Below are 115,343 nucleotides of genomic sequence, written 5' to 3' on the forward strand. Positions count from 1 at the left end.
TCATACCTGAATGTATAAATGCCGTTATTTTCTTCTATGCTATACTTGAAAATATGCCGCCACTGCTCATCGGTTTCAAGTCCGAAAGTCAGCATTCTGGCTTTTAGGTTTCTTGCCGCATCTTCATAACTTTTAAATTCAGGTTTTATACTTACATAATCGAATATCCTATCCAGAGCCTTACCCGATATATGCATACCTATATCATTAAGCACCATTTTGTTGATAAGATTTGCCTTTTGCGATGCTATTATCATACCTATTATACCACCCATAGACGTACCCACCCAGTCGATTTTTTGCAAGCCAAGATTCTCAAGTAAAATAAGAATATCAGAAACATAGGTCGTATAATTATATCTTTTTTTATCCTCTAGCCAATCGCTATTTCCCCTGCCTGCCACGTCAGGGCATATTATCCTGTAATCCTTCTCAAGGCTTTTCGCTAAAAAATCAAAGTCCCTTCCATTGCGGGAAAGACCATGTACACACACCAAAACACGTTTGTTATCCTCATTGCCCCAATCGGTATATGCAAGCTTACGCAAGCCATGCTTTTCCTCAATATTAATAAAACTTTCTTTTACAGGCACTTACCCCCCCCCTATATACCGAAACGGCATGTATCCAGACCGCTAAGGTCAATTTCAGGCATTTTAGAATCAACTATATCCGCTATGGCTTTTGAGCTTGCAAAGGACATTGTCCAGCCCAAAGTCCCATGACCGGTATTTAAATATAGATTATCATATTTTTTAGTTTTACCGATTATAGGAGAACCGTCGGGAGTAGAGGGTCTAAGGCAAGCCCACTCGGTAGCGTTTTCCAGCCCCTTAACTTTAGGAAAAAGATATTTCGTCATACGCTTTAAGGTTTCTATACGCGGCTTTTCAACAGAGTCATCATATCCGGCAAACTCGGCTGTTCCTGCCACCCTCAATATATCGCCCAAACGTGAATATACTATCTTATTGAACTGGTCGGTAACCCCTACCGACGGGACATGCGAATCTTTCAGGTCGCCTATCGGGATTGATATGCTATATCCTTTCATAGGGTATATAGGAATTTTTATACCTATCTTACCTAGAATAAGCGGAGTCTTTGCTCCGAGGCACACCACATATTTATCGGCACTTATCTCGCCTTTATCCGTTTTTACCCCTTTAACACGATTACCTTCAATTACAATTTCTTCAATTTGCGTATCATACTCAAATTTAACCTTGCCTCTTTTTACTAATTCCTCGGCAAGTGATACGGTAAATTTATTTACATCGCCACTACCGTCCATAGGGTAGAATATACCGCCTATGATATCCATATCGCCGTAGCCTAAAGCAGGCTCTTTTTCTACCACCTTATCCATACTGTCGAGCAGTTCATACGGACAACCTCGTTCTTCCTGAAATTTTGCCTGTTCAATATTAAAATCCAGTGCTTTTCTACTTTTAAAAACGTGTAGAATACCGTTATCCTGCTTGCAAAAATCAAATGAAATATCCGATTCTATCTCTTCAAGACACTTCCTACTATACATAGCAAGCCTTAACATATTTTCGCTGCTTTTTAGTGCCTGATTAGTATTGCAGCAAGAAAGAAATTGCAGACACCACTTCCACATTTTTAAATCTACGATAGGCTTTATAACTAGCGGAGAATCCTTTTTAACAAGATACTCGGGTATCTTTTTAAAAGAATTAACATTAGCCCACGGTTCAACATGTGAATAGCTAAGCTGACCGCCATTTGCAAAACTACACTCGGACGCAGATTTTTGATTTTTATCTATAACGGTAACATCATGCCCGCTTTTAGAAAGTCGGTACGCAGTAGTGACCCCGATAACACCTGCACCCATTACAAGTATTTTCATAATTATTTTTCCGAAAGTTTACTATACACATATTATATCCAAAAATTTAATTCTCAATAAATATAAATATAGTGAACCCTCTTTTTCCGAGTGCATGTTAATATCGACAGATTATAGTAAATTAAAAGCCGCCGGAAGAAACTACGACAAAAACCGAATATTATTAATCATTAGCCTCTTTTAGCTTTGCTCTTCTACGCACTTTACTACCTGAAGTAACTCTTTCAAACTTGTTTTGTTCTTTGTTCCAAGCGTATTTATAGGTAACGGTTTTAACTTCGGTAATAAGTATATCTCCGTTAGCAAGCTGCATGATATCCGAACCCTTACTAAGTGCATCGTTAACTAAATTAGTCGACTTCCTTATGTAATTGATGTCAGTAGCAGGATTATTGTTATCACTCGCAATTTCAGGTAAGTTTTTAATTAAGTTAAGAACTGATGACACGATCTTTTTCTCCTAATTTACGTAATTTATAATTTCACTTTGTAAAAATTTCTTTCGCTCCTAATTGAGCCTTGAGGAGAAATTAACAGCCATTTCTTAATAAACCGTTAACGAGTGAATTAATTTTTGAGAAAAATTTGAGTTTTTGTTAATTTTTAAAAAACAACGACATTGTTGAATTAGTATATTTCTGATTAATGTCATTCTGAACTTGTTTCAGTATGACAAAAACTATGTTTAGTCGGCAATGCCGATTTTTTTTAACGCCCTCTGTTATTAGGGTCATCATCACGTTTAAAACAGTTTAACTTATCCACAAATTTATGAGTTATATCATTAACACCATCTAATCTTCTGTTAATTCTCTCTATCATATCAAAAGCACCACTGTTTCTGCCTACTCTTTCAACGCCTTCAACCCACCTAGATGTGAAACTTGAATGAGCGTCATTCAAACGCTGAACATTTCCCCTTCTGAGCAAGGATTTATTGTCGTTAAACTGACTCATAAGCTCCTTTGTATCATCTTCGGATATTTTTGGGAAATCACTTTTTTCTAAAGAATCCTGTAAAGTTTCAAGAATATATTCTCTTACCGTACCTTTTGGGACTACGTTAATTTCATTGTCTGTTTTAGCTTTAGCTAATTCAAATTTCTTCGGATTAAAGAAAGCTTGAGCGTATAAAGGAGTTGTTTTTGGATCGATTGTTTTTCTTAGAAGGTTATTTTTTACTTCTTCCGTAGAATCTATATCATCAAGTTCATGCTGATACGTATTTCTTATTTTAGATTTTTGATACTCGGTAAGACCTTGTCCGGACGGCATTTCGACCTCTTCAGTTTTGTAATAAGCGTATTTTCAAATAACAAAACTGCTATAACACAAAACAGCATAGTTGTATATTTTTAGATACAGCCCGCCGAAAAATGTTAAAAAGGCGTTAAAAGATCAAGAATTTGAGTTCCGTATCTCGGCTGCTGAACATTTGTAAGCTGTCCTCTGCCTCCATAAGAGATACGAGCCTCGGCTATCTGGTTCGAATCAATGGAGTTATCCGCTGCTATATCTTCCTGCCTTACGATTCCGTCAACAGTTATTTTTCTAACCTCAAAATTTACCCTTATTTCCTGATCGCCATGAATTACAAGATTTCCGTTAGGTAATATCTGTGTAACCATCGAAGCTATCTCGGTTTCTATTATCTCCTCACGATCCACCGTACCGGTACCTGAGGAAGTACCAGTTGAAGCTACGTCTAGCAAAAATGAGGCAGGCGATGTCCCCGGTATAACATCAAGAAGTTTATCCTGAATACCGAAAACCGACCCTGCGTTTGAATCCTCATCGGTAGAACGGCTACGCTGTGTCGAATTTTCAAGCTCTGCTTTATCCTGTATCTTTACAACAACTTTTAAAATATCTCCCACCCTTCGTGCTTTCATATCCTTAAAGAAAGCTCTGGCTCCCTGCTGCCAAAGAGAATTAGCGTATTGAGGCTGCAACTCGCTTTCTTCCTCCTCCCACTCAACAGGTTCATAACTTCTCTTGGACATAGGCAGTTCCATTTTCTCCAACGGAGGCTCTTTACCTATATTTTTCATTTCACTTAATGAATCCCCACAACCTGAAACTACGGTAGTGACTAACAAAATCGATATTGCTTTACTTAAATTATTTATTTGCATTTTTTATCCACCTTCACCCATGACAAAATCATTTATAGTGTTTTAACTTTTCAATATTTAGGACTGTCATCCCCGACTTGTTCGGGGATCTGAATAAATTTAAATGAGATCCCCCTATAATTTTCTACGAAAATTCGGGGGATGACAGTATTGTTAAAAAGTGTAAGTACTGTAAAAATCATAATTGCCCTGCATTGATTATAGCCGATGTTGAATTTTTCACCATAGCCTCCACTATCTTATTACTGCTTGTATTTCTCACCCTTATAACATCTCCCCTCGCACCGCTTTCCATAGCTACTCCTTTTGCGGTAACGGTAATAGACGGAGTCTCATATACAATATCTATGTTATCGGTACGCTGAACTATCTGTTTGTTTTGTACGTCCCTGCCACGTATAGGACGCAAGGCAGACTTAGAATTTTTTAATGTTTTTCCTATCAACTCACTAGGGTCTGTAACGGTATCGTGCATTAGCCTATGAGCTTGAACATCAATAAATTCGATATCGTCCTCGGTTATAACAGTTCCAAAAGGAATGCGTGTAGCAAGTGACGGGATACTTATTATCTCATCATAAGAACCGTTTATATCCAGAACTTGCCTAAAATCACCGTTCGTAAAAGACACCTTATAATCAAAACGCCTAGCTCTCTTGTTAATATCATATTCGACTATCTCAACATCAAAATATTCTTTTTCAATATCGAACTGAACTCCCTTTCGGTAACTTCTAAGCTCAATATCAATCCTGTCCGATTGCAACTCGTCCATTAGAGAGTCTGATATCATACTTTCTATCTTATCGACGCTTATAACGCTTATATTTTCAAAGATACTTTCTTCAGTGTACATTTGTTCCGAAGCGTTTGAAAAAGGTACTCCAAACAACATACCAATTGAAAATATAACCAAACATTTAAACATTTCCGCCCTCTACTCCTTTTTTATATTTAATTACGCCGCCTGATTTAATGTTTGCATACTCTCGTCGGTAGCTTCCATAACCTTAATATTCATTTCAAAGGCACGTTGAGCCTTTATCATATTTGTCAGTTCGGTAACAGGAATCACATTAGAACCTTCCAGCCACCCTTGTGTGATAGCCCCGAATCCGTCTTCATTAGGTGTTCCGTCCGTAGGAGGACCGGAAGCCTCGGTTTCAACCATCAAATTTTGTCCCACAGATTCAAGCCCTGCCTCATTGATAAACCTGACCAGCTCAAACTGCCCCAGATTTGAAGGAGCAGTCTGCCCGGCAATCGTAACTATAACCTCTCCGCTATTATTGACGGTAACACTGCTTGAATTATCAGGTATCGTTATTCCGGGTGAAACGGTATATCCGTCCGCCGTAACTATCTCACCGTCACCGTTTACCTGAAAAGCACCGGCTCTTGTATATGCCTCCGTTCCATCGGGTAGACTTACCCTGAAATATCCTTTTCCGTTTATCGCCAAATCAAAAGGGTTACTTGTCTGTTCAAAAGCACCCTGTTCGGCAATGGAATATACCGCAGCGGTTGAAACCCCCAATCCTATCTGTATTCCAGTAGGACGGATTGTTCCTGCATCGGACGTTTGAGTACCAACTCTTTTATCATGAACATATAGCAAGTCCTGAAACTCGGCTCTCTTACGCTTATATGCGGTTGTATTTTGGTTGGCAAGGTTGTTGGCAATAACATCTATGTTGGTTGTTGCCGCCTGCATTCCGGTTGCTGCCGTGTGTAGTGATTGCATTATCTTACTCCCTTATTGCCTTGTTAACGTTTTTATTGAATTTAGTTTGATATCGTGGATATCCCTTTGAAGCATCTTTACAGTTTCAATATTACGTGACACTTCTATTAAATCAGTCATGGCACGTACCGAGTTAACGTTTGAAGCCTCTATCATGCCCTGCACAACTTTTGACTCCTCACTCGGTATAGGTGTCCGGTCGGTTTTATAGAATCCCTGCCCTTCCCTTACCAAAGCCTGATAATTTGCAAACTCGAATATTCCTATTTGTCCCCTTTCCTCGGCTCCGGCAGAAACCAGACCGTCTTCTCTTATTATAATATTTATGTCTTCTTCGGTTAATTCAACCGTACCGCCACCCGGACCTAACAAAGGGTAGCCCTCTTTAGTAACAAGCGAACCTTCGGAGTTAACCGCCAGATTGCCGCCTCTGGTAAAACGGATACCGCGGGGAGTGTCCACCATAATGAACCCCGGACCGTTTATGGCAATATCAAGCTGCCTTTTAGTCGCTATCAGGTTGCCTTGTGAGTAATCACGCTTTGAAGCGGATATCGTCCCAAATGATATATGGGAGCGGTCATCCATTCTTTCGCCAAGCTCGTCGTAAACGTCCGACTCAGCCTTAAATGCTGTTGTATTAACATTGGCTACCATATCGGAGATACGGCTCATAGTCTTATTTAGGTCACCCTGACGGGCAGCCAACACATATAAAGAATTATCCGCGGATGCACCTGTAACCGATATAACCGATACGAACGAAATTATCGTCGCAATTTTCATAAATCTCATTTTAAATACCCTAAACCGTTCTTTTAGTTTTCGGGCTACCTGCCAATTTTAGTATCAAAAACCCATTGTCAAAAATACCGCTTTAGCCTACATGCTAAAATAAATTGTACCTAACTGATACGCACTTTTCATGCCAGTTTCAAAAACCCCTTCATTTTCAATGGCTAACCAAATTAACGACTATTATTTTACACAAAGAATAAACTCAAACGGCATTTTTTTCTCCTAACAACAGAAAATTTTGCCTAACTAGCCCACCTTATCACAGCCACTTAACACAAACACAATTATTATCCACAACAATTTGGACACACATACAAAAAAACTAACTATATTTAGTGTTTTTCTATTGAGAATTACTCTACATATGCATATGATTAAACTTGTGTAATTGTGTTATTTTACACCTCTTGAATCTAAACCGATAGGTAATTAATGGCTGAAGAAGAAAAGAATATTGAGGAGAAAAAGGACGAGGACACCTCCGAAAATGAAGCTGAGGAAGCCAAAGGGGAAGGGGAAGAAGATGGCGGTGAAGGTGAAGAAGGCGGCGAAAAAAAGAAGAAAAAGAAAGGCGGCAAACTTAAGCTTATAATAATTGTCTTAGTATTGCTATTAGCGGGCGGTGGTGGTGCCGCAGCATATTTTATGGGATTTTTTAATAAAAAGATAGAAGTAAGCAGTGGCGAGATAAGAGAGGGCGAAGAAGTTGTCGGTGAAGACGGTGTAATTGAAAAAACAGTTTTCTACGATATGGAAGAATTTATTGCCAACCTCAATGTGGGCAGTAAAAGACCGAGTTTTTTAAAAATGACCGTGTCCCTTGAGCTTGCAGGTGAATCGCAAATACCTATGGTTGAATCAAAAATGCCTAGAATAAGGGATAGCTTTCAGGTTTATCTCAGGGAATTACGGCAGGAGGACTTGCAAGGCTCGGCAGGTCTTTACCGCTTAAGGGAAGAACTTTTGCTTAGAATAAACAAAATAGTTTACCCTGCTAAAATAAATGACATTTTGTTTAAGGAAATATTAGTACAATAGGTTTACAATACGTTAAACGCACAATTGCGTTAACATTAAGAGTTTGAATTTAAGCTATGGCAGAAGAAGGGCAACAAACAGAAGAGGAAATGGCGGCAGCCATGGAAGCTATGGCAGGCGGTGGCGGTGGCGATGACTCGAAAGCTCTGTCTCAGGACGAGATAGACAATCTTCTCGGCTTTAGTGCCGCCCCCGTTCATGAAAAAAAGACCGGCATTGAGGCTATGCTTGACAAGGCATTGCTTTCTTATGAACGCTTCCCGATGCTTGAAGTGGTGTTCGACAGGTTCGTCAGAATGCTTTCCACCTCTTTACGCAACTTCACCTCCGATAACGTTGATGTTGATATTCACTCAATTACGTCACTTAGGTTCGGTGATTACGTAAACTCGATACCCATGCCTGCGATACTTTCGGTATTTAAGGCAATAGAGTGGGAAAACCTTGCTCTGGTTACATATAACGGTTCTATCGTTTATTCGATGGTTGATGTTTTGTTCGGCGGCAGAAAATCCAATCGCCCTATAAGGATTGAAGGTCGCCCCTATACTTCTATTGAACAAAGCATAGTAAGGCAGGTAACGGAACTTATACTTTTAGATATGGGAGCGGCATTTGACCCTCTTAGCCCTGCAACATTCCAGTTCGAAAGAATAGAAACAAATCCGAGATTTGCAACAATAGCACACCCGTCAGATACCGTTGTACTGCTGCAATTACGTGTCGATATGGAAGAACGCGGGGGAAATATAGAGGTTATGTTCCCTCTTGTAACCTTAGAGCCTATCAAAAAATTACTTACCCAGACCTTTATGGGCGAATCTTTCGGTAAAGATTCAATATGGGAGTTGCATTTAGGTAAAGAAATATATAACACTGATGTGGTGGTTAAGGCTATCTTGGGAAAAAAGAAAACCACAATGGAAAAATTAATGAGGCTCAAAGTCGGCGACACTATAATTTTAGATAATAAAGCAAGTGAAGATATAGACCTTACATGCGAAGGTATTCGTGTTTTAAAAGGAAAGATCGGCAAGGTAGAAGAAGACGTGGCAATCGCCGTTAGTCAGGTTATAAATAAAAACATGCGAGAACGCGATTAATGGCAGAAATACTGGATATCATAGTTATTTCATTATTATTGGTAGCAATAGTTTACGGTGTGATACTAAACCGTAAGATATCTATATTGCAGCAAAGCAAGAAAGAACTGGCAAATCTTTTTAAGAGCTTTGATGAGACTATACTGCAAGCTCAAATAGGTATTGACGACCTCAAAAAAGTCAGCACCGAGATTTCAGGATTACTTAGCGATAAAATGGATAAGGGATATGTACTGATTGATGATCTGGCATTCTTAACTGAAAAAGCCGAAAAAGTTACTCAGGTCATGGACGACAAAGTTAAAAAAGCTCAAAAAAAGGCGGCAGTCATTCAGGCTGTCAAGCCGGTTACTCCCGACATTTCACAGGGCAGCCATGTCTTTACAAGCCCTAATCCCGAAGAAATAAAAGCACTGCGTCAACAAAATTCCTTAAGCAATTCAAAAACAAAGCCACAGGAAAATAATATCAAACCGTTTGTTGATTCAAAAAAAGCAAAAGCCCTTGAATCATTACTTGAACAGATAAACGAGAATAAAGAAACTCAAAAAAACAATATAAAAACAAACAAACCTGTTTCATCTTTTTCCAATAATAATGAAAAAGATGAAGAACAGATAGTTGCCGATATGTTAAAAGCCATCGGATATGGTGATAAATAATAATTTTATACGGATTTTATAACGTCATGAGGCTAAGGATATTACCCCTTATTCTATTTTTTGCTTTTACATCTATAGTTGTAAAGGTGTTTGATGCTATTATCGAAAAAGCTAACGCCCCTTCCGATAAGCTGGTATCTCAATTTGAGGCTCTGGCTCAAGAAGGAGAAATTGAAGTTGAGGAAGGGGAAGAAGGCCTGCCAGACGGCGAATCTTCCGACGAAGAGGCGGTGTTAAGTCCGGGTTATTCAGGTGCGGGGCCAAAAGAGCTTGAAGTCACTAACATGACAGAAATGGAAAGGAATCTGCTTGAGAATCTTGCCAACCGCAGAAAGGAACTGGAAGATTGGAGCAAGTCTATTGCGATGAAAGAAAACATACTTAACGCCACCGAAAAAAAAATTAGCCATAAAATGGAGGAGCTAAAAGAGCTAAAACAAGACATAAGCAGCTTGCTTGAAGAATATAATGAAAAAGAAAACAAGAAAATCATCCGGCTTGTAAAAATATATGAGAATATGAAACCGCAAAATGCTGCACAGGTATTTGAAAGCATGGACATGCAGATAATTGTTGAAATAGCCGGCAAGATGAAGGAAGCAAACCTTGCCAAAATAATGGACAAAATGAATGTTGACAAGGCTAAGGTCATCACCGAAAAGCTCGCAACACAGCGTAAATTAGTTGTTAACTAAATTTTAACAAAACTTTGATACCATACCCTCTAAGATGGAAGCTCTGCCATAATAATGCAATTGAAAATTGCAACACAGGCATAAAAACCCATCTATAAAGGAGCATGTGGTAATGGTTGATAAGAATATGAGTATTTTAGTTGTTGATGACTTTAAAACAATGCGACGAATCGTAAGCAACCTCTTAATACAGCTAGGTTTTAATAACATTGATGAAGCAATTGACGGTCAATCAGCTTTGGCAAAGATTTCAGAAAAAGAATATAAAATGATAATTTCCGACTGGAATATGGAACCCATGAGCGGCTTTGAATTGTTACAAAGTATTCGTTCGTCTGACGGTAATATACGAACAGTACCGTTTATAATGATTACTGCCGAAAGCAAGCCTGAAAATATAATAAAAGCAAAACAGGCAGGGGTTAATAACTATATAGTTAAACCGTTTAATGTAGATACATTAAAAAACAAATTAACGGCAGTACTAGGAGAATTTTAACATTTTCGTAACTGGGGATAAAAAAATGGAGCTATCCAAAGACTTATATTATAAATTATGTAGCCTAAAAGATAAAAACGGTAACAATGTGGAGCTTAATCAAGTAGAATCAGTTGTTTCCGACTTGATTTTACTTTTTAAAACTCACTGCAATAAATATGATAGTCAATTATTCGAAGAAATAAAAGCAATCGGCGATACGGCACATTCTGCCAAAATGGACTTTAATGACGGCAAGAAGGATAACGTTATAGAATCAGCGTCTTCGGAGCTTGATGCAGTTATAGAGTCAACGGAGCAGGCAACAGATACGATACTTGACTCGGCTGAGAATATACAGAAAATAATTTTAAACAGCCCTGAAAATGAGGTTTCAAAGGGTATTACAGACAATGTAATGATAATTTTTGAAGCCTGCAACTTTCAGGACATAACAGGACAACGCATTAAAAAAATATCAAAAGCACTTGATTTCATTGAACACTCCGCAGGACACATACTTTCGAAATATTCTTATGAGGATATAAACAAAGATGAACGAGGCGATGCCCACTTAATGAAAGGCCCCGGGTCCAATCAAGACTCACCGAATCAGGATGATATTGACAAACTATTTGATAGTGTCTAGTCTTAAATTTCAACTTTTAAGCTATTATATTATTATAGTTTTGTAATGGAACAGCAGCACGACAAAACTAACTACGAGATTGAGCCTTCACAAACCGGAGCTTTCGCTTTATTTGTCCCCTTATACTTAGTTATATTAGCCTTTTTTATCTTATTGAACAGCATATCCGATGAAAACCAAAAGAAAAAGGAAGAGGCTATTTCAAGTATCGAAGAGTCGTTTTCTTCAGGCTCAGGTCGAACCGACTTAGAGAACAAGGCATTGTTTTTTTCGTTCTCACAAATTGTCACTACATATTTTGATGATGTGGAAAAAGAGCTAAAAAGTGCTTATAAGCCTGATGAGTTCACCGTAGAGAGAAAGGGCTACAAAATGATGATAAAAATACCGCTTAGGAAGGTATTTGAAAAAGACTCGGCAAATATAATTGAATTTCAAAAAAGCCTTTTCAACAGGCTGGTTAAAACAATATCCCTTGACAGAAGAGGGGTTGATGTAAAGATAAATATAAAAGTCGATTCACAAGGCTTCTCTTTACTTGATAATAAAGATGCGTTTGAGATAGATAAAGAACGCTCGACAAATATCGTTGAGAAATTTTTAGATAATAATATTGAAAAAAAACATATAACGGCAGGTATAGCATTTAACAATGAACAATATCTAATAATCGAAACAAATGTTAAGAAATCAGATAATTTTTTTGAAGGTCTGCTCGACAAATGACCCAAAACAACGAACATTTTTTACACGAATTTAAAACCGAAGAGACGACAAGTAACAACAATTGGATGATGACTTTTGCCGACCTTTTATCATTGTTGTTGGTATTTTTTATTTTGATATACGCGACAACTTCAATAAAAAAAGGTCAGTGGGATAAGCTAAGGGAATCAATGGGAGAATCTTTTAAAGCTGCAAAGGTGATTGAAAAGAAATTAGTTACTAACCTGCATGCCACTAAAATTACCATAAATAAAGGTACCGATATTGACTACCTTGAAGCGGTAATTGAAAGTAAAATAAAAGATGACGCATTTTTAAAAAATAATATAAAACTGGAAAAAGACGCAAATAGTTTAATAATCAAGATTAACGGCCCAAACTTATTTGAAGGCAACTCCCCTGTTCTGACTGAAGATTCCAGAGTACTACTATTTATTATCGGCGATGCTTTACAAAGAGTAAAAAACCGTATCGAGGTATTCGGATACATAAACGAAAATGACGAAAGCAAACACACCGACAGCTTGAAACTTGCGTTATCCAGAGCCGTTAAATTAGCCTCCGGCATGCGGGATGCAGGCAACTTATCAAAGCTGGAAGCAATGGTAAAAAATGAAAAGCCATCCGGCTTAGATGATAAATCCTTAAACAGAATAGATATAATAGTACGCCCATATATTAATAGCCCGGACTGAAAATAATGGTTGAAAATATCGTAGAATATGTTTATTCTTTTTGTATAGATATTGCGGTTATATGATTGCATATATACTATATATAGCAAGTAGCTAATACCTAAAATCATTATATATTAAACGGTATTAAGTGAAAAAATTCACCTTTTATTTTTTGTACGCCTTTTTAACGGTAATAATAATATTACCGTCCTCTAGCTATAGTATATCGGATAATACCAAAAAAATTGTTGTAAAGGTTGTTGATAAAGGACAATTTTTAAGGATATTTTTCTATACCGACCCTGATGTAAAATTCACACCCAAAATGCATGACGGTAAACTAGACGTATCTTTTGAAGAAGAATTTACTCCTTATTTAAATACCTTAGATAAAAATGTTAACAAATATATAAAGTCGATAGATACCACTAGCAATACAAAAACCATATCTTTTAATTTATATGATAACCGGTATGCGTACAGAAAATTTATCAGTGAGAAATTTGTTGGTATTGACTTAATTGTCAATACCAAACAAGAGCCTGATATACAGGTCGCAAAAAAAGAGCCGCAATCTACAAAGAAAGAAGCCGTTCAAATTAAGGAGGAACAACCAAAACCTTTAAAAAGGGTAGTTGAGACTGCCGAATTAAATTTGTTACAGCAATTCGAAGATGCAGGTCTTGGCGAAAAGCTGTTTAGAAGCCTTGAACTGGCTCAAAACACCGTTGAAACTCCGACAGAAGAAACCGAAGAAGAGCTGGAATCGCAAGAAGTCGCCGAAGAGGATTCTCCGAGTACGCCTGAAATTGTAGAAAATAATAACACGGTTGCAGAAGAGCCGGAACCACAAAAATTTACAAAGAAGGACGGCTCGGCAGATAATTTGTTTTTTGAGTGGGACAGACCGGTTGGGGCTGCAGTATTTCACAGAGGGGCGTATTTATGGGTTATATTTGATAAATACCGTCAGGTAAATACTACCGATATACTAACTGAAAAACCTGAAATATACGAAGATGCCGAGCAGCTTGATAACAAATATTATACTATTTTGAGATTAAAATTAAGGGATAGCTATTATGCCGTTCCACACAGGGAAGAAAACAACTGGCTAATATCCCTGACAAAACAAAAATCCCTACCCCAATATGAGCCGGAAATATCAATTCAGGATAGCGAGCTTCACGGCTCAAAATTAAATATTAAAGGCTTTGAAAACACTTTAAAACCTATCCGCCTAACCGACCCGACAGTTGGCGATGAAATGATAGTAATTCCTCTCATTGAGGAGAGCAGCGGCTTTAAAGTGCCAAGAAAATATCCCGATTATACCGTTCTAAATACATATCAGGGTATAGTGATAAACCTGATATCCGACTTTATCAGTTTTGGTGCCGATAAAAACAATATTGAAATTTCAGGCCCCACTAACAAACTGGCAGGAGGTGCACAGCTAGCCTTAAGAGAGCTACAGGAAAAAGAACGGCTGGCAAGGGAGCAGGTAGAACGCCTGAAAGAAAAGGGTCAGGACATTACAGCCATAAAATTCAACACGTGGAAAATCGGAGATGATAAAACCTACCTGAAAGACCTTAAAAACATTTTGTGGGAAATAACAGAGGTTGACTGGAAGGAAAAAAATGAAAAACGCCTTAAACTTGCAAGATTCTATTTTGCACATTCTTTATATCAGGAAGCTATCAGTATCATTAACACTATAAAGGAGTTTGACAAAAACTACGCTAAAAACAATGACGTAAGAATAGTTGAGGCAGCCTCATTATATATGGCACATAGATATGACGATTCGATTGAGGCATTTAATAATATCGATATCAATTCTCTTGATGAACGTGGCAAAGCCGAGATAGCGTTTTGGACGGCTGCGGCAAATATAGGACTCGGCAGCCAGATAAAAATTGATAAATTCATCGGTAGTAACCCTGTACTTGAGCAAAAAAAAGAGGACGACAAAAATAGCCTTGAAGACGGCAATACTACCGATAATACAAGGCTGATTTATGAAACCTCCTCAAGATTACTGCGTATAATCAGGCAGATTGACCCCGACTTTGCCAACTCCGAAGAAGTACAGAAACTTGAATCCACAGCACGTTTTGTTACCGACCACTATCAGGAAGAGATAAAGCGCTTTGAAGAAAGCGAGTTATATCAATCATCCGACGCCTTTCAGATAGAAGATAACAAATTATGGTGGAGTACGTCCGAGCAAAGAAAACAAGAAGAACTAAGAATGAATTTTATTGAGAATGTTGAAGTATTTTTAAAATTCTATCCCGACAGGGTATTTAACGACTTTGCATTGATAGCCCTAGAAGACAGGCTAAAAAGAAACGACGTGGTTGTCGCAGAAGAAATAATAAGCTTATTAAAAGACGAGGAACGGGAATTTACCAAAAACAGTATTGAGTTTCTAAGGGGACTGTTCTACGCAAAAGACGAGGAATCCGAAAAAGCTATTCAAACGTGGTTAAATCTAAGTGGAAATGTTTTAGACCGATATAACCGTACCCGTTCGCAACTAGCCCTTACGATATATGAGTTACGCCTGAAAAAAATTGAAGTCACCGATGCAATTGACAGATTAAACGACCTTCGCATAAGCTGGCGTGGCGGCGTTTTGGAATTCAATATATTAAAGATGCTTGGTGAATTCTACATGGAAGAAAAGGAATATATGAAAGGCTTTGCTGTATGGAGGTCTTCTATAGCTGCATTCCCCGGTTCTGATGAATCACTGTTAATCGCAAAAAAAATGAGTGACAAGTTCGTACAGATATTCAGTCAGGGCGAAGTTGATGAAATGCCTAAGCTTGACGCTTTAACCCTTTATTACGAGTTCAGGGAACTAACTCCGATAGGTAAACTCGGAGATGAAATGATAAGCCGCCTTGCCGACCGCCTTATTGAGGTTGACCTGCTAGACAGAGCTGCGGCACTCCTTACCCACCAGATACGTTTCAGGCTTATAGGGGAAGAGCGAGATATTACAGCCCTTAAACTTGTTAATGTTCACTTAAAAAACCGCTCACCGCAAAAAGCGTACGATGTTTTAATGGCAACGGAGAATGATAATATCAGTGAAGAAATAAAGGATAAAAGGCAATATATAAAGGCTCATGTATTGATAGAACTCGGCAAGAACAACCAAACCCTTGCACTTTTAAAAGGCAATGATAGCCAAAAAGCGGCATTTTTACGTGCCGAAGTTTACTGGCGTAACAAGGTATGGAACAAGGTTATCGATGAACTGGAAACACCGTTCAGGGATATAAGGAGGGACGGACGCAAGGTTACACAAGATGAGATGAACCAGTTAATAAAGCTTGCCGTATCTTATGCTTTAATGGAGAGAAAAAGAAGATTACAGGTATTATACGAGGATTTCGAGCCACTCACTCCTGATAGTGATAGCAAGAAAGTATTTACATTCGTTGCTACCGACCGTGGACCCGTTGATTACAGAAATCTTGACCAAACGGTTGAGTTTGTAGACATGCAACAGTTCCTTGATAACTACCTGAAGGTAAACACAGAGCAGACCGCTACTAATGATGGTGGCGGTGCTTAACCGCCAAAACTTTTGACCAGACTCCCCACAACCATATACCAGCCGTCTATAAGCACAAAAAATATAAGCTTGAACGGCAATGAAATTAACACCGGCGGTAACATCATCATACCCATAGCCATCAGGGTTGAAGCAACCATCAGGTCAATTATCAAAAACGGTATGAACAGCAGAAAGCCTATTTCAAATGCACGCCTTAATTCACTTATCATAAATGCCGGTATTAAAATTCTTAAAGAGGTCTCTTCGATTTTTTCAGGAACCTTAGTATCTGACAATTCAAAAAACAGCCCCAAATCCTTTTCACGAACATTTTGCAGCATAAACACCTTGAATGGTGCAATTGTAGGCTCAATCGCCTCTTCTTCGGTTATCTCCTCGTCCATCAAAGGCTTTAGCCCTTTATTATATGACTCCATAAAAACAGGCTGCATGATAAACATGGTAAGAAAAAGTGATAAACTTATTATAACGGAATTAGGCGGAGTCTGCTGCAATCCTAGTGCCGTTCTTAAAAACGAGAACACAACAACTATTCTGGTAAATGACGTTACCATCACCAATATTGAAGGAGCAAGGCTTATAACGGTAATAAGTGCTATAAGCTGTAATATCCTTGAAGTAACCTGCCCTCCCCCTTCGCCCATATCAAGCGACAATGTTTGAGCAACGGCATTATTATCGCCTAAAGCCAGCAATAAGGTAAAAAACAAGATTATCCTCATTTCTCCCCCTTTGAATCAGATTGTTTAACTGTGATGTTATTCTCAATTACAGTTTCACTGTTCGCACCAAGTAATATAAGATGTTCGACATCATCCCTCTTGACTAATAACAACTTACGTTTTGCATCAACATAAAAAACCTCTTCTAAGGAAATACGCTTTGCGGCTTTTGACTTGCCTGCAAACTGACCTGAGGATACCCTCTTCAACAAGAATGAAAAAAGTCCTATCAGCCCCAAAACGAACACCAGTGCTAATATTGCTTTAATGTAGGCTGTGTAATCCATTTATTTAGCCTCATTCACACTGTTCAACATAGCCGTGCCATATGCTGACTGTGCCTTTCGCCTTTGAGAAGTATAATTAATCTGCTCTCCTATCTCTAACTTACGTTCGGTAAGTGTTTCAACAATATAAGTTAATTCCTTTACGATATTGTCTATTTTTTCATCATATGATTTAGCCTCGGCAGCAGGAAGTTTTGTAACTAAATCACAAAACTTTCTGACATTCCTGTCTATATTTTCCATATTAACTTCCTTACCCGCATCAAGGGCGTGCATAGAAGCTTCTATTTCACCGCAAATAAATTTGTATAACCTATCGGGATTTATATCTTTTTCCATAACTCATTACCTAACTACTATCTCGTGCAAATAATTCACCTCCGGAAGAAGAAAGTCCATATAAAATTTTATAGTTTTTCTTTTTAGTTTGAAAAAACCCGATTCATCATCACCTAACGCCTTATCGGACATTGCCATCATAACCCCGCCCATAACAACCCCGAAAAGCCTTGTATAGTAATAAGCCTTAAACTCGGCTTTCTTATCGTCCATAGAACGTATCTGAGATGTAGCGTTCACCAATTTACCTATCGCATCTTTTACTACATCTTCGAACACACTTCCCTGCACAAGTTCAAAAACCTCAACAGACAGGCTTTCAAACAGCCTACCGTCATTTATAATTATTTTACGCTTCACCAGATCCATTGCCTGAATACCGTTAGTGCCTTCATATATCATGGCTATCCGTGAGTCACGCAGGTTTTGTGCTATCCCGTAATCTTCAACATAACCTACCCCGCCAAATACCTGCATAGCTTCCGATGACATAAAAAAGCCCATATCGGTTGCATTGGCTTTTAAAACAGGGATAAGTATATCGGTTATTTCTTTATATTTTTCTTTAACCGCTTCATCTTCATGATTTCTTGAAAGGTCGATACACTTGCCTATATAATAAGACAAAGCACGCATTGCCTCTGTTTGGCTTCGTATAGTAATCAGCATACGTTTAACGTCAGGATATTTAGCTATAGGCAATCCTCCCTGCACACGCTCTGCCGCAAAATTCTCCGCCTTTTGTAACGAATCCTCGGCAATGGCTACTCCTTCTACACCGACTGCAAGCCTTGCATTATTCATCATAGTGAACATATATTTTATGCCGTGATTTTCTTCTCCGACAAGATAACCTACCGCTCCATTTTCATCACCGAAATTCAAAACTGCCGTCGGGCTTCCGTGAATACCCAGCTTATGTTCGATACTTATAACCCTGATATCATTTTTAGAACCGTCCTCTAAAACCTTCGGCACAATAAAAAGCGATATGCCTTTTATTCCATCAGGTGCATCTTCACATCTTGCCAGAACCATATGGATAATATTATCGGTATAATCGTGATCTCCAAAGGTAATAAATATTTTCTGACCTTTTATCAGATACTTATCGCCGTCTTTTTTAGCTATAGTTTTAACCGCCCCAATGTCCGAACCTGCCGTTGACTCGGTAAGGCACATAGTCGCCGTCCACTCACCTGAAACTAACTTCCTCAGATATTTTTCTCTTTGGTCGGCACTACCGTGATTTTCGAGCAACTCCACCCCCCCTTGAGTCAATAACGGGCAAAGTGCAAAAGCAAAATTAGCACCGCTCCACATTTCAGATATGGCAGTCGATACCAACCACGGCAAGCCCTGCCCCCCTATTTCAGTAGAAAAAGGAACTGAATTCCAGCCGTTTTTTACAAACTGCTCATAGGCTTCTTTAAATCCTTCAGGTGTAGTTGTAACCGAATCTTTAGAATGTGCCCCCTGCTTATCTCCGATAACATTCAACGGAGAAAGCCTTTTGCCTGCAAATTTTGATGCCTCATCAAGCACGGCATTTATCAAAGACCCTGATAAATCCTTATACTTATCAAGCCTCAAAACATCTTCTAATTTCAGAACATCATTTAACAAAAAATTGATATCGTCTAAAGGAGCGTTGTAATTTTGCATGGCTTATCCGTTCAATTATAATCAAAAAAAATGTTCCGTGAAGTTTTATACTCTAATATGTTTTTCAACTATTTTCTATAGTATTTTATAAAAAATACCCCGCTGAAAAAAATAGCTTTATATTGGAACGTTTATTATATATAAACGGCTAAAAAACGGTCATTGCTAACTAGTATAGTTTTACGTCATTACCCGAATTTTGTGTAACAAAATTATAGGGTAATCCGGTTCAAATTGTGGGAGTTCCCCCTATAATTTTCTACGAAAATTCGGGGGACGACGCAATTTAAGGTGCGTTAACTATTTAGGTTAGCAATGCTAAAAAACGGGATTCAACAGGGACATAAAATGACTAACAACGTAAAAAAAGTGGTACTGGCATATTCGGGCGGTTTGGATACATCGGTAATATTATGCTGGTTAAAAGAACAATATAATTGTGAGGTAGTTACTTTCACGGCTGATATCGGTCAGGGCGAGGAGCTTGACCCTGTTCGCAGCAAAGCGGAGCAATTCGGCGTTACTCAAATATTCATTGATGACCTGCGTGAAGAATTCGTAAGGGACTATGTATTCCCTATGTTCCGTGCTAATGCTATTTATGAGGGCGAATATCTGCTTGGCACTTCAATTGCCCGTCCGTTAATTGCAAAACGCCAGATAGAAATTGCCAAAGAGGTGGGTGCTGATGCAGTATCTCACGGAGCAACCGGCAAAGGAAACGACCAAATACGTTTTGAGCTTGGTTATTATGCTTTAAAACCCGATGTAAAAGTTATAGCCCCTTGGCGTGAGTGGAATTTGAACTCCCGTACCAAACTTATAAAATACGCAGAAGAAAGAGGAATCCCCGTAGCTATGGATAAAAGGGGTGAGGCTCCATACTCAATGGACGCAAATCTGCTTCACATATCATATGAAGGGAAAGTATTGGAAGACCCTTGGCAAGCATATACCGAAGATATGTTCCGTCTTACCGTATCTCCTGAAAACGCACCGGATAAACCTACATATATAGAGATAGAGTTCGATAATGGTGACGCTATTGCCATAGACGGTGAAAAACTGTCCCCTGCCAACTTACTTGCTAAATTGAACAAGCTTGGAGGTGCAAACGGTATCGGAAGACTTGATATAGTTGAAAACCGCTATATCGGCATGAAATCCCGTGGTGTATATGAAACTCCGGGGGGAACTGTTTTATTAAAAGCACGCAGAGGAATAGAAAGCATTACATTAGATAAGGGTGCTATGCACCTGAAAGATGAGCTAATGCCACGCTATGCCGAGCTGATTTACAACGGCTACTGGTGGAGTCCCGAGCGTTATATGCTACAGGCTGCAATTGACAGATGCCAAAACCGTGTGAACGGTCTTGTCCGCTTAAAACTATATAAAGGCTCGGTTGAGGTTGTAGGTCGCAAGTCTGCTAATAGCTTATACAGCAACGAGATAGTGACCTTCGAAGAAGATGAAGTATATAATCAAAAGGATGCCGAAGGATTTATTAAGCTGAACGCACTGCGTTTACGCTTGGGAAAGAATCATAGCGAGAATTATCCTTCACCTGATTAGACTCTGCATAATAAATACGTCATCGCCTGAATTTGTGAAACAAATTATAGGGCGATCTCATGAGATTACCCTATAATTGCCTTTGGCAATTCGGGTAATGACGAGTTTCATTTGCATTATGCAGAGGTCTTAAAGGGAGAAGGGACTAAGATTTGAATTTTACCAAGCCTTTCTCGGATCAAAAGCATCTCTTACAGCCTCCCCGATAAAGACAAGCAATGTCAGCATTATAGACAACACAAGAAAGCCTGTAATACCAAGCCATGGTGCTTGCAAATTTGCCTTGCCCTGTGCCAATAATTCGCCAAGAGAAGGAGAGCCGGCAGGCAACCCAAACCCTATAAAATCAAGCGATGTCAATGTTGTAATAGCACCTGTTAATATAAAAGGTAAGAATGTTAATGCAGAAACCATAGCGTTAGGCAAAACATGCCTGAATATTATAACGGATTCGCCCACTCCCAGAGCTTTAGCAGCTTTGACATATTCAAGGTTTCTTGCCTTGAGGAACTCGGCACGCACCACCGCCACAAGGTTTGTCCAGTTGAACAACAAGATTATTATAAGTAGCCACCAAAAATTAGGGGTCACTACCGAGGCTAGTATTATCAATATGAATAATACGGGAAGCCCCACCCATATCTCAATAAATCTTTGGAATAACAAGTCAAGCGTTCCTCCAAAATATCCCTGTACCGCTCCTGCCGCTATACCTATGATAGAACCGAAAACAGTGAGGATTAAGGCGAAAAACACCGACAGCCTGAAACCGTATATGGTTCTTGCCATAACGTCACGCCCCTGATCGTCTGTTCCAAGCAGATTGTCAAAGGTCGGAGCCGAAGGTGCAGGCGTGGGAAGGTCATAGTTTATGGTGCGGTAGCTATAGCGTATCGGAGGCCATACCATCCAACCATTGCCTTTATCTTCAATAAGTTTAGTTACATACGGGTCACGGTAATCTGCCTCCGTTCCAAAATCACCGCCAAATTCCGTTTCAGCATATTGAAAAAGCACCGGAACATAAAGCTCACCTTCATATTTTACCAATATAGGCTTATCATTTGCTACGAACTCGGCAAGGATACTGATAACAAATAGTACGGAGAATATCCAAAAGGAATAATACCCCCTTTTGTTATTCTTAAAATTTGCGATACGTCTTTTTACAAGTGGTGTCATACATCTCTCCTTTCAAAATCGATTCTCGGATCGATAAGGCGGTATGTAAGGTCACCTACAAGGTTAAGGACAAGCCCTATTATAGTAAAGAAAAACAACGTTCCGAAAATAACCGGATAATCACGGCTTACCACCGCTTCAAAACCCAAAAGCCCCAAGCCGTCTAATGAAAATATTGTTTCGATAAGCAAGGAGCCTGTAAATAATATACCGATAAAAGCACTGGGGAAACCTGCAACAACAATAAGCATGGCGTTCCTGAACACGTGACCGTATAGCACCCGTTTTTCAGATAGCCCCTTTGCCCTTGCGGTTATAACATACTGCTTTCCTATTTCTTCTAAAAAAGAGTTTTTCGTAAGCATGGTAAGCCCTGCAAAACCGCTTATCACCATGGCTAGCACGGGCAGTGCTATATGCCAAAAATAATCATAAACTTTCTGCCATGCGGAAAAGCTTTCCCAACCGGGAGAGGTCAGCCCCCTAAGCGGGAATATCTGCCAATAGCTACCTCCGGCAAAAAATACTATTAAAATAATAGCAAATAAAAACCCCGGAATGGCGTAGCCTATGGAAACCAATGTACTTGTCCAAATATCAAAATTAGAGCCGTCCCTAACCGCCTTCCTGATTCCAAGGGGAATGGATATTAAATAAACCAGTAACGTTGTCCAAAGCCCCAAAGAAATGGATACGGGCATCTTATCAATTACCAGTTCTATTACCTTTTTATCCTTAAAAAAACTATCCCCAAAATCAAATACGGCATAATTTTTAAGCATATCAAAAAAACGTATATGTATAGGTTTATCAAAACCATACAACTTCTCAATTTCTTTTATCAGGTCGGGGTCAAGCCCCTGAGCTCCACGATATTTTGACGAACCGCCTGATGCTAAATTCTTATTGGCGTTGCCTGCATTCGGCATATCCCCCATATTTCCCGTAAAGCGAGCGGTTGCATCAACACCCGTATGCGTCACCTGAGCTATCATCTGCTCAACAGGTCCCCCGGGGGCAACATGTACTATTATAAAGTTTATAAGAACAATACCCAGCAATGTAGGTATCATCAGCAGCAATCTTTTTAGTATGTAATTAAACATTATACATATAGCTTTTTTATTTTATTTCAGATAAAAGAATATAGGATAATAATTAAATATAAATAATATATTCGGATAGTTTTTCAGATAATTTTCAAATAAGAATATATGTATATTTTTTACTCAATTTAATAAAGGTGATTTAACATGAAAAAAATAATTTTTTTAGCAACTACGGCAATAATTTCTTTTTCCGCTCCTTCTATGGCAAATGACCATGAAGGCAAAGGTCGTGACGGCGGCATGTTCTTTGAAAAAAAAGATGAGAATAATGACGGTTTCATTTCAAAAGAAGAATTCATGAACATGAAAAAAGGCGGTCATTACGGTAAAGCTTATATGATGAAAGAAGTTGATAAAAACAAAGACGGTGAAATAAGCAAAGCAGAGTTTTTAGAAGCTAAAGAAGAAAAGTTCAAAAAAATGGACGCTAACGGCAACGGCAAACTTACCGAGGAAGAAATAAAGTCTTACCACGAGAATAAAAAAGAAGATCGTGCCGAAAAAAAAGAAGACCGCATGGAAAACCGTGAGGGAAAATTTGAAGACATAGACACAAATAAAGACGGTAAAATCTCAAAAGATGAAATGACCGAATATCATAAATCACATAAAGGTCATATGAAGGGGAAGAAAGATTCAACTCCCCCATCAGGTGATGAATAGTACATATAAAAAAGGGAGCTAGTTAGCTCCCTTTTTTAATTAATTTTGGGAGTGTTCAATAAACATCGCTTTTGTCATGCTGAACTTGTTTCAGCATCTCTAACACGACAAAGTAGATGCTGAAACGAGTTCAGCATGACAAAAATTCCAGATTTCAGTGCAATTTTTACAAAAGCGATATTTATTAAACACTCCATTAATTTTACATATGAACAACTTTTCCGAATGCATCAAGCACCGATTCATGCATCATTTCCGATAATGTCGGGTGTGGAAATATAGTGTGCATAAAGTCAGATTCCGTAGCTTCCATTGTCTTGCCTACCAAAAATCCGTTAATAAGCTCTGTAACCTCCGCACCTATTAAATGAGCCCCCAGAAGCTCTCCGGTTTTAGCATCGAATATGGTTTTCACCAACCCTTCAGGCTCACCAAGTGCTATAGCCTTACCGTTTCCGACAAACTGAAATCTTCCTACCTTTATCTCATGCCCTGCATCTTTTGCTTTTTCTTCGGTTAACCCAACTGAGGCAACTTGTGGGTGGCAGTATGTACAACCGGGGATATTATTTTTATTTATCGGGTGGACACCGTTTAATCCGGCAATTTTTTCAACACACACAACACCTTCATGGCTAGCCTTATGAGCAAGCCATGGTGCTGATGCCACATCACCTATTGCATATACACCTGCCTCATCTGTTTCACACCACTTGTTAGTTACAATATGCCCCCTGTCAAATTTAACTTTAGTTCCCTCAAAGCCAAGACCTTCAGTGTTGGGAACAATTCCGACTGCGGTAATCACCCTATCGACTTTAATATTTGTTTCCTTACCGTTGCTGTCTAAAATAGCGGTAACACCGTCTTTAGATTTCTTCAACTCCCGAACGGTAGTTTTGGTATGAATTTTCATTCCCTGTTTTTCAAATGACTTGCGAGCCATTTTAGATATTTCCGCATCTTCAACGGGCATGACCCTATCAGCCATTTCAACTACGGTGACATCAACACCCAAAGCATTATAAAAACTGGCAAATTCTATTCCTATAGCACCGGAGCCTACCACCAATAAGGACTTAGGTGCATCATCGGGTATCATAGCTTCTTTATATGTAAGCACCTGCTTACCGTCACTTTCAAGCCCCGGTAAAGTCCTTGCCCTTGCACCTGTTGCAATAATGATATTAGGCGATTCTATATCTGCAATTTTCTTGCCGTCTTTTTCTACCTTAACCCTGCCTTTACCGTTTAGCTTCCCGAATCCGTCAAACACCTCTATCTTGTTCTTTTTCATCAAATGACCGATTCCGCCAGATAGCTGTGACGCAACTTCTCTTGAACGCTTGACTATTTTTTGAATATCAAAACTTATATCCTTAACGGTAATGCCAAATTCTTCAGCATGCTGCACAGTTCTTAGAACTTCAGCCGAACGCAGCAAAGCTTTTGTAGGGATACACCCCCAATTAAGGCATATACCGCCCAAATGGTTGCCCTCAACAACCGCCGTCTTCAAACCAAGCTGGGCAGCACGAATAGCGGCAACATAACCACCCGGTCCACCGCCTATTACAACAACATCAAATTTATTCATATCTTACTCCTTCTTTATTTTATTCAGCTACTATTTTACATACGCATATGCAAGTGCATCTATATAATTTCCATCTTTTTTAAAATATTTTTTCAACGTTCCTTCTAATTCAAAACCGTTTTTTTCCAAAACTCTGGCAGAAGCCTTATTATGAGGCAAAACAGGGGCGAATATCCTTTTTAAACCTATATCTTTTGTGCAATACCGCACCATTTCATTTATAGCTTTTGTCATTATTCCCTTGCCGAAATGTTTATCTGTCAGCCAGTAACCAAGCTCACCTTTGTGTTTATCTATATTTATTATCCCTATCGACCCGACAAGCCCCCCGTCAATATCAATAACAAAGTGCTTTTCAGGCAGAGGCTTTTTTTGCTCCGCACTTTGTATGAACGATATCCACCAATTTGCAGCGTCCATAGTACAAGGTAAATCAATAGTGGTATCCCTTGCTATTGTTTTGGTGTTCAAACCGTTAACAAATGCAAGAGCATCGGAACTTTTAAAAGGACGCATTTTAAAATTATCTTTGCTTATCTCTACCACTTCTCGTCCTTATCTGGTTTTGCCTTAATAATTATTTTGGGCTGATGTATAATTCCGTGTTTTTTGTTATATTCTTTTCTATCATCTTCCCATCTATCGGGTATTTTTGCCAGTTCTTCTTCCGAAATATCCTTATTTATTTCATCAAGCTTTAATTTACCCGATTTACTGTTAACGGAAAACATAGTGTTTATTTGTTCGCATTGAGGGCATTTCCACTTTTTACCTAATATTCTCCACAGAGTATAAAAAGGACCGGGAATCAGGAACACCACCCACAAAATTATTTCCATTCCTCTGCTTCCGGGTTTTATAGCCCTTCTCTTCCCCTGATAACCGCAATTCGTACAAATAAACTCTGCCATAAACATTAATTGTTTTTATCCAAAAGTTTTACTAAACAAATTCACGCAATGACAGCAAAAAATCAAACAAGCATAGTCACCGGTCTTTGTATAAAATCCTTAAAGACGGCTAAAAACTCCGCACCTACCGCCCCGTCTACTACCCTGTGGTCACATGACAAAGTCACCGACATAACGGTTGCAGGTACTATACTACCGTTTTTCACCACGGCTTTTTGCTCTCCTGCCCCAACGGCAAGAATACAGCCCTGAGGAGGGTTAACTATCGCGCTGAAATTCTTGATTCCATACATGCCAAGGTTTGATATACTAAATCCGCCCCCTTGAAACTCTTCAGGTTTTAGTGCATTTTTTCTTGCCCTTGCGGCAAGTTCTTTCATTTGGTTTGATATCACAGGCAGGCTTTTTTGGTCGGCATTTTTTATTATAGGCGTGATAAGTCCGCCATCGGTTGCTACCGCTACCGACACATCAACATTATTATATTGCATGATTGCATTATCCGTCCAACTTGCATTTGCCTGTGGCACTTTTTTCAGAGCCTTACCGACAGCCTTAATTATCAGGTCGTTTACCGATAATTTATAAACCGGTTGACCGCTATCAGAATCAATATAAGCAGAATCATTCAGGTCTTTTCTAACCTCAAGCAGTTTATCCAACTCGCAATCAACGCTTAAATAAAAATGCGGAACATGCTGCTTTGACTGTAACAATCTGCTTGCGATAACTTTACGCATATTATCATTAGGTATAGCCGTAACCTCAACAGGGTTTCTTACCACATTAGAGCTTGAGCCGCCATTTTTTATAGCCATCTCAATATCTGATTTTACCACCCTTCCCTTTGGTCCTGTTCCCGTAAGTGATTCAATATTTATCCCTGCATCTGCGGCCAGTCTTTTTGCGATAGGGCTTGCCTTAAAATCCGAACTTTTTGCAACAGATTCCTGCGAAGATGACGGAACAAAAACAGGAGGAGGCGTTAAACCTGCTCCACCGCCGCCTTGCGGCTGTTTCGCTGATTTCTTAGGAGTATCGCTCTTTTCGTTATCATTATCATGCTCGTCTTCAGGCTCTTCTTTTATCTCGGCTTTCTTAGGCTTATAGCTATCAATAGCCTTCTTATCCTCACCTTCTTCAAGTAATAGTGCGATTACCTCATTTACCGCAACGTCCTGAGTTCCTTCTTTTACAAGGATTTTTCCTATTACCCCTTCATCAACCACTTCAACTTCCATAGTAGCCTTATCGGTTTCAATTTCGGCAATAACCTGCCCCGGTTCCACCTTATCACCTTCTTTTACCACCCATTTTGCCAGATTCCCATGCTCCATCGTAGGTGATAAAGCAGGCATTGTAATTTCTATAGGCATTTAAAACTCCTCAATCTTTTTCATAATATTTTTTGCAGAATCCGTTGCTGACAAGTTACTAACATTAATATCAAACAAATTCTTATTTTTCGGTTCAATTAACTCAACCCCTCTTAAACTTTCAACATAATCAACATTTGAAATTTTATTACTTAGCTTTCTTTCATGTGCTGTAATTCTTTTTTTATGTTCATCACTGTCAATAATTAATCTGACTGGATAAAACTTGCTATTCCTTTTTAATGCCAGCTTTTCCACCTTTTTATATAAAACAACATCACTCTTTCTTTGCTTGACCAATTCATTGGTAAATATAAAATTTAGTTTTTTATCTGCATAATTTTCAATTGTATTAAAAACCACATTCCTAACTTTAGATATTTGCTTCCAAACATATTCGGGAATATCTTCTTCAAATTTTTGCAAAACATCAAATACCGTATCATTAACCAAATGATTATGAACTATTTTAAAATCATTCAGTTTAGAAAGCTCTTTAGCAACGGTATATTTTCCCGTACCGGCAAAACCGATTAGATAAATTACCGTATTTTGCAATTCTTAAAACTCCTCAATCAACTTGTCTTTTAAATTCACAACTTTATTATTTTTTACTTCCACACCTTCGGATTTTAATATCTGTATTTTTTTGTCCAGACCGAAAGCATAACCCGTCAAACTTCCGTCAACCCCTACTACCCTATGACATGGTATAACAGGAGCATTTTCATTTTTATTCATCGCATTACCGACGGCTCTATATGCCTTAGTGCCAAGAGCGTTAGCTATCGCCTTGTAAGTAGTAACCCTACCCGCAGGGACTTTTTTTAGTATTTCGTAGCAACGACGGTTAAATTCACTCATTTTATCTTCCTTAAACTTTTTGTCCCTTAATTCCCATTTTTGTCACCCCGTTTTTATAACGGGGTCCGGTGCGGTGTTGCAAACCCTTCCAGACCCCGTCATACGACGGGGTGACAAGAAAAAAACTAGGCAGCACTAAAGTTCATAATATAAATCCTTCCAATCAGGATTATTTTTTTCTATAGCTTCCATCTTTATTTTTCTACGCCACTTCTTTATCAGTTTTTCTTTTCTTATAGCTTCATTAACGTCATCAAAATATTCGTAATAAACTAAGTTCTTAATATTGTATTTTTTAGTAAAACCTTCAATCAAACCTTCTTTATGCTCGTAAACTCTTCTTTGTAAATCATTAGTAACGCCTGTATAAAATGTACTATTCCTAGCTTTTGCCAGTATATAAACATAATACATTATAATTCCTTTTTATTCTGCTCTCTACTTGTAACCCATCATACGACGGGGTGACAGCATTACTTATTTTTTATAACAAACACCCTTACACGCACTAACAATATCCTCGACTTGCGGCAAGGCATGTTTTTCTAAATTCGCCGCATATGGCAACGGAATATCCTTACCTGTAACACGTGTAACAGGAGCATCTAAATAATCAAAGGCTTCTTCCATAACTACGGCTGCGATTTCCGAACAAATTCCGGAAAAATGCCAACCTTCTTCTACTGCAACAATACGGTTTGTTTTCTTTACCGAATTGATAATAGTTTCAGTATCAAGAGGGCGTATAGTTCTAAGGTCTATAACTTCCGCATCTATTCCTTCTTTAGCCAGTTTTTCGGCAGCCTCAAGGGCAAACTTAACCTGCAACGAAAATGCTGTTATCGTCACATCTTTTCCCTGACGCACAACGGCAGCCTTACCGATAGGCACTAGGTAATCATCATCGTCCGGCACTTCATGTTTGAATCCGTATGTAATCTCATTTTCTAAAAATATAACAGGATTCGGGTCACGTATGGCAGACTTCAAAAGCCCTTTACAGTCCGCAGCAGAATAAGGAGCTATAACCTTTAAACCGGGAATATGTGCATACCAACTTGCATAACATTGTGAGTGCTGCGCACCCACACGGGCAGCAGCTCCGTTTGGTCCTCTAAAAACTATAGGGCATTTCACCTGACCGCCCGACATATATAAAGTTTTGGCAGCAGAGTTTATTATCTGGTCGATTGCCTGCATACCGAAGTTCCATGTCATGAACTCAACTATCGGCTTTAAGCCTGCATATGAAGCACCAACGCCAAGCCCCGCAAACCCATGCTCGGTAATCGGCGTATCTATCACCCTCTTGTCACCGAACTCGGCAAGAAGCCCTTCCGTTACCTTATAAGCACCCTGATATTCGGCGACCTCCTCGCCCATTACAAAGACATCTTTATCACGACGCATTTCTTCTGCCATTGCGTCACGAAGTGCCACTCTTACTGTTTGTTCTGTCATATTTTACGCAACCTTTTTTAAATAGCTCTTCAATTTCAAATTAGTTTTATCTACATCAAAAAAATTCGGCTCAAAATCTTTTTTCCCGATATCTTTTAACCACGCCTTTACATGCTTATACTCAGGATGTTTTTTATCTTCCAAAATATCTAATAAATCATAATACCCCCACAAACCTCCACAGTCATCAGGTGGACAAGCTTGCCTTCCTTTAATACACAAAGGCAACTCAAGCCCCTCTTTTACATCATCAAGTATTTTTTCAAGAATAATTTTATGCTCCCAATCATCACCAAAATCATACCAGTAATAAATTTTGTCTTTTTCATTTTTAAGCAAAGTATCTAGCTGTACTTCCCTCTCATCTATTATTTTATCATTTTCATCAGAAAATGGCGACGGCTCACTCATTCCGAAATTAGGTAGGGCATAAACCTCTCTCCAATCAAAGATATCTCCGCTTTCACGCCAGAATTGATGAAGATGATGTCCCTCCCACCCAAAAACTGTCTGTATAACATCATGCAACTTCGAAAGTTTAATTTCAGGCTCTACTAAAACCCTTCTCCATATTGGTGGCTTGCTTTGGTCAAGAAGTATTTTTAACTGATATGCTTTCTTACCCATATTAAATCTCCTTTACTGATATACATCCGTCCAAAGTTCGTCATAATCAGGCTCAGGACTGTTTTTACAGAACTCCACAACTTCGTTGATTTTAGCTCTAATGTCCTTATCTATATCTTTTAACTTATCTTTGTCCGCAAAATTATTATCAAGAATAAACTTTTTTAAAGTGTCGATAGGGTCTTTATTTTCCTTGAATTTTTCAACTTCCTCTTTAGAGCGGTACTTAGCAGGATCAGACATTGAATGTCCACGATATCTGTATGTTTTCATCTCAACTATAATAGGACCTTTGCCCGAACGCACATATTCCAAAGCCTCACGCCCGCCTTTTATAACCTCCTGCACGTCCATTCCGTTTACCTGCATACCCGGAATCCCCATTGACTCGCCACGATGATAAAGGTCGGTAGCATACGATGAACGCTTTACCGAAGTTCCCATTGCATATTCATTGTTCTCAATAATATAGACGACCGGCAAACGCCACAAAGCCGCCATATTGAATGACTCATAGACCTGCCCCTGATTAGCCGCACCGTCACCGAAGTAGGTAAGGCAAACATTATCGTTTTCACGGTATTTATTTGCAAAAGCGATTCCGGTTCCAAGCGGAACAGGTGCACCGACTATACCGTGACCGCCATAGAAGTGATTTTTAAGGTCGAACATATGCATTGAACCACCCTTACCCTTGGAGCAACCGTCAATACGCCCCATCAACTCCGCCAGAACTACCTTAGGGTCACTTCCGCATGAAAGCATCAAACCATGGTCACGATAAGTCGTAATTACACTATCACCCTCTTTCATCACATGCTGCATTCCCACGGCAACCGCTTCCTGACCTATATATAAGTGACAGAACCCGCCTATCATGCCCTGACCGTATAGCTGACCGGCTTTTTCTTCAAAACGCCTGATATTCAGCATTTCCTCAAACAGCTTCAAAGCAACCTTCGCTGAAATATTTGTTTCTTTTTTCTCAGATTTCAGAACGTCCTTAGACATACTTCCCGTTGTTACCACAACTTTCCCCCTAAAAGATTCAAGATTACCGTCTGATTTTACAAGGTTCTCCACCTGTAGCCAGCTATTTGTAGGGATAGATTCACGCTCTTTCCACTTTTCAATAGCTTTCCGGCTTATTTCTATACCTGCTTTTTTAAAACGCTCATGTAAAGGCGTGATTCCGCCAAAATGCTCAATAACCGAATTTACATCTAGTTTTATTTCCATGTTTTTTCCTAAACTTTAATATCCGCATTCCCCAATATGTAGGAAAAACACGCCTCAGTCAAGGATAAACTAAACAGCTACAAAAAGTAGGATAAAACAATCTAATATAAAGCTATTTCTTTCATGGAGTTACAAACCTTCTCGTTTATGCCGTAAGCAAACTTTATATCTTCGCAATTGACATTAGCATCCGATATAAGATTCTTATAAAATAATATCGCAACAAGATAGCTTCCGTTCCTGTTAGGGTGATGACCGTCACTATAAGGGTTTATACCGCGTTTATTAGCCTCATAAAAAGGAGTGCCGGTATAAACAACTCCGGTATTGAATTTTTTTGCAAATTGATAATATCCCTCTTGGGTATCTTTTAACATAGTAAAATAATCAATACCATTTTTAAAATAGAACGAACTGTTTTCATGATATGACCATGTTGAAAATAATATGATTCTGGTATCGGGCGAAACGCTCCTTATGGATTCAACAAAAGCCTTTAAATAATTATCAAAACTGTTCTTGCCGTTAACACTAACCATTGTCGAACTTTGCCCTTGAAAAATTATGTAATCCCATTTTTTTGAATTTATCTTTTGTAAAGCTTGTTTTTTTTCCCAATGTTTTTCCAGTGTAAAGCCTCCATATGCAACGCTATCACTTTCAATATAGTAAGCACTGTTACCGTTAAATTTTGAAATTGCTGAAAGCATATCGGGCATTTGATTGTAATACGTAAAGCTATTACCTATAAAAAGAACTTCCACCTTCTTTCTTTTAGATAAGCCCTTGTTAAACTCTAATGCGAAAACTTTAGGGGAAAAATTGAAATAAATACTAGCACCTATCGCCCCGAAAGACACTAAAATAAATATCCTTAAAACCCAAAGAGCATTTGAGTATTTCTTTGTAAAATTCATTTATCACCTTTTAAAAAAAATTAATATAAACTATCCAAGCCATACATCTTTAAGGAGGCATCACCATATATTTTTGCAGATTTTGGCATAGCCTTATTCAATATGCCGTAAGAAACACCTTCCAAAATAGCCGATATAACCGAATACGGGTCGGAATCTGCTGCTGCAACCCTATGTTCTATCCTACGGTTTTCAGGTTCCGCCGTGGTGGCAGGCAACCGCAAGGCTACAGTCCTGTTATTCCCACCCCAGCTAACGGTAGAGGGAGCATCTTTGCCTTTTTTCAAACGCTCATAACAATTTTCGTATGGAGCAAAAACCTGCATATACTCAGGCATTTTTTCAAGCAAGCCGCCTATTGCATATTTCATAAACTCACTTTCTTCTTCGCCTTTTTTTGCGAATATATTTTTGCCATCTTTATCAAGCAAACTAATATGAATATGCAATGAGTTCCCATATACGCTATCAAACGGCATAGCAGAAAAATCGGCATCTTTAAATGACTCCCTGATTTTTAAAATTTCATCGGCAATTGCAACTACGTCATTTTTGTGAGTAATACTTATTTCCCACTGATTTTCACCCTTTTCCTCTTTTATATCCAAATATTTTATTTGCCGTTCGTCACAATTTTTTTTGATTAAATCAATGCCGGAATTTTTTTGGTAAAATTCAATCTCCGCACCTATTACGGGCATAAAAAAAGTGTCAGAGATAAATTTCTCCGACACTTTCTTTAGCTTATTTCTTTCGGTCATTTATTTAAACGCTTACGCTGCAAGTGTATTTTCTATCCACTCCACAAGACCGCTTTTCGGTAAAGCACCAACCTTAGTTGCAACCGGAGCACCGTCTTTGAAAATTATCAAAGTAGGTATGCCACGCACGTTATATTTAGCAGGAGCATCAGGATTTTCATCAATATTCACTTTGAAAACGGAGATTTTATCACCCATTTCATTTGCAATGTCATCAATGACCGGAGATAGTTGCTTACAAGGACCACACCATTCGGCCCAAAAATCAACTAATACGGCACCTTGTGCTTTTATTACATCTTTTTCAAAACTTTTATCTGTAGTATCAGAAGCCATTTTGTTACCTTTCAATAATTTATACAGAACACCATATATAAACCTATTTTTATATTTTTCAAGTACAGTAATATTCTTTTGTATATAGTATTGTTTAATAGTCCCTTAACAAAACTAACAATTGAACATTTTATATAAATTGTTTAAAACTATAGCCTGTGTAATTTATTTAATTAATAGGTAAGAAATGTCAGGAATAGAAACCGTAAAATTTCCCGCAGGAGCGGTAGTATTTAAAGAAGGCGATAATCCTGACGGGGTTTATTTTATTTTATCAGGCGGTGTAGAAATATCAAAAACAGCAGGTAACGCAAAAGTATCATTGGCAAAGCTAGGGGCTGATTCGGTATTCGGTGAAATGGCTCTTATAGACAGCAATCCTCGCTCCGCCACCGTCACCACCGTTGCCGACACAGAGTGCATGAAAGGAACCGCAACTAATTTCAAGTCCTTAATCGAAAAACTAGATACGGAAGTTAAAAAGCAAATGGAAGAACTTGTTACCATGATAAGGGACAAGAACAAGCTTCAAAAACCGCAAATGACCCCTCAAGATACTGCCGCACTCAATGCACTGAAGCAAAAAGCACAACAGAAGAAGGCACAGATTATGGCTAATCAGGCACTTCTTGGCAAAGTGGGTTCTCTTGACCCCTTTATGAACGGAGTATTTAATAGCCTGTTAAGATTATTGGTAGGTTAAGTCACTCGTCATACTATGGCTTGACCATAGTATCCGAGCTATTTAACACTTCGTTCGTGCCGAAAAGATAAATACGGTAATTCCTTCCGTACCCTAGTTGTCATCCCTGTGAATTTTCGTAGAAAATTATAGGGGGATCTTGTGCCGTTTATAGAAGATCCCCGCACGTAGGCGGGGATGACATTAAAATAGGTGGAAGTTAATTTAAAGGACTATAAGTTTTTTTGCATCAGTTCAATTCGATAAGCATAAAAATTACTCACCCACACAAAAGCTGACTATATTAGTAACTTAAGTGGCTAATTAAACAAGATCTTATATTTTTTTCTTTTATTAAATTGAATTTCCATGTACAAATTAAAATTCAAGGTTTTTTTATTTTAAAAGAGGTTAGAATATGAAGAAAGCTGTTGTCAATCCAACTCTCACTCAAATTAGCAAGCATCTACAAGGAAAAGTAAAAAGAGAACAACGACAAGGAACGCAAGCCGGACAAAGTGTTTTTGATAGAATACCCACCCCTGAAAAATTCCAAGAACAATTAGAAATGATGAGAATAAGTCATTTAAACACCATTAATGAGTCACCTATAGAATCGCAGTTAGAATTACATTATAAAGTAAGTCAGGACTCTAAAAGCAAATCCAAGATAGACCTAACCGACCCTCCGGCAAGAAAAATAACAGGACGCAGCAAAAGTTCCGAAAAAATGTCAACTATTGAGGAAATAGACTCCACCGCAGAAACGGTTACATATAATTTTAATTCGGGTAAGCCCTTACGTATAACCGTTGAGCCTCCTCAAATAGAGAAAAGCATCTCATGGGCTAACCTTTTTGAAGACCCACAGCACGATTCATATGCCGAACAAATTAAAAGCTCGATTCCGCAAAGGGGCTTGTAACCACACTTGCATAAGTACCATATTTTTAAAACTACAATCATAGATTAAAAAATTTTAATTTTTCTCTATTTACTAGTTAAAAAATAATTATATTGTGCTTATAATCTGTCTGCAAAATTTTTATCCAACTTAAAGTTAGAGAATAATATATGAGCATGCTCTCGCAATTAAAAGAAAACATTGACGAAATCCTACAAAACGTCAGTGGCGGTGCCGATAACGAATTGGTTCAACAGGTAAAAAAAGCTATCCAATCCGAGCAAACCGAACTTTTCACCGAGCTTTTAAAGAATGAACCCGACAAGCTTTTTTCCGTTCTTAGAAAAATCAGCCCTATATTAAAAACTCAGAACGGCTATATGATAACGCTTTTTGATGATGTTCAAGAAGCCTTGACCCGTAACGACGTTTTTACAGTGGCACCTTATGCTCCTAAAATGGATCCGTCCGTAGGTCCTTATATGCTGGCAAGGGACAATACGGAAATTAATTATCGTGATAAATCCATAATGCGTGTGGTTTTACGTATGAATGACCTTCCTAAAATAAGGGATATGGTAAAAAAATATACCGACAAGGCTCTTGATGAGTCAAACGGCAGCATTGAAGTGGTAAGCAAAATCTCAAGAGGCGTTCCGATTCGTGTAACACAGGACTATTTCGGCTTTAACGCTGAGGAAAAAGACTTGTTTAAGTGGTCGTACCAAACACAGGCAGATATGTTCCACAATCTTACCAATGATGAGGAAACACACAAGCAAAATATCGCCGCAGGTTCACAGATGAAAGAATTCCTATCAGGCGAGATAGTAAAAAGACGCAAAGCTATTAAAAAAGACCCGTCACTTGATGACTCGTTCAGCCGCCTGATAAAAATTGTAGACGGAAGCAGTGATAGTTGCGACTTTGACGATGAAAGGATTATCACAAACGTTATGGGGCTTTTAGTAGGAGGTGTTGAAACAACTTCTCAGGCTATAGTTCAGATACTAGACCAGCTAATCCGTGTGTTCCCTGAAAAACTTGAAGAAGCAAAAGGCTACGCCAAATCAAACGATAGCGAAAAATTTGATGCTTATGTATGGGAAGCACTACGTTTCAATCCTATCAATCCGTTCGTAGCAAGGCTATCGTCGCAAGACTATGTATTAGCGGCAGGTACACCACGTGAGGCCAAAATTCCAAAAGGTTCGGTGTGCCTGATTTCAACACGCTCTGCAATGAGGGACGAAAAACAGATACCCGATGCCGAATCATTCAAAACCGACAGACCCAACTATCATTATATGCATCTTGGTTTCGGTGCACATGAATGCTTAGGAAAATACGTCGGTATGGTTGAGATAACCGAAATAGTTAAACAGATTATCCTGCGTGACAACCTAAAGGTAAAACAACCTATTGAATTTACGAACGGAAGCCCTTTCCCTGAAAAATATATTTTAAGTTTTAATTAAACCAAAGAAACGCAAATGAAACTTTCAAACATGAAGAAGCTATTAATAATCGGGTCGGTGCTTATGGTAACCGCATGTATGACCCTTTTTCCACGTGATGAGTTCACTACCGATATCCGCTACCTTGATCAGGGCTGGACAAAGGAAGACCGTAGTTTATATTATCGGACGAGTCAGGGAACTTTCACTATTCCGCTTGCTTGGATAAAATCTTTAGAACAACCGGGTTTTGGTGAGCAGGGTTTATTAATGGATGCTGACTTCATGAGCAGAATCGGGTTTATGCACGCCGGTGAAAATGATATGGGACCTGCACAGGGACTACCTATCGGCTTGGCGGTTACATATGACCCTGAAACCGATCAGCCTTTTATCGGCTTTACATGTGCGGCGTGTCATACGGGACAGTTAAATTATAAAGACCCCGATAACGGCACATTAAAGGCTATAAGGATTGACGGCGGTGCTTCCATGCACTCTCTGGATAAGTTCCGCAGGGTTCTTACCTCCTCAATTATCGAGACACACACAAAGCCTGAACAATTTGAGCGTTTTGCAAAGAGGATACTCGGAGAAGGTGCTACGAACGAGCAAAAAGCACAATTGCAACAGGCTTTAAAAAATGCGGTTGAAAAAGGCTTTAAAACCGGATTGACCGAGGCTTTAAAGGATATATATCCGACAGAAGAAGGTTACGGTCGTCTTGATGCCCTGCAACGCATATCTAATACGGTATTTGGCTACGACCTTGAGAAAATACATAACTTAAGGGTCGGTAACGGTCCTGTTAGCTATCCTCATGTTTGGGACATACACCGTCTTGACTGGGTTCAGTGGAACGGCTCGGTAAGGCAGCCGATGTCAAGAAATGTCGGTGAGGCTTTAGGTGTATTTGCCAAATTAAACCTTGTGGATCAGGATAAATTGTTTGATTCTACCGTTCCGGTACGCAATCTATATAAAATAGAGGAGACCCTGCAAAAATTAAAAGCTCCGGCATGGCCTGAAGATATCTGGCCTTTGGACGAAGCCAAAGTTGAGATGGGCAAAAAACTATATAAACAACATTGTGTAAGCTGCCATGGCGAAAAAGTCATTAACGGCACTGATGAATGGCGTGTTACAATGTTAAATTACGAACAGATAGGTACTGATAGGACTACGGCTGAGAATTTTGAGAACTACCGCGTAGATTCAAGAAAGATAGGCGGACCGGCTCAGGCAGATCAGGCATTCGGACTGCATTTCATAACTGAAAAGGTTATGGAAAACAGATATGCCGCCGAAGGTGTTACCGAGGAGGAAAAACCTTTATTTGACGGCAAAGGGCGTAAGAATCTAGTCCGCGCTCCGTGCGGTTATAAAGCAAGACCTCTACATGGAATATGGGCAACGGCTCCTTTCCTGCATAACGGCTCAGTACCAAACCTTTATGAATTATTAAGCCCTTATGATGAACGTTCAAAAACGTTTGATGTGGGCAGCTATATGTTCGACCCTGTAAAAGTAGGTATGGATACCTTTGTAAGAAATGTAACCAAATTTGACGTTACCCAAAAAGGCAATTCAAACAAGGGGCATATATTTGACAATATGCCGGGGGCAATAGGTCAACAGCTAACAAAAGACGAACGCTTTGCAATTATAGAATTCTTGAAGTCATATAAATATGGCGATATTGAAACAGAGGTAGTTTCAAGAAACCAAAGCTATCCTTGCAGCGATACAAATAAAACTTACGGAGGTTAATATGACAGGTAGGGAACGTTTTTTTGCAGGTATTCTCGGTGCTTTAATGCCCGTATGTGCAATTTTGCTAACTTTAGACCTGACGGCTGTTTTTTCTGAAAGCTCAGGGCTTTCAACAGGTCACATAATCGGTATAAGCCTGCAATTCATTATATTTATGTTTGTCGGCGGAACCGTAGCATATATGCATAGCGACGAGGTAAAGGCATACAAGCTTTTCCAGATAGGTATGGCAACTCCGGCTTTACTGGCTTCGTTTACAACTTCAAACGGACTTAATTCGGCAATAACCGGCTCAGGAGAATCACCTATAGTAATAGAATCGGTGACCGAATCAGGTGTAAATACTAGCTTTGACTTTAATATAATCTCCTCGGCAAACGCTTCCGACAACCCTCTTGATAACATACCTACTCAACAAATAGCAATGGAGGGAGGGTCAATTATACAACAAGTTTGGGACGGTTTTACAGGTAAAGCAATTGGGACAGCAAACCAAAACCAAAAAATAGAACCGAAAAAGATTCCTCCCAAAAAGCAAGAGGAACCTAAAAAAGAAGAATCAGGAAGCGTTTCGGCTCCAAGACAGCCTGTTTTAGCTGCACCTGTAGTTACAAATGATAGGGTTGCAACACCATCAGCCGAAGCAATCATAGAACCTGATGAATTAGGTATTGAAACTAACTCTGTAGAAATACAAACATCTGCACCACTTAGGCTAATGTCGGCAGAAGAACCTGTTATCAACTCAGGGGGAGTCAACGTTGAAAGACTGAACAGAATCGGAACAACTTCCAATACGGCTTCGATATCAGCATCTGATAACAATGACAAATACGAACAATTGCGACGGAAACTACGGGAATTAGAAACAATGCAGCGTGAGATTAAAGAAGAAATGCGTTCATTGCGTCCGACACGATAAACTACCGAAATTATATTGTCCCTCACCGATTGCTGCCCTTGAGGCTGTCATTACCGACTTGTTATGGGAGTCTGTTTACTTTGGTTAGAACCAATTACCCATCAGACTATGACCTGACAATAAGGTTCTACGATATATATAGTCTTTTAAATTAACTTGTGTGAATGTTTACAATCTCATAAAGTTTAGCATGATGTTTATATGCGTAATTAAATAGCACCATTCGCCCGTTAACTAGGCGAATGACACTATTAATATATTTTACTAAACAACAAAATCAAAATTATCCATTGCAAAGTAATTGCCGCTTGCAAGTTGAGGGTCTAATATAAGAGTATCTATCTCAGTCCAATCAACATCAACTTCAGTTACGGCAGTATTTGTTAATGAAACAGTTGTGCTTCCTACTAAAACTCCACCTAAATAACCGAAAATATCTATATCCTGATTAGGAGCTATTGCGGAAATTAAATCAACACCTTCAAAATCAAAACTTGAACCGTCGGTTTTTGATATAGTTACAGAAGTAGCACCACCGGTATTATATATAAGGTTAGTACCCATAACACCATAACCTACACTAGGGTCGTCCTGATGAGAAGCATTTGCACCGTTATCAAGCTTCCACTCAAAACCCTGATAGCTATCAGGAAGAGGCGTACCGCTGCTTGTACTGTTCAAATCTTCAAAATCGATTACGGTGTACTGAACAAAATCATCTTTTGTTAAAGGATTGTTCGGAGTTAAACCTTTAACATAAATATTATTACCGCCGCCTAAATCTATTTTAGCATTACCGTTTTGATATGTAATATTGCTAAGGATATCACTAACATTGCCATATATAGAAGGGTCAATGTCAATTTTGTCAGAACCTTTAGTAAAATCCCAAATAATATCGTTACCGCTATTTGCATCGAAAACAAACTTATCATTGCCTGCCCCGCCAAGTAGTATGTCATTACCCTGACCACCGTTAACTTCATCATCTCCGGCTAGACCCAAAATAAGATCATTACCGCCATTTCCGTTAATATAATCCGCTAAATTAGTTCCGAAAAGGAAATTATTTGCAGCAGTTCCGTTTATTACAGCCATATTTTTTACCTAAATTTTTGTTAAAATAATTACAATAAAAACCCTAAAGTTTTAATAATCGTTATTCCACACCCAAATTAAAAGTCAATAGCCGCCAAATGATAATTTGGTGGAAAAGTTTTTAATTATTAACAAAGTTTAAGGTAGAATTAATTAAAAATAACCAATAATATCCTCGAAAAAATCAAGGGTCACACAATGGACGGTTTAAACATCATAGAAATAAAGAAATTCGTGGATAAAGTTGTGGATAAGTCGGAGGATATTATCTGTAAACACTATAGAAACTTAAACAATATTGAAACCAAAGATGATGAAAGCCCCGTAACCATAGCAGATAGGGAAGCAGAAACATCAATAAGGGAGTTTATAAACAAAGAATATCCCGAACATGGTATAATCGGCGAAGAATTCGGGGAAGAAAACATTAACGCACGTTATAAATGGATAATAGACCCGATTGACGGAACCTTGTCTTTTATGATCGGTCGCCCCATCTTCGGTACTTTGTTAGCGTTACTTGATAACGGCAAGCCAATATTGTCGGTTATAAACCAGCCTATAACCAAAGAACGCTGGCTTGCAGTTCAAGGAGAAGGCTGCAAGTTAAACGGTAAGAACGCTCAAGTAAAAAATTGTGGAAGCTTATCACAAGCGACGATCGCAACAACAGGTCCTAATTATTTTACAAAAGATGGTTTAGAAAAATTCAATCGTCTTTCAAAATCCGCAAAACACACTATCTATGGCGGTGACTGCTACTTATATGCTTTAGTTGCAAGCGGATTTCTTGACTTGGCTATAGATTCGTGCTTAAAACCACACGATTTTATGCCTTTGATACCTATTGTAAAAGAGGCAGGAGGCATAATAACCGACTGGACGGGAAACGAACTAAACGAAAAGTCGGACGGCAATGTTATTGCGGCAGGCTCAAAAACCGCTCACGAACAGGCTATAAAAATATTGGGATAGAAAATGAAACAACTAAACATAATAGGCGGCGGTCTTGCAGGCTCGGAAGCTGCATGGCAGGCAGCAAATTCAGGCTTAAAAGTCACAATATACGAGATGCGTACTAAAGAACGCAAAACACAGGCACACCACACTGACGGTCTTGCCGAACTTGTTTGTTCAAATTCTTTCCGCTCAGATGACCATACGGCAAGTGCAATAGGCTTGCTGCACGAAGAAATGCGACGCAAAGGTTCGCTTATTTTAAAATGTGCAGATGAAAATTCGGTTCCGGCAGGAGGAGCATTAGCCGTTGACCGCGAAGATTTTTCCGCCTCCGTCAGCAAAGCTATAGCATCACATGAAAATATAAGCATAATACGTGAAGAAATAGAAGAAATACCCGATAACGGTACGCCTACGATAATTGCCACAGGTCCGCTCACATCAGAAAAACTGAGCCGAAATATATTAAAATTAGCGGGTGAAGAATATCTGTCATTTTTTGATGCCATAGCCCCGATAGTCCACCGTGAGTCAATAGACATGGACAAAGCGTGGTTCCAGTCACGTTATGACAAGGGGACGGGAAAGGATTATATCAACTGTCCTTTGACTAAAGAACAATATTATGAATTTGTTGAAGCGTTGATAAATTCAGACAAAACGGAATTTAAAGAATGGGAAAAGGACACACCTTATTTTGACGGCTGTCTACCCATCGAAATTATGGCACAGCGTGGAGTGGAAACATTACGTTTCGGTCCTATGAAACCCGTAGGGCTTACCAATCCGCATAGCAGCGAAAAACCATATGCGGTAATACAGCTACGTCAGGATAACAAGCTTGGTACTTTATATAATATTGTCGGCTTCCAGACAAAAATGAAATATGGAGAACAAACAAAAGTTTTCAAAAACATACCCGGTCTTGAAAATGCCGAGTTTGCCCGCCTTGGAGGAATACACCGCAACACTTTTATAAATAGCCCTTCCCTGCTGGATAAAACTTTACGCCTTAAAAACAGACCCGATATCCGCTTTGCAGGACAGATAACAGGTGTTGAAGGCTATGTAGAAAGTGCAGCATGCGGTTTTTTGGCAGGAAAATTCGCAGCTTATGAGATAAACGGACAAGATATCACCCTTCCCCCCGCAACAACTGCACTTGGAGCATTACTAAGCCACATTACGGGAGATGCCGAATCAGAAACTTTTCAGCCAATGAACATAAATTTCGGACTGCTGCCACCACTTGATAAAAAAGTAGGGAAAAAACTAAGAAAAGCGGCTTATTGCGAAAGGGCTTTAGAAGATATATCTAATTGGAACTTATAAAAATCCGAAACTGTTTCTAAACATTAGAAAATGTGTTATAATATATTATAACATAAGATAGAATATCTATGTATAAAATATGTCTGTATAAAAAAAGAAGCTCCGGATTCTCATTGGTTGAGATGTCTATCGTAATAGTTGTAACGGGACTTGTCGTAGCAGGTATAGTTGCCGGTAAAAATATTGCGAAATCCGCAAAGTTAAATAGATTTATCAGTGAATTATCATCAATACAAATATCATACGATTCTTTCGTAGAACAATTCAAACAACCACCCGGAGATATGAGGAACGCACACGACTATTGGGGAGCTAGTTGCGATGCAGCCCCGGTAAAATGTAACGGCAACGGTGATAGTCTGATTAGCTGGCATTGGCACTCTAACGGAGGTACAAATGATACGGATGATAATGAAACATTCAGAGCTTGGCAGCATATGTATCTTGCCGGCTTTATAAATAAACCGTTCAGCGGTATATCCGTAGGCGGCACAAATAATGCAGATGAAAACACATTATATTTTTCTTCAACGGATAAGGGAAAGTATTTCCTTGTAAACAGACAACCATATAACGGTATATTCGGTCAGCAGCAAATGGCTAACATTTTACTTTTAGGAAGCCGTGAACCGGGAAGAAATATCTGGTGGAAAACCTTATCTGTAGCAGAGGCATATAAAATTGACTTAAAATTGGACGACGGTATAGCAAATAACGGTAATGTTTTCGGTGCTACAGGTTACGGTACACCAACCGATAGCTGCTCGGAAGAATTTTTACACGCTTCAGGCTCCGACTACAACACGGCTAATTTTAGTAGCGATGAAAAACATTGTGTTTTACTATTTGCATTTTAACGTTAAACACGCTTCAAAAGCTTACTAAGATATATTTTCATCTGTATAGAAAAAATGTTTCCCTCTATGTTTGAATTGAATAGATCGTAGTCACATTTTTTTATACGCTTTAAAAAAACATCAACGATACATACGGGCAGCAAAACCGATTTTGCTGCATCGGTCGTACCCTGTAACAACGTTTTCGTATGGTGAAGGTTAACTTCAGCCTTATCACACAAAGCCCTCACAATAGGCTTTGTTTTTTCAACGCCTTCCCCTCTTAATATATCATCAACCGTGATGCCCTGTTTTTTCATCATATCCTGCGGCAACATCAATCTTCCGTAATAGGCATTATATTTCATAGAACGCATAAAGCCTGTGATAGCGAACGCAATACCCGCATGGTACGCCGCCTCTTTAGCAGTATTGCAATTGACATCTGCTACCGCAAGGAGCAGGTAAAAAAGGTTGGAAGAAGTACCTATCGCATACTCACCCAAACTGTCAATATCCTTCGGAGTCTTAAAGTCAATATCAGCTTCCCTTGCATCTATAAGATTATCAAACAGCTCTTTGCCTACACCTGTCTCCCGCACTACTTCATATAGAGCATCTACCGTTTCATGCCTGTGTTTTATAGGTTGTCTTGTATAAATTTCATCGATTGCATCTCGCCACCATTGCAGACGTATATATCCCGCCATAGGCTCACTAACGATATGTTTGATTTTTGCTATTTCATTGTTAAAGGCATATATTGCAAAAAGCCTGTTCCTTACACGACAGTCGGCAAGAAGGCAACACAAATACCTTTCGTAATCGTGCTTTTTTACTTCATTCTCACAAAACGGGAGTGCTGCAACCATTAATCCGAAATCTTATATGATATTCCACCTAAAATAGATGTTATTGTAATACCGTTTTCTCCTAATGGAAGCAAAATTTGTCTATAAAGTATTGTTTGACCGTTTTCCAGATGAAGTTCGCCCGAATCATATACCGGAAGCTTGGTAGCAAGCACTCTTTCATATTTTTCAGCAAGATGTACTACCTCGGGTGCGTGCATTTTCTCGATAGTCATTCCCGTAAGATCTTCACCGAATGCTTTTTTAACATTCTCACCTAAATAAATATACCGATAATCATCGGGACTCATACATGAATTATCGGCTTTAACCATAAAACAGTTATCCCATATATGGTTTATATCGTTTTTCCGGATTTCCGACATTGAAGGAAAGCCTCTATCATCTCTCACATATTCCCAATAATTCTTAAGTACGGAAGTTATTCTTCTGCTGGATCTGCTAAAACTTAAATCATATGTTAACGGAGGTATAACCATAATAATATCTTAATTATTGATTTTTATAAAATATTTTATACGAAAAACCACCCATAATGGATTTAATGTTCACATCATCTTGCCCTAAGGGTAGCAATATTTGACGATATTTCATTAATCTGTTTTTATCAATAGTTATTTCACCTTCATAATAGATAGGAATTTTCATGGCAAGTACCTTTTCAAATTCCCTTGCAAGATGTCCGGCGTGGGTATTTACTATTTTGTCAATCTGTAAATTACTCAACTCACTTTGATATGCATTTCTTATATCTTTCCCGATATGCTTAAAGAAATAATCTTCCTCTCGTGTTTGATTATTAGCGTCAACTAGAAAACAACTATCCCATATATCATATACCTTTCTGAAATCGAAAACACTTTCAACAGGAAACGAGTTATTTTTGCGTACGATATCCCAGTACTCTTTCAGTATTGTAGTAAGCCTTTCACGCCTGTTTCTCGGCTTATTAAGAACCCTACTATCTAATTCCAGTTCGCCGCCGCCGACACCACCAAAACCAATACTCATCATACTTATACCCCCATCGGTATTTTATTGCTAACACAACATTCCTATTATGAAACAAAACAATAAATATATTTCATTATAACACATTTAATATTGAAAGTAAAAGTATATAGTATTATAAATGCACCAATCTTATTATTCACGTTGCTTTTTGACAGATGCACCCCAACTAAAAGTATAAAATTTATGGCATTTTTTACAAAAAGAGAATTCATAAAAGCTTTCTTTGCATTCGGCATTGCTTTGCCTTATGTTAGCCTTGCGAATAATCAATCAAAATCAATCAAAAAAAAGGGAAATAACATGGCTATAACATTACCGGATCTTCCATATGCACAAGATGCACTAGAGCCTCATATAAGTGCAAATACACTTAGTTTTCACTACGGCAAGCACCATAACGCATATGTTACCAACCTTAACAAACTAATTGAAGGCACTGAGTTTGCCGGATCTTCTTTAGAAGAGATAGTTGCAAAATCCGAAGGCGGCATATTCAATAATGCGGCTCAGGTTTGGAACCATACATTTTACTGGAACTCAATGAAGCCAAATGGCGGCGGCACTCCCGAAGGTGAACTTGCCGACAAAATCAATGAGGCATTCGGCAGTTTTGATAAGTTCAGGGAAGAGTTTGCTAATGCGGCTGCCACCCAGTTCGGTAGCGGATGGGCATGGCTGGTGCTAGATGGAGGGAAATTAAAGATAGTAAAAACCTCAAATGCAGAAACACCTCTCACCAAAGGTCAAAAACCGTTGCTAACTATTGATGTTTGGGAACATGCATATTATCTGGACTTCCAGAATAAACGTCCTGATTATATACAGACTTTCTTAAACAACCTTGTAAATTGGGATTTTGCCGCTGAAAATCTAGCTAATGCAAAAAATGCAAAAGCTGCATAATATACTTAATAACTAAAAAATAATTATACCCGGTTAGTAAATAGCCGGGTATTTTTTATACCGGTATCAGTGCAGCAGCCACCTTTCGCCCCTCGGCAAGAAGCACGTTATATGTCCTGCACGCAGCACCGGTGGTCATAATTTCAACGCCTACACCCTTTTTTTGCAACTCGATGGCTATATTGCTATCAAGCGGTTTGTGTTCTAAACCGCAACCTATAAGCAATATCTCTAATTCATCATATGAGATGACATCGTTAAATGAATTTACCGATATATCCTGATGCGATTCTACCTGCCAGACAAAAACTTCTTCAGGCAGCACTATGATGCTTGAATTATGTTCATCATCATTAACCTTAAAGGTCATGTTGCCATAACCTTTTATAACATTTTGTCCTTTAGGAATTACAGGTGTGATATCCATTAGAATGCAAGTTTTGTCGGTCGTTTTTTCTTAAGCCAAGTAACCACCATTAACCTTGTCAGTAATATAGCGGAGAACATTGAAGCTAATATCCCGACTGAAAGCGTTACCGCAAATCCCTTTATAGGTCCCGAACCGAAAATATAAAGCAATAATGCCGCTATCAAAGTTGTAGTGTTTGAATCTATAATTGTCTTGAACGCCTGCTGAAATCCGTTATCTACGGCCGCAAACGGGGTTTTACCGTTACTTATCTCTTCCCTTATCCTTTCAAATATAAGAACATTTGCATCTACTGCCATACCCATGGTAAGCACTATACCTGCAATGCCGGGTAGTGTTAAAGTAGCACCGAACACTGATATAACCGCCAAAATAAGCACCATATTTAAAATAAGTGCAATATCGGAAAACAGTCCGAACAAGCCGTAAGATACAAACATAAACACTATAACCAGCACTATACCTACCGCTATAGCTTTTTTACCCGCTGCGATAGAATCCGCTCCAAGACTAGGCCCTACCGTACGCTCCTCAACAATCTTCAATTCAGCAGGTAACGCACCGGCTCTCAATAATAGAGCCAGATTGCTTGCTTCCCTAGTAGTAAAATTACCCGTTATCTGAGGTTTACCGTCCAAAATAACCGATTGAATTTGGGGGGCGGTTAGGACTTTGCCGTCTAAAACTATGGCGAAAGGCTTCTTCAGATTTTCTTTGGTGATTCCTGCAAATTTCTTTGCCCCCAGACTATTAAATGTCAAATTAACCGCAGGTCTTCCAAATTGGTCGAAAGACGAGCTTGCACCGGTTAACAGCTCCCCTGTTAAAAGAATCCTGTTCTTTACGGCAAAAGCTGCTGTTCCGTCCTCACTATAAAGCCTTTTTGTCCCCGGAGGTACAGGTCCGCGTGTAGTATCGGGATAAGGGAGAGAATCGTCCAGCAAATGAAACGTAAGTTTAGCGGTCTTACCCAAAATTTCCTTTAGGTTTTCAGGGTCACTTAATCCCGGAACCTGTAATAATATCCTGTTATCACCCTGACGCTGTATGTCAGGCTCTCTTGTTCCCGTCTCATCAACCCTTCTTCTAACTATCTCAATGGACTGATCCATAACTTTTTTCAGCATTTGTTCCAATGCATTTTTATTATATCCGACAGAAACCTTACCTTCGGTATTCGTAACTTCCAGTTCGCTTGAAACTTCCTTGATTATTGTAGTCACTTCGGGCGCTATTGACGGGTCGGTCAGTTCAAAAACGATTTTTTCACCGATAACATTTATACCGCCCGTATAACCTATTCTTTCACCGTTAACCTTCTCGTCCCTGAATACGGTTCTAATCTCTGAAGCGACAGATTGCAAATCCTCTTTGAGGTAAGTTTTAAAATCCACTTCCAAAAGCAGATATGAGCCTCCCTGCAAGTCCAGCCCTAAATTCACCCTTGAATCAGGCAAAAACCCTACCTTTTTATCTCCCATAAAATTAGGCAGGCTAAAAATAACTGCAAACAGGCAGACTGCTGCAATAAAAGTTATTTTTAAATATGAAAAATTAAGCATTTTTCTAACCTATTTCTTTTTCGGTTCTTGCTTAGCTAAATCTTTTTTAGCCCTTTCAATCGCAGAATTATTCCTTGTGATAGTGTTACGCATAACTTTTACTACCGTATCGGCTGCAATTTCGACCTCTAATATAGTATCTTCAACTTTTCTCACCTTACCCACAATGCCGCCGCCGGTAACTATCTCATCACCTTTCTTGGTAGCCTCTATCATATTGCTATGTTGTTTTATTTCCTTTTGCTTGGGTCTTATTATGAACATATAAAAAATAAAAAATATAAGTAATAGCGGCAATAAATTAGCCATTGTACCGGGTTCTTGCGGAACTTGTGCTTCATTTGATTGAGCTATAGCTTCAGATATAAATAACATTCTTTATTCCTTTTATTATTTTCTTGATATTAATATACGCATTATGCAGGTTTCGCAAGATATTATAACCTGATTTTTTTAGCATACTAGCCGGTCGGCAAATAAGATTGCGGGTTTATAGCCTTTCTTCCCTTTCTGATGCTGAAGTGCAACTGCGGAACCGATACATGCCCCGTACTGCCTACAGAGGCTATTTTCTGCCCCTTACTTACACTATCACCTTTTCTTACGAATATATCTCTTGCATGCGCATATGCGGTAACATAGCCGTTGGAATGTTTCAATAAAATAAGATTTCCATACCCTCTAAGCTCGTTTCCGGCATATACAACCTTGCCGTTATCGGCAGCCACAACATCGCTACCCTCGGCCGCCCTTATGTTTATACCGTCATTATACAGACCGCCTTTTTTTGGTCCGAACCTTGAAATTATAGTCCCGCTTGTCGGCCATCTGAATCCGCTTGCCGCATAATCTTTGCTATTATAGCTAGGAGGAGTGTAAGATGCCGGTTCATATTCCTTTTTTGTATTGCCCGCCGTTACCGTGCCGGGTTTTAGGTGCGGTGCGGGGTTGTTATTAGGTCTGAGTTTAGGAACAATACCGCCGCCCTCACCTGATTGTAAAGTTGCCGTGTCCGTTCCTAATTTTACTTCTTTAGGCAATATAACTTGCGGGGCGTTGGGTAAGCTATTGATTCTACCCAAATCCTTTTCAACAACTGACGCAGTTTTTTGCTCCCCTACAAAAAAATCTTCTTTGTCTACAGTTTCTTTTTTTGCAATAGTCTGATAATATTCTGTAGAACTAGGAATACTCAGCTTAGTACCCACCCTTATTATATATGGCTCGGATATGTTATTTACATGTATCAGACGGCTAAGGTCAACACCATAGCTACGTGAAACCGCATACAAAGTATCACCCTCTTTTACCATGTGGAATTTAGCTTTAGGTAATTTCAGCACCTCATCAGGAGTTAGAATATACGGGGGACGCAGGTTGTTTATTTCTATCAGATCACGTATACCAACGCCATACTGCTTGGATATAGTATATAGGTTATCACCGCTTTTTACAGTTATTTTAAAAGGATTTATCCTGTAATCAAAATTGCTTGAATAGCTGTTACGGTTTTCTACCAAAGCAGGGCTTTGCGTACATGCCCCGGCAAAAAAAAGTGTGAGAATAATAGATATATTTCTATATAGAACTTTCAAAATACCTTTAACCTATAATTCACATTAAATCACCCTGAAGATGCTATTTTAAACTCATTGGGGATAGTGCTTTTAATTTCCTCAGGATATTCTTTTACTTTTTTCACCTGTGCCATTGCCGAACCTTTATAGCACCTTGAAGCAATTTCTTTTACAACAGACTGCTTGCCATACAAAACAGCCTCAACGGAACCGTTTGACTTATTTTTTACCCAGCCGGTTATCCCGCTTTCGGTACAAACTCCTTTGAGCCAGTTACGGTATCCTATTCCCTGAACCTTGCCTTCAATAACTAGCCTTAAACAATATATATCGCTTTTAACTTTAGGCTTACCGTCACCAAAACCCGGCTCATCATGCATTTTCGTACTCTATAACTACTTGTCCATAGGTAGTATTATCATTAGCATTAAGATAAACCTTCTTGATTTTGGCATCTTTTTCAGCACAGATAATATTTTCCATTTTCATGGCTTCTAATATAAAAAGCTCTTGCCCCTGTTTAACTTTATCGCCGTCTTTTACTTTAATGTCAACAATAACTCCTGATATAGGAGCCTCAACCTTGGAAGAATCAACACCGCTTTTAGGCTCAGGCATATATCTGTCAAGCTCTGCAACCCTTGGCGTGCGAACGGATATTTTTACTTTTGCACCGGCGTGGGTTAAATAAAAACCGCCTGCAAAATATTCTATCTGCACATTTACAGGAATACCGTCAACCTCGCCGTGGAACAGCCTGTTACCGAGTATCCAAGCACTTTTTATTACCATCTGCGACCTGTCATGCAGCACCTCATAACCGGAATGAATTGACTTAACATAGACGGAGAAACTTTCATCATCAACGTTAACCACCCATTTATTGCCTATCAGCCTTTGCCTTCCCTCTAGCTGCCCTGTTATAGTCCCTGCCCTTTTTACATCTTCTAAAAATATATGAATCGCTACGCATAAGAATATTCTTGTAGTTTCCGAAGTAAGTTCCGCACCGAAAAATCCGTCAGGGTATTCTTCTGCAATAAAGTTTGTGGAAATATCACCTGACGCAAATTTAGAATGCCCCATAACCGCTTCTAAAAAGCTGATATTGTGCGATATTCCTCTTATAACATATTCACCTAATGCCGTTTGCATTCTTTCGATCGCTTCTTTTCTGTCTTTGCCGTATGTAATCAGCTTTGCTATCATAGCATCATAGAACATGCTTACCTGACCGCCTTCATAGATACCCGTATCGACCCTGACATTAGTATTTGACTCAGGTTCTTTATATTCGGATATCCTACCGCTTGAAGGAAGGAAGCCGCGAGACGGGTCTTCGGCATATATCCTTGACTCGATAGCCCAGCCGTTTAATTTTACATCTTCCTGCTTTAATTCTAATTTTTTGCCATATGCTATATTTATCATCTGCTCTACAAGGTCAAGTCCGGTAACATATTCGGTTACCGGGTGTTCCACCTGAAGTCTTGTATTCATCTCTAAAAAGTAGAATTTTTTATTAGAATCCATGATGAATTCAACAGTACCTGCCGAGTAATAGCTCACCTTTTTCGCAAGTGCCACACACTCTTTATACATTGCCTGACGGGTCTTTTCATCAATGAACGAGCTTGGAGCTTCTTCAATAACCTTCTGGTTATGTCTTTGAATAGAGCATTCCCTTTCCCCAAGGCATAGCGTATTACCGTATTTATCGGCCAACACCTGAATTTCAATGTGTCTTGGTTTTTCAATAAACTTTTCTATGAATATTCTGTCATCGCTGAAACTTTTCTTGGCTTCATTTGTTGCAGAGCGAAATGCGGACTTAACCTCATCTTTCGAATATACAACACGCATTCCTTTACCGCCACCACCTGCCGAGGCTTTTACCATAACCGGATAACCGATATCAGTCGCTATTTTTACAGCCTCGTCTTCATCTTTTATAATTCCCATGTAACCGGGAATAGTGCTTACATTTGCCTCAATTGCTATTGTTTTAGCCTCAATTTTATCCCCCATCATTTTGATAGAATCCTGCGAAGGGCCGACGAATGCTACACCCTCTTTTTCAACAGCGCGTGCAAAGTTCATATTCTCGGATAGAAAGCCGTATCCGGGGTGAACCGCATCAGCACCGGTAGATACGATAGCGTCCATTATATTTTCAATATTAAGATAGCTTTGTGTGGAAGGTGAAGGCCCCACAAAAACCGCCTCATCAGCCATGCTTACATGTGCCGAGTTAGTATCCGCTTCAGAATATACCGCTACTGTTTTTATGCCCATTTTACGAGCGGTCTTAATGACTCTACAAGCGATTTCACCACGATTGGCTATTAATAATTTTTTGAACATATTTTTTTACCTAATTCTACTTAACACTAAACTTGAAGATTCACTACAGCGGCAAATTATCATGTTTTTTCCAAGGCTTATCTACCGTTTTACTCTCAAGAAAAGTCAACGCACGGCAGATTCTCCATCTGGTATTTTGGGGGCGTATTACCTCATCAATAAAGCCCCTTGCAGCAGCGGCAAAAGGTGATGAGAATTTTTCAACATACTCGTCTGTCTTTTCCTTCATTTTTTCAGGGTCGTTAGCATGCTCACGGAACAATATCTGTGCCGCACCTTTTGGTCCCATAACAGCTATCTCGGCATTTGCCCACGCATAGTTAAGGTCACCCTTCAAGTGCTTGGAATTCATAACAATATACGCACCGCCATATGCTTTTCTGGTAATAACGGTGATTTTGGGAACGGTAGCTTCCGCATATGCGTATAATAATTTTGCACCATGTTTTATTATTGCATCATGCTCTTGCGACACACCCGGCAAGAATCCCGGAACATCTACAAAAGTCACAAGCGGAATATTAAATGCATCACAGAACCTGATGAATCTTGCAGCTTTCCTTGAAGCATCAATATCCAGACAACCTGCCAGATGCATCGGCTGATTAGCTACAAAACCAACCGTTCTGCCTTCCATTCTACCGAAACCGATAATTATATTTTTTGCAAAATCAGGCTGTAATTCATAAAAATCATTTTCATCTACCACCCTGTCGATAAGCTCACGCATATTATATGGCTTATTAGGGTTATCAGGTACAAGTGTGTTCAATGACAAATCCACTCTGTCCGCATAGTCATGTGTATTCCTATCGGGAATAGGCTCACGGTTTGAACTAGGCAAGAAATTTATCAGCCTTCTTGCCTGAAGCAGTGCCTCAATATCATTATCAAACCCCAAATCTGCAACGCCTGTTTTAGCGGTATGCGTATCGCAACCACCCAGTTCTTCACGTGTTACATCTTCATGTGTTACGGTTTTTACAACCTCAGGACCCGTAACGAACATATAAGAACTACCCCTGACCATAAAAATAAAGTCCGTCAGAGCAGGAGAATATACCGCACCGCCCGCACAAGGACCCATAATAAGCGATATCTGAGGTATAACACCCGATGCATCAACATTGTGCTGGAATATCTCGCCATAACCGCCCAAAGCGTTCACGCCCTCCTGTATCCTCGCACCGCCCGAATCATTAATACCGATAATAGGAGCACCTACTTTCATTGCCATATCCTGAATGCGACATATTTTTTCAGCATGAGCCTCGCCCAAAGAGCCGCCTAAAACCGTAAAGTCCTGTGAATACACAAACACAAGTCTTCCGTTTATAGTGCCGTGACCCGTAATAACGCCATCACCGGGGGTCTTGTTCTCACCCATACCGAAATCATGACAGCGATGCTCAACGAACATTCCGTATTCTTCGAAAGAATCAGGGTCAAGCAACACCTCAAGCCTTTCACGTGCCGTTAACTTACCGTTATTATGCTGTGCATCTATACGTTTTTGCCCACCGCCAAAACGTGCACTTTTCCTTTTATTTTCAAGCTGTTCTACAATTTTCGTTTTCATAGCAATACACTTATAATTTATAAATCGGTGTTGCAAACTAGCAGATGTTGCCCTATGGGGCAATAAGGAAATTTAGACATCTTACTAACAAATTGTTTTATTAAAATCTTTTAATAAGCTTAGGCATATATTTTATTATCAAATTATCGGCTTATATGATAAACTAAAAGAAGTTATGAACGGCAATCCGAAACACAAAGGATTCACATTAATTGAATTATCAATAGTTATAGTGATAATCGGGTTAATAGTAGCCGGCATTGTAGGGGGACAAGCAATTGTTACTCAAGCAAAATTACGCTCGGTAATCTCGGATATCGATAAATACAAAATTGCAATAAACACATTTCAACTGGAATACAACGCTCTACCGGGCGACCTAGCTAACGCCGAAAGTTATTTTGGTGCCGCAAGCACTAACAACGGCAACGGAAATAGGCGGATAGACAATTATACAAGTGCTACAAACAATGAACAGCTACTTTTATGGCAGCACCTTTCACTAGCAAAAATAATAAGCGGAACATATAGCGGAGTAGGTGACGGCAGTCCAAACAACGCTACTCCCGTAATAAACGTACCTACCGCATTCGGAGGAAAAAATTGTTTTGGATTCCGCCACAATACGGTTGGAATAGGCTGGATATCACCCCGCCCTCCAAGCCCAAGTCCTTTTTTAATAGTCGGCAGGGAAAGTAGCGATGGAGTGGAGCTAGATAAAGACTGCGTTTACAGCGGGTTCACAACTGCTGACGCCTTTTCCATTGATAAAAAAATTGACGATGGTTTATCGCATGTCGGACTAATTTTTTCGTTTGAAGGAAAAGACTCAGGTGCAGCGGCAAATTGCTAAGACTTCGCAACCGGAACATATACCCTAAGTGAAACGGTTGATAGATGCGTAATAATGGTCAATAATATTTATTAAATTATTGACCGTTATTTTATAATTACGCAGCCTTCTTGCCGTTATTATTATGCTTACCCTCATCACTAATTGAATTTACGGCTGCCAAAGCTGCCATATTCAATATTTCTGACACCGAAGCACCCATCTGTACAATCTGAACAGGTTTTTCCAAACCTATAAGCATAGGTCCTATAACCGTTCCGCCGCCAAGCTCCTGCAACAATTTAGAGCTTATGTTGGCAGAATGCAACGCAGGCATGATAAGTACGTTTGCAGGGCCTGATAACCTGCTAAACGGATACAACTTCATCAATTCAGGATTAAGGGCAACATCTGCCGCCATCTCGCCTTCATATTCAAAATCCACATCACAGCTATCAAGTATTTCAACCACTTCCCTCACCTCTGAAGAACGTGAACGCATCAGGTTACCGAACGTGGAAAAAGAAAGCATTGCAACACGTGGAACATGCCCCATCTTACGGGCTTCTTCCGCCGTCTGTATCGCAATATCGGCAAGTTCGTCAGGTGTAGGAAGCTCATTTACGGTAGTATCCGAAATAAACACCGTTTTACCCTTCGCTATCATCATTGAAAGCCCGAATACCATTTTACCCGGTTTTGCGTTAACAACCTTCAATATATCGTCAAGCGAGTCATAATAATTACGGGTAAGACCGGTTATCATAGCATCGGCATCACCGCACTGTACCATACATGCGGCAAAAATATTCCTGTCATTTTTTACCATACGCACACAGTCCCTACGCAAATAACCTTCACGTCCAAGCCTGTTATACAGGAACTCTATATATTTTTCATTTTTATCGGTAACGGCAGCATTATGTATTTCGATACCCTCAGGATCAATACTCATTTCAGCCATTTTCTTTAATATAAGGTTTTCCCTGCCCACAAGTTTTGCAGTTCCGTAACCCTGCCTTCTCCATATAGCGGCAGCCCTGATGACTTTTTCTTCTTCACCTTCAGAGAACACCACATTTCTCGGATTGGCGTGAAGCCTGTCCATAATAAGGTTAAGGCTGTTAGCAGTAGGGTTAAGCCTCGCACTTAACTGACGCTTATATTCTTCCATATCTTCAATAGGCTGTTTCGCCACACCGCTATCCATAGCAGCTTTAGCTACCGCAGGCGGAATAGTATATATAAGCCTAGGGTCAAACGGAACGGGGATAATATAACCCGGACCATATTGCATTTTTCTGCCCGAATATGCAACCGACACCTCATCTGGCACATGCTCTCTGGCAAGGTCTGCAAGAGCCTGCGCACAGGCAATTTTCATTTCTTCATTGATAGTAGTTGCACGCACGTCCAACGCACCACGGAATATATACGGGAATCCCATAACGTTATTAACCTGATTAGGATAATCCGAGCGACCTGTCGCAACAATAGCATCACTTCTAACCTCGGCAACATCTTCCGGTGTTATTTCCGGATCAGGATTAGCCATAGCAAATATTATAGGCTTTTTAGCCATTGATTTTACCATGTCTTTAGTAACGGCATCTTTTACGGATAGACCCAAGAATACGTCTGCCCCCTTCATGGCATCGGCAAGACTTCTTGCCTTTGTTTTAGCCGCATGTGCAGATTTCCACTGATTCATACCGTCTTCACGCCCTTCATATATAACACCGCGTGAGTCACAAAGTATAACGTTGTTATGCTGCACTCCCATTGCTTTTACAAGTTCCACACAAGCAATTGAGGCAGCTCCCGCACCGTTTACTACTATCGTCATATCCTTGAACTTACGCCCGGTAACATGAGCCGCATTGATAAGACCTGCCGCCGTAATTATAGCAGTTCCATGCTGGTCGTCATGGAATATAGGAATATCCATAACTTCTTTTAACTTCTGCTCGATTATAAAGCATTCGGGGGCTTTGATATCTTCAAGATTTATCCCGCCCCATGTAGGTCCAAGATATTTTACCGCATTGATGAACTCTTCAGGGTCTTCGGTATCTACTTCTATATCTACCGAGTCAATATCGGCAAAACGCTTAAATAATACGGCTTTTCCTTCCATTACAGGCTTTGATGCCAATGCACCCAGATTTCCGAGACCAAGAACCGCCGTCCCGTTCGATATAACGGCTACATAGTTTCCTTTTGCGGTATATTCATATGCCTTGCTTTCATCTTTTTGTATTTCAAGGCAGGGTACGGCAACTCCGGGAGAATATGCAAGCGACAAATCCCTCTGTGTCATAAGGGGTTTAGTTGGCAAAACGGCAACTTTACCGGGTTTTCCGTCTCTTTTATGGAAATATAATGCATCTTCATCCGTTATAGAAGTGCCTTTTTTCTTTTCAGACATATTTTATACCTTTGACCTTATTGCATGAATAAAATTGAGCAAATACTTATACATCACTCGGTATAATTAGTCAAAGAAACCTTATTGTGCGTTGCGGTAATTATTGTTGCAGCAACTTTTTCTCAAATTCCTCATCGGCTATAACATATAACAGCTTCATCCGAGATTTCTCCCCTGACAGAAGCACCATATCGGATTTTGCAAGCTTCCATTCTTTAGATAAAAAGTTTATAAGCTCCTTATTTGCCTTATCATTTTCAGGCACGGCAGCCACCTTAATACGTAAGGCTTTAGTTGCAAAATCGGCATCAACTACCCCGCAAATTTGATTTTTTTGCGAGTTAGGCACTATTTTTAATTGAATTTTATATCCGTTGTTATATCTTTGGTAGTACATGTTAATCAATATATAGTATTGTTATAGAAAATAAACCGCCATTTAGTAATTTCCGAAGCAAAGTGCAAATAATGTTAGATTTAGTTAACAAATCGTGTTACAATCTTCGCAATCGGGACGGCATGCACCGCATGCAAAGGAGTATAATTAATGTTTAAAAACATACCTCTAGCAGCAGCGATAGCCATATTAACCTATACTACTAATATATCTAATGTAAAATCAGAAGATATGTCATACACCCAGAGGCAGGATTACCGCTTTGAACGCCAAAACTCAAGTCTTTGCAACAGATATTTCCCTATATACGAACATAAAAACCACATGCCGAGTAACATGCTAAGAGCAATATCGGTTACCGAATCCGGCAAATGGTCAAAATTTTATCATAAAAAAGTAGCATGGCCATGGACAATCAACGTCGAAGGCAAAGGTTATTACTTTGACTCAAAAAGAGAGGCAATTGCTAAAGTCAAAAAACTGATTGCAAAGGGAAAAGAAAGCATAGATATCGGCTGTATGCAGATAAATTTAAAATACCACCCCGATGCCTTCACTAACTTAAATCAGGCATTTGAACCTCGCTATAATATAGAATATGCCGCCAAGTTTCTGACTGAAAAATATGAAAAGAACGGTAACTGGGAAACCGCAATCAGGCATTATCACAATATGAACAGAGAGTATTCCGATAAATACATAGAACGTATATATGAATCATGGCGGACGGAAGACAAGGGAGTAAACCTTGCCAACCTCAATAAAAGACCTATGTATATCAAGGTAACGCCAATGGTTAAAAATAACGACCCTGAAGTTGCGGATATAACGCAAAGCGTTCTGGATAATTTTGTAAGATAAAAAGACATATACCGGCATCTTTTTTCTTGACTGCTTTAGTGCAATACTATATTTTACGCAATCTTTTTAAGATTAAGTTGTTATATTAACAAACAAAGAATAACTGTTAAGTAGGATAAAAATGGCAAACCATACAGCTACAAAAAAGTCAATTCGTAAAACAGAACGTCGTACTGCGACTAACAGGAATATTAAAAACCGTGTTAGGACTTTTATTAAAAAAACCGAAAAACTCATAGACGAAGGTGATAAGAAAACCGCTAATGAGTCTTTAAAGGTTACTCAGTCTGAAATGATGAAAGCTGTAGGCAAAGGTGTTTTCAAACTTAATACAAGTTCTAGGAAAATAAGCCGTCTTTGTGCCAGAATCAAAGCTTTAAGCTAATTTTAAATATTATAGATTGCAAAATATTATAATATTTTGCTATAGTCACCCCAATACGTTTTTTAGCCATTTAGGCATTGTTAAATTCTTTTTACAGTAAATTAGCAAGGCGACATGAGAACAGTTGCAACCGGTGCCGAAGCAAAGTTATTTGAAATAACCAGCAGTCTGAGAGCCTCCTCCGATGGCTATTACGCATTACATTATCATTTTTCCCGACTTCAGGAAGAATTCCGCAGCGACTACCAGATAAAAATAGCCATAAATGTCTTGAGCGACCTGTTCAAAGGCTTGGATTCAGTCCTATTCCTATTAAAAGATTTCGATATTGTCGTTCTGTATAACGGAACTAACCGTGGTTTGCTTGAAAAAGCTATTTTCCAGTTGCGTTACCTTTTTATGGACGATGCGTTGGCTTATACTGATGACGGTTATGAGAACGAGGATTTTTGCTCCGTATATGACCTTGAGTTCCAGTGGCGGGATTTTTTCGTAAGCTGCAAAAGGAAGTTGGGAAAAGATATTGAGGAAGTTGAAAAAAAACAACAGCAACAGACAAAAAATGTCATACAAACCCCTAAAGGCGGGCGTTCAAAGCTTCATATATTCTCTCCTTCGTATCTGGTACAGATAATCGACGAGCTAAAGAACATAGAAATAGGCTCGTGCCTTAGAAGCCAACCGGTTTGTGCCGTTTTAAGGGGGAAAGAACCTAAAGTAATATTTAAGGAAGTCTATACAAACATCAAAAATCTGCAAAAGCTTTTGTCTTTGAATGTTGACCTGATGAGCAGCAAGACTCTTTTTAAATATCTTACAAAAATATTGGATAAAAAAGTTCTCAATGCACTAAAACAGCAGGAAATCTCTAACAAGAACCCTATAAGCATCAACCTTAATGTAAAAACCCTGTTTTCAGAAGAGTTTGCCGAATTTGACTCGCAGATAGCTCAAAAACATAAGTCCTCTATCATTATCGAGATACATATTGCGGATATTTTTGAGGATATACAAAAATTTTTAGTAGCACAAAAAGAATTGCAGAATTTGGGCTACCGTATATGCCTTGACGGATTAGATAGTGCAAGTTTCATGCAGATTGACAGAAAAAATCTAGGTTTTGACCTTGCAAAACTTAGCTGGAATCCTGAAATGGGTACAAAGACATCTAAGGATCAGAGCCTTATTGAAGCTATCAATAAATGCGGAAAGAACCGTATTATACTGTGTCATTGCAGCTCAAAGGAAGCTATTGATTTCGGGAAGGAAGTGGGAATATCTTTATTTCAGGGACGCTATATTGACGCACTGACCAACCCCACTGCAAAGGTTATTAATTAATAAGTTATAAATTTTACGAAATCATCTTCCTTAGCTTACCCAAATCTTTTTCAGATATAAGTATTTTCATTTTCATCACTTCTTCATCATTCTCTTCGGAAAGCACTTTGGAATTAGCATAAACCCATGATATAGCCTTACCGTTTTGGCAGGAAATAGTAACTTCCTCCTCCAAAAACTTCGCTGATAATTTTTCATCTATTTTTGCAAACAGATTATCAATCCCCTCGCCTGTAACGGCGGAAACAGGCACGCTATCTTTTTTGTCCGATATATATTTTTTATTTTCATTATCCAGCAGGTCTATCTTGTTGGATATCTCTATCATGTTCTCTTGTATTTTTGCTTCTAAACCAAGGCTTTTAAGTACCTTGAGAACATCATTCTTTTGCTCGGTATTATCAGGGTTTGATATGTCCCTGACATGCAAAATAACATCGGCTTCAATCACCTCTTCCAAAGTAGCCCTGAATGCGGCTACCAACTGAGTAGGCAAATCAGAAATAAACCCAACCGTATCGGAAATAATTATTTTACGCCCCGACGGTAGCTTCAATATTCGCATAGTCGGGTCTAATGTAGCAAAAAGCTTATCCTCCGCCAACACGTTAGCACCGGTTATATTGTTAAATAAAGTTGACTTACCGGCATTGGTATATCCTACCAGAGCTACAATATCGTAAGGCACTTTTTTGCGTGATTGCCTTTGTATATCACGGGTTTGCGCAACTTTTTTAATTCTCTTTTTTATCATTGCTATCCTGTCCCTGATAGCACGCCTGTCAGACTCTATCTGCTTTTCTCCGGGGCCGCCCATAAAGCCACCCCCGCCCCGTTGACGCTCAAGGTGAGTCCATGACCTTACCAACCTTGATTTCTGATACTCCTGTGCAGCCAGTTCAACCTGCAACCTGCCTTCTTTAGTATTGGCACGCTCACCGAAAATCTCTAAAATTAAGGCCGTTCTATCTATTACTTTACACTTCAGAGCAACTTCCAAATTCCTTTGCTGAATAGGCGTAAGCTGTTCATTGAATATAAGCAAATCAATTTCATTTGTTTCTACAAACTCTGCATATTCCTCAACTTTTCCGCTTCCTATATATGTAGCAGGCACTTTTTTTTGCAAAGTAACAACTTCTGCCAACACAATATCCAGATCAATAGCAAGTGCCAGCCCTTTAGCTTCTTCAAGCTTGGCTTCAATGCTCCTTAGGTCTTTATGTTCCTGCGATTTAATACTTGGCTGTATTATTAATGTGCATTTATTCATAAACGTGTTTGTACTTCATTTTCGCTAATTAAGCTAGAAAAGAAATATTCGGTTAAAGTTAATTTTTTATACAAAACTTTACACAGAGCAATAAAAACACTAACATTAAATAGTAGTTAATATTTTAATTAAATTAAAAAGCGGATATATCGGCATGAAAGATTTATTTGGAAAAATTTTTAATAAGCAACAAAACATAGACGATTTATCAGTGGAGGCTCAATACACAAATGCAGATTATGCCGATATCTCGACTATTGTAAATGATGCTAACGCTGATAATATCTCAACTATGGCAAATACCTCACAAAATGGAACTACCGAAGAAAGAAAAAGACGAGTTAAATCCGCCCCTCTATACATACCCGGAATGCTTGACGATGAGTCACTAATTAGCGAAACATCTAAAATTTCTTTACCGGATGAAATAAAACCTGATTCGGAAGCATTACTCAAAATTCATCAGCAACAAATGGAGTTCAGAGAACGAGAACAACAAAGAAAAGACAACAAAGTGGAGCAAACAGGAAGATCCGGAGTTTAATTTATCTGAACTTCTTCAATAGTTCTATCATTTCATTATGGTCTTTAAAGTGCATCTCCGGCTGATGGTTAGCGAACCTCTCCGAGCTTAAATCCTGATCTCCGTAAAAAACGGGGATACACCCGCAATTATATGCACATTCCATATCGGTAATACTATCACCTACGAACCATACATCTCTACTTAGTTTTATGCCGCTTCCCTCTAGTGCCATCAGCACAGGTTTGGGAGAGGGCTTATCCTCTTCAGCGTCCCTAGCCCCTACTACTTTTACAAAATATCTTTGCCAGCCTATATGGTTCACTTCTTTGCGGAGGTTCTCACCTGTTTTATTACTGACCAAAGAAACATAGATATCAGTACCTACCAAATGTTTTAAAACTTCTTCAGCCCCTTCTAAAGGTGTAAGATTTTCAAGGTGGGAATTTTTAAAATGCATTAAATATTTCTCGCCTGCTTCTTGCCACCTGTCACCGAATATATCGGGGAACGCATCACGCATTGAGCGGTGTACACGCATCTTTGTTTCTTCAAAGCTCCAAGGCTGATGCCCCATTTCAACAAAGGTTCTCTCCAATGCGTTATGTATTGTCGGCCATGTGTCCGCCAATGTGTTATCCCAATCAAATAATATAGCTTTAGGCTTAGGTAAATTCATATTAATCACAACTGTTTGTTTATATATTCAGCATATAGTTCTATAAGTCTTTGCGTAGTTTTTCCTACCTTTCCATCGCCCACCTTTTCACCGTCAATTTCGGTTATAGGCAAAATATGCTTTGTAGTAGAGGTTATAAAAACTTCCGAAGCTTCCTTTAAGGTTTGAACGTTAAAAGATTCTTCTACAAAGATTATTCCGTTGTTACCGGCAACCGTCAACACTCCTTTGCGTGTTATACCGCCTAATATATTTTCATTGGCAGGGTGGGTAAATAAGCACCCCAGACTATCTATAATAAATACGTTCGTAGAACTTCCCTCTGTTACCTTACCGTCTTTTTCAAATAATATGGCTTCTTCAGCACCATGTTCCAACGCTTCTTGCTTTGCCAGTATATTAGGCAATAACGATATTGTTTTTAAATTACGCAGCTTCCAACGCAAGTCAGGTCTGGTTATAGCCTTAGCACCGCTTGCTATTACCTCTTTAGCCAAAGGTTTATATGGCGATAGCGTCATAGTTATAGAAGGTTTGACCGCAGGTTGCGGAAATTGATGCAGCCTTGGAGCAACGCCTCTTGTTATCTGTAAATATAATACCGCATCAACCATTGCGTTACTTTCCAGCAATTGCATTACAATAGCTTCAAGCTCATCTTTATTTACCGCAAAATCTATTCTTAAGCCCTGCAAAGATTTTTGCAGCCTTATACAGTGCAACTCCCAGTCAATAATAATCCCGTTTTTTATGAGTGCTACCTCGTATACCCCATCAGAAAAAACATACCCTCTATCTTCGATATGCACTTTTGCGATATTGTGGTCTAAATATTGACCGTTAACATAACTTATTTTAGACATTTTTTTCCTTATACACAACGTAACCCTGAACTTGTTTCATCATTACCGGCACACCTATTTATTTTAAAAGAACTCAAACTTAACCGAGAATATTTTCTCAACTTTACTTACCATATTGGCAAGGCTTAAAATAACTATCCTATCACCTACCTTTATAATAGTATCTTCATCGGGAACAATAGTCTCACCATTCCTTACCATAGTACCTATAACTATCCCATTGGGAAGTGCAAGGTCTTTTATTCTTTTTCCGACTACCGACGATGCCTCTACAGCCTCCGCCTCAATAACCTCCGCTTTGCCTTTACATATGGAATGCACGGCAACTATACGCCCTTTCCTTATATGCTGTAAAATACTGGAAACAGTTATCTCGCGAGGGTTGATAGCAACGTCTATTCCCAAAGAAGATGTAAGCGGCGAATATGAAGACGCATTATTTACCAACGTAACTACACGATGAGCACCGAACCTTTTTGATAAAAGTGACGACAATATATTGACCTCATCATCATTTGAAACGGCTATAACGGTTTCAGCTAATGCCACATTAGCCTCTTCCAATATTTCCTGAGATAAGGCACTTCCGTTTATTACCGTGGTACGGTTAAGCCTGTCGGCAACCTGTTCTGCACGGTCTTTATCAACTTCAATAAGTTTTACTTTAACATCAGAATCTTCTTTTTCCAACTGCTCGGCAAGAAATAACCCCACATTACCGCCACCTATGATAGTAACCCTGCGTGCTTCCCTCTCCTCGTGACCGAACATTGCCATTACTTTTTGTACGTTCTTGGTATCGCAGGAAAAATAAAGCTCGTCCTCATCGAGCAACTCAAGCCCCTCACCCGTAACAAGAAAGCTCTCTCCCCGTAATATACCCAATATAGAAACATCAAATTCCGACACACGCTTTTGTATCCTTTCCACAGGCATATTTATCATCGGACAATCAACCGTGCATCTTATACCCACAACTTTTACCAAACCATCCACAAAAGGAATGGTATCTACGGCACCCGGTACATGCAGTCTGTTAACAATTGCATTGGCAACCTCTATTTCAGGCGAAATGATAAAATCAATCGGCAGGTGGTCATGCCTGTATAACCTCATCCACTCCGGACGCAGATAATTCTGGTTCCTTATCCTTGCGATTTTTGTGGGAATATTAAATAACGAGTGTGCTACCTGACATGCTACCATGTTTATTTCATCTGAAAGGGTCACCGCAATTATCATATCGGTATTTTCCGCTCCTACCTCCTCTAGTACCGTAGGGTGGGACGCAAAGCCAATCTTTGCCTTTACGTCTAAAGTATCATTTATCATCTGAATATGCTCAGCTGACTGATCTATAACGGTAACGTCGTTTCCTTCAATAGATAGCTGTCTTGCAATTGATGAGCCTACCTGACCGGCACCACAAACAATAATTCTCATTAGGCCTCACTTATTTCCAATTCTTGTTCTTCAATATTACTGTGAACATTCAACGATTTTATCTTTCTATGGAAAGCCGACCTTTCCATACCTACAAAATTAGCTGTACGTGATACATTACCGCCAAACCTTTTTAATTGGGAAGAAAGATATTGCTTTTCAAACACCTCTCTTGCTGCTCTTAGCGGCAGCCCTATAATATCCTTACTTAAGCCGGAAGAATCCGACATAGGCGTGTTCTGCAATATCTCCGGCGGCAGCATTGAAGATGTGATAGGTTCATTAGGGTCTTCAGGAGCCATAATTAACAGCCACTCAATAACGTTCCTTAACTGCCTTACATTACCCGGCCAATCATAAACTTCCATTGCTGCCATTGCGTTCTCACTTATTTTTCTAGGCACAACGCCCAACGTATCGGCACATCTTTTTACAAAATATTCAGAAAGCGGTTTTAAATCACCACTTCTTTCCACTAATGAAGGAACGTTCAGCGGCACTACGTTCAGCCTGTAAAAAAGGTCTTCCCTGAACCTTCCATTTTCTATTTCTTTTTGCAGATTTTTATTGGTAGATGATATTACCCTGACATCAACTTTAACCAAGCGGTTACCACCTACTCTTTCAAAGCTGTTTTCCTGCAATATCCTTAATATTTTTCCCTGAACTGCAAGAGGCATATCGGCTATCTCATCAAGGAATAACGTACCGCCGTGTGCTTTTTCAAAAGTCCCTATTTTTCTATTTTCTCCTAGACCTATCCCTGCGGCATCTTCTTTTCCGAATAACTCCTCTTCAACCCTTTCTGGCGAGATACTGGCGGCATTTAATATGACGAAAGGACCATTCTTCCTTTTGGATTTTTGGTGGATTATTCTTGCTACAACTTCTTTACCGCATCCGGCAGGACCTTTTATCATTATACGGCTTTCAGCCGGAGCAACCCTATCAATCGCATTTTTTAAAGCAGTAACGGCGGGGGATTTTCCGATTAAATGATTTTCAATTCCTCCCCTTATTTTAAGCTGTGCATTCTCGTCCTTTAGCTTGGCGGTTTCTATCGCCCTTTTCACCAGACGTAATAACCTATCCTCTTTAAAAGGCTTTTCAATATAATCATATGCACCTAATTTTATTGAATTAATAGCCGTTTCAATATTACCGTGTCCGCTAATCATAATTACAGGAAGATTCGGGTATTTGCTTTTTACCGCCTCTAAAATACCGAGTCCGTCAAGCTCACTTCCCTGTAGCCAGATATCAAGAACTATTGCAGCAGGAACCCTTTCCTTTACCGCTTCAATAGCTGTCTTGCTATCACTTGCCACCCTTGGCGAAAATCCATCATCTTTTAGTATGTCCGATATAAGATCTCTTATATCCTCTTCATCATCTACAACTAAAACATCTATTGACATTCAAAAACCCTAAAAGTTAATTTTATACAGCTTGTCATACTAAACCTCACTTAACGCTCTATAGGAAAAACGACACAAACACAAGCACCGTTTTCCACGTTAGAAAATATAAGCTCTCCACCATGATCTTCAATTATTTTCTTCACTATGGCAAGCCCCAACCCAGTTCCTTTGCTTTTTGTAGTAACGTAAGGCTCTGTAATTCTGTCAATAACGCTCCGTTCAAAGCCTTTTCCGTTATCGACAATATTTATCATGCATTTATTTTCTTTTACATATACAACTACATTTATCCGACCGTGCCTTAATGCTTTATCTTTTTCCATACGCTCCGATATTGACTCTTCGGCATTTTTAATCAGGTTAGTCATAACACGAACCATCTGGTTGGTATCGCAATTTAAGATTACAGGTTTCTCCGGCATATCATAATCTATACTGATATTGCTGTTCGTTTCGCTCCTTGAGAAAATAACATCACTTATAAGAGAGCATATATCGTTATGTGAGAATATCGGTGCGGGAATACGGGCAAAGCTTGAAAACTCCTCAACCATATTTCCTATAGAGCTTACATTGCGTGAAATAGTGTTTACATATTTTGTAAATTCCTCAGGGTTATCAAGCTGAGATGCATATTTCTTTTTTAGGCGGTCAGTCGCCAGTTGTATAGGTGTTAGAGGGTTTTTTATTTCATGTGCTATACGCCTTGCCACATCAGACCACGCAGAGCGCCTTTGTGCCGAAATAAGCTCGGTTCTCTGACGTTCAAGCTGTTCTGCCATTTTATTGAATGAACGTCCTAAAGTTGCCACTTCATCATTATCCCTTCCTTCAGAAACACGGGCGCTAAGATCTCCCTCACTCACTCTCTTGGTAGCTGCTATCAGCCCCCTTACGGGATTAACAAGGGCTAGTGCAAATATAAAACCGAACCACACCACCGCAAGTAATAACAACAACGCCACTATCAGGAAAATAATGAAGAATTTTATCTGCATATTAGAAACGCCGGACTCCAGCTTTTTATACTCGTTTGCCGCCCCTTCGGTTACCTCTATATGATTCATTATCTGAGTATCGACAAACCTCCCTACCAGCAGGTAAGAATCAAAATAGTTCTCCAATCTCAATAATGCCATAACCCTGTCATCACGCTCATTGGTAAGTATAACAAGTTCTCCGTCCCTTGCCTGATTGAAAGTGTCTATAGGCATATCCTCCAATATCATTTCCAATGAAAAACTAAGCTTGGTACGGGCAAGCAACAAGCTTCTGCCTTCATTTTTCTGGAACACTATCGCCTCAGGCAATTTCCTTACTCCGGCAAGGATAGCTAACTTCTGGCTAAAAGACCCCGGATCACGCCGCATATTATATGCGTCACGGTTTAAGTCCCTTGCCACACCCAAAATATCGGCAGCTATTATTTTTTTATGTTCTTCCAAATACAATCTGGCAATTTCCACCGAGCCGTCAATAGCCGTACTCACCTTTTTATCAAACCATGCCTGAATACCGTAATTAAAGAATATAAGCGAAAAAACCGCCATAACTATTGAAGGTACTATTGCTACCATTGAGAACATCAATACCATTCTCGCCTGTAGCATAGACCCGACGGAACCTTTACGCCTTTCAACCACCAGCCGTACTATACGCCGTGCAACAACAGCAGTAAGTGAAAGTAAAAACACAATATCAACTACTATCCAAACCAGAACATCTTTTGAGTCGGGAACTAAAGGATTTTCGTTATTGCTTATGGCAAAGTAAGTAGCCATCACCGAAAGAATGCTCGCCACAGCGAATATTATCGACAGATTTTTCGTCCTGAAAGCCCTTCTTGACCACGCCTTGAAGCGTGCAAAATTAATATTCTTTAAATCTTTTGCCAATACATTCATGTTAGCATATATACAGCATGATGATGCATAATTGCAACAACTTTAAGCAGCTAATTCCGACTCAAAAAGACCCTCATAAAATTCATTGATTTTCGCTTTAACATCATGAACGGATTCTAATTTGTTATATTCGTTCCTGAACCTTGCACCGCCGTGCAGACCTGCACTATACCAGCCGACATGCTTCCTAAATAGTCTTATAGCGTTTATTTCGTTATAGTGAGATAACATTCCGTCAAGGTGAGTAAGGACTACGGCGTACTGCTGTTCAACGGTCGGGTCGGGTAATTTTTCGCCTGTTTTTAAATAATGAGATGCCTGATTAATTATCCACGGCTTTCCATATGCCCCCCTGCCTATCATCACCCCATCGGCTTTAGACAGCTCCAATGCTCTGTCAATATCATCATAAGTTTTTATGTCACCATTTGCTATAACAGGAATATTAACCGCTTCTTTTACTTTAGAAATAAACTCCCAGTCAGCACTTCCATTATACATCTGGCATCTGGTACGCCCGTGAATCACTATCATTTTTATGCCCAGTTCTTCAGCGGCTTTAGCAAGTTTAGGGGCGTTCAAATGCTCCCTGTTCCAGCCCATACGCATTTTCAAGGTAACAGGCACTTTAACCGCATTAGTAACCGCTTCCAGTATCGCTATCGCCTTACACTCATCTTTCATCAGTGCCGAGCCGGCATAGCCGTTGACTACCTTTTTAACCGGACAGCCGTAATTAAGGTCGATTATCTTTGCTCCCATATCCTCATTTAACCGAGCAGCCTCCGCCATTTTATCAGGGTCATTTCCGGCAAGCTGTACCGAGGTCATATCCTCTATGGGTGACATTTCACATTTTAACAAACTATCTCTTGTCTGGCGTATCATGGCCTCGGAAGCTATCATCTCCGACACCATAAGCCCGGCTCCGAACCCTTTTACAAGCTCACGGAACGGTTTATCGGTCACTCCCGACATAGGTGCAAGTATAACATTATCTTTTAATTCAAATTCACCGATTCTTATTGGCATTTATTAATATCCGAGCTTTTAAAAAACGGCATTATAATAAAAAAAGCCCCAATAGTAAACGCAATATTTGTATTACATCAAGATTTATTATGCGACTTTCCGACCTTTTTCCTTAGTTGAAGAGCTTGTATTAATTCCAAGAATGTTTTCTTCATCCATTTTCATAAAGCGACATAACATCTTAATACGTGTCATACAAATATTATAACGCCTTAAATCGTGTTCCTGCAATAATTCGCTGTTAAGTGAGACCGCCATAGGAATAGATAATACATCTTTTATATAACGCCGTACTATCTCATCTGAAATATAGAAACTATTTAGGCTAATAGCATCTTCTAAGGTATATGCACGATGCCACCATTTATGTGGAACGTACAACGTATCCCCCTTTTGTACACGATAATGCATAACGTTATTATCGGGGTTTCTTAAAAATTCTTCGTAATCGGGTTCACCGTCATCTTTGGCAAATAAACAGGCATTCTTATCAAATAACATCCACTCCTTACAGCCCTTTATCTGGCTAACCCAGATGTTTGAATAGACACTATCATCATGTATCGGGGTACAAGCACCTTTAGAACCAAGCCATAAAGTAGAGTTTACATATCCGAATAGCCTCAGATTCTCATCATTTTCAAAATGAGGAGGAATAGTAAAATCTTCTAAAATAGCCGGACAATCATACTGAAACCACCATTCCTGCAAATAAACCGGCTTATCGGTTGAAGCACTTTTAATTTGCCTAATTCCTTCTTTTAAAGAAGATTTTTCAGTCTTTTTAATATCATAAAGATCCATCACTACATTAGCATCAGCAAAATTATTTGCAAAATAATCAAAATCCCATTTAGAATATGCCGACCAGCCGTCAAGCAGTCCTTTTATAACGACCGGTTTGTTTTGTAATACATATTTTTCATAAAACAGCTCCGGACTAATGTTAGTCTCCACAGCTACTTGAGGACAATTATTAAGTATTTTCTCCCCTAAAAATTTCCTGATATCCGATTCTAGACGAACTCTTTCCAATAATATCTTTTTCTGCACTTGCAACACCTTCATTTAAAATAATAAAGGCATTGCTAACTAAACACAGCTTTTGTCATACTGAATTTATTTCAGTATCTTTTTGTCCAATAGCAGATGCTGAAACAAGTTCGGCATGACGCAAATATTAACAATTTTGATATTAACTACAAAAACTATGTTTAGTTAACAATGCCATAATAAACATATCTTTAACCAGTTATACTTTCAGCAGAAAATATGTAAACAACTTTCTACGCTCTTCTTACTTTACACAACTCCACTATTAAATTATCTTGTCTTGCATGAACAAACTTAAAACATATTGTCTTATAGTTGCCGCAGGACACGGCACAAGAACCGGTAGCACTACGCCCAAGCAATATATGAATTTGCATGGAATGCCCATGCTACGCCATACGGTTCAGGTGTTCCTCAACAATCCGAACATTGACGGCGTTTTAGTCGTATATAATCCTAACCATAAAGACCTTTATGACTTTGCAGTCGGCGACCTTGAGATACTTCCTCCGACATCAGGCGGCATAACCCGTCAGGAATCGGTGTGGCACGGACTGGAAGCTTTGAAGGAGTATAAGCCGCATAAGGTTTTAATACATGATGCCGCACGTCCTTTGGTATCTGACCGGATAATAAATTCCGTAATTGATGCCGTAAGAGAGAATGTAGCCGTTATACCTGCCGTTGCGGTTGAGGATACACTAAAAAAATATGAGAACGGCAAAGTAACCGACACTATTGACCGCACACAAATGATAAGGGCGCAGACACCGCAAGGGTTCATCTATAAAGAAATATTAAATTGCCATAATGAAGTTAAGGGCAGAAACTTTACCGATGATGCTGCTATAAAAGAATATTTAGGTGAAGATGTAATAACTGTTGACGGCTCACAACTCAACTTTAAAATTACAACGGAAGAAGATTTTGAACGGGCAGAAAGGATAATGAGCATTAAACATAAAACTACGGTAGGGCTGGGCTTTGACGTTCACAGATTTTGCGAACCTAAATCCGATGTAAATAAAATCATGCTTTGCGGAGTCGAAGTTGAACACGACAAAAGCCTTGAAGGTCATTCAGATGCCGATGTTGCTATCCATGCCGTAGTTGATGCGTTACTGGGTGCTATATCCGAGGGGGATATCGGTGAGCATTTCCCTGCATCTGATGAAAAATTTAAAGATATGTCATCAGATATGTTCCTTGAACACGCATGTAGTCTTGTTGCAAAAAAACACGGTGTAATAAATAATATTGACATAACCGTCATATGTGAATCACCTAAAATATCAAAATATAAGAAAGATATGGAAAAACGCATTGCCCAAATAGCAGGAATTGATTATACAAATGTAAATGTTAAGGCAACAACAACTGAAAAACTAGGTTTTACAGGTCGTGGTGAAGGTATTGCGGCACAGGCTGTTGTAAGCGTAGATATGCATTAATAATAGGCATGGCAATGACAAAAAACACCGAAGAAACGCAAAAAACGGAAACTCCCAAAGGAATATCTCGGTATCACCCTGCATTTATAATCGCTACGTGGTTCGGTTCGGGAAAGATTCCTTTTGCACCGGGTACTATGGGCAGCTTTTTCACTTTCCCGCTTTTTATTTTATCGCATGTACTTTTTATATTTGCAGATACACAAGAAGAATTTACCAATCTGTATTTATTATGCATAACTTTATTATTCATTATCGGTCAGTGGGCTACGTCCGTCTATATGAAACGCACCGGCAGACAGGACCCTAAAGAGGTCGTAATAGATGAAGTTGTCGGTCAAATGCTGGTTTTTTTCTCCGGCTTTGTACTGGTAGCAACTGCATTACCTATTTTCCATATACTTTATTCCGTTGATGATAAGATACGCTTTTCCATTGACAACCTACAGGACTTGCAAGATTTTTTCATTAACAGTGCGATTTTCATTCCTTATACGGTAATGATATCCGTCGTATCACTGGTAGGTTTTATTTTGTTCCGTATCTTTGATATATGGAAACCTTGGCCTATTAAATGGTGCGACAAAAATATAAAAAGCAGCTTCGGCGTAATGTTCGATGATATTTTTGCAGCCGTTTATGCAATAATCGTAATGTATTTAATTGCCATGTTATTGGCATCGGGATTTTTTGCTTATAATGGTGTTGAAAATTTTCCGGCACCACAATAAATGTCAACAGGAAGGGATATGTTTTCATCTGAGATAACGGGAAAAGCACACGAGGTTCTCAAAACCCTAAGGAAACGGGAATACAGGCTTGCTACCGCAGAATCATGCACAGGCGGTCTATTATCGGCGGCACTAACCGAAATCCCCAACTCATCGGAAGTTTTCGAAAGAGGTTATGTTACTTATTCTAATGAATCAAAAGTAGAACTCCTGACCGTGCCTACTTATTATATAGAAGATTTCGGTGCGGTAAGTTTTCAGACTGCCATCGCTATGGCAGAGGGTGCTTTACTTATGTCGAGGGCGGATATTTCCGTTTCAATAACAGGTGTTGCAGGTCCGGACGGAGGCACGAGGCGAACTCCGGTCGGAACGGTCTATATAGCAACTGCATATCAGGGGCATGAAACAGTTTATGAATTACACAGCTTTTCAGGCAGCCGTAATTCCATAAGGGAAAAAGCGGTTTTTACCGCTTTAGAAATGATACTAAAAAGAATAGATTAGCATTTAAGCCTTCTCTTTACACAACTGGTCGGCACGTTTTGTAAATGCGTCCATCATTTTCTTACACGCCTCATCGAACATCATATCGGCTATTTTTTCTAAGAAAAAATTACGTATCTTAAAGTCAATGTCGAACTCCACCCTTGTACCTTCAGGGACTTTTATGAACTTCCACCCCTGATATAAATGATGAAAAGGTCCTTGTGCCAGCTCTACGGAAATTTCCTTTTCTGTTTCATCAATCAATACACGTGAAGTATATTTCCCCGTAACACCCCTGAAACGTATCACCAGATCGGCAAGAACGGCATCGCCATCACGTTCATATATCCTTGCGTTTTCACACCAAGGTATGAATTTGGGATAGCTTTCAATATCCGCCACCAAATCAAATAATTGCTTTGGCGTATAAGGTAATATTTTCTCAATATAATGCGTAGGCATAAAATGCAGACCTATCAGTTCTTTAACTTAAGTAGTTATTTCTACATTATTTTAATTCGATTTTGAATTAAAATATCAGGATATATACACTTTTTTGCTCCCCTCGGGCGAAGGAGATAATGATTCTCATTGACATAAAGTGTAATGCGAGCTATAATAATAATCACTATCAATTAATGTAGGTTATAATATGTATATATGTATATGTAACGCCCTAAAAGAAAAAGATTTAAAAAGGCTTTGCAAAACCAAATGCCCTAAAGACGGCGAGTCTGTAATTAAAGAGGCGGGTTGCAAGGTTGAATGCGGTCAGTGCCTTGATTACATTGATAGTTTTATGCTCGGTTCAATTATGGACGAAAATATTAACAATCCGAGTATTGCATAATTTCCGTTAATTGCTATGTTGGACTAACATTATAAATAAACGAGTACGAAATTATGTCCGATAAAGCGGTAATATCTCAGCTAAATATCATTTTAAAAAACGAACTAACTGCCATTAATCAATATTTTCTACATGCAAGAATATTAGAGCATAAGGGGTTTCATTCTTTATGTGCAAAGGTAAAAGCAGAGTCCATTGACGAAATGAAGCACTCTGACGTTATAATTCAACGTATATTATTCTTAGAAGGACTTCCCAATTTGCAGGATTTGGGAAAATTGATGATAGGCGAAACACCAAAAGAAATGCTTGAATGCGACTTAAAGTTAGAAGACAAAGCAATTGCAGACCTTAAACAAGCTATCGGCGTAGCAGATGACGCAGGCGACAGGGTTACGGTTAATTTACTCGAAGATATCCTTGCATCTGAAGAAGAACATCAAGACTGGCTAAGACAGCAATTATCGGTTATAGAAAATATAGGCATTGAAAATTATCTGCAATCGCAAGTCTAAAAAATAAGCCGTACTTTTATAGTATTTTCTAACGTGTAAATTCACTTAGATTACACTCATGCAAAAGATATATTCGCTGACTTAAAACTTTACGGCACGTGAAGGATAAGAAGAAATTACCGTAACAAAATATCATCTAAATGATGCCCTTTTGTTAGTCCGCTATCTATTGCGTTTTTTGTCCATTTCCCCAGCACTTCCAGCTCTTTTTTGAAGATTTCCGGGCTTTCATACCTGCTAAATTCCGAGATAGTATCATCAGCAACTATACCGGAGTCTAACCTTGAATGATTAATTATCCTGCATATTACAGGTGTCGCAAGTGGTGTTATCCCTTCAGCATCACCAAGTTTGAAATTATTATCTTCACCGATTACTGCATTTTTTGCAGCATTTAACATCCTTTTTGAGTTCAGTGTGGACTGACGAAACTCAAAGTTATCTTTATCATTGCCGTTTTTATAATATTTGAAGTATCTATCTATTGATTTTTTTTCATAGTCGATTGCGTCGGCAAAATTTTGCGAAGTTATACCTGCCTCTTTTACCAATTCAACAAGAGGGCGGTTCATTAATTGCCGTCCTTGCTTGCCGGACATCAATTCATATATTTTGGTTGCTCCGTCAGATTCGTAAACACCTGATACAAGCTTGCGGAATTCTGTATTTTTCGTCATGGAAAGCCTTAATTTATTAACATTTAAATTGAGGGCAATCCGTTTATCATAATATGACATTTAAGTAAAATTATTTACTCAGGCAGAATAGGTTTATTACTGTAATTGCCTATGCCTTGCTTCCCTTAGTTTAGCAAAGTCATCACCGGCATGGTAAGAAGAGCGTGTCAGCGGAGAAGATGATATCATCAAAAATCCCTTAGCCCGACCAAGACGTTCATAATATTTAAATTCATCAGGCGTTACGAACCTGTCTATAACCGCATGTTTAGGTGTAGGTTGTAAATATTGTCCGATTGTCATGAAGTCCACCTCTGCCGCCCTAAAATCGTCCATAACCTGAACAACTTCTTGCTTTTTCTCACCCAATCCGACCATTATACCGGATTTAGTGAACATGGAAGGGTCAAGCTCCTTAACACGGCTGAGTAATTTCAATGAACCGAAATATTTTGCACCCGGTCGCACCCTTGCATACAGGCCGGGAACGGTCTCAACATTATGGTTAAACACATCTGGTTTTGCGGCAACTACAACCTCTAACGCACCTTTTTTATTCTGGAAATCAGGTGTAAGTATCTCAATAGTAGTATTTGGCGAAGCTTTGCGGATTGCCTTTATGCACTGTGCAAAATGTTCCGCTCCTCCATCGGGCAGGTCATCTCTGTCAACGGACGTTATTACGGCATGCTCCAATTGCAGTTGGGCTATAGCCGTTGCCAAATTTTCAGGCTCATGCGGATCAAGCAGGTCAGGTCTGCCGGTTTTTATGTTACAAAAAGCACATGCCCTTGTGCATACCGAGCCTAATATCATAAAAGTGGCGTGTTTTTTTTCCCAGCACTCACCGATATTAGGGCAGGCTGCCTCCTCACAAACAGTATTTAATTTCAGGTTTCTTGCCAGCTCGTAAGTATCCTTGAAGCCTTGTGACTGAGGTGCTTTTACCTTTATCCAGTCAGGCTTTTTCAAGCTGTTATTTGCATCTTTCATCGGGTTTTGCTTTATTTATATATTTATGTATCTCTAACGGAACGTCCGTTGTTATCCTATCAACATTTTCTAGGCTTTTCAGCTCTTTTATATCATTTAACGTATAAATCTCAACATCAATTCCATTTTCTTGCATATTTTCAATAAAATCAGGTGTTAATATTTTTCTATGGACGGAAACCTGATCGGGCTTAAAACCGCAAATTTCTTCAATTCCATTAATATCAGGGAGCTTTTTCACCACTGTTTTACCTGTTGTTATGAAGTCTTTTTTGAGGTTGACCCTTTTTTTCCCCTCAAGCAAAAGGCAATATTGCCTTTCCGGCTGTTGTTTTTTCGCATGTTGCAAAACCGATTCCTGAAACGACCTTATAGCGGTTTGACTGTCTATTTTAGGATAATCGGCAAGCATATGTAATATATTATCGACCAATTTATTATCAGGACTTTTTATCTCTAGATGGAACTCAAAAGCCGGTGAAAAACCCGAAGATTTAACAGCCTCCAGCCCCTCTCTTAAACTATCTATGTCCGGTCTTTTTTCCCTTAATTCTTCGGCACTAATAGCCCCGACTTCTATATAGCTATAGCTTTTACGTTTTTTATACTCGCCGTCACTCATTAAATCTTTGGTAAGAACTTTGTCGTGCATCAAAAACGGAACTGAATCGGAAGTGCCTACAACATCAAACTCAACACCGCTGACTCCGTATCTTTCAAGTTTCACGGCTTCAAGCATCATTTGCACGCTGTTAGTCTTGTGCCAAATTATTTTACTGCCGTTTTGTAATAACTTCTGCAAATGTTTCATAATAACCCGTTATCACATATGTTAACTTTTGTCAAAATAAGACATTGCGGAAGTGTTCGATATAGATAGATTTTGACATGCTTGAATTTTATAATCTTTGTCATTCCTGTAAAATGGCGTAAAAACTCCCTCTCCCTAAGGGAGAGGGGTGGGGTGAGGGATTTTTTCAACATATGCTTTAACTACAAACTAATGTTTTTGTTGAAACACCCCTCCCTCTTCCTAGCCTTCTGGCAAAGGGAGAAGGGACTAAGAGTTGAACTTTACACTATTTTGCAGAGGTTTCTATAATTTATCAAGCAGCTACATTAGACTTTATCAACTCCACACCAAAGCATCTTTGATAATATTCCGAGATTATAAATTTTTCGGACTCATCACATTTATTGAAAAATGTCAGGCAGAAAGATTTTTCAAGGTCGCCGAATATTTCATAATTTTCTGCCCATGTGATTACCGTTCTTGGCGACATTACCGTTGAAAGGTCGCCGGACTTGAACCCCTCACGGGTCAAATCTGCCATAGTGACCATTGCATCGGCTTTTTTCTTATCTTTTTTGAGCTTAGGGGCTTTCGCAAATAATATCTCAAGCTCTTTGGCTTTTGAAAGATAATTCAACGTGGCAACTATGTTCCACCTGTCCATCTGTCCCTGATTAATAGGCTGCACACCATGATAAAGCCCCGTTACATCGCCTAACCCGACAGTGTTGGCGGTGGCAAATATCCTAAAGTAAGGGTGTGGTCTTATAACTTCATTCTTATCAAGCAAGGTGAATTTCCCGTCCGCCTCAAGCAGACGTTGCAATACGAACATTACATCGGGACGGGCAGCGTCATATTCATCAAAAACCAGTGCTACAGGTCTTTTAAGGCTCCACGGTATTATTCCGTCATTGAATTTTGTAACCTGCTTGCCGTCCTCGATAATAATAACATCACGACCTATAAGGTCTATCCTACTTATATTACCGTCCAGATTAATACGCATACAAGGCCAGTTAAGACGGGCAGCAATCTGTTCAATATGGCTTGATTTTCCCGTACCGTGAAACCCCTGCACCATAACCCTGCGGTTATGTACGAAGCCGGCAAGGATACTAAGCGTTGTATCTTTATCAAAACAATAAGCCTCGTCAATATCCGGAACGAACTCCGTTCTTTTAGAAAAAGCCGCAACTTCCATATCTACATCAATACCAAAGGTCTTTTTTACCGATAGTTTTATATCAGGCTTATCCGTTTGTTCTGAAACGCTCATGAATTTTTCCTTGTAAAATTTTATTTGATACCGCAATTTTTAAGGTAGTTATATGCTTCCGTCACTTCTTTAAATTTGTCCTCATTACCTTTACCGTTTACATCAGGATGGTATTTTTTGGCAAGTTCTTTATATTTATTTTTTATTTGCCGCATAGTAACAGGAAGGGTAAGACCGAATACCTTCATATATTTCATCTGAGAGTCCGGAATATCCTTTAACCTCTCTCTTTTAGCACCCGTAAAATTAAATTCCCTATAAACCTTTTCCCTAAGCTCATCTTCGGAAAAGTTACGGAAAGTAGCGTCACGCTTGAATGTTCTCCTGTGTCCCGTTACACTATCGATATAAAATCCCTCTATCTCATCTTGTTCCATACCGGAGAAAAAATCCCATGACTTATTATATATCTTCACGTGATCCAAACAGAAGTGATATCTTTCCTTTGAATTATAAGGGGATTTAGGTGCAGGATAATCACCGCCGGCACTACAGCCCTTAAAGCAGCAGCCGTCTTTTTTATCTTCTAATTCAAATGGTACTTTTCTAGCCTTCATATTAACATTATGACGCTTTTACGGTTATTTTTCAACTATATATTCATATATCGTAAGAACTTAGCTCCCCTGCCCTGTTTTTCTGCTTTTGCCTGATAATTAGTGCGTACCCAGTCACTTGGCGGATCGTTACTAACGCTTATTTTTTTCAAGCCTTCAAAAGCCTCAAGATGTTCAAAAATCCACTGCCCGTATTCAACATGGTCGGTTGCAACTTCTAAGATACCGTCTTTTTTCAGAACACCTGATATAAGACCAAGCATATCCTGATTAATGATACGTTTTTTGTGATGCCTGACCTTTGGCCATGGGTCGGGGAAAAGTACGAATATCTTATCAACAGAACCTGCCCCCAGCTTTTCAAGCAGCAATCTTGCATCGCCATGCAACACCTTGATATTTTGCGTTTTCTCTTCGTGAATATATTTTAGCAACCTTGCTACACCATTGATAAAAGGCTCGCACCCGATAAAACCGATTTGAGGATTATTTTTAGCATAGCCGACAAGATGCTCCCCTTTGCCGAAGCCGATTTCAATACAGAACTCTTTATATTGATTACTGAATATCGAAGGAAGATTTATTTCATTATCAACACTAACTGAAACTTCAGGTAAGATATTATCGACAAACCATTGTTGTTCCCTGCCCAATTTACGCCCCTGTACACGACCGAACGACCTCATAAGTTCATCACTCATAGCAGGCTTGTTATTTCGCTTGTCGGGTATCATAGCAATAAGAACCTATTATACTTTATGTCATTTTTGAAACTTACTCGGAATCTTTTTTAAAGAAGTAATGTGCTGCAATAAGTTCGGCACACCGAGCATGACAAAATATATTACAACAAATCCTTCAAATCATCGATTAAATCCGTTTTTTCCCAAGGGAAACTACCGTCATCAGACGGAGTGCGACCAAAATGCCCATAAGCTGCCGTTTTGCGGTATATAGGTTTATTCAGACCTAAATGCTCACGAATACCACGCGGCGTAAGCCTTACAAGTTCTTTAATTCTGGACTCTAACTTTTTGTTATCTACATGGTTGTTACCGAACGTATTAACATAAAATGAAACAGGCTCAGAAACACCTATAGCATAAGCTATCTGTATATCACATTGATTAGCACAACCCGAAGCCACAACATTCTTGGCAAGATATCTTGCCATATAGGCGGCAGATCGGTCAACTTTTGTAGGGTCTTTTCCTGAGAACGCACCGCCACCATGCGGGGCTGCTCCGCCATAAGTATCAACAATTATCTTACGTCCCGTTAAACCGCAGTCACCGTCAGGCCCACCTATTACGAACTTACCCGTTGGATTGGTCAGGAATCTTGTTTTATCGGTGAACATACCTTCAGGCAATGCTTTAGTCACATATTTCCTTACTATCTCACGCACTTCTTCCTGTGACACGCCTTCTTCATGCTGGGTTGAAACCAACACCGCATCAACACGAGTTGGAATGCCGCCTTCATAACCATAGGTAACCTGCGATTTTGCGTCAGGTCCTAACCCCTTTGCCTCACCCGAATGCCTTGCATCGGCAAGTGCTTTCAAAATCCTGTGTGAATAATGAATCGGAGCCGGCATAAACACATCTGTTTCATCACATGCATAGCCGAACATAAGCCCCTGATCGCCCGCACCTTCATCTTTATTGCCGCCTGCATCGACACCTTGTGCTATATCTGCCGACTGCTCATGTATATAAATATCTATATCGGCATTCCTCCAGTGAAAACCTTCCTGTTCGTAGCCGATATCCTTTACCACTCCTCTTGCAACTTCTTCAAGGCGTTCATGGGATACTTCCACAGGACATCTCACCTCGCCTGCAAGAACTATTTTATTTGTTGTAACAAGAGTTTCAACGGCAACCCTTGACTCGCCGTACTTTCCCAGATACTCATCAACTATAGCGTCGGATATCTGGTCACATACCTTATCAGGATGTCCTTCTGACACTGATTCACTTGTAAACAGATATTCCTCCTTCTTAGTGCCTTTTTCTTCATCAATTCTAATGGACATCAAACTACTCATTTTTAATTCACCTATAAAAAACTTTAAGTTTACGAGATTATCTGAAGTAAAGTATTTTGCAAGCACTGGCAAGATAATTTTGTAAATTATTTATCAAACGCTCATATTGCTTTCTATTTTATCTTTTCATATGCCCCAAGGGCTTCTTTTCTCGTCTTTGCAGCATCTATAATAGGGTATGGATAAGTCTTACCAAGCTCTATTTTTGCTTTGTCCAGTATATCCTGCGGTGCTTCCCACGGTTTAAAAAGATATTTATCGGGTAATTTTGCCAGTTCGGGAACGTATTTTCTTGTGTACTGCCCGCTTGCGTCAAAACGCTCTCCCTGATTTATGGGGTTAAAAACCCTAAAATATGGTGCAGCGTCCGCACCGCAACCGGCAACCCATTGCCAGCCTGCAGCATTATTGGCAAGGTCGGCATCGAAAAGGCAGTCCCAAAACCATTTTTCTCCCTCACGCCAATCTATAAGCAGGTTTTTAACCAAAAACGACGCAACTACCATTCTTATCCTGTTATGCATGAACCCCGTTTGCCACAACTCCCTCATACCCGCATCTACTATCGGGTATCCCGTCATTCCTTTTTGCCACTTCTTTAAAAAGCCGTCATTTTTTTTCCACGGGAATTTATCGAATTTTTTTTGTAGGTTATCCCACGGCAAGTCAGGATAATAATACAACAAATTATAAGAAAACTCTCTCCATGCAAGTTCAACGCAAAAATTCTCGGTATTTTCATTCTGCTCATAAAAAAGTACGGAATTCCATATCTGCCTTGGCGATATCTGACCGAAATGTAAATATGGCGATAGTCGGGAATTATTATTTTGAGCCGGAAAGTTCCTGCCTTTTTTATAGTCCTTTATCCCGTCATCTAAAAACGCAAATAACCTTTCTTTAGCACCGTCTTCGCTGATATCCCATTTTTTAAGCAACTCATCATGCCATTTAATTTCAGGAAGCAACTTTAACGAATTAATATCTGTTTCACCTATATTTTTTGTATAGACATTTAATTTTTCAGGCTCTTTTAAAGGCTCAGGGAACTCTTTTAATTGATAGTTCTTTTTGTAAAACGGGGTAAATACCCTATATGGGCTTCCGTCATCTTTTAAAGCTTCCCAAGGCTCCAGTAACAAACTACCGTTAAAAGACTCCACCTCTATTCCGTCATTTTTTAATTTTTCCTTTATATTTTTATCTCCGACAATTGCCCAAGGCTCATAACATCTATTCCAATAGACTGCTTTAGCTTGCGATTTATTTATAATGTCAGACAATATTTTGGCAGGCTCTCCTTTAAATATCTTAAGGTTTCCGCCAAGTTTTTTATTAAGGTCATGCAGGGCATAATGCAACCATACCAGACTAGACTCTCCCATTTGCCTTAGATTTTTCGTAGAATCATCAAATATATATATCGGCAGCACCCGACCTTTTTTTGCAGCCTCATAAAGGGAGGGATTATCTGATATCCTCAGGTCTTGCCTGAACCGGTGTATAATTAAATCAGTCATATTATTTCATTGTAATTAATATTTACAAATGCCAGCCTATACTTTTTTTCAAAAAATTTAACTTAAAACATTTTAATGAACCGACCAAGTGTTAATTTATTAATAATTAGTTTGAATAATAACCGTATTTATAGTAAAATGCCTAACGAAAAAGCGAGGTAATTATGGGAATCTGGTGTTCAAAAATTAGTGATGGCAAAAAACCGGCGGCAGTGATTAATGTGTCGGACAATAGTGATTCTTCAAGTGTAGAATGCAAATCCGATTATGTCAGAGAGAGACCTTCTAAACCATATCACGACACAGGAATCGATAGCGGCTATGAAGCGGACAGTGAAGCTCCTTTAACGAAAGTTGAAATACACGCAAAGGAAGTTCGACAAATAGAAAAAAGATTATCCGATTTATTTAGAAGCTCCAGTTCAGGCTCAAACAGCGAAATATCAAGATAATGGCGTTTAAGCACCTGTTTGTTCATTACATTTTTTGCCGCTTACTATAAATTCTTTTACCGTATCTATATCATTAGCAAGCACTTCATAGCGTTCTTCGGCAGCCATTAAGCCGTATAGACATTCGGGCAGTTTAGCTTCATCAACTCCTGATTTTTCAATTGCTTCAGGAAACTTGGCAGGGTGTGCCGTAGCAATTGTTATAATAGGATTACTCCCCTTAACAGCTTTGTCACGGGCAGCCCTAACCCCGGTTGCGGTATGTGGGTCGATTATCTCGCCCGATTCGTCAAATACCTGTCTAATGGTTTGGCACGTCGCATCATCATCGATGCTCAGACTGCTAAATAATTTTTTTGCTTCAGCGAGTTTGTCAACCTCAACGGATATCCCCTCGCCTGCTTTAAAGCGTTTCATTATTTCATCTATCCTTTGTGCGTCCTGATTGTACAGATAGAAAAGATATCTTTCAAAATTGCTTGAAACCTGAATATCCATACTCGGTGACAGGGTTTTTTCCAGACCGCCACGGCTATAATCATTACTTTCAAAGAAACGGTGTAAAATATCATTTTTATTGGTCGCAACAATAAGCTGTTTTATCGGCAGACCCATTTTTTTGGCTAAAAATCCTGCAAAAATATCCCCGAAATTACCTGTCGGCACTGAAAATATCATTTCTTTTTCAGGCGAGCCTAGTTTTAAGCCTGCATAAAAATAATAAACTATCTGTGCCATTATACGGCACCAGTTGATTGAATTAACCGCAACAAGTGCCTGACCGCTCAAAAAGCCCTGATCGGCAAATAATTCTTTTACGATATGCTGACAATCGTCAAAATTTCCTTCTAAAGCTATATTATACACATTATCCGCCAGAACGGTTGTCATCTGCTTTCTTTGTACATCAGACACCCTGTTATGAGGATGCATTATATATATCTGCACATGCTTGCTGTGCCTACACCCCTCAATAGCCGCAGAACCCGTATCACCTGAGGTAGCACCGACTATAACCACGTCCTGATTACGTTTTGTAAGTATATAATCAAATATCCTGCCCAAAAATTGCAGGGCAAAATCCTTGAAAGCCATTGTAGGACCATGGAACAATTCTAACAAATATTCGTTTTCGGCTATTTTTTTAACAGGAGCTATATCGGCATCACGAAACTGCAAATAGCTTTCTTTTATTATATCTTGCAAAATACTTTGCGGTATTTCATCTTCGATAAAAGGAGTTATTATTTTGAGCATCAGCTCTTCATATGAAAGCCCCTTAAAAGAAGCTATTTCATCTTTGCCGAAGGTTGGGACGGACTCAGGAACATATAGCCCGCCGTCACTTGCCAGCCCTGCTATTACAACATCTTCAAAACTTAAAACAGGAGCTTTCCCCCTTGTACTTATATATTTCATAGCTAGTTTTTTCTCTAAGCCCGACTATCCTTCCAGATATCTTTTTTTCAAATGGTTCTTATAGACCTCAACATCAAGTTCGCTTCCGGTAGCACCCTTGACTATCTCGTCAGATGACATTTTAGAGCCTTTTTCATGCACGTTCTTATTTAACCATTCTTTTAACGGCTTGAAGTCCCCTTTACCTATAGAAGGCATAATATCGTTGTTATTATGGTTTGCCGCATCAAATAACTGGGAGGCATAAATAGCACCTAACGTATATGTAGGGAAATATCCGAAAGCACCGTCCATCCAGTGGATATCCTGCATACAGCCATCTTTATCGTCTTTAACCTTTATTCCGAGGAACTTCTTCATTCCCTGATTCCACGCCTCAGGCAGGTCTTCAACTTCCATATCTCCCGAAATTATATATTTTTCAATATAATATCTTAAAATAATATGGGCAGGATATGTAACCTCATCAGCATCTACCCTTATAAGTGAAGGCTCAACTTTATTATAAATATGGTACAAATTATCAGGGTTAAGGCTTTTTGACTTTGAGTTAAACTCTTTTTTAAGCACTCCGGATACGAAATTGATGAACTCACGGCTTCTACATGCCTGCATCTCTATCAACAAAGACTGGCTTTCATGTATGCTCATACCCCTTGCCTTGCCTACAGGCTGATTAAGCCATTTTTTAGGCAGACCTTCTTCATACATAGCATGTCCGGCTTCATGAACAACCCCCATTAAGGACGGTATAAAATCGTCTTTGTCATATCTGGTTGTTATCCTTATATCGGTCGGATACCCACCGCAAAACGGATGCAAACTCTCGTCAAGTCTGCCGTAATCCCTATCAAATCCTATAACCTCAAGCATTTTAGAAGCTATCATTTTCTGCTTTTCTATATCGAAAGGCCCTTTTATTTGGGTAACTTTTTCAGACTTTTGCTTTTCTACCACCTGACTTATAAAATCAGGTAAAAACTCTTTCAGATTATCAAAGACCTTATCTAACTGTTTGGATTTTCTATCAGGGTCGTACCTGTCAAGTAAAGCATCATATGGCGAACAGCCAAAAGCCTCACCTTTTAATTTTGCAATTTCCCTGACTAAAGAAACAACTTTTTTCAAATGCGGTAATAATTTCTTGAAATCATTATTTGACCTTGCCTCACGCCAGACTATCTCACACTTAGCACCTTCCCTTGTAAGCTCGCTTATTAGCTTTGCAGGAACGGAAGCGTTATGGTTCCAAGCTCTTTTCATTTCATTTAAATTGGCTTTTTGCCAGTCATTTAACTTGCGTCCGTTAATTCCGGCACTTTCTAATAAATCACCCACTCCGTCATCTGTCAGGATAGCATGATGAATATCGCCTAAGGTTGCCAACTGCTCGGCTCTTGCCTCAGCACCACCGGCAGGCATCTTTGTAGCCATATCCCAATGCAGCACCGCACTTGCCTGCTCAATATCGTTTAATTTTTTAAAAATCTTTTCTAAAGTTTTGTAATTATCCATATTTTACCATTATTGTTATCGCATCCGTATCACAAACTATTTTTCGGCTTTTCTGCTATAAAGAAAATAAATCACCAGCAATATAATTGCCAGAGAATACCATGTTACCGCATATTGCAGATGGTCGTTCCTTACTTTTATAAACTCATCTGAGGCTATTGGGTATATATTTTTTTTATCTTTTTTCAACGCTCTAACATAGAAATTTTGTAGATTAATGCCAGCGTAATTTTCAATTTCATCTAAATCTATCCAAAACCATAGGTTTTTTGCAACATCATTTTCAGGAGTAAACCGCCCCGGCGTTTCTCCGGCATGGATAATCCCTTCTATTTCCACCATGCCTTCTTCTAAGGTTTCAGGTCTTTTCTCCGGTGATTTTATATCGGAATTTACCCACCCCCTATCGACAAGGACATAATTGCCTTCTTCAATTTTCAGAGGCGTAAGTATATCGTACCCGGGTCTTCCTCTTTCAGCCTTAGGCCCCACGAACAAATGCACTTCCTTATCATGCAAAAATTCGCCTCTAACCTTTACACGGCGGTATTTAAATTTTTCTATTTCATTTCTATCTGAGAGCAGCTCTACGGCAGGCAAAGCAGCCCCTTCATTAATCTCTTTGACAAGAGTCCGCTTCCACTGAAGCCTGCTCATTTGCCAACTGCCAAGTGATAATAACAGCACCAATCCGGCAATAGTCATCAATGTTGGAATAGGCTTTGGTTTGAACTTCATTTTTTTTCCTTTTTAGCAAACCCAAGAACATTATGTTTATACTGAGCTGCTATTAAAAAAGATTTCATTACTTTCAAAAGATATATAGACATAATAATTGTTACGGGTGTCCATAATATCATATGCAGCAATATATGCATAGGGTACATAAATTCAACTAAAACCGCCAAACATGTTACGACCGCCCCTACAATAAACATCGCAAAAAATGCCGGACCGTCACCTGCGTCATGCTCTTTTAACGCAAAGCCGCAAACTTCACACTCGTCCTTTACTTTTAATAAAGAACCATAAATGCCCCCCTTTCCACAAGACGGACATTTATGAAAAAATGATATTTTGTATATTGATACAGGCTTCTTCAAAGAAAAACACTCCCGATACCTGTTTTAAACAAAAATTCAGCCTGAAATAATTACTAACTACCCCAAACATATACGAAGGCGAACAGGAACAACCACACAACATCTACGAAATGCCAATACCAAGCCGCAAACTCAAAACCAAGATGGTGCTTAGGACTCATATCACCTTTTAAGGCACGTATCAGACATATAGCCAAAAAGATAGTCCCTATAAGCACGTGTGCACCGTGGAATCCCGTAGCCATGTAGAAGTTTGAAGAATAAATGCCGTCTTTAAACCCGAATGCCGCATGATGGTATTCGTAAGCCTGTAAACATGTAAATGATATACCCAGCAATACGGTTATCAACAACGCTCTTATCAGGTTTTTTCTGTCATTGCGTAATAAAGCGTAATGCGCCCATGTAACCGTAGTACCCGATAGAAGAAGAACAAGGGTGTTAATAAAAGGCAAATCCCACGCATTAAAGGTTTCAATTCCCACCGGAGGCCAAACGCCTTCAACAACTTTTATACCTTCCTCGAATATATGCGCACCGTCGAACACTAATTCAGGAGCCAGTGCCGCCTTAAAGAACGCCCAGAAGAATGCAAAGAAAAACATTACCTCAGATAGTATGAACAACGCCATACCCACACGCAAACCATGCTGTACAAGATTTTTATGATGCCCGCCTTTACCCTCTTTTATAACGTCCTTCCACCACACGAACATAGTGAATATTACAGCCGCAAAACCTGCTATTAGCATTATATTCCCGGCTGGCTTCCCATGCATAAAAAACAAAGCCCCCGTAGCAAGTAATAAACCTGAAAATGCACCTATTAAAGGCCATGGACTAGGGTCTACCAGATGGTAATCGTGCTTTTGTTCTCCACTCATTACAAACTCCACATTAATTTTACTTTTTTGTCTTTATACAGACATTAATTCAAAAATCCAGTAATAAACTATTCTGCAGCCTTAAAAAACGTATAAGATAATGTTATAGTTTTTACATCATTCATATACGGGTCGTTCTCTATTTCAGGGTCAATATAGAATGAAACCGGCATTTCCACCTTTTCATGTGCCGACAATGTCTGCTCGTTAAAACAGAAACACTGCACTTTAAAAAAATATTCAGACGCTTTGGCAGGCGTTACGTTATACGTGGCCATTCCTTTTACGGCACTATCGGAAGTATTTTCCGCTGTATAAAAAACTAATTTATTTTCTCCGGTTTTTACGCTAACCTCCTTTTGTAAAGGAGAAAACTTCCACGGAATGTCCTGCATTATGTCGGAATTGAACCTTACATTTATCGTCCTACCGCCAACCTGCAATTTAGATGCGGTAAGCTCGTCAGATGTAAGCGGAGTGCCGCCATAACCGGTAATTTTACAAAAAAGATTGTAAATCGGAAATGATGCAAATGCCAACAAGAACATGCCCAAAACAAGCGCTACGACCTTTATGGCTGTTTTATTATTATTGTTGTTGTTGTCTTTCGATTCTTGCATTTTTCGCAGCTATTTGTAGTTTAACCATTGTAACAGTAAAAAAAGTAGCAATCAGCAACGTAAGTACTATCAGTAACGCATAGTTTTTCGCTTTTTTCTTTTCATGTATTTCGTGATGCGGCATCTTATAAAATCCTGTCTATTATCATTGATAAAAACAATACCGATAGGTACAACAACGAAAATTTAAATGTTTTTCTCGCTAATTCTTCCGAATACTCGCCGTATAAATCCTTAGCCAGTTTCATAAAATATATACCCAAAGCAAAAGCAGATAAAAGGTATATAGTTCCAAACATACCGGCGGCTATCGGCAACATACTTGCGGCAAATAATATTACCGTATAAATATATATCTGTTTTCTAGTCTCCAAATCTCCGGCAACCACAGGCAGCATAGGAATATTCGCCGCTTTATAATCTTCGTTTTTATATAACGCCAATGCCCAAAAATGCGGTGGTGTCCACAAAAATATAATTAAAAAAAGCAGAAAACTCTGGAACGACACATCTCCTGTAACCGCAGCCCAGCCTATCATAGGAGGAAAAGCCCCCGCCGCACCGCCTATTACTATATTTTGCGGTGTTCTTCTTTTTAACCAGATTGTATAAACAAATACATAAAACAATATGGCAAGCAACAGCAAGAAACCTGCCGTAAAATTAACCGCTAGCGACATCAGCAAAACACTGATAAAAGCACTGACAACGGCAAATTCCAACGCACTTTGATGCATCATACGCTTAGACGGCAAAGGGCGGTTCTTCGTCCTTTTCATCAGGGCATCAACATCTCTTTCATACCACATATTAACAGCACCGGCAGCACCCGAGCCAAGGGCAATACAAAATGTGGCAACAAAAGCTATTAACTGGTGTATTTCACCCGGTGCAAGGAATATACCTACCAAACCCGTAAAAACCACGAGTGACATCACCCGTGGTTTTAGCAGTGCAATATAATCTTTTATTCTCGATTCTGAAATATCGATAGAATCAATAGTTACATCAATATTTTCACTCAAATCAACTTACCTCTATTTTATTTTCGGTATCTCATCATAACTATGGAAGTTAGGCGGAGAAGGTAAAGTCCATTCCAAAGTACCCGATATATCGTTCCACGGATCGTTAGGACATTTTTTACCGAATTTCAACGTGTGGAAAATTATGTATACAAAGAACAATGCCGCAGCAAATGAAATATAAGAACCCCATGAAGAAACCTCGTTCCAACCTGCAAATGCATCAGGATAATCCGGAATCCTTCTAGGCATACCTGCCAACCCTAAAAAGTGCTGAGGGAAAAATGTAATATTAACACCTATAAATGTCAGCCAGAAATGTATTTTGCCTAAGCATTCATTATATTGACGACCAGACATTTTACCAAACCAGTAGTAAAACGCTGCATATGCCGAGAAAATCGCTCCCATAGACATTGTATAGTGGAAGTGAGCTACAACGTAATAAGTATCATGGAAAACCCTATCCAGACCGCCGTTTGCAAGCACTACTCCCGTTACACCGCCTACAGTGAACAGGAATATCATGCCTATAGCAAATAACATAGGTGTCTTGAACTCAATAGAACCACCCCACATTGTAGCTATCCAGCTAAATATCTTAATTCCCGTAGGAACGGCAATAACCATAGTGGCAAGGGTAAAATACGCAAGCGTATCAACATTAAGTCCGGTAGTGTACATATGGTGAGCCCACACAACGAAACCTACAACACCGATACTAGCCATAGCGTATGCCATTCCTAAATAACCGAAAACCGGCTTTTTTGAGAAAGTTGATACAACATGGCTGATTATACCGAATCCCGGAAGAATTATAATATAAACCTCAGGGTGCCCGAAAAACCAGAATAGATGCTGCCAGAACACAGGATCACCACCGCCCGCAGGATCAAAGAAGCTTGTCCCGAAGTTCCTGTCGGTAAGCAACATGGTAATAGCACCTGCCAACACAGGCAACGCCAATACAAGCAAGAAAGCGGTAATCAGCACAGACCATACATATAAAGGCATTTTATGTAACGTCATACCGGGAGCACGCATATTAAGTATTGTAACTATCATATTGATAGCACCCAATATTGACGAGGCTCCGGCAAGGTGAAGGGCGAATATTCCCATGTCAACCGCCATTCCGGACTGGAAAATACTATTCGACAGCGGAGGATACACCGTCCACCCCGTACCCACGCCGCCATCTACGAATGCAGAAGCAAGAAGCATTAGCAAGGCAACAGCCAATAACCAGAAGCTTATGTTATTCATACGAGGGAACGCCATATCAGGTGCACCTATTTGCAAAGGAATGAACCAGTTACCGAACCCACCGAAAAGTGCCGGCATTATCATGAAAAACACCATTATAAATGCGTGTGCGGTAAGGAAAACGTTATATATCTGGTTAGGGTCGGTACCGAAAACACTCCCTCCCATAAAGTCCGCCAACATAGGAAAGAACTGCAACCCCGGCTCTGCCAGCTCTTTTCTCATCGCTACAGAGAACAAGCCCCCGACCAATCCGCCGAAAATTGCCAATATCAGGTATAACGTACCTATGTCTTTATGGTTAGTTGATAAAAACCATCTTTTAAAACCAGTTGGATTTGCATGACCGCCCATACCGAATTTTCCCTTACTTAATTATTTATCAAAAATTATTTAAATGCTTAAACCGGATTAACTTTCAACGCCGAATTCAGGCTTTACTCGCTCAACCCAAGCTTCGAATTCTTCTTTAGTTACAACTTTCACAGCTATAGGCATGAATCCGTGACCCGTACCGCAAAGCTCCGAGCACTGACCGTAATATGTACCTGTTTCTTTTACTTTTAGCCAACCTTCATTCAATCTACCAGGAATCGCTTCAAGCTTAGTACCGAACGCAGGAATAGCCCAGTTATGTATAACATCGCCACCTGTAGATTGCAGCCTAATAGTAGTATCAACCGGTATCACCACCTGATTATCTACAGTTAGAAGCCTTGGCTGCCCCTCTTTTAAATCTTCATCGGCAACTATACGGCTATCGAAAGCAAGATTCTGGTCAGGATACTGATAAGTCCAGTACCACTGCTTACCGATAACCTTTAGGGTCATCTCGGCATCTTCAGGAACGGTTTCATTATAATATAGCGTCTTCATCGAAGGTACGCATATATATACCAAAATAAGAACAGGTACCACCGTCCAGATTATCTCTATTAAAGTGTTATGCGATGTTTTGCTTGGAACAGGATTACTTTTTGCGTTAAATTTTATGCAAACATAGGCTAAAAGAAGTACTACGAAAATAGAGACGGCAAATATGATAACAAGCAGCTCATTATGAAAATCTATAAATTTATCCATTATAGGAGTTGCTGGCTTTTGAAAACCTAACTGCCATGGAACCGGTTGATCTGCATAGGCATTAACAGATACAAACAGCGAAAAAACTCCTGATAAAAGCTTTTTAAACATATCTTATTCTACTCTATTTTATTTTTGGTATAAGTTTTACAACGCCTCATATATAGCCGACTTTTCACAAAAGTAAACATTTAATAGACTAAATACGGAGGGAGCGTTCATTATAAATAGATTTTATAAAAAAAACACTCCTTATATATAAGGAGTGTTTTTTTTATAACTTTTTACTATACTTTATTTATTTTATAATTCAAATGCGACTGCACAACCTGAACCGGCAGTAGCAGTATTAGTACCGTCAAGATTATAAGTATCAGGATTAGGAGCAGTATCTATACAGTCGGTCGCAGCAGCACCGGCAACCCCCACACCGACTACAGCACCCGTAAGAGGTTGACCATCATCAATTTTGTCATCAATACCCTGAACATCCTTAGCATCAAATATCAATCCGTTAGCCATACCTGTACCGGCTGACTGCACACCACCGATAAGAACAACATTCCTATTAAAATCCCTTCCACCGGCAGCAGCACCGTCACCGGCAGTGGCATCAGAAGTCCCATCGTCATACACAATAGTAATACCCGCACCGGTATATTTAGAAGCAGGTATTTTAATATTTAGATCCGAAGTTGCAACGGCAGTAGCGTTACTAGGAAAGAACGAACCCGGTGTTAAATCCGCCAATTGAAGATGCTTCCATGCCATATATGATTCGATAGCACCGCCTACACTGGCAAGCACAATCTGCTTATTACCGTTACCGTTACACTCTGCCTGCACGCCCGCACCCGTTCCTGCGGCATTACAGCCTTGGGCTGCGGCAGGCCAATATGCAAAAGCATTATTAAAGTCACCCGGCAATGCATCATATTCCAGTTTAAACGCATTCATAGCCAGCTTTACCTGATTATGCTCGCTTACGACAGAACGAAGCTTTGCCTGCTTTACCAGAGCCTGCCCCCCCACAACACCTGCTACAATCAAACCTATAATAACAATAACAATTGAAAGCTCTATAAGAGTAAAGCCCTTGTTTTTATTTTTAATATTCATAAACACAACCTGAAAAAAAATTAATAAAACACAAAAATTAATATAATATGTTTAATAACGCATTGAAGTACGCCCCCGACTTCATTAATCTACAATATAATATTACATCAACGCCAAAATAACACTAATCAAATCGTAATTTTATACGAAATAATTGGCTGATAAATTAACCGCAAAAAACCGCCATTCACCTTAAGCCTTTAATAAAAAAACATTTTTATACGCCGACACATACTTGCTTTATTTTTGCACAACTCAACTAACTATAAAATATGAATATTAATTAAATATTAACATCGCCCGTTCTAAGAGGCTTATTTTGATTGACTATAGGAAAATATCATGTATAAAGGCGGACTATTTTTTATAATTATAATGAGATTTTAGGAGTACTTAAAAGTGAAACGTACATTCCAGCCAAGTAACCGCAAACGCAAAAACAAGCATGGATTTAGAGCTCGTATGAGTACCGTAGGCGGTAGAAAAGTATTAAATAACCGTCGCAAAAAAGGTCGTAAGAAGCTTAGTGCTTAAATTGTATCAAATGTTTTATGAAACTTGTTTCCATAAAAAAAAGAAAAGATTTTGTAAAAATCGCACAAAAAGGAAAGAAAGCTTCCGCCAAAGGTCTTGTTATACAAGTGAGTGAAAATCTATCACCCGATAAAAACATTCACATCGGCTATACCGTCAGCAAAAAAGTCGGGAATGCGGTTAAACGGAACAAGGCAAAACGCAGGTTAAGGGCTTTATCGCAACAAATTATACCTTCTTTTGCAAAACCTGAGTATGATTACGTTATTATAGGCAGAAAAGAAACCCTAGAGCGTGGCTTCCAAGATTTAAAGAAAGACCTGAAATATACTTTACATTCAACCGATACCCATAAATAAGGTATAAAAATGGTACAGACACTTATTGCTATTATAAAGTTATATAAGATAGTAATTTCACCTTTTCTTCCACGTGCCTGCCGTTATTTACCCACCTGTTCGGAGTATGCTGCCGAGGCATTAAAGACGCACGGTATAATCCGTGGTGGATATTTATCAATAAAACGTATATTAAGTTGCCATCCATGGGGTAAACATGGTTATGACCCGGTTCCTAAATAAACAATCAGGATTGTTTTATGCACGATACTAAAAATCTCATTTTCGCTATAGTTCTATCGCTTATAGTATTGTTTTGTTGGCAGTATTTCTATGCCGGCCCTAAAATTGAGCAGGCAAGGAAATATGCCCAAGAGCAGCAGAAAAAGAAGTTAAAAGAGGCACAGATGATGCCGGGCAACGAGCAAGCCTCCACCGCCTCACCGGACGATGCCTCCGCTTCAATTCAAACACCTGCTATATATAATGAATTAAGAAGTTCGGATAGGCAGAAGGTTTTAGAACAGGTAAAGCGCATAAAAATACAGACCGGCAAGCTGCATGGCTCCATATCCTTAAAAGGTGCAAGGTTTGATGACCTGACACTCGCTGACCATAAGATTTACAATGATAAAGATGCCGATGAGGTTGCACTTTTATCACCGGTCGGTTTATTAGCACCTAAAAACAATGAGGACGACCCCGATCATGAAATAGTTTATTTCTCGGAGTTCGGGTGGCTTAAGGGAGATACCTCGGTAACGGTTCCCGATGCCAAAACTATATGGTACTCCGAAGACACAGTGTTGACCCCCGAAAAACCCGTTACATTATCGTGGGATAACAATCACGGTCTAAAATTCTTTATACAAATTGCAATCGATAAGAACTTTTTATTTACAGTCACAAAAACCATTGAGAATTATGGCAGTGACAGCTATCTGGTATTTCCTTACGGACGTATCAACAGAGTAAAGGAAAAAGAGCAAACGTTTTTTATATCACATGAAGGTGCTATAGGTGCTATAAACGGCAAGTTATCGGAATTTACCTATGAAGACCTAAAGGACGACGGCAAGGTTAAATTCGATAACAGCTCGGGCTGGTTAGGAATTGCCGACAAATACTGGCTAACTACCGTCATTCCCGATCAAGAACAAAAATTTGATATAAATTTCAGCCACTTTGATAGCAAAGGGCAAGACAAATATCAGGTGGACTATCTCGGTAATAGGATAGAAATTACTCCCGGACAGACAATAAACTCTAAAGTTAACCTGTTCGCCGGTCCAAAAGAGGTGAATAAGCTTGATGAATACGGTGAAAAACTAAATATCCCTTTATTTGACCGTGCGGTAGATTTCGGAGTGCTATATTTCCTGACCAAGCCTATTTATAAGCTTTTGATGATATTCTACGGTTTTGTAGAAAATTTCGGTATTGCAATAATGATGCTTACGGTTCTTTTGAAGCTGTGCCTGTTTCCTCTTGCCAACAAGTCATATGTCAGTATGCACCATTTAAAAAGACTGCAACCGCAAATGCTTGATATAAAAGAGCGTTATAAAAACGATAAGGTGGCAATGAACAAAGCCATGATGGATTTATATAAAGAGGAAAAAGTAAACCCTATGTCCGGTTGCTTGCCTATTTTAATTCAAATTCCTATATTCTTTGCACTATATAAGGTTTTATTCGTAACTATAGAAATGCGGCACGCACCTTTTTACGGGTGGATAAACGATTTATCCGCACCGGATCCTACTACTATATTTAACCTTTTCGGTTTATTACCTTTCGATCCTCCACAGATATTAATGGTAGGTGCATGGCCGATAATTATGGGTATTACAATGTTCCTGCAACAAAAGATGAGTCCTGCACCGACTGATCCGGTACAAGCTAAAGTTATGAAGATGTTGCCGTGGATATTCGTATTTTTGTTATCCACCTTCCCTGCCGGTTTAGTTATATACTGGGCATGGAACAACACTCTTTCTATTTTACAACAATGGGTTATAACCAGACGTCTGCCGAAATGATGAATGAAAATGAAGATTTAGACATTGAAAAAGGAAAATGGCTGTTTTCCGGTCAATGTGATTTTAAAATAGGAGCTACCGAGCTATCGCATATACCGGAATCGGATATAAGCGAGGTGGCTTTTGCGGGTCTTTCTAATGTCGGTAAATCCAGCCTTATTAATGCTATAACAGGCAGGACTACCCTTGCCAGAACTTCAGTGACACCCGGTCGCACAAGGCAATTGAACTTTTTTCTGCTTAGGGACTGCTTAACTTTAGTTGATTTACCCGGCTACGGCTATGCAAAGGCTTCTAAAAAAGATATTAAGGGCTGGACGGATCTTACCAAAAAATACTTAAAAGGTCGCCCTAACCTTGCAAGGGTTATGCTGCTTGTAGACTCCAGAAGAGGCTTAAAGGACAGTGACCGCAGTATCATGGATTTATTGGACGAATCGGCGGTAAACTACCAAATAATATTAACAAAATCCGATAAAGTAAAAAAACTAGATGTAGAAAAAATTATTTCTGATATAAAGGCAGAGGCTCATAAGCATATTGCACTTCATCCGGAGGTAATCACTACAAGCAGCCGGAAAAATATCGGAATAGATACGATTAGAGCCATAATTGCAAGTTTTACATAAGAACGATTAAAAAATATGTCACAAAAATCTAAAGAAAAAGATAGAGTCAAGCAATTAGAAAAAGCCAAGATTTTATCCGAAGCATTACCTTATATGCGTCAATTCGCAGGCGAGACTTTCGTCATAAAATATGGTGGCAGTGCTATGGGCAACCCTGAGCTTGCAAAGACTTTTGCACGAGATGTAGTTATGCTCAAACAGGTAGGTATCAACCCTATCATTGTGCATGGCGGAGGGCCTCAAATAAGCTCTATGCTTGAGAAGCTTAAGATACAAAGCTCATTTATTGACGGTTTAAGGGTAACCGATCAGGCTACCGTTGAAATAGTTGAGATGGTGCTTTCCGGCTCCATAAACAAACAAATAGTGTCCGAGATAAATATGGCAGGCGGTATGGCTATAGGTATTTCGGGTAAAGATGGCGGTCTTATATCAGCCAGAAAACTAAGACGCACAAAAAGTGACCCCGATTCAAATATCGAACAGATACTTGACCTTGGTTTTGTAGGAGAACCGACAGATATTAACCCTGAAACACTGGTTATGTTTGAAGAATCCGATATAATTCCCGTTATAGCCCCGATAGGTAGAGGGGCAAATGGTGAAACATATAATATAAACGCCGATAGTGCTGCCGGAGCTATTGCCTCTTCAATTGCGGCAACAAAATTACTAATGTTGACCGATGTACCGGGGATATTGGATAAAAACGGCGAGCTTATATCTGAAATAACCATTAGTCAGGCTCAAAAACTGATTAGGAACAAGACCATATCCGGCGGAATGATTCCAAAGGTAGAAACTTGTATCAACGCTCTTAACAACCATACCGAGGCAGCACATATATTAGACGGAAGACTACCGCATGTGTTGTTACTTGAAATATTCACCGAACTTGGTACAGGCTCAATGATATTGCAGGGTTAAGTTTATTGAACACTCTATAGCCCTTTAAATTATAGTATTTACACTTTTGTACACGCATGATTGTCATCCCCGCTTTATGCGGGGATCTACCGTCAATTTAAATTAGATCCCCCTATAATTGCCTACGACAATTCGGGGGATGGCAGCAGTATTGAAAAGTGTGAATACTATAATCGACAAATCCGTTAATTCTTAACAACAAAATCAATGCCGCTTATTATATCACTGTTATTGACGATGCTTACCAGTTCTTCGTGCAATCCGTCTTCGCTAAATTCCGTCAAAGACTCATCGGCAATTTTAACGACATACTGCCCCGGCACTACACCTGAGAAAATATAAAAGCCGTCAAACTCGCTTTTTGTTTCCTTAACCACCTCCCCTTCATTGTTAACCAGTTGCATAGTGATTCTTGCTATACCTTTAGTATCTTCACCCTGCTCCAAATATACCGTTCCATCTATCTCCGTAGTCAGATAAACCGGAAAATCAAGCTCGTTCATGGCTCCGGGTCTTGTTACAACATGGTATCCTTCCACCTTAGGCATCCAAAACGGGTCTTCCAATGTTGTAATATCTATCCTTACGGGTGAATTCTTATATGCTTCTATATTCGGGATAACCACCGGAGATGTATCATTTCCTTTGAATTTACCGTTTTCACTTATAAAACCGACATCAGGTATAACTTCGTCACCATCGTCAAAAATACCGTTATAGTTATTATCAAGGAACGCCCTTAGACTCAAAGCACCCTCATTTGACATATCCCTATCACTGAAGAACCATCTATCTTGGCGCGGCTAATGCCCCATTGAGAAAGAAAGTCTTGTTCCTGCCGTGATATTATCCTGATCGTCAAAACCGGCAACGGTACTTAAGGTAAAATATTTAAAGCGTTTATTGAGCGATATGTTAAGCGAGGTAATATCCTCCCCTACCAAATCCTTTCTTATATTAAACCTTGCATTTGTTTCACGGGTTATTTGCTTTTGTCCTATAAAGTTTATACTTGTTATCTGCGACTCGGGAGTTATATCATAATCGGCACTCAACCTTAATGAGGCATTTTTATATCTGGCACGGACAGACAAACTACCGCCTGACGTATCCGTAATCGTTGAAGAATCTTTTGTTGACGTATAATCGACATTATTAGTCAAGCCTATACCGAAGAATGTAGTCGAAAGTCTGTTACTAAAGGTGCTTATTTCCCTTTCATTTTCAAATACTTCATGCTCTGTGCTAAAACGGTAAGCAATACCTGAAGAATTAAGGCTGCTTATCCTTCCGTCCAAGTCTACCTTGCTTGTCATAAGGCGTTGTTGTGAGCCTGATTCTTCTATTTCACTTACAAAATCATCATAAAATGCCTGCCTTGCCCTGACATTTATCTCCTTTATCTTGGCATTTGCCAATATCTCGCTTGCCCACCCTCCATCTGTCGAGTCATATACAAAGTTAACATCGGTAAGCATTCCGGCAGAGAACAGCTTATTAAAACTATTTGTTACCCCTATTGATTGATAATTATGGAATTTTCCATCTTCTAACGGGGTGCGGATAAACCCTACACTACCGGTAACCGAAGAAGTTAATCCGTAATCAAAATCGGCTACATACCTCTCCCCTAATTCATGCCTTATTATATCATCATCTTCATCTATACCGAAAATCGTTTCTGACTTTCTATCGACTGAAAATCGATAAGTAAAATCACCTTTCGGCAAAATTGAGTTATCTATAAGATAAGTTTCCGTTTTTTCCTTAACCTGACCTTGCGGACCATATGACACTATCCTGAATATATTGTTACCGAAAAAGATAGGAACGTCATTAAATTCATATCTGCCGTCATCGCCTACTATTTGAAAATCAACCAGAACACCGTTCCTGTAGATTTCAACCTCCCAACCGGGTTGCTCGTCACCTACAAAATTTGTTGAGTCAAAGTCATCTGCAACATCAAGGTCTTTATTTGAAACGGTGAATCCCGTTCCCCTGCCTCTTGACGTAACCATTGACACGGGAACCGACGTAATGTCACCGAATGAATATGATTTAGCGTCAGCTTTACCGAGCAAGCCTCCGTCTTCACTGCTACGCCCCATATTGAACCTTAATGCAGTCAGCGAGTCCCTGTTATCACCTGCTACGGTCAGTTGTGCGGTATGGTAGGCAAGATCACCCTGAGATATAACCGAATATGTAGAATTATGCGGAGAAGCACTTTGATTGCTATAATCGTAACCCAAATCAAAATCAACGAACGGATATGAAGCAATTTCGTAAGGTTTTTTGATGACATCATAACCCTTGTCGTCAATTCCCATCTTACGTAAACTTTTAGTGCGTATTTTTTCTCTTTCCATACGCTCCTGAAAAGGAAGACTTTCACGGGGCTTTACAAACAAGACCAAGTCAGAGAAGTTTAGCTCAAGATCGACAGGAAACCACTGCGAAAAATAAGAGGAATCCACATAAAGATCATTAAAACCTTTGCTGATTATCCTGCCGTCCAGTTTTTTCTTCACCCCTTCTACAACAACTTCGCCTGCTGCCACATCAAGAACGAAAATCCTATTTTCCTTTATAAACCAACCGCTAGCCGATTCATTTTGATAATCAACTTTCACCTGAAATTCTAATATATTTGCAAGCATACCCAGAGGTACCAAAAAACCTCCGTCATACTGGTAAACTTCCACTATCTCACCCGTACCGAGTTTATTAACAAATATCTCCGTAAGGACTAGGTTGTCTTCTGAAAGCTCTATCTTTTGGTAACCGGTATTTTCAGTCGCATAAACGTTTGAACAAAAAAAGCCCGTTATACTAAACATTAATATAAAAAATATGCTACGGCACATGAACTTTTAATCCGTTTATAGATTAAATCTTTTGAATTTAAGTTGTGTATATTTGTCATTCCACGAATTTGTTTAGTAAAACAAATTATAAGATGACACCGATTAGTAAAATAAATTCAAAGTTACTAAACTATAGTTCTATTTTTTCACTAGCTAATATCTCGCCGCCTTCTTTGGCTTTGGCTTTGTACTGCACCTCAAGAGTTCCTCCATCGATACTTACACCTTCGGGAACGTCCAGCATCACCTTGAATCTTCTATTTTTATTAGGTGAATATACCGCCAGACCCCCCATAGATTTCAGTATGAGTTCCGTTCCGTCTTTAGCTTTATAAAGAACTATAATATCACCGTACATTGAGCTGTTACCGGTTCTGGTTATATCAAACTCAACACTTTTAATGCCGTCATCATTTGAAACAAGTTTAAGGTCGTTTATCTGTCCTGTTGCAGAAATTTCCCCCTGCCTTATTATTACCGGTATTGTAACTCCGAAATTCGCCTTAATACTGATAATTAACGAGTTATCAGTCTGCTCACTGTTTTTTTCACGTTCGGTAGTATCTTCATTAACTATCTTGAAATTCAAATGCGACCTATACTCACCGTCTTCAAGATCGGCAGGTTTTCTTGCCAATATCCTTACATTCTGGTGTTCACCGGGTTGTAAAGTGATTCTGCGTGGAGATATCCTTAACATATCGGTAGCGAATTTTTCACCTTCGATTGCTTCCTCATCGTCACCTATAGGCACTATAGTACCGTCCTCCTGCATTCTCCTATTCACTATGGAAATGGCATATGTTCCTTCCACATTACCGTTATTTGCAACGGATACCGATGCACTACGGGTTCTTCCGTCCAGCAATACTCTTGTAGGTGTGATTAAAAGACCCGGTTTTTCTTGTGCGAATGCCACCTCTGAGAACGCTAGGAAAACTATTAAAAAAAGTACCTTTTTCATTAAAATTCCTTCTTAATCGTAATTTATATCAATGTTATAACAAGGAGTAAGGACTCCGCCGGGCGTACTTGAATTAATCACCAAGGTGGCTCCATATGTCAGATTTTGCCCTCTCCATGCAGGAGGAAGTCCGTTAGCTGAGTTTATAAAGTTAACCCCGGAATAATTAGCGACAAACCTTCTAAGCTGCAGTCCCAAGGCAGAATTACTTGAGCATTCGTCAAATGATATCTGTATATCATTCCTTCTGCTTCCCGATATTCTATCACGACCTGCCGATACGGCAGTAGTATCAAGCATTATCGCCGTTGTTCCGCCACCTACGGAACCGTTTCTTCTAACTACGATACTTACATTACCCGAAGTTGGCTTTGCCACTTTGCCAAAATTGAGTTCACGGATATTTACCGCCCGCTGTGCGTAAGAATCGATAGATATGAGAATAAACGCAAATGTAATAAATGCTGTAATAATTTTATATTGCATTAACTTAAACAACTCTATCTTTTGTATATCTTATAAATACTAACAAAAGAATAGGAAAGTTCAACAATATATAGTAGTTAGAATGCAGTTATACACCACTATTTTGATATTTTATGGAATTTGCTATAGGAACCTCTACAAAACTCAAAAAACTTACTCTCCCCTTGAGGGAGAGTTAAAAACACGAAGTGTTTTTGTGAGGGGTGGAAACTTGCAAGTGTTTTTTATACCTGCATGTGTCGCCCCCTCCCTAACAAAGAAGATACTGAAACAAGTTCAGTATGACAAAAACTATGTTTAGTTAGCAATAACGATAAATATTATTCGTAATAGATTGCAATGTTGAAGTCAGGCTCATAATAACCTGATTGTGTATCTCCGTTAACCTTAAGGGTAGCACCTAACTTAAGCTTAGCGTCCCGACCCGGAGCAGACCTAACAATATTGTTATCCCCGTTATCTGCTCCGTTCGAGTAGCTCACAACGAAATCATCAATCTTCACTTTAGACTCTTGTGTGCTTTCACTTGCTACGGATATTTGTATCGAGTTACTTGTTGAACCGCTTATCCTATACTCGCTTTCAGGCATTTGTCTTACATATTCCTCTTTGCCGCCATTGTTTTTTTTCTGAAACAACTTTTGGAAAAAAGAAACCGAAGTATCAATGCTCAATGTTTCAAAACCGCTTTCCTGACTAAAAACCGTCGGTTCAACTATTTCTACACTTGCAACAGCGCTAGCCTTAATGGCTTTTGCTTCAAATGAAGCAGAACACATTAATACCGGCAGCAATGTTGCGTATAAAAGTTTCACTAAAAATATCCCCTAACCATTTACAAATACATAAATAATATACATATTTATATATATACGGTCGCAAGCATCGTGCCAGATTCGTTACAATCGGTGTGAATGCAGTATTTAGGGATAATAATGGGATATTCTTGTTAAATAAAGATTTTTTCAATTTTTAGTATAATTTTTTGTACAGTTTAACAATTTATACTTTAGAATAACTAATAAAAATATAAAAGACATATTCGCCAAACAAAAAAAAGAGCTAGAAGCTCTTTTTTTTAAAGTTATTGGAAGTTATTTTTTCTTAGTCGTAAGTTACTTCAACATCATAACTTGGGCTATGTGTACCGGTTGCAACTGTTGAATCAACGGTAAGTGTTGAACCGATATTAAATATGTCCGTTCCGCCTGTTAATGTAGCACCTGTTAAAGACCCACCTGATAATGCTTGACCACCGAATGTTCCTGTAAAGCTACCTAGGCTTAACCCTGTAATAGCAGTTGTATCTGTAATGGTTATAGAAACCGTTTCTGTAGAAGCACCTGAAATATTTACGGTTCCTTCCGATCCTGTAGTGTCGATATAATCTGCCGTACCTGCTAATACGCCTGTATCGCTTACCACTGCTGTAACCGAACCTGATGTCGGCTGAACGATTTTACCGAAATCCATATCGTTGTTAGCAACCACTTGTAACGGAGCCACTATATCAACTGTTGCGGTGTTATTTACTGTAACTGCATTTGCTGCCGAATAAGAAAATACAACACCTGTTAAAACCGAACCTGCTAATAATTTTTTAATAGAACTTTTCATATCTGTAATCCCCCAAGAAAAAAATAACTAAATAATTTATGTATATTCTGTAAATTGTTTAATTCTAATACAACTGTACCATGTTTTTGACACACTGTCAACGAGCAAAATCACTTTTAACTACCTATAGTTTACCTTAGCACCGTCCGCACCAACTTTCAATAGCATAAATGACTATAAAACAAAATATTGAACCGTAAAAAAAATAAAATTATCCACTTTTTATCCACAGGCTTATCCGCAAGGATATGCACTATTTTAAGGCATATATGATATATATGTGTTTTATTTAGAAACATTACAAAGTGCTAAAAATGTAAAAAAATCAAAAAATTTGTACAAAAATTACATTTATGCCGCTTTTTTTCGTAAATTTAGCTGTTCAAGGCATCTATTTATCCATAAAGCAGATAATTTTTCATGGATTCCGTTTTGTGCAAGCCTTTGGTCAAGATGGTCAAAGCTTACACTATCGAGATCCTGATCCTGATTAAAACAGCTATAAACGTAATATTCCTTACCTGTATCGGGGTCTATATGCTTTTGTAGGCATTGGGCACATATCTCTTTCATCATACACTGCATCGGCGAGTTTATTGAGCCGATTGCCTTATGGTCGGGCTTTAGCATATCTTTTAGTACGGTATGCCTTGCTTTACCTACAGCTTCCATCATACGGTGCGAACCGATAGCTATTATACGGTCAACATCTTCAACTTTAATGCTGCATTTACCAAGCATTCCCGAGCCATAAGCCTCAATCGCCTTAACTATATTGCCGTGGAACGCCCTGTCCTGTTCACGCTCAGGAGTAAATGTAGCTTCATCACATGCCCATATAATAACATCTGATGCTTCTTCAATATCTTTTATCTTATATCTATCCTGTGCTTTTTTATATCCGGCAAAGTAAAGTACCCTAGAACCGTTTGCCTTTAGTGCCTTACCTATAGAAAATAACACCGCATTACCCAAACCGCCACCTACAAGCATGACGGTTTCACCAGCCGGTGTTTCGGTAGGCTCGCCCGTAGGTCCCATAAGCACTATAGGCTCATCTTTTTGCAGGTAATAGCATAAGTCTGACGAACCGCCCATTTCCAGCACTATAGTAGATAACAATCCTTCTTCCTTATCTACCCATGCACCCGTAAGTGCCAGACCTTCCATAGCCAGTTTTGTTTTATTATTATGGTTGTCGGTAACGGTAGCGGCATTGGTCTCATAATTTTGCAGACGGTAGAACTGCCCCGGATTAAACCCTCTTGCCGCAGCAGGGGCTTTTACCACTACTTCTACTATATTAGACGTTAAACGTTCAACCTTATATACTCTTGCCAAAAGCTCATTATTCATGTACTTGATGAATTTGTCGCTCTTATCAGAATTTGAACGGCTTGCTTTATTCAATATATTGGTGATTATAGGGCAGCCCTGCTTAGCTGCACCCATGGCTTTTACCACATTCCCCACATATGAAGGGTGCATATCACCAAAAAAGCTTACGAATTTATCATTATCGGTTTTACTTAATAGAACATGTATTTCTTCAGGCTTTGAAGAATCCCACTCCGGCTTTACCTGATTGCCGTTTTCGTCAATTGCTTTGAAATATTTTCCGTCCAACTCAAAATGCTCCGAATCCTCACGCTGCAATACGGTATTAGGGTTAGTTCCCGCTGCCATAAATATGCTCTTAGCCTGAATAAGCTCTTCACGAGCTTGCTTAGTCCCCTCTCCCTCAGGGTGAGGGCTACTTACACTAACCTTCAAAGCCTCCGCATGAGCATATTTATCAAGTTCCACAGATACAGGAGAAGCATTAGGCACAAACTCAATACCCTCTTCTAAAGCCAGTTCAACTTCCTCATGGTTCAAGCGATATGCAGGAGAATCATGTAAATTCTTGCGGTAAACAACCTTTACCCCTCCCCAACCTTTAATAAGCTTCACGATATTCGGCTTTCTGCCCTCTTCATGAGCAGCTTCTTTTTCTAAGCGTATAGCTTTTGCATGATTTATAAACTCGTCACCGATTTCTCTTTCTTCGAGATTCCAACGCTTTCTTACCTCATCTTCACCAAGCTCTTCAACTAACGCCTCATATCTACGTAAGAATTTTTCCACCTGAAAAGGGTAATAAGCAAGTGATTCGGTCGCCGTATCAACAGCCGTAAGACCACCGCCTATAACCGCTACCGGCAATCTTAGCTGTAAATTAGCTATAGTATCTTTTTTGGCAGCTCCCGATAACTGCAATGACATTAAAAAATCCGATGCGGTACGAACGCCTCTAGCCATAGCGTTAGGCATATCAATTACCGTAGGCTTGCCCGCACCCATGCAAAGGGCGATATGGTCAAACCCGTAACGCTTGAATGCATCATCATAAGTAATCGTACTACCGAAACGCACGCCTCCATACATGGCAAACGTACGCCTACGCTCTAATAACAATCTGATAACCTTCAGATAGTTCTTATTCCATCTAACTGTAATACCGTATTCGGCAACCCCCCCAAATCCGGCAAGAACACGCTCACCCAAATCCTCAAATATCTCTTTTATATCTTTAATAGGTTTGAAAGGAACTCGCATCCCTTTTTGGGTAACACCCGAAATATCTTCAGGCAGCGGTTCAATTTTCAAACCGTCTACCGCCACAACAGTATGTCCGTCATTTAATAAATGATGTGCCAGTGTAAATCCGGCAGGACCAAGCCCTGCAACCAACACCTTATATCCGGTATCCTCGGCAGGTAACGGTCTATCCAAATTCAAAGGATTCCACCTTGTAAATAGCGAGTAAATCTCAAATCCATAAGGTAAATCAAGCACGTCCTGCAAAACACGGGTTTCATTTCTCGGAATATTAACAGGGTCTTGTTTTTGATATATACAACCTTTCATGCAGTCATTACATATCCTATGCCCCGTACCTGCACACATAGGGTTATCAATCGTTACCACTGCCAACGCACCTATAGAAACACCTCTTGCTTTTAAGGTATTCATTTCGGAGATTTTTTCTTCTAGCGGACAGCCTGCCTGCTTTACATCAAGAGCTGTTTTTTTAACGCTACCGTCTTTTTCTCTTAAACCTTTAGAACATGAATCCTTGCCCTGATTATGGCAATATATACAGTAATTGGCATCATCTAATGCCTGTTTTAAGCTTATACCCTTATCGGTAAGAGCGAACCCGTCACGGTAATGGATAGACTCGTCAGGAAGTTTCTGAACGGTAATTCCATGCTTTTGTGTTGTTTCAACAGGAACAAGGTTAAAAAAATCAAGTTTATTAGGAACTTTGAATAACACACCTGATTTATGATATTTTTTACCATTGTCGGTATGCAACGCCCATGCGGCATATTTTGCTGCCATATCGATGTTTGCTTCATTTTTATCAGCATCTTCAAGCCAAGCATTTACCGTATCCGAATATAACTTCTCGGATAATGCTCCGCCCAGAGCCTTTTCTAAGTCTTTACGCAAAGCATCGCCATCAACATCTTGAACATCAACAGCTTTATATTTTTTAGCCACCTGCCTTTGTACAAACAGACGTTTGCACGTATAAATATTAGCCAGTTCATCATGTTCTTTAGCTAATGCCTTGGTTTCTTTTTGAATTTTAAAAAGACTAGCTGTAAAATCTTCTAAGTGGGGTGCTACATCAATCAGCAAATTTGAAACTTCCTTTTCTTCCATTTGCGACCTGTCAGCCCTCGCCGCAACAAAGCGGTTATGCACATCGGCATTAGCCTGTGCCAACTCACCGACAAAAGCCTTATCAAGCTTTACCAGACCGTCACGGCTATATAAATCTTCAAATGTTATTCCAAAGTTTAGTTTCATTGTTAGTTTCTCTTAAAAGTTACTTCTTATTCAGTTGTCATTCCTGCGAAGGCAGGAATCTATTATAATACTGAATTATATTTCACCCTGAATTTATTTAAGGGTCTTACTAATCTCAAATTAGATTCTAAAACAAGTTCAGAATGACATTGTCATTCCCGCCTTTGCGGGAATGACAATGGTATTAAGTGTAAGTGCTAAACAAAACTCACTAACACTTAACACTTAACACTTAACACTTAACACTCAACACCGACACTAGCAACCAACTATATCCCCTCGCCTTTTGCTTCTCCTTTTTCCTTACCAAGGTTACGAAGCGGGGCTACAAAATGGTGTTCTACATATTCTTCAAGCTGGTCAACCGAGCGGTCAACCGACTGAGTACCGTTATTTACGATAAGGTCGGCATTATCCGGCTCTTCGAATTTGTCGGAAACTCCGGTAAAGTGGGCTATTTTTCCTTCCCTTGCCTTCTTGTATAATCCTTTAGGGTCACGGCCTTCACAGGTTTTCAGGTCGGCATCGATAAAGATACTGTGGAAATTTTCAGGCAATGCGTTTCTGGCACGCCTTCTATCCTCGGAATAAGGAGAGATAAACGCAGTAATCACGATAACACCTGCTTTTGCAAATAATGCCGCAACTTCCGCCACACGGCGTAAGTTCTCGGAACGCCCTTCAGGTGTAAAATCAAGGTCGGCACATAATCCGTTACGGATATTATCGCCGTCTAATACATAAACCTGATAACCTTTAGCAAACAACCTGCGTTCAAGCTCAATTGCCAACGTAGTTTTACCCGCTCCCGACAATCCGCTGAACCACAACATACCGCCCAAGTGACCGTTATTTAACGCACGTGCATTCTGGCTGATTGAACCTGTAACTTCAAACAGATTCTTTGACTCAACCTTTTTAGCCGATACACGCTGGTCGGAAAAGCCCTCCATTGAGATAATACCGCCACCTGCAACATCATAGCCGTCCATAAGCATGAAACGCCCCATTTGCTGGTTTTGTTCAAACTCGTCCAAAGCCGCCAGCCCCCTGACCTGTAGAACAACTTCCGCAACGTCATTTCTTGCTACATTTAAAACTTCCGAGTGTGAAAGGTCATCGGTACTGATAACTTTTTCTACTTCCCTGACCTCAACCTTATATTCACTGGTGTTAATCTTCATTACGTATCGCTTGCCTACTTCCAGATCATTCCTGCCAAGCCAGAATAATTTAGCACGGAAAAGGTTGGTTAAAACAGGAGCGTCTTTAGTTAAACTGGCAATTTCGCCACGCTCTACGAATATCTGCTCCTCAAGCGTAACACCGACACATTGACCGGCACCGGCCTCTTTCCAAGGCTCATCAGCCCCCCAAAATTCAATTGAAGCTACTTTAGAAGTTTTGTTAGAAGGAGAAAATAACAACTTATCACCAACCTTTAAAGTTCCGGTTTCAACACGTCCGGCAAAAATACGTTTATGCTCGTCAAAACGGTAAACGTCCTGAATAGGGAAACGCAACGGTAAATCATGTAATTCAGGCTTACGCTTAAAGTTATCAAGAGCCTCTACAACCGTAGGGCCTTTATACCAAGGCATATCATCACTGCCTTTGGCTATGTTATCCCCTTCCCTTGCCGAGATAGGCACGATGTCGGTAGGCGTTACACCTATACTTTTCAAATACGCCCTGTATTCTTTTTCTATCTGTTGAAATTTCTTTTCAGAATACCCCACCAAATCCATTTTGTTAACGGCAACGGTAATTTGCCTTACACCAAGAAGATGTAATAAATAACCGTGACGCTTTGACTGCTCCTGTACGCCTTCATTAGCGTCAATAATAAGTAGAGCCGCCTCACTCATAGCAGCACCCGATATCATATTCTTCAGGAATTCTTTATGCCCCGGAGCATCAATTATCACGTAATTACGCTTTGCAGTCTTGAACCATATTTGCGACGTATCAATGGTTATCTCCTGATCACGCTCCGATTGCAAAGCGTCCATCAGGAACGACCACTCAAACTGCATACCCCGTCTTTTACACATTGTCTGAATCTGCTCGAACTTACCGTCAGGCAACGAATCGGTGTCATGGAACAAACGCCCGACCAAGGTTGATTTACCGTGGTCAACGTGACCGACGATAACTATTTTCATCTGTTCTTTTGAACTTGCATTATCCATAGCCGGAACCTCTTGTATTGCTTTCATTTTAACTCCTAGTGTTTATTGGTAGTGTTGAGTGCCGGTTTTAATCCTCACTCTTAAACTCACCTTATTTATTTTCAAACGTTACCTTTGAGTGTTTGTTGTTATAGCTAGCCTTATTAACTCTTTACAACATCACCCAACACTTTTTTACATATAACCGTCGGCACGCAGCTTTTCAAAGCTAGCCTCATCTTCATCAGCTCCCATAGGACGACCTGAACGCTCTGAAACCTTAGTAACTTTAAGCTCTGCGATTATCTCATCAATTGTAGTAGCACCGCTTTCTACCGGCCATGTGATACCACGCTCGCCAAGTGAACGGAAACGCATCATCTTACCGCCGAAATCACGCCCTTCGAATACGTTATATTCCTTAGCGTAATATAGAGGAACCATAGGTATATCCTCACGTTTGATATATTCCCACACATCAAGCTCCGTCCAGTGCAATAGCGGGTGGATACGCACATGAGTTCCCGGAGGAAAATCGGTAGTGTACTGATCCCAAAACTCAGGAGGCTGATCTTTCACGTCCCATTGGCTTTCAGCGTCACGAGGGCTAAAATAGCGCTCTTTAGCACGTGTACCTTCTTCGTCACGTCTGATTCCTGCAAACAGACCGTCAAACTTATGCTTTGCCATAACCTTCTTGATGCCGCCTGTTTTTCTGGCTCCAAGACGTGCCGCCTCAGGCAGTGTAGGGTCGGTAGTTTCAATTCCGGGGCAAATCTCACTGATAAGGTCGATTTTCCATTCTTTTACATATCTATCACGGTAATCATATACTTCCTGCATCTCAAGCTCGGTATCGCAGTGGATTAGAGGAAACGGTATATTCCCGAAAAACGCTTTACGGGCAAGATGTATCATCACCGTACTATCCTTACCGAAAGACCAGAACATACCTAATTTGTTAATTTTATTAAATGCCTCCCTGAATATATAGATGCTCTGTGCTTCCAACTTATCCAGATGACTCATTTGTTTTGCTGCTGACATTTTTACTCCTAGTGTTTAGTTGTTAATGATCAGAGTTCAGTGGTCGTAATTCGGTACTGAACTCTGACCACTAACAACTGATAACTTTTAATTAAATATTCCAATCAGGTCTTGCCGGCATACCCTCCAAATGTATTCCGCACTCAACCTTTTGCTCTCCTCCGGGCAATTGAGCCGTATGTGCCCATCTTCCCGCCCTTTCGTCCTCGCCTTCTTTAACAGGCTTGGTACATGGCGAACACCCTATTGATAAATATCCTTTTCTTACCAGCGGATGTTCGGGCAGTTTTCTTTTTTTAAACTCCTCCTTTACTTTTTCTCTTGTCCACATAGCAAGAGGATTTATCCTGAAACGTCCGTCCTCATGCCCTTCAATTGTTTCCATTTCTTCACGTTCTTTGGTCTGGTATCTTTTACGCCCCGTAATCAATGCCTTATAGCCACCTTCTTCCAAAGCACGTTGTAACGGCTCCACCTTCCTTACCCAACAACATCTGTTGGGGTTACTCTCCCATAAGTTTCCTTCCGGGTCGGTATTCTTTAATAAGTCCTCACGAGGCTTAAGCATCTGCACGTTAGTAAGCCCCAAAAAAGACTCAAGCTCTTTTACATATTCCAGCGTTTCATCAAAATGCTTGCCCGTTTCAAGGAACAATACCGGAGTATCCTTTTCAACCTCGGCAACCAGCGACAAAAGCAACGCCGACCCCGCACCAAAAGATGAAACCAGTGCAATACTATCTTTAAAATCCACGTCTATCATCATATGAAGCAATTCATTTGCTTCCATATGACCGTAAAATGTCCGTAATCTCCCTAATGAGATGCTCATTTATGTTTCCTCTTTCTTTCCGGCTAGTTCCTCGTAATCCAGCCAGCCCTTTTCACTTATATATTTATCGCTCATTTCATCAATTTCTTTTCTATTGAGACCTATATCGTCCCACTGAGCTCTTTTCAGGGCAATTTCCTCAACCTTATCCGTCCACCCTTTATGGAATATCTTACCTATTATATTTTTAATCCGCCGGGATAGAACATGACATCTTCCCGTTGTATTAACAGTAATGACCAAGTCACCCCTTCTTAATATACTCGGATAAAAAAAGTCACTAATATATTTATTATCCTCGGCATTTACCATTACCCCGACATTTTTAGCCATTTTGGCTATCTTAGTTGCCGTATTCATCGGAACGTCAACTATAACAACCGCCTGAAACTTCTTTAACTCTTCTTCATTGGGCATTCTGGTAGTCAGCCTGTCGCCTGCCGTATCCCAGAACTCCTTACCGAAATTATCGGCAAACGCCCTTACATACCTAACACCCGCCGCATCCATCTCCCTAAGGCGTTGCAGGGCAACTTCCCCACCTCCTACCAAAGCAATATTCATATTCGTCAAGTCAAGTATGATAGGGAACATGTTTTCCTCCATTACTAAAGTACCAAGTTTTAGCGTAAGTTAAAAAACCTTCTTAACACTCAACACTATCACTAACACCTAATCAAGCCGCCTTTGCCCATTTATATTTATCGCCTAAGTTGCTCTCTACCAGTTGTGCCAAACCTGCAATACCGGCTCTATCGGCATAGTCACCGAATCCTTCGCCTTCTTCTTTTTCCGCCTTATATTTAGCAAACAATATATCCAGAACGTCTTTAATATTTTCCTGAGGAACTCTATCCAATATCTTGGTATTAAGGCGAGTACCTTCAAAATCACCGCCGATAAACATTGCATAATGCCCCGGCATACGACCCACTATACCGATATCACCGACATATGGTCTTGAACAACCGTTAGGGCAACCTGCAATCCTTATGGCTATTTCTTCATCTAATATACCGTGCTTCTCCATAACCTGCTCAACCTCTTCCAAAACAGGTAGTTTTATCCTTTCAGCATCTGCCAGAGCCTTACCGCAGGTAGGCAGTGCCACACAAGCCAGCATATTCCTGTAAACCGAAGTAATATCTTCCACCAATTTGATACCGTGGCTTTTCAGGTCATCAATAATTTCCTGTTTATCGGTTTGTGCTATATCACATAATATAACATTCTGGTCGGCGGTTAGAACCAAATCCATACCGTATTTAGCAACTACTTCACGTAAGCCGGTACGTATTTTTTCTTCTCCCCTGTCAATAATACGACCGCTTGATACGGGAACTCCTAAATACCACTTGCCGTCGCCCTGTTCATGCCACCCCATATGATCGACAACCCTAAACTGCCCCATAGGTCTGGCATCTTGCATTTTCTCGCCATAAATCTCTTCAAGTTTGCTCCTAGTCCATTCTATGCCGTTTTCTTCCACCACATATTTCAGCCTTGCATGTTTTCTATTACTTCTATCGCCATAGTCCCTATGCAACTTAACCACCGCAGCCACACCGTCGAGCAACCTGTCAGGCTCAATAAAGGCTATAGGGGTAGCAAGCCTCGGATATGTTTCAGGCTTATTGTGAGTCATGCCCAAGCCACCGCCTAGCAAAAGGTTATATCCCAAAAGCTCCCCGCCTTCCCATATCTGAATAATAGCAAGGTCATGCGTTAAAGCGTCCATAGAATTATCTTCAGGCACTGAAACGGATATCTTGAACTTACGAGGCAGATAAACCTTGCCGTATAACGGCTCATAATCCTCGTTTGAAGGATTTCTTGCCATATTTTCACCATCTAACCATATTTCATGGTACGCACTTGTTTTTGGCAAAGTAAATTCAGATATGACATTTGCATCTTCTAACAGTTTCAAATGCAGCTTATCTTTTTTGGGTGCAGGGGAAGTCATAACATTACGCACCACATCACCACAGCCGCCCAAAGTAGTCAGCAAAAGCTCGTTTATGGCTGCTATGTGTTTTTTCATATTTTGTTTGATTATGCAGTGAAACTGGAATGTCTCACGGGTAGTGATACGCAAAGTGCCGTTTGCATATTTTTCACATATACTGTCAAGCCCAAGATATTGTTTAGCCGTTATCCTGCCTCCGGGAGCTTTCATACGCACCATGAACTCCCATTCTTTTTCCAGACCTGCTTTTTTGCGTTCGGTTGCCGTATCACGGTCAAAACCGAAATAGCTACCGTGGAATTTCAGCAATTCATACGCCTCGTCCGATACCGCCCCGCCTTCAGAGGACATTTCTTTATCAAGCCCGCCATGCAGATATATACTATCTGTTTTTATAGCCTCGACCTTAGAAAGCTTAACATCATCAGACATAATCACAACCTATATAATCCTTACAAAAACCTGTAACCGACAAACTATTTTCCGAGTCTAAAAAACATTAACAGACACCGAAAAAATATAGCCAATTTGAATTTACTTCTCGTGTCATCCTATGAAAAAAATTTAGTAAAATTTTTTATCATGGGATCCAATTTGAAAAGTTTAGGAAAACTTTTCAATATCTAAAAAGTTTCCTAACTTTTTAGAATATGGATTCCACTATAATTTGTTTTACTAAACAAATTCGTGGAATGACAATGATAATTAAATTTTCTATAGCCAATTACAAACTTGACCGCCTTATAACATGAACAAAATCAATACACAAGCAAATAATTACTCAAAAAAATTTGTAGAATATATAATTTTACAATTATTTTTTGTAATATGTGAGAGTGTGCCGAAAAATCGTATGATTTCATTAGACCGATACCCGTCATACTATGGCTTGACCATAGTGTCCGAGCTACTTATAGCATTATGGCTTTTAGCCCCTTTTTTTGCCTGAGCGACAGCTATGTTTTCTCTTGTGATTTTTGCATAAGGATGATTTTCACCAAGCTTTGCCACAATAATTGCCAATGCACTCTCATAATAACCGATCGCCTTGTCATACTCGCCCTTGTCACTAAATGCCAACCCAAGGTTATTCCACCTGATTGCAACATTCGGATGCCCGTCGCCATAGGTCTTTAAATCACTTGCAAGTGCCTTTTCATAATAACCGATCGCCTTGTCATATTCGCCCTTGTTACGAAATGCCTCCCCAAGGTTATTCCAACTGATTGCAACAGACGGATGCCCGTCGCCATAGGTCTTTAAATCACTCGCAAGTGCTTTTTCATAATAACCGATCGCCTCGTCATATTCGCCCTTGTTACCAAATGCCAACCCAAGGTTATTCCACCTGATTGCAACACTTGGATGCCCGTCGCCATAGGTCTTTAAATCACTTGCAAGTGCCTGTTCAAAATAACCGATCGCCTTGTCATACTCGCCCTTGTTACGAAATGCCAACCCAAGGTTATTCCAACTGATTGCAACACTTGGATGCCCATCGCCATAGGTCTTTAAATCACTCGCAAGTGCCTGTTCAAAATAACCGATCGCCTTGTCATACTCGCCCTTGTTACGAAATGCCACCCCAAGGTTATTCCAACTGATTGCAACAGAAGGATGCCCATCGCCATAGGTCTTTAAATCACTCGCAAGTGCTTTTTCATAATAACCGATCGCCTTGTCATACTCGCCCTTGTTATCAAATGCACTCCCAAGGTTATTCCACCTGATTGCGACATTCGGATGCCACTCGCCATAGGTCTTTAAATCACTCGCAAGTGCTTTTTCATAATAACCGATCGCCTTGTCATACTCGCCTAATTCATGAGCCATATAGCCGGCGTCATTTAAATAAAGCCCGTTTTTATTATCCAACCTTGCCGCGGTTTCATAAAATTCCAATGCCTGATGATATTTAAGTTTATCTTGTGCTATTTTAGCACGCTGAAAGTTAGCAAAAGCGGCACGCTCAACTGCCGCCTGTTCATTTTCACTAACCTGCTTAAACAAATCATCGGCTTTTGAGGTATCCCTGTTTAACAAGGCAGATTTTGCCTCCTCAATCAGCCCGACGGAAATGCCTCCGTCCTTTAACTGCTCAAGTGCTGCCACACGCTCTTTCAGGAACTCGATGTGTTCCTCATAGCTTTTT

General features: G+C 39.5%; 118 protein-coding genes (2 of these 118 running past the window's edge). 37 read left to right on the forward strand and 81 right to left on the reverse strand.

Annotated elements, in window-relative coordinates:
• The 8 genes from O2942_02095 to O2942_02130 form a co-directional block, all read right to left on the reverse strand.
• Positions 1–593 carry the 5' portion of an alpha/beta hydrolase gene (locus O2942_02095; GenBank protein ID MDA0781038.1) on the reverse strand. Its footprint begins 292 nt before the window's first position, so only the first 593 of its 885 coding nucleotides appear in the window; the start codon lies at positions 591–593; its stop codon lies off the left edge, out of view.
• Positions 594–604: 11 nt separating this feature from the next.
• Positions 605–1,876 carry a D-amino acid dehydrogenase gene (locus O2942_02100; protein MDA0781039.1) on the reverse strand — a complete coding sequence of 424 codons (1,272 nt, stop codon included), beginning with the start codon at positions 1,874–1,876 and terminating at the stop codon, positions 605–607.
• Positions 1,877–2,039: 163 nt separating this feature from the next.
• Positions 2,040–2,324 (reverse strand): DUF2671 domain-containing protein, encoded by a 285-nt coding sequence (locus tag O2942_02105; GenBank protein ID MDA0781040.1) that lies wholly within the window; start codon positions 2,322–2,324, stop codon positions 2,040–2,042.
• A 260-nt stretch (positions 2,325–2,584) separates the two neighbouring features.
• Positions 2,585–3,151, reverse strand: a complete 567-nt coding sequence (locus O2942_02110) for a hypothetical protein (protein ID MDA0781041.1) — start codon at positions 3,149–3,151, stop codon at positions 2,585–2,587.
• A gap of 104 nt (positions 3,152–3,255) precedes the next feature.
• Positions 3,256–4,011 carry a flagellar basal body L-ring protein FlgH gene (gene flgH, locus O2942_02115; protein MDA0781042.1) on the reverse strand — a complete coding sequence of 252 codons (756 nt, stop codon included), beginning with the start codon at positions 4,009–4,011 and terminating at the stop codon, positions 3,256–3,258.
• Positions 4,012–4,189: 178 nt separating this feature from the next.
• Complete coding sequence (gene flgA, locus O2942_02120; protein MDA0781043.1) at positions 4,190–4,939, reverse strand: flagellar basal body P-ring formation chaperone FlgA; 750 nt, start codon at positions 4,937–4,939, stop codon at positions 4,190–4,192.
• A gap of 30 nt (positions 4,940–4,969) precedes the next feature.
• A complete protein-coding gene (gene flgG / locus O2942_02125; protein MDA0781044.1) occupies positions 4,970–5,755 on the reverse strand; it encodes a flagellar basal-body rod protein FlgG in 786 nt (261 codons plus the stop codon).
• Between the two features lie 12 nt (positions 5,756–5,767).
• Entirely contained in the window at positions 5,768–6,550 is a 783-nt protein-coding gene (locus tag O2942_02130; protein ID MDA0781045.1) for a flagellar hook basal-body protein, read from the reverse strand.
• Between the two features lie 435 nt (positions 6,551–6,985).
• Here O2942_02130 and O2942_02135 point away from each other — a divergent pair, with 435 nt between their 5' ends.
• The 9 genes from O2942_02135 to O2942_02175 all read left to right on the forward strand — a co-directional run bounded on the left by O2942_02135 (position 6,986) and on the right by O2942_02175 (position 16,176).
• The gene (locus O2942_02135; GenBank protein MDA0781046.1) at positions 6,986–7,591 is read left to right on the forward strand and encodes a flagellar basal body-associated FliL family protein; all 606 of its coding nucleotides are present in this window, start codon (positions 6,986–6,988) and stop codon (positions 7,589–7,591) included.
• A gap of 56 nt (positions 7,592–7,647) precedes the next feature.
• Entirely contained in the window at positions 7,648–8,694 is a 1,047-nt protein-coding gene (fliM, locus tag O2942_02140) for a flagellar motor switch protein FliM (protein ID MDA0781047.1), read from the forward strand.
• On the forward strand, positions 8,694–9,356 hold the full coding sequence (locus tag O2942_02145) for a DUF6468 domain-containing protein (protein MDA0781048.1): 663 nt from the start codon (positions 8,694–8,696) through the stop codon (positions 9,354–9,356). Before fliM ends, O2942_02145 begins: the two co-directional genes overlap by 1 nt.
• 26 nt (positions 9,357–9,382) lie before the next feature.
• A complete protein-coding gene (locus O2942_02150; GenBank protein ID MDA0781049.1) occupies positions 9,383–10,051 on the forward strand; it encodes a hypothetical protein in 669 nt (222 codons plus the stop codon).
• A 112-nt stretch (positions 10,052–10,163) separates the two neighbouring features.
• A complete protein-coding gene (locus O2942_02155) occupies positions 10,164–10,550 on the forward strand; it encodes a response regulator (protein ID MDA0781050.1) in 387 nt (128 codons plus the stop codon).
• Positions 10,551–10,575: 25 nt separating this feature from the next.
• On the forward strand, positions 10,576–11,178 hold the full coding sequence (locus O2942_02160) for a protein phosphatase CheZ (protein ID MDA0781051.1): 603 nt from the start codon (positions 10,576–10,578) through the stop codon (positions 11,176–11,178).
• 45 nt (positions 11,179–11,223) lie between these two features.
• Entirely contained in the window at positions 11,224–11,904 is a 681-nt protein-coding gene (locus O2942_02165) for a hypothetical protein (GenBank protein MDA0781052.1), read from the forward strand.
• Positions 11,901–12,599: a hypothetical protein gene (locus O2942_02170; GenBank protein ID MDA0781053.1), complete on the forward strand. Its 699-nt coding sequence runs from the start codon at positions 11,901–11,903 to the stop codon at positions 12,597–12,599. Before O2942_02165 ends, O2942_02170 begins: the two co-directional genes overlap by 4 nt.
• Before the next feature lie 130 nt (positions 12,600–12,729).
• A complete protein-coding gene (locus O2942_02175) occupies positions 12,730–16,176 on the forward strand; it encodes a hypothetical protein (protein ID MDA0781054.1) in 3,447 nt (1,148 codons plus the stop codon).
• Here O2942_02175 and fliP read toward each other — a convergent pair.
• From fliP to O2942_02195, 4 genes are read right to left on the reverse strand one after another with little or no spacing between them, the layout of a single operon-like run.
• Entirely contained in the window at positions 16,173–16,901 is a 729-nt protein-coding gene (gene fliP / locus O2942_02180) for a flagellar type III secretion system pore protein FliP (protein ID MDA0781055.1), read from the reverse strand. The genes O2942_02175 and fliP overlap by 4 nt on opposite strands.
• The gene (locus tag O2942_02185) at positions 16,898–17,188 is read right to left on the reverse strand and encodes a flagellar biosynthetic protein FliO (GenBank protein ID MDA0781056.1); all 291 of its coding nucleotides are present in this window, start codon (positions 17,186–17,188) and stop codon (positions 16,898–16,900) included. The genes fliP and O2942_02185 overlap by 4 nt, the downstream gene beginning before the upstream one ends.
• On the reverse strand, positions 17,189–17,527 hold the full coding sequence (locus tag O2942_02190) for a hypothetical protein (protein ID MDA0781057.1): 339 nt from the start codon (positions 17,525–17,527) through the stop codon (positions 17,189–17,191).
• 6 nt (positions 17,528–17,533) lie between these two features.
• Positions 17,534–19,192, reverse strand: coding sequence for an acyl-CoA dehydrogenase (locus O2942_02195; protein ID MDA0781058.1), 1,659 nt, complete (start codon positions 19,190–19,192; stop codon positions 17,534–17,536).
• A gap of 348 nt (positions 19,193–19,540) precedes the next feature.
• Between O2942_02195 and O2942_02200 the strand changes: the two genes are divergently transcribed.
• A complete protein-coding gene (locus O2942_02200) occupies positions 19,541–20,767 on the forward strand; it encodes an argininosuccinate synthase (protein ID MDA0781059.1) in 1,227 nt (408 codons plus the stop codon).
• 159 nt (positions 20,768–20,926) lie between these two features.
• Here O2942_02200 and O2942_02205 read toward each other — a convergent pair whose 3' ends face one another.
• Both O2942_02205 and O2942_02210 read right to left on the reverse strand, forming a co-directional pair.
• Positions 20,927–21,949 carry an ABC transporter permease gene (locus tag O2942_02205; protein ID MDA0781060.1) on the reverse strand — a complete coding sequence of 341 codons (1,023 nt, stop codon included), beginning with the start codon at positions 21,947–21,949 and terminating at the stop codon, positions 20,927–20,929.
• Positions 21,946–23,055 carry a microcin C ABC transporter permease YejB gene (locus O2942_02210; GenBank protein ID MDA0781061.1) on the reverse strand — a complete coding sequence of 370 codons (1,110 nt, stop codon included), beginning with the start codon at positions 23,053–23,055 and terminating at the stop codon, positions 21,946–21,948. The genes O2942_02205 and O2942_02210 overlap by 4 nt, the downstream gene beginning before the upstream one ends.
• 147 nt (positions 23,056–23,202) lie before the next feature.
• On the opposite strand from O2942_02210, the gene O2942_02215 reads away from it, so the two are divergent.
• Positions 23,203–23,721, forward strand: coding sequence for an EF-hand domain-containing protein (locus O2942_02215; protein ID MDA0781062.1), 519 nt, complete (start codon positions 23,203–23,205; stop codon positions 23,719–23,721).
• Between the two features lie 202 nt (positions 23,722–23,923).
• On the opposite strand, the gene lpdA is transcribed toward O2942_02215, so the two are convergent.
• From lpdA to trxA, 13 genes are all read right to left on the reverse strand, one after another.
• Positions 23,924–25,318: a dihydrolipoyl dehydrogenase gene (lpdA, locus tag O2942_02220; protein ID MDA0781063.1), complete on the reverse strand. Its 1,395-nt coding sequence runs from the start codon at positions 25,316–25,318 to the stop codon at positions 23,924–23,926.
• Between the two features lie 30 nt (positions 25,319–25,348).
• A complete protein-coding gene (locus O2942_02225) occupies positions 25,349–25,864 on the reverse strand; it encodes a GNAT family N-acetyltransferase (protein MDA0781064.1) in 516 nt (171 codons plus the stop codon).
• Positions 25,858–26,229: a hypothetical protein gene (locus tag O2942_02230; protein ID MDA0781065.1), complete on the reverse strand. Its 372-nt coding sequence runs from the start codon at positions 26,227–26,229 to the stop codon at positions 25,858–25,860. The genes O2942_02225 and O2942_02230 overlap by 7 nt, the downstream gene beginning before the upstream one ends.
• Before the next feature lie 62 nt (positions 26,230–26,291).
• Positions 26,292–27,605 carry a pyruvate dehydrogenase complex dihydrolipoamide acetyltransferase gene (locus O2942_02235; protein MDA0781066.1) on the reverse strand — a complete coding sequence of 438 codons (1,314 nt, stop codon included), beginning with the start codon at positions 27,603–27,605 and terminating at the stop codon, positions 26,292–26,294.
• A complete protein-coding gene (locus O2942_02240) occupies positions 27,606–28,163 on the reverse strand; it encodes an AAA family ATPase (GenBank protein MDA0781067.1) in 558 nt (185 codons plus the stop codon).
• 3 nt (positions 28,164–28,166) lie between these two features.
• A complete protein-coding gene (locus O2942_02245; GenBank protein MDA0781068.1) occupies positions 28,167–28,469 on the reverse strand; it encodes an MGMT family protein in 303 nt (100 codons plus the stop codon).
• 135 nt (positions 28,470–28,604) lie between these two features.
• On the reverse strand, positions 28,605–28,883 hold the full coding sequence (locus O2942_02250) for a GIY-YIG nuclease family protein (protein MDA0781069.1): 279 nt from the start codon (positions 28,881–28,883) through the stop codon (positions 28,605–28,607).
• A 63-nt stretch (positions 28,884–28,946) separates the two neighbouring features.
• Positions 28,947–29,930: a pyruvate dehydrogenase complex E1 component subunit beta gene (locus O2942_02255; GenBank protein MDA0781070.1), complete on the reverse strand. Its 984-nt coding sequence runs from the start codon at positions 29,928–29,930 to the stop codon at positions 28,947–28,949.
• A gap of 3 nt (positions 29,931–29,933) precedes the next feature.
• Complete coding sequence (locus O2942_02260; protein MDA0781071.1) at positions 29,934–30,557, reverse strand: plasmid pRiA4b ORF-3 family protein; 624 nt, start codon at positions 30,555–30,557, stop codon at positions 29,934–29,936.
• A gap of 12 nt (positions 30,558–30,569) precedes the next feature.
• The gene (gene pdhA / locus O2942_02265; GenBank protein MDA0781072.1) at positions 30,570–31,568 is read right to left on the reverse strand and encodes a pyruvate dehydrogenase (acetyl-transferring) E1 component subunit alpha; all 999 of its coding nucleotides are present in this window, start codon (positions 31,566–31,568) and stop codon (positions 30,570–30,572) included.
• 329 nt (positions 31,569–31,897) lie between these two features.
• Complete coding sequence (locus tag O2942_02270; GenBank protein ID MDA0781073.1) at positions 31,898–32,713, reverse strand: hypothetical protein; 816 nt, start codon at positions 32,711–32,713, stop codon at positions 31,898–31,900.
• Between the two features lie 20 nt (positions 32,714–32,733).
• Positions 32,734–33,474 carry a hypothetical protein gene (locus tag O2942_02275; GenBank protein MDA0781074.1) on the reverse strand — a complete coding sequence of 247 codons (741 nt, stop codon included), beginning with the start codon at positions 33,472–33,474 and terminating at the stop codon, positions 32,734–32,736.
• A gap of 12 nt (positions 33,475–33,486) precedes the next feature.
• On the reverse strand, positions 33,487–33,810 hold the full coding sequence (gene trxA / locus O2942_02280) for a thioredoxin (protein MDA0781075.1): 324 nt from the start codon (positions 33,808–33,810) through the stop codon (positions 33,487–33,489).
• Between the two features lie 187 nt (positions 33,811–33,997).
• Between trxA and O2942_02285 the strand changes: the two genes are divergently transcribed.
• The 5 genes from O2942_02285 to O2942_02305 all read left to right on the forward strand — a co-directional run bounded on the left by O2942_02285 (position 33,998) and on the right by O2942_02305 (position 39,548).
• Entirely contained in the window at positions 33,998–34,513 is a 516-nt protein-coding gene (locus O2942_02285) for a cyclic nucleotide-binding domain-containing protein (protein ID MDA0781076.1), read from the forward strand.
• A gap of 397 nt (positions 34,514–34,910) precedes the next feature.
• Complete coding sequence (locus O2942_02290; GenBank protein ID MDA0781077.1) at positions 34,911–35,417, forward strand: hypothetical protein; 507 nt, start codon at positions 34,911–34,913, stop codon at positions 35,415–35,417.
• 149 nt (positions 35,418–35,566) lie between these two features.
• The gene (locus O2942_02295; protein ID MDA0781078.1) at positions 35,567–36,874 is read left to right on the forward strand and encodes a cytochrome P450; all 1,308 of its coding nucleotides are present in this window, start codon (positions 35,567–35,569) and stop codon (positions 36,872–36,874) included.
• A gap of 15 nt (positions 36,875–36,889) precedes the next feature.
• Complete coding sequence (locus O2942_02300; GenBank protein MDA0781079.1) at positions 36,890–38,623, forward strand: cytochrome c; 1,734 nt, start codon at positions 36,890–36,892, stop codon at positions 38,621–38,623.
• Position 38,624: 1 nt separating this feature from the next.
• Positions 38,625–39,548, forward strand: a complete 924-nt coding sequence (locus tag O2942_02305; protein ID MDA0781080.1) for a hypothetical protein — start codon at positions 38,625–38,627, stop codon at positions 39,546–39,548.
• Positions 39,549–39,812: 264 nt separating this feature from the next.
• Here the strand turns inward: O2942_02305 and O2942_02310 are convergent, their stop codons facing one another.
• Positions 39,813–40,646, reverse strand: coding sequence for a hypothetical protein (locus tag O2942_02310; protein ID MDA0781081.1), 834 nt, complete (start codon positions 40,644–40,646; stop codon positions 39,813–39,815).
• A gap of 198 nt (positions 40,647–40,844) precedes the next feature.
• Here O2942_02310 and hisN point away from each other — a divergent pair, with 198 nt between their 5' ends.
• The 3 genes from hisN to O2942_02325 all read left to right on the forward strand — a co-directional run bounded on the left by hisN (position 40,845) and on the right by O2942_02325 (position 43,795).
• Positions 40,845–41,621, forward strand: coding sequence for a histidinol-phosphatase (gene hisN / locus O2942_02315; GenBank protein MDA0781082.1), 777 nt, complete (start codon positions 40,845–40,847; stop codon positions 41,619–41,621).
• Between the two features lie 3 nt (positions 41,622–41,624).
• Positions 41,625–42,938, forward strand: coding sequence for a methylenetetrahydrofolate--tRNA-(uracil(54)-C(5))-methyltransferase (FADH(2)-oxidizing) TrmFO (gene trmFO / locus O2942_02320; GenBank protein ID MDA0781083.1), 1,314 nt, complete (start codon positions 41,625–41,627; stop codon positions 42,936–42,938).
• Between the two features lie 68 nt (positions 42,939–43,006).
• Positions 43,007–43,795: a prepilin-type N-terminal cleavage/methylation domain-containing protein gene (locus O2942_02325; GenBank protein ID MDA0781084.1), complete on the forward strand. Its 789-nt coding sequence runs from the start codon at positions 43,007–43,009 to the stop codon at positions 43,793–43,795.
• A 2-nt stretch (positions 43,796–43,797) separates the two neighbouring features.
• Here the strand turns inward: O2942_02325 and O2942_02330 are convergent, their stop codons facing one another.
• The 3 genes from O2942_02330 to O2942_02340 are packed head-to-tail and all read right to left on the reverse strand — an operon-like array spanning position 43,798 to position 45,660.
• A complete protein-coding gene (locus O2942_02330; GenBank protein ID MDA0781085.1) occupies positions 43,798–44,646 on the reverse strand; it encodes a phytoene/squalene synthase family protein in 849 nt (282 codons plus the stop codon).
• Complete coding sequence (locus O2942_02335) at positions 44,646–45,125, reverse strand: PAS domain-containing protein (GenBank protein MDA0781086.1); 480 nt, start codon at positions 45,123–45,125, stop codon at positions 44,646–44,648. The genes O2942_02330 and O2942_02335 overlap by 1 nt, the downstream gene beginning before the upstream one ends.
• Before the next feature lie 13 nt (positions 45,126–45,138).
• The gene (locus tag O2942_02340) at positions 45,139–45,660 is read right to left on the reverse strand and encodes a PAS domain-containing protein (GenBank protein ID MDA0781087.1); all 522 of its coding nucleotides are present in this window, start codon (positions 45,658–45,660) and stop codon (positions 45,139–45,141) included.
• Positions 45,661–45,960: 300 nt separating this feature from the next.
• Here O2942_02340 and O2942_02345 point away from each other — a divergent pair, with 300 nt between their 5' ends.
• Positions 45,961–46,563, forward strand: a complete 603-nt coding sequence (locus O2942_02345; protein MDA0781088.1) for a superoxide dismutase — start codon at positions 45,961–45,963, stop codon at positions 46,561–46,563.
• Between the two features lie 55 nt (positions 46,564–46,618).
• Here O2942_02345 and O2942_02350 read toward each other — a convergent pair whose 3' ends face one another.
• The 7 genes from O2942_02350 to O2942_02380 form a co-directional block, all read right to left on the reverse strand.
• On the reverse strand, positions 46,619–46,990 hold the full coding sequence (locus O2942_02350) for an Mth938-like domain-containing protein (GenBank protein ID MDA0781089.1): 372 nt from the start codon (positions 46,988–46,990) through the stop codon (positions 46,619–46,621).
• Positions 46,990–48,555, reverse strand: a complete 1,566-nt coding sequence (secD, locus tag O2942_02355; protein MDA0781090.1) for a protein translocase subunit SecD — start codon at positions 48,553–48,555, stop codon at positions 46,990–46,992. Before secD ends, O2942_02350 begins: the two co-directional genes overlap by 1 nt.
• Positions 48,556–48,564: 9 nt before the next feature.
• Positions 48,565–48,930 carry a preprotein translocase subunit YajC gene (gene yajC, locus O2942_02360; GenBank protein MDA0781091.1) on the reverse strand — a complete coding sequence of 122 codons (366 nt, stop codon included), beginning with the start codon at positions 48,928–48,930 and terminating at the stop codon, positions 48,565–48,567.
• Positions 48,931–49,016: 86 nt separating this feature from the next.
• Positions 49,017–50,150 carry a peptidoglycan DD-metalloendopeptidase family protein gene (locus tag O2942_02365; GenBank protein MDA0781092.1) on the reverse strand — a complete coding sequence of 378 codons (1,134 nt, stop codon included), beginning with the start codon at positions 50,148–50,150 and terminating at the stop codon, positions 49,017–49,019.
• 29 nt (positions 50,151–50,179) lie between these two features.
• Positions 50,180–50,512, reverse strand: a complete 333-nt coding sequence (locus O2942_02370) for an acylphosphatase (protein ID MDA0781093.1) — start codon at positions 50,510–50,512, stop codon at positions 50,180–50,182.
• A complete protein-coding gene (locus O2942_02375; protein MDA0781094.1) occupies positions 50,505–52,496 on the reverse strand; it encodes an acetyl/propionyl/methylcrotonyl-CoA carboxylase subunit alpha in 1,992 nt (663 codons plus the stop codon). The genes O2942_02370 and O2942_02375 overlap by 8 nt, the downstream gene beginning before the upstream one ends.
• A gap of 43 nt (positions 52,497–52,539) precedes the next feature.
• Positions 52,540–54,075: an acyl-CoA carboxylase subunit beta gene (locus tag O2942_02380; protein MDA0781095.1), complete on the reverse strand. Its 1,536-nt coding sequence runs from the start codon at positions 54,073–54,075 to the stop codon at positions 52,540–52,542.
• Positions 54,076–54,250: 175 nt separating this feature from the next.
• Between O2942_02380 and O2942_02385 the strand changes: the two genes are divergently transcribed.
• Positions 54,251–54,928 (forward strand): prepilin-type N-terminal cleavage/methylation domain-containing protein, encoded by a 678-nt coding sequence (locus O2942_02385; GenBank protein ID MDA0781096.1) that lies wholly within the window; start codon positions 54,251–54,253, stop codon positions 54,926–54,928.
• 97 nt (positions 54,929–55,025) lie between these two features.
• Here the strand turns inward: O2942_02385 and O2942_02390 are convergent, their stop codons facing one another.
• Both O2942_02390 and O2942_02395 read right to left on the reverse strand, forming a co-directional pair.
• Positions 55,026–57,335: an NADP-dependent malic enzyme gene (locus O2942_02390; GenBank protein MDA0781097.1), complete on the reverse strand. Its 2,310-nt coding sequence runs from the start codon at positions 57,333–57,335 to the stop codon at positions 55,026–55,028.
• A 100-nt stretch (positions 57,336–57,435) separates the two neighbouring features.
• The gene (locus O2942_02395) at positions 57,436–57,732 is read right to left on the reverse strand and encodes a DUF167 domain-containing protein (protein MDA0781098.1); all 297 of its coding nucleotides are present in this window, start codon (positions 57,730–57,732) and stop codon (positions 57,436–57,438) included.
• A gap of 150 nt (positions 57,733–57,882) precedes the next feature.
• Between O2942_02395 and O2942_02400 the strand changes: the two genes are divergently transcribed.
• From O2942_02400 to O2942_02410, 3 genes are all read left to right on the forward strand, one after another.
• Positions 57,883–58,593 carry a transglycosylase SLT domain-containing protein gene (locus O2942_02400; GenBank protein ID MDA0781099.1) on the forward strand — a complete coding sequence of 237 codons (711 nt, stop codon included), beginning with the start codon at positions 57,883–57,885 and terminating at the stop codon, positions 58,591–58,593.
• Positions 58,594–58,714: 121 nt separating this feature from the next.
• Complete coding sequence (gene rpsT / locus O2942_02405) at positions 58,715–58,978, forward strand: 30S ribosomal protein S20 (GenBank protein MDA0781100.1); 264 nt, start codon at positions 58,715–58,717, stop codon at positions 58,976–58,978.
• Between the two features lie 114 nt (positions 58,979–59,092).
• Positions 59,093–60,319, forward strand: a complete 1,227-nt coding sequence (locus tag O2942_02410; GenBank protein MDA0781101.1) for an EAL domain-containing protein — start codon at positions 59,093–59,095, stop codon at positions 60,317–60,319.
• 13 nt (positions 60,320–60,332) lie between these two features.
• Here O2942_02410 and hflX read toward each other — a convergent pair whose 3' ends face one another.
• Entirely contained in the window at positions 60,333–61,592 is a 1,260-nt protein-coding gene (gene hflX, locus O2942_02415; protein ID MDA0781102.1) for a GTPase HflX, read from the reverse strand.
• Positions 61,593–61,746: 154 nt separating this feature from the next.
• On the opposite strand from hflX, the gene O2942_02420 reads away from it, so the two are divergent.
• Entirely contained in the window at positions 61,747–62,136 is a 390-nt protein-coding gene (locus tag O2942_02420; protein MDA0781103.1) for a hypothetical protein, read from the forward strand.
• A 1-nt stretch (position 62,137) separates the two neighbouring features.
• On the opposite strand, the gene O2942_02425 is transcribed toward O2942_02420, so the two are convergent.
• From O2942_02425 to O2942_02455, 7 genes are all read right to left on the reverse strand, one after another.
• Positions 62,138–62,794: an HAD family hydrolase gene (locus tag O2942_02425; protein ID MDA0781104.1), complete on the reverse strand. Its 657-nt coding sequence runs from the start codon at positions 62,792–62,794 to the stop codon at positions 62,138–62,140.
• A 5-nt stretch (positions 62,795–62,799) separates the two neighbouring features.
• Positions 62,800–63,657 (reverse strand): aminotransferase class IV, encoded by an 858-nt coding sequence (locus tag O2942_02430; protein MDA0781105.1) that lies wholly within the window; start codon positions 63,655–63,657, stop codon positions 62,800–62,802.
• A 63-nt stretch (positions 63,658–63,720) separates the two neighbouring features.
• Positions 63,721–65,100, reverse strand: a complete 1,380-nt coding sequence (gene trkA, locus O2942_02435; protein MDA0781106.1) for a Trk system potassium transporter TrkA — start codon at positions 65,098–65,100, stop codon at positions 63,721–63,723.
• Positions 65,100–66,518, reverse strand: a complete 1,419-nt coding sequence (locus tag O2942_02440; GenBank protein MDA0781107.1) for a sigma-54 dependent transcriptional regulator — start codon at positions 66,516–66,518, stop codon at positions 65,100–65,102. The genes trkA and O2942_02440 overlap by 1 nt, the downstream gene beginning before the upstream one ends.
• 50 nt (positions 66,519–66,568) lie before the next feature.
• Positions 66,569–68,416 carry an ATP-binding protein gene (locus tag O2942_02445; protein ID MDA0781108.1) on the reverse strand — a complete coding sequence of 616 codons (1,848 nt, stop codon included), beginning with the start codon at positions 68,414–68,416 and terminating at the stop codon, positions 66,569–66,571.
• 51 nt (positions 68,417–68,467) lie between these two features.
• Positions 68,468–69,457: a tRNA dihydrouridine synthase DusB gene (dusB, locus tag O2942_02450; GenBank protein ID MDA0781109.1), complete on the reverse strand. Its 990-nt coding sequence runs from the start codon at positions 69,455–69,457 to the stop codon at positions 68,468–68,470.
• 87 nt (positions 69,458–69,544) lie between these two features.
• Positions 69,545–70,510, reverse strand: a complete 966-nt coding sequence (locus O2942_02455) for a cupin-like domain-containing protein (protein ID MDA0781110.1) — start codon at positions 70,508–70,510, stop codon at positions 69,545–69,547.
• 284 nt (positions 70,511–70,794) lie between these two features.
• Here O2942_02455 and O2942_02460 point away from each other — a divergent pair, with 284 nt between their 5' ends.
• The 3 genes from O2942_02460 to O2942_02470 are packed head-to-tail and all read left to right on the forward strand — an operon-like array spanning position 70,795 to position 73,199.
• Positions 70,795–71,961: a bifunctional 2-C-methyl-D-erythritol 4-phosphate cytidylyltransferase/2-C-methyl-D-erythritol 2,4-cyclodiphosphate synthase gene (locus O2942_02460; GenBank protein ID MDA0781111.1), complete on the forward strand. Its 1,167-nt coding sequence runs from the start codon at positions 70,795–70,797 to the stop codon at positions 71,959–71,961.
• Positions 71,962–71,975: 14 nt separating this feature from the next.
• Complete coding sequence (locus tag O2942_02465) at positions 71,976–72,692, forward strand: phosphatidylglycerophosphatase A (GenBank protein MDA0781112.1); 717 nt, start codon at positions 71,976–71,978, stop codon at positions 72,690–72,692.
• A gap of 18 nt (positions 72,693–72,710) precedes the next feature.
• Entirely contained in the window at positions 72,711–73,199 is a 489-nt protein-coding gene (locus O2942_02470; GenBank protein MDA0781113.1) for a CinA family protein, read from the forward strand.
• Positions 73,200–73,202: 3 nt separating this feature from the next.
• Here the strand turns inward: O2942_02470 and O2942_02475 are convergent, their stop codons facing one another.
• A complete protein-coding gene (locus tag O2942_02475; GenBank protein ID MDA0781114.1) occupies positions 73,203–73,643 on the reverse strand; it encodes a type II toxin-antitoxin system RatA family toxin in 441 nt (146 codons plus the stop codon).
• Positions 73,644–73,833: 190 nt separating this feature from the next.
• On the opposite strand from O2942_02475, the gene O2942_02480 reads away from it, so the two are divergent.
• Positions 73,834–74,031: a ferredoxin gene (locus O2942_02480; GenBank protein ID MDA0781115.1), complete on the forward strand. Its 198-nt coding sequence runs from the start codon at positions 73,834–73,836 to the stop codon at positions 74,029–74,031.
• Between the two features lie 50 nt (positions 74,032–74,081).
• The gene (gene bfr / locus O2942_02485; GenBank protein ID MDA0781116.1) at positions 74,082–74,546 is read left to right on the forward strand and encodes a bacterioferritin; all 465 of its coding nucleotides are present in this window, start codon (positions 74,082–74,084) and stop codon (positions 74,544–74,546) included.
• Positions 74,547–74,662: 116 nt separating this feature from the next.
• On the opposite strand, the gene O2942_02490 is transcribed toward bfr, so the two are convergent.
• From O2942_02490 to O2942_02525, 8 genes are all read right to left on the reverse strand, one after another.
• Complete coding sequence (locus O2942_02490; GenBank protein ID MDA0781117.1) at positions 74,663–75,223, reverse strand: hypothetical protein; 561 nt, start codon at positions 75,221–75,223, stop codon at positions 74,663–74,665.
• Between the two features lie 96 nt (positions 75,224–75,319).
• A complete protein-coding gene (gene lipA / locus O2942_02495; GenBank protein MDA0781118.1) occupies positions 75,320–76,216 on the reverse strand; it encodes a lipoyl synthase in 897 nt (298 codons plus the stop codon).
• Positions 76,200–77,027 (reverse strand): glycerophosphodiester phosphodiesterase, encoded by an 828-nt coding sequence (locus tag O2942_02500; protein MDA0781119.1) that lies wholly within the window; start codon positions 77,025–77,027, stop codon positions 76,200–76,202. The genes lipA and O2942_02500 overlap by 17 nt, the downstream gene beginning before the upstream one ends.
• A gap of 295 nt (positions 77,028–77,322) precedes the next feature.
• Positions 77,323–78,288, reverse strand: coding sequence for an AAA family ATPase (locus tag O2942_02505; GenBank protein ID MDA0781120.1), 966 nt, complete (start codon positions 78,286–78,288; stop codon positions 77,323–77,325).
• 20 nt (positions 78,289–78,308) lie between these two features.
• The gene (locus O2942_02510; protein ID MDA0781121.1) at positions 78,309–78,845 is read right to left on the reverse strand and encodes a J domain-containing protein; all 537 of its coding nucleotides are present in this window, start codon (positions 78,843–78,845) and stop codon (positions 78,309–78,311) included.
• A 35-nt stretch (positions 78,846–78,880) separates the two neighbouring features.
• On the reverse strand, positions 78,881–79,579 hold the full coding sequence (gene trmB / locus O2942_02515) for a tRNA (guanosine(46)-N7)-methyltransferase TrmB (GenBank protein ID MDA0781122.1): 699 nt from the start codon (positions 79,577–79,579) through the stop codon (positions 78,881–78,883).
• 110 nt (positions 79,580–79,689) lie between these two features.
• Positions 79,690–80,886 (reverse strand): methionine adenosyltransferase, encoded by a 1,197-nt coding sequence (gene metK, locus O2942_02520; protein ID MDA0781123.1) that lies wholly within the window; start codon positions 80,884–80,886, stop codon positions 79,690–79,692.
• A 125-nt stretch (positions 80,887–81,011) separates the two neighbouring features.
• Positions 81,012–82,418: a deoxyribodipyrimidine photo-lyase gene (locus O2942_02525; protein ID MDA0781124.1), complete on the reverse strand. Its 1,407-nt coding sequence runs from the start codon at positions 82,416–82,418 to the stop codon at positions 81,012–81,014.
• A gap of 164 nt (positions 82,419–82,582) precedes the next feature.
• On the opposite strand from O2942_02525, the gene O2942_02530 reads away from it, so the two are divergent.
• Positions 82,583–82,870 carry a hypothetical protein gene (locus O2942_02530; protein MDA0781125.1) on the forward strand — a complete coding sequence of 96 codons (288 nt, stop codon included), beginning with the start codon at positions 82,583–82,585 and terminating at the stop codon, positions 82,868–82,870.
• A gap of 6 nt (positions 82,871–82,876) precedes the next feature.
• Here the strand turns inward: O2942_02530 and thrC are convergent, their stop codons facing one another.
• The 11 genes from thrC to O2942_02585 all read right to left on the reverse strand — a co-directional run bounded on the left by thrC (position 82,877) and on the right by O2942_02585 (position 92,904).
• Complete coding sequence (gene thrC / locus O2942_02535) at positions 82,877–84,289, reverse strand: threonine synthase (GenBank protein ID MDA0781126.1); 1,413 nt, start codon at positions 84,287–84,289, stop codon at positions 82,877–82,879.
• 24 nt (positions 84,290–84,313) lie between these two features.
• Positions 84,314–85,804, reverse strand: a complete 1,491-nt coding sequence (locus O2942_02540) for a carboxypeptidase M32 (GenBank protein MDA0781127.1) — start codon at positions 85,802–85,804, stop codon at positions 84,314–84,316.
• 36 nt (positions 85,805–85,840) lie between these two features.
• Positions 85,841–86,542, reverse strand: a complete 702-nt coding sequence (locus O2942_02545; protein MDA0781128.1) for an SURF1 family protein — start codon at positions 86,540–86,542, stop codon at positions 85,841–85,843.
• Positions 86,539–86,907 carry a DUF983 domain-containing protein gene (locus O2942_02550; GenBank protein ID MDA0781129.1) on the reverse strand — a complete coding sequence of 123 codons (369 nt, stop codon included), beginning with the start codon at positions 86,905–86,907 and terminating at the stop codon, positions 86,539–86,541. The genes O2942_02545 and O2942_02550 overlap by 4 nt, the downstream gene beginning before the upstream one ends.
• Before the next feature lie 53 nt (positions 86,908–86,960).
• Positions 86,961–87,791: a cytochrome c oxidase subunit 3 gene (locus tag O2942_02555; GenBank protein MDA0781130.1), complete on the reverse strand. Its 831-nt coding sequence runs from the start codon at positions 87,789–87,791 to the stop codon at positions 86,961–86,963.
• A 68-nt stretch (positions 87,792–87,859) separates the two neighbouring features.
• Positions 87,860–88,411: a cytochrome c oxidase assembly protein gene (locus O2942_02560; protein ID MDA0781131.1), complete on the reverse strand. Its 552-nt coding sequence runs from the start codon at positions 88,409–88,411 to the stop codon at positions 87,860–87,862.
• On the reverse strand, positions 88,380–88,535 hold the full coding sequence (locus O2942_02565) for a hypothetical protein (protein MDA0781132.1): 156 nt from the start codon (positions 88,533–88,535) through the stop codon (positions 88,380–88,382). The genes O2942_02560 and O2942_02565 overlap by 32 nt, the downstream gene beginning before the upstream one ends.
• A 1-nt stretch (position 88,536) precedes the next feature.
• The gene (cyoE, locus tag O2942_02570; protein MDA0781133.1) at positions 88,537–89,436 is read right to left on the reverse strand and encodes a heme o synthase; all 900 of its coding nucleotides are present in this window, start codon (positions 89,434–89,436) and stop codon (positions 88,537–88,539) included.
• Positions 89,437–89,448: 12 nt separating this feature from the next.
• Positions 89,449–91,056 (reverse strand): cytochrome c oxidase subunit I, encoded by a 1,608-nt coding sequence (ctaD, locus tag O2942_02575; GenBank protein MDA0781134.1) that lies wholly within the window; start codon positions 91,054–91,056, stop codon positions 89,449–89,451.
• 57 nt (positions 91,057–91,113) lie between these two features.
• A complete protein-coding gene (gene coxB / locus O2942_02580; GenBank protein MDA0781135.1) occupies positions 91,114–91,896 on the reverse strand; it encodes a cytochrome c oxidase subunit II in 783 nt (260 codons plus the stop codon).
• A gap of 192 nt (positions 91,897–92,088) precedes the next feature.
• Positions 92,089–92,904, reverse strand: coding sequence for a prepilin-type N-terminal cleavage/methylation domain-containing protein (locus O2942_02585; GenBank protein ID MDA0781136.1), 816 nt, complete (start codon positions 92,902–92,904; stop codon positions 92,089–92,091).
• Between the two features lie 399 nt (positions 92,905–93,303).
• Here O2942_02585 and rpmH point away from each other — a divergent pair, with 399 nt between their 5' ends.
• Genes rpmH through argB form a run of 6 tightly spaced genes read left to right on the forward strand, consistent with a single transcriptional unit; the run spans position 93,304 to position 97,374 of the window.
• Complete coding sequence (gene rpmH, locus O2942_02590; protein ID MDA0781137.1) at positions 93,304–93,438, forward strand: 50S ribosomal protein L34; 135 nt, start codon at positions 93,304–93,306, stop codon at positions 93,436–93,438.
• A 17-nt stretch (positions 93,439–93,455) separates the two neighbouring features.
• Complete coding sequence (gene rnpA, locus O2942_02595) at positions 93,456–93,797, forward strand: ribonuclease P protein component (GenBank protein ID MDA0781138.1); 342 nt, start codon at positions 93,456–93,458, stop codon at positions 93,795–93,797.
• A gap of 9 nt (positions 93,798–93,806) precedes the next feature.
• The gene (gene yidD, locus O2942_02600; GenBank protein MDA0781139.1) at positions 93,807–94,019 is read left to right on the forward strand and encodes a membrane protein insertion efficiency factor YidD; all 213 of its coding nucleotides are present in this window, start codon (positions 93,807–93,809) and stop codon (positions 94,017–94,019) included.
• A 17-nt stretch (positions 94,020–94,036) separates the two neighbouring features.
• On the forward strand, positions 94,037–95,818 hold the full coding sequence (yidC, locus tag O2942_02605; GenBank protein ID MDA0781140.1) for a membrane protein insertase YidC: 1,782 nt from the start codon (positions 94,037–94,039) through the stop codon (positions 95,816–95,818).
• Positions 95,788–96,447: a ribosome biogenesis GTP-binding protein YihA/YsxC gene (gene yihA, locus O2942_02610; GenBank protein ID MDA0781141.1), complete on the forward strand. Its 660-nt coding sequence runs from the start codon at positions 95,788–95,790 to the stop codon at positions 96,445–96,447. The genes yidC and yihA overlap by 31 nt, the downstream gene beginning before the upstream one ends.
• Before the next feature lie 15 nt (positions 96,448–96,462).
• Positions 96,463–97,374: an acetylglutamate kinase gene (gene argB, locus O2942_02615; GenBank protein MDA0781142.1), complete on the forward strand. Its 912-nt coding sequence runs from the start codon at positions 96,463–96,465 to the stop codon at positions 97,372–97,374.
• 185 nt (positions 97,375–97,559) lie between these two features.
• Here the strand turns inward: argB and O2942_02620 are convergent, their stop codons facing one another.
• The 13 genes from O2942_02620 to O2942_02680 form a co-directional block, all read right to left on the reverse strand.
• Positions 97,560–98,141, reverse strand: a complete 582-nt coding sequence (locus O2942_02620; GenBank protein ID MDA0781143.1) for a hypothetical protein — start codon at positions 98,139–98,141, stop codon at positions 97,560–97,562.
• Positions 98,142–98,177: 36 nt separating this feature from the next.
• Positions 98,178–100,217 (reverse strand): hypothetical protein, encoded by a 2,040-nt coding sequence (locus tag O2942_02625; GenBank protein ID MDA0781144.1) that lies wholly within the window; start codon positions 100,215–100,217, stop codon positions 98,178–98,180.
• A gap of 157 nt (positions 100,218–100,374) precedes the next feature.
• The gene (locus O2942_02630; protein MDA0781145.1) at positions 100,375–101,208 is read right to left on the reverse strand and encodes a fimbria/pilus periplasmic chaperone; all 834 of its coding nucleotides are present in this window, start codon (positions 101,206–101,208) and stop codon (positions 100,375–100,377) included.
• 12 nt (positions 101,209–101,220) lie between these two features.
• On the reverse strand, positions 101,221–101,694 hold the full coding sequence (locus tag O2942_02635) for a DUF4402 domain-containing protein (protein ID MDA0781146.1): 474 nt from the start codon (positions 101,692–101,694) through the stop codon (positions 101,221–101,223).
• A gap of 320 nt (positions 101,695–102,014) precedes the next feature.
• Positions 102,015–102,509: a DUF4402 domain-containing protein gene (locus tag O2942_02640; protein ID MDA0781147.1), complete on the reverse strand. Its 495-nt coding sequence runs from the start codon at positions 102,507–102,509 to the stop codon at positions 102,015–102,017.
• 289 nt (positions 102,510–102,798) lie between these two features.
• Positions 102,799–103,311 carry a DUF4402 domain-containing protein gene (locus O2942_02645; protein MDA0781148.1) on the reverse strand — a complete coding sequence of 171 codons (513 nt, stop codon included), beginning with the start codon at positions 103,309–103,311 and terminating at the stop codon, positions 102,799–102,801.
• A 351-nt stretch (positions 103,312–103,662) separates the two neighbouring features.
• Positions 103,663–107,172 (reverse strand): FAD-dependent oxidoreductase, encoded by a 3,510-nt coding sequence (locus O2942_02650; GenBank protein MDA0781149.1) that lies wholly within the window; start codon positions 107,170–107,172, stop codon positions 103,663–103,665.
• A 269-nt stretch (positions 107,173–107,441) separates the two neighbouring features.
• Positions 107,442–109,391: an adenylyl-sulfate kinase gene (cysC, locus tag O2942_02655; protein ID MDA0781150.1), complete on the reverse strand. Its 1,950-nt coding sequence runs from the start codon at positions 109,389–109,391 to the stop codon at positions 107,442–107,444.
• Between the two features lie 147 nt (positions 109,392–109,538).
• Complete coding sequence (locus O2942_02660; GenBank protein MDA0781151.1) at positions 109,539–110,390, reverse strand: sulfate adenylyltransferase subunit 2; 852 nt, start codon at positions 110,388–110,390, stop codon at positions 109,539–109,541.
• Positions 110,391–110,481: 91 nt separating this feature from the next.
• A complete protein-coding gene (locus O2942_02665) occupies positions 110,482–111,222 on the reverse strand; it encodes a phosphoadenylyl-sulfate reductase (protein ID MDA0781152.1) in 741 nt (246 codons plus the stop codon).
• Positions 111,223–111,828, reverse strand: coding sequence for a siroheme synthase (locus O2942_02670; protein MDA0781153.1), 606 nt, complete (start codon positions 111,826–111,828; stop codon positions 111,223–111,225).
• Between the two features lie 70 nt (positions 111,829–111,898).
• Complete coding sequence (locus tag O2942_02675) at positions 111,899–113,623, reverse strand: NADPH-dependent assimilatory sulfite reductase hemoprotein subunit (GenBank protein MDA0781154.1); 1,725 nt, start codon at positions 113,621–113,623, stop codon at positions 111,899–111,901.
• A 450-nt stretch (positions 113,624–114,073) separates the two neighbouring features.
• Positions 114,074–115,343 carry the 3' portion of a tetratricopeptide repeat protein gene (locus tag O2942_02680; GenBank protein MDA0781155.1) on the reverse strand. 401 nt of this gene lie beyond the right edge of the window, so only the last 1,270 of its 1,671 coding nucleotides appear in the window; the start codon falls outside the window, past its right edge; it ends in the stop codon at positions 114,074–114,076.

It is taken from the genome of Pseudomonadota bacterium (assembly GCA_027620075.1).
Lineage (GTDB): Bacteria > Pseudomonadota > Alphaproteobacteria > Rickettsiales > UBA6187 > 1-14-0-20-39-49.

What these genes read in the sequence shown, in the direction of transcription:
- fliP (MDA0781055.1), bottom strand. Translation starts at nt 16,901, where the DNA reads ATGAGGATAATCTTGTTTTTTACCTTATTGCTGGCTTTAGGCGATAAT.
- flgH (MDA0781042.1), bottom strand. Translation starts at nt 4,011, where the DNA reads ATGCAAATAAATAATTTAAGTAAAGCAATATCGATTTTGTTAGTCACT.
- O2942_02295 (MDA0781078.1), top strand. Translation starts at nt 35,567, where the DNA reads ATGAGCATGCTCTCGCAATTAAAAGAAAACATTGACGAAATCCTACAA.
- yidD (MDA0781139.1), top strand. Translation starts at nt 93,807, where the DNA reads ATGGTACAGACACTTATTGCTATTATAAAGTTATATAAGATAGTAATT.
- O2942_02335 (MDA0781086.1), bottom strand. Translation starts at nt 45,125, where the DNA reads ATGGTTATACCTCCGTTAACATATGATTTAAGTTTTAGCAGATCCAGC.
- O2942_02155 (MDA0781050.1), top strand. Translation starts at nt 10,164, where the DNA reads ATGGTTGATAAGAATATGAGTATTTTAGTTGTTGATGACTTTAAAACA.
- O2942_02675 (MDA0781154.1), bottom strand. Translation starts at nt 113,623, where the DNA reads ATGTCTGATGATGTTAAGCTTTCTAAGGTCGAGGCTATAAAAACAGAT.
- O2942_02145 (MDA0781048.1), top strand. Translation starts at nt 8,694, where the DNA reads ATGGCAGAAATACTGGATATCATAGTTATTTCATTATTATTGGTAGCA.
- O2942_02305 (MDA0781080.1), top strand. Translation starts at nt 38,625, where the DNA reads ATGACAGGTAGGGAACGTTTTTTTGCAGGTATTCTCGGTGCTTTAATG.
- O2942_02290 (MDA0781077.1), top strand. Translation starts at nt 34,911, where the DNA reads ATGAAGAAAGCTGTTGTCAATCCAACTCTCACTCAAATTAGCAAGCAT.
- O2942_02150 (MDA0781049.1), top strand. Translation starts at nt 9,383, where the DNA reads ATGAGGCTAAGGATATTACCCCTTATTCTATTTTTTGCTTTTACATCT.
- O2942_02350 (MDA0781089.1), bottom strand. Translation starts at nt 46,990, where the DNA reads ATGGATATCACACCTGTAATTCCTAAAGGACAAAATGTTATAAAAGGT.
- argB (MDA0781142.1), top strand. Translation starts at nt 96,463, where the DNA reads ATGTCACAAAAATCTAAAGAAAAAGATAGAGTCAAGCAATTAGAAAAA.
- O2942_02170 (MDA0781053.1), top strand. Translation starts at nt 11,901, where the DNA reads ATGACCCAAAACAACGAACATTTTTTACACGAATTTAAAACCGAAGAG.
- O2942_02100 (MDA0781039.1), bottom strand. Translation starts at nt 1,876, where the DNA reads ATGAAAATACTTGTAATGGGTGCAGGTGTTATCGGGGTCACTACTGCG.
- O2942_02185 (MDA0781056.1), bottom strand. Translation starts at nt 17,188, where the DNA reads ATGGATTACACAGCCTACATTAAAGCAATATTAGCACTGGTGTTCGTT.
- O2942_02250 (MDA0781069.1), bottom strand. Translation starts at nt 28,883, where the DNA reads ATGTATTATGTTTATATACTGGCAAAAGCTAGGAATAGTACATTTTAT.
- O2942_02345 (MDA0781088.1), top strand. Translation starts at nt 45,961, where the DNA reads ATGGCTATAACATTACCGGATCTTCCATATGCACAAGATGCACTAGAG.
- O2942_02340 (MDA0781087.1), bottom strand. Translation starts at nt 45,660, where the DNA reads ATGATGAGTATTGGTTTTGGTGGTGTCGGCGGCGGCGAACTGGAATTA.
- thrC (MDA0781126.1), bottom strand. Translation starts at nt 84,289, where the DNA reads ATGAAATATATAAGTACAAGGGGGAAAGCTCCTGTTTTAAGTTTTGAA.
- O2942_02395 (MDA0781098.1), bottom strand. Translation starts at nt 57,732, where the DNA reads ATGTACTACCAAAGATATAACAACGGATATAAAATTCAATTAAAAATA.
- trxA (MDA0781075.1), bottom strand. Translation starts at nt 33,810, where the DNA reads ATGGCTTCTGATACTACAGATAAAAGTTTTGAAAAAGATGTAATAAAA.
- O2942_02475 (MDA0781114.1), bottom strand. Translation starts at nt 73,643, where the DNA reads ATGCCTACGCATTATATTGAGAAAATATTACCTTATACGCCAAAGCAA.
- O2942_02525 (MDA0781124.1), bottom strand. Translation starts at nt 82,418, where the DNA reads ATGACTGATTTAATTATACACCGGTTCAGGCAAGACCTGAGGATATCA.
- yihA (MDA0781141.1), top strand. Translation starts at nt 95,788, where the DNA reads ATGGGTTATAACCAGACGTCTGCCGAAATGATGAATGAAAATGAAGAT.
- O2942_02480 (MDA0781115.1), top strand. Translation starts at nt 73,834, where the DNA reads ATGTATATATGTATATGTAACGCCCTAAAAGAAAAAGATTTAAAAAGG.
- O2942_02135 (MDA0781046.1), top strand. Translation starts at nt 6,986, where the DNA reads ATGGCTGAAGAAGAAAAGAATATTGAGGAGAAAAAGGACGAGGACACC.
- O2942_02665 (MDA0781152.1), bottom strand. Translation starts at nt 111,222, where the DNA reads ATGAGCATCTCATTAGGGAGATTACGGACATTTTACGGTCATATGGAA.
- O2942_02370 (MDA0781093.1), bottom strand. Translation starts at nt 50,512, where the DNA reads ATGCATGATGAGCCGGGTTTTGGTGACGGTAAGCCTAAAGTTAAAAGC.
- O2942_02325 (MDA0781084.1), top strand. Translation starts at nt 43,007, where the DNA reads ATGTATAAAATATGTCTGTATAAAAAAAGAAGCTCCGGATTCTCATTG.
- O2942_02650 (MDA0781149.1), bottom strand. Translation starts at nt 107,172, where the DNA reads ATGAAACTAAACTTTGGAATAACATTTGAAGATTTATATAGCCGTGAC.
- lpdA (MDA0781063.1), bottom strand. Translation starts at nt 25,318, where the DNA reads ATGAATAAATTTGATGTTGTTGTAATAGGCGGTGGACCGGGTGGTTAT.
- hflX (MDA0781102.1), bottom strand. Translation starts at nt 61,592, where the DNA reads ATGAATAAATGCACATTAATAATACAGCCAAGTATTAAATCGCAGGAA.
- O2942_02300 (MDA0781079.1), top strand. Translation starts at nt 36,890, where the DNA reads ATGAAACTTTCAAACATGAAGAAGCTATTAATAATCGGGTCGGTGCTT.
- O2942_02285 (MDA0781076.1), top strand. Translation starts at nt 33,998, where the DNA reads ATGTCAGGAATAGAAACCGTAAAATTTCCCGCAGGAGCGGTAGTATTT.
- O2942_02385 (MDA0781096.1), top strand. Translation starts at nt 54,251, where the DNA reads ATGAACGGCAATCCGAAACACAAAGGATTCACATTAATTGAATTATCA.
- O2942_02130 (MDA0781045.1), bottom strand. Translation starts at nt 6,550, where the DNA reads ATGAGATTTATGAAAATTGCGACGATAATTTCGTTCGTATCGGTTATA.
- O2942_02210 (MDA0781061.1), bottom strand. Translation starts at nt 23,055, where the DNA reads ATGTTTAATTACATACTAAAAAGATTGCTGCTGATGATACCTACATTG.
- O2942_02565 (MDA0781132.1), bottom strand. Translation starts at nt 88,535, where the DNA reads ATGCCGCATCACGAAATACATGAAAAGAAAAAAGCGAAAAACTATGCG.
- O2942_02560 (MDA0781131.1), bottom strand. Translation starts at nt 88,411, where the DNA reads ATGCAAGAATCGAAAGACAACAACAACAATAATAATAAAACAGCCATA.
- O2942_02625 (MDA0781144.1), bottom strand. Translation starts at nt 100,217, where the DNA reads ATGTTTAGTATAACGGGCTTTTTTTGTTCAAACGTTTATGCGACTGAA.
- coxB (MDA0781135.1), bottom strand. Translation starts at nt 91,896, where the DNA reads ATGTTTAAAAAGCTTTTATCAGGAGTTTTTTCGCTGTTTGTATCTGTT.
- O2942_02420 (MDA0781103.1), top strand. Translation starts at nt 61,747, where the DNA reads ATGAAAGATTTATTTGGAAAAATTTTTAATAAGCAACAAAACATAGAC.
- rpsT (MDA0781100.1), top strand. Translation starts at nt 58,715, where the DNA reads ATGGCAAACCATACAGCTACAAAAAAGTCAATTCGTAAAACAGAACGT.
- O2942_02545 (MDA0781128.1), bottom strand. Translation starts at nt 86,542, where the DNA reads ATGAAGTTCAAACCAAAGCCTATTCCAACATTGATGACTATTGCCGGA.
- metK (MDA0781123.1), bottom strand. Translation starts at nt 80,886, where the DNA reads ATGTCCATTAGAATTGATGAAGAAAAAGGCACTAAGAAGGAGGAATAT.
- O2942_02330 (MDA0781085.1), bottom strand. Translation starts at nt 44,646, where the DNA reads ATGGTTGCAGCACTCCCGTTTTGTGAGAATGAAGTAAAAAAGCACGAT.
- O2942_02195 (MDA0781058.1), bottom strand. Translation starts at nt 19,192, where the DNA reads ATGCAAAATTACAACGCTCCTTTAGACGATATCAATTTTTTGTTAAAT.
- O2942_02245 (MDA0781068.1), bottom strand. Translation starts at nt 28,469, where the DNA reads ATGAGTGAATTTAACCGTCGTTGCTACGAAATACTAAAAAAAGTCCCT.
- O2942_02215 (MDA0781062.1), top strand. Translation starts at nt 23,203, where the DNA reads ATGAAAAAAATAATTTTTTTAGCAACTACGGCAATAATTTCTTTTTCC.
- O2942_02500 (MDA0781119.1), bottom strand. Translation starts at nt 77,027, where the DNA reads ATGAAACATTTGCAGAAGTTATTACAAAACGGCAGTAAAATAATTTGG.
- dusB (MDA0781109.1), bottom strand. Translation starts at nt 69,457, where the DNA reads ATGCCAATAAGAATCGGTGAATTTGAATTAAAAGATAATGTTATACTT.
- O2942_02190 (MDA0781057.1), bottom strand. Translation starts at nt 17,527, where the DNA reads ATGGAAAAAGATATAAATCCCGATAGGTTATACAAATTTATTTGCGGT.
- O2942_02510 (MDA0781121.1), bottom strand. Translation starts at nt 78,845, where the DNA reads ATGAAGGCTAGAAAAGTACCATTTGAATTAGAAGATAAAAAAGACGGC.
- O2942_02205 (MDA0781060.1), bottom strand. Translation starts at nt 21,949, where the DNA reads ATGACACCACTTGTAAAAAGACGTATCGCAAATTTTAAGAATAACAAA.
- O2942_02505 (MDA0781120.1), bottom strand. Translation starts at nt 78,288, where the DNA reads ATGAGCGTTTCAGAACAAACGGATAAGCCTGATATAAAACTATCGGTA.
- O2942_02630 (MDA0781145.1), bottom strand. Translation starts at nt 101,208, where the DNA reads ATGAAAAAGGTACTTTTTTTAATAGTTTTCCTAGCGTTCTCAGAGGTG.
- hisN (MDA0781082.1), top strand. Translation starts at nt 40,845, where the DNA reads ATGGACGGTTTAAACATCATAGAAATAAAGAAATTCGTGGATAAAGTT.
- O2942_02635 (MDA0781146.1), bottom strand. Translation starts at nt 101,694, where the DNA reads ATGCAATATAAAATTATTACAGCATTTATTACATTTGCGTTTATTCTC.
- O2942_02310 (MDA0781081.1), bottom strand. Translation starts at nt 40,646, where the DNA reads ATGGCTGTAATAAACGGAACTGCTGCAAATAATTTCCTTTTCGGAACT.
- O2942_02375 (MDA0781094.1), bottom strand. Translation starts at nt 52,496, where the DNA reads ATGTTCAAAAAATTATTAATAGCCAATCGTGGTGAAATCGCTTGTAGA.
- secD (MDA0781090.1), bottom strand. Translation starts at nt 48,555, where the DNA reads ATGCTTAATTTTTCATATTTAAAAATAACTTTTATTGCAGCAGTCTGC.
- O2942_02200 (MDA0781059.1), top strand. Translation starts at nt 19,541, where the DNA reads ATGACTAACAACGTAAAAAAAGTGGTACTGGCATATTCGGGCGGTTTG.
- O2942_02110 (MDA0781041.1), bottom strand. Translation starts at nt 3,151, where the DNA reads ATGCCGTCCGGACAAGGTCTTACCGAGTATCAAAAATCTAAAATAAGA.
- O2942_02540 (MDA0781127.1), bottom strand. Translation starts at nt 85,804, where the DNA reads ATGGATAATTACAAAACTTTAGAAAAGATTTTTAAAAAATTAAACGAT.
- yajC (MDA0781091.1), bottom strand. Translation starts at nt 48,930, where the DNA reads ATGTTATTTATATCTGAAGCTATAGCTCAATCAAATGAAGCACAAGTT.
- pdhA (MDA0781072.1), bottom strand. Translation starts at nt 31,568, where the DNA reads ATGTCTAAGGACGTTCTGAAATCTGAGAAAAAAGAAACAAATATTTCA.
- O2942_02255 (MDA0781070.1), bottom strand. Translation starts at nt 29,930, where the DNA reads ATGACAGAACAAACAGTAAGAGTGGCACTTCGTGACGCAATGGCAGAA.
- trkA (MDA0781106.1), bottom strand. Translation starts at nt 65,100, where the DNA reads ATGAGAATTATTGTTTGTGGTGCCGGTCAGGTAGGCTCATCAATTGCA.
- O2942_02380 (MDA0781095.1), bottom strand. Translation starts at nt 54,075, where the DNA reads ATGAAAACGAAAATTGTAGAACAGCTTGAAAATAAAAGGAAAAGTGCA.
- O2942_02530 (MDA0781125.1), top strand. Translation starts at nt 82,583, where the DNA reads ATGGGAATCTGGTGTTCAAAAATTAGTGATGGCAAAAAACCGGCGGCA.
- O2942_02275 (MDA0781074.1), bottom strand. Translation starts at nt 33,474, where the DNA reads ATGACCGAAAGAAATAAGCTAAAGAAAGTGTCGGAGAAATTTATCTCT.
- O2942_02400 (MDA0781099.1), top strand. Translation starts at nt 57,883, where the DNA reads ATGTTTAAAAACATACCTCTAGCAGCAGCGATAGCCATATTAACCTAT.
- O2942_02490 (MDA0781117.1), bottom strand. Translation starts at nt 75,223, where the DNA reads ATGACGAAAAATACAGAATTCCGCAAGCTTGTATCAGGTGTTTACGAA.
- O2942_02585 (MDA0781136.1), bottom strand. Translation starts at nt 92,904, where the DNA reads ATGAATATTAAAAATAAAAACAAGGGCTTTACTCTTATAGAGCTTTCA.
- O2942_02660 (MDA0781151.1), bottom strand. Translation starts at nt 110,390, where the DNA reads ATGTCAGCAGCAAAACAAATGAGTCATCTGGATAAGTTGGAAGCACAG.
- O2942_02460 (MDA0781111.1), top strand. Translation starts at nt 70,795, where the DNA reads ATGAACAAACTTAAAACATATTGTCTTATAGTTGCCGCAGGACACGGC.
- O2942_02235 (MDA0781066.1), bottom strand. Translation starts at nt 27,605, where the DNA reads ATGCCTATAGAAATTACAATGCCTGCTTTATCACCTACGATGGAGCAT.
- fliM (MDA0781047.1), top strand. Translation starts at nt 7,648, where the DNA reads ATGGCAGAAGAAGGGCAACAAACAGAAGAGGAAATGGCGGCAGCCATG.
- O2942_02230 (MDA0781065.1), bottom strand. Translation starts at nt 26,229, where the DNA reads ATGGCAGAGTTTATTTGTACGAATTGCGGTTATCAGGGGAAGAGAAGG.
- O2942_02410 (MDA0781101.1), top strand. Translation starts at nt 59,093, where the DNA reads ATGAGAACAGTTGCAACCGGTGCCGAAGCAAAGTTATTTGAAATAACC.
- O2942_02430 (MDA0781105.1), bottom strand. Translation starts at nt 63,657, where the DNA reads ATGTCTAAAATAAGTTATGTTAACGGTCAATATTTAGACCACAATATC.
- O2942_02390 (MDA0781097.1), bottom strand. Translation starts at nt 57,335, where the DNA reads ATGTCTGAAAAGAAAAAAGGCACTTCTATAACGGATGAAGATGCATTA.
- O2942_02270 (MDA0781073.1), bottom strand. Translation starts at nt 32,713, where the DNA reads ATGAATTTTACAAAGAAATACTCAAATGCTCTTTGGGTTTTAAGGATA.
- flgG (MDA0781044.1), bottom strand. Translation starts at nt 5,755, where the DNA reads ATGCAATCACTACACACGGCAGCAACCGGAATGCAGGCGGCAACAACC.
- O2942_02645 (MDA0781148.1), bottom strand. Translation starts at nt 103,311, where the DNA reads ATGAAAAGTTCTATTAAAAAATTATTAGCAGGTTCGGTTTTAACAGGT.
- flgA (MDA0781043.1), bottom strand. Translation starts at nt 4,939, where the DNA reads ATGTTTAAATGTTTGGTTATATTTTCAATTGGTATGTTGTTTGGAGTA.
- cysC (MDA0781150.1), bottom strand. Translation starts at nt 109,391, where the DNA reads ATGAAAGCAATACAAGAGGTTCCGGCTATGGATAATGCAAGTTCAAAA.
- O2942_02160 (MDA0781051.1), top strand. Translation starts at nt 10,576, where the DNA reads ATGGAGCTATCCAAAGACTTATATTATAAATTATGTAGCCTAAAAGAT.
- yidC (MDA0781140.1), top strand. Translation starts at nt 94,037, where the DNA reads ATGCACGATACTAAAAATCTCATTTTCGCTATAGTTCTATCGCTTATA.
- trmFO (MDA0781083.1), top strand. Translation starts at nt 41,625, where the DNA reads ATGAAACAACTAAACATAATAGGCGGCGGTCTTGCAGGCTCGGAAGCT.
- O2942_02670 (MDA0781153.1), bottom strand. Translation starts at nt 111,828, where the DNA reads ATGGAGGAAAACATGTTCCCTATCATACTTGACTTGACGAATATGAAT.
- O2942_02260 (MDA0781071.1), bottom strand. Translation starts at nt 30,557, where the DNA reads ATGGGTAAGAAAGCATATCAGTTAAAAATACTTCTTGACCAAAGCAAG.
- trmB (MDA0781122.1), bottom strand. Translation starts at nt 79,579, where the DNA reads ATGATACCCGACAAGCGAAATAACAAGCCTGCTATGAGTGATGAACTT.
- lipA (MDA0781118.1), bottom strand. Translation starts at nt 76,216, where the DNA reads ATGAAAGATGCAAATAACAGCTTGAAAAAGCCTGACTGGATAAAGGTA.
- O2942_02470 (MDA0781113.1), top strand. Translation starts at nt 72,711, where the DNA reads ATGTTTTCATCTGAGATAACGGGAAAAGCACACGAGGTTCTCAAAACC.
- O2942_02620 (MDA0781143.1), bottom strand. Translation starts at nt 98,141, where the DNA reads ATGTCAAATGAGGGTGCTTTGAGTCTAAGGGCGTTCCTTGATAATAAC.
- rnpA (MDA0781138.1), top strand. Translation starts at nt 93,456, where the DNA reads ATGAAACTTGTTTCCATAAAAAAAAGAAAAGATTTTGTAAAAATCGCA.
- O2942_02440 (MDA0781107.1), bottom strand. Translation starts at nt 66,518, where the DNA reads ATGTCAATAGATGTTTTAGTTGTAGATGATGAAGAGGATATAAGAGAT.
- O2942_02465 (MDA0781112.1), top strand. Translation starts at nt 71,976, where the DNA reads ATGACAAAAAACACCGAAGAAACGCAAAAAACGGAAACTCCCAAAGGA.
- O2942_02425 (MDA0781104.1), bottom strand. Translation starts at nt 62,794, where the DNA reads ATGAATTTACCTAAGCCTAAAGCTATATTATTTGATTGGGATAACACA.
- ctaD (MDA0781134.1), bottom strand. Translation starts at nt 91,056, where the DNA reads ATGGGCGGTCATGCAAATCCAACTGGTTTTAAAAGATGGTTTTTATCA.
- O2942_02165 (MDA0781052.1), top strand. Translation starts at nt 11,224, where the DNA reads ATGGAACAGCAGCACGACAAAACTAACTACGAGATTGAGCCTTCACAA.
- O2942_02555 (MDA0781130.1), bottom strand. Translation starts at nt 87,791, where the DNA reads ATGAGTGGAGAACAAAAGCACGATTACCATCTGGTAGACCCTAGTCCA.